The sequence below is a fragment of the Pseudomonas sp. FW215-R2 genome (assembly GCF_058789255.1).
Genome location: NZ_JBYTBO010000015.1, coordinates 54,608 through 169,950 on the forward strand (window position 1 = coordinate 54,608; position 115,343 = coordinate 169,950).

The window sequence follows — 115,343 nt, forward strand, 5'->3', positions numbered from 1 at the left end:
CCAGGGCCACGAAGCTGTAGGCGCTGATGTCGTGAGCGATGCGGAAACCTTCGCGGGTGGTGGCTTCGGTGAAGTCGCCATCCAGTTGGTCGCCCGGTGCGAAGCCGACGGAGTGCACGATGCAGTCCAGGCCGTCCCACTTCTTGCTCAGCTCTTCGAAGACCTTGGCGATTTCTTCATCGCTGGCCACGTCGCACGGGAAGCACAGCTCAGGGCTCGAGCCCCAGCCCTGTGCGAATTCTTCGACACGACCTTTCAGTTTGTCGTTCTGATAAGTGAAGGCAAGCTCAGCGCCCTCGCGATGCATGGCGGCAGCGATGCCGGATGCGATGGACAGCTTGCTGGCGACACCGACGATCAGTACGCGCTTACCGGCGAGAAAACCCATGTGTTGCTCCTCTTTCAGGTTATTGCGCAGTGGCTGGTGCCAGAAAAGCGGCTTCCAGCAACTGCTGTGTATACGGATGTTGGGGGGCGGCAAAGATTGCTTGCGCGTCTCCCTGTTCGACCACTTGGCCATGCTTGACCACCATCAGCTGGTGGCTCAGCGCTTTCACAACAGCCAGATCATGGCTGATGAACAAATACGTCAGGTTGTACTTGGCTTGCAGTGAACGCAACAGCTCCACCACTTGCCGCTGCACCGTCCGGTCGAGCGCCGAAGTCGGCTCGTCCAGCAGGATCAGCGCCGGTTTGAGCACCAGGGCCCGGGCAATGGCGATACGCTGCCGCTGCCCACCGGAAAATTCATGGGGGTAGCGGTGCCGGGTTTCCGGATCCAGACCTACCTCCTTCAATGCCGCAATAATCGCCGCTTCCTGCTCGGCGGCGGTGCCCATCTTGTGGATCCGCAAGCCTTCGCCAACGATGTCGCTCACGCACATCCGCGGGCTCAGGCTGCCAAACGGGTCCTGAAACACCACCTGCATCTCCCGACGCAACGGGCGAACCTCGTTCTGCGTCAGGCAGTCTAGCTGCTTGCCTTCAAAACGGATCGCGCCTTTGCTGCCGATCAACCGCAAAATCGCCAGGCCCAGAGTGGACTTGCCGGAACCGCTTTCTCCCACGATCCCCAGGGTCTGCCCCTGAGGCAGGCTGAAATTGATGCCGTCCACTGCCTTGACGTGATCCACCGTGCGCTTGAGCAGGCCTTTCTTGATCGGGAACCAGACTTTCAAGTCCTCGACCTGCAACAGCGGCGCCCCGATTTTATTGCTCGCCGGGCCTCCGCTGGGCTCCGCCGCCAGCAGCTCCCGAGTGTACGGATGCTGCGGAGAACGGAACAGTTCTTCGCACGATGCCTGTTCGACGATGCAACCGCGCTGCATGACACATACGCGATGCGCAATTCTTCGCACCAGGTTCAAATCGTGACTGATCAGTAGCAGCGCCATGCCCAATCGAGCCTGCAATTCCTTGAGCAGGTCGAGGATTTTCAGCTGAACGGTCACGTCCAGCGCGGTGGTCGGTTCGTCGGCGATCAGCAGTTCCGGCTCGTTGGCCAGGGCCATGGCGATCATCACGCGCTGGCGCTGACCGCCGGACAACTCGTGGGGCAGGGCCTTGAGGCGCTTTTGCGGCTCGGGGATGCCGACCATCTCCAGCAACTCCAGCGTACGCTTGGTCGCGACTTTGCCGGTCAGGCCCTTGTGGATGCCGAGCACTTCGTTGATCTGCTTTTCGATCGAGTGCAGCGGGTTGAGCGAGGTCATCGGCTCCTGAAAGATCATCGCGATCCGGTTGCCGCGGATGTGGCGGATGGTCTTTTCGCTCAGTTCCAGCAGGTTTTGCCCGGAATAGGTGATGCTGCCGGCCGGATGCCGCGCCAGCGGGTAGGGCAGCAGGCGCAGGATCGAGTGCGCCGTCACCGACTTGCCCGAGCCGGACTCGCCGACCAAGGCCAGGGTTTCGCCACGCTTGATGTCGAAGCTGACGCCTTCGACCACCCGGTGCGAGCGTTCGCCCGTGCCGAATTCGACGGCGAGGTCGCGCACTTCGATCAGATTGTCCTGATTCATTTCACTTCCTCGGGTCGAAGGCATCGCGAGCGGACTCGCCGATAAACACCAGCAGGCTCAACATCAGTGCCAGCACCGCAAACGCGCTCATCCCCAGCCACGGCGCCTGCAGGTTCGATTTGCCCTGGGCCACCAGTTCACCCAGCGACGGACTGCCGGCCGGCAAGCCGAAGCCGAGGAAATCCAGCGCGGTGAGGGTGCCGATGGCGCCGGTCAGGATGAACGGCATGAAGGTCATGGTCGAGACCATGGCGTTGGGCAGAATGTGGCGGAACATGATTGCGCCGTTCTGCATCCCCAGCGCCCGGGCCGCACGCACGTATTCAAGGTTGCGCCCGCGCAGGAACTCGGCGCGGACCACGTCCACCAGGCTCATCCACGAAAACAGCAGCATGATCCCCAGCAGCCACCAGAAATTCGGCTGGACGAAACTGGCGAGAATGATCAGCAGGTACAGCACCGGCAAGCCCGACCAGATCTCCAGGAAGCGCTGGCCGGCCAGATCGACCCAGCCGCCATAGAAACCCTGCAAGGCCCCGGCGATCACACCGATGATCGAACTGAGCACGGTCAGTGTCAGGGCGAACAGCACCGAAATCCGGAAACCGTAGATCACCCGCGCCAACACGTCGCGGCCCTGATCGTCGGTGCCCAGCAGGTTGTCCGCTGACGGCGGGGCAGGGGCCGGGACTTTCAGGTCGTAGTTGATGCTCTGGTAGCTGAACGGAATCGGTGCCCACAGCACCCACGCGTCCTTGGCCTTGAGCAGTTCGCGGATGTACGGGCTCTTGTAGTTGGCCTCCAGCGGGAATTCGCCGCCGAAGGTGGTTTCCGGGTAACGCTTGACCGCCGGGAAGTACCAGTTGTTGTCGTAGTGCACCACCAGCGGCTTGTCGTTGGCGATCAGTTCGGCGCCGAGGCTCAGGCCGAACAGGATCAGGAACAGCCACAGCGACCACCAGCCACGCTTGTTGGCCTTGAACAGTTCGAAGCGCCGGCGGTTGAGAGGGGACAGGTTCATCTCAATGCTCCCGGCTGGCAAAGTCGATGCGCGGATCGACCAGGGTGTAGGTGAGGTCGCCGATCAGTTTCACCACCAGCCCCAGCAGGGTGAAGATGAACAGGGTGCCGAACACCACCGGGTAATCGCGGTTGATCGCCGCTTCGAAACTCATCAGGCCGAGGCCGTCGAGGGAGAAGATCACTTCCACCAGCAGGGAGCCTGTGAAGAAGATGCCAATGAACGCCGACGGGAACCCGGCAATCACCAGCAGCATCGCATTGCGGAATACATGACCGTAGAGCACGCGATGGCGGGTCAGGCCCTTGGCTTTGGCGGTGACCACGTATTGTTTGTTGATCTCGTCGAGGAAGCTGTTCTTGGTCAGCAGGGTCATGGTTGCGAAGTTGCCGATTACCAGCGCGGTCACCGGAAGCGCCAGGTGCCAGAAGTAATCGAGGACCTTGCCGCCCAGGCTCAGTTCGTCGAAGTTGTTCGAGGTCAGGCCGCGTAAAGGAAACCAGTCCAGATAACTGCCACCGGCAAACACCACGATCAACAGGATCGCAAACAGAAACGCCGGAATCGCATAACCGACGATGATCGCCGAACTGGTCCAGACGTCGAAATGGCTGCCGTGTCGCGTGGCCTTGGCGATCCCCAGCGGGATCGACACCAGGTACATGATCAGCGTGCTCCACAGCCCGAGCGAGATCGATACCGGCATCTTCTCCTTGATCAGGTCGATGACCTTGGCGTCGCGGAAGAAGCTGTCGCCGAAATCCAGTCGGGCGTAGTTCTTGACCATGATCCACAGACGTTCCGGCGCCGACTTGTCGAAACCGTACATGTGCTCGATTTCCTTGATCAGCGCCGGGTCCAGACCTTGCGCGCCGCGATAGGCCGAGCCGGCCACCGACACTTCGGCACCGCCGCCAGCGATGCGGCTGGTGGCGCCTTCGAAGCCTTCGAGCTTGGCGATCATCTGTTCCACCGGCCCGCCGGGCGCGGCCTGGATGATCACGAAGTTGATCAGCAGAATGCCGAACAGGGTCGGAATGATCAGCAACAGTCGCCGAAAAATATACGCCAGCATCTGATTACTCCGTGCCCACAGGGTCGGCTTGCAGTTGGGTTTGCACTTCTACCGCAGGTTTCGTGTCGGGTTTGACCCACCAGGTGTTAATGCCGATGTCGTACTTGGGGGAGACTTTCGGGTGGCCGATGTGGTTCCAGTACGCCACGCGCCAGCTCTTTATGTGCCAGTTGGGGATCACGTAGTAACCCCATTGCAGCACACGGTCCAGCGCCCGGGCGTGGGCCACCAGGCTTTTGCGCGAATCGGCGTTGATCAGGTTCTCCACCAGATGATCGACCACCGGGTCCTTCAGGCCCATCGAGTTGCGACTGCTCGGCTTGTCGGCGGCGGCGCTCATCCAGAATTCGCGTTGCTCGTTACCGGGTGAGTTGGACTGCGGAAAGCTGCCGACGATCATGTCGAAGTCCCGCGAACGCACACGGTTGACGTATTGCGAGACGTCGACGCGGCGGATCACCAGATCGATGCCAAGGTCAGCGAGGTTGCGTTTGAACGGCAGCAACACCCGCTCGAATTCGGTCTGGGCCAACAGGAATTCGATGACCACCGGTTTGCCGGTGGCGTCGACCATTTTGTCGTCGACGATCTTCCAGCCGGCCTCTTGCAGCAACTGATAGGCCTCGCGTTGCTGCTGGCGAATCATGCCGCTGGCGTCGGTCTTCGGGTTCTCGAAGGCTTCGCTGAACACCTGCGCCGGGAGCTGGCGGCGGAACGGGTCGAGGATCGCCAGTTGATCGGCGTCCGGCAGGCCGGTGGCGGCCATTTCCGAGTTCTCGAAGTAGCTGCGGGTGCGCACGTAGGCGCTGTTGAACAGTTGCTTGTTGGTCCATTCGAAGTCGAGCAACAGACCCAGCGCCTGACGCACGCGAACGTCCTGGAACACCGGGCGACGCAGGTTGAAGACGAAGCCTTGCATGCCGGTCGGGTTGCCGTTGGGGATCAGTTCCTTGACCAGTCGGCCCTCGGTGACGGCCGGGATGTTGTAGGCGTTGGCCCAGTTTTTCGCGGTCATTTCCAGCCAGTAGTCGAACTGCCCGGCCTTCAGCGCTTCCAGCGCGACGGTGTTGTCGCGGTAATAGTCGGTGGTCAGCACGTCGAAGTTGTAGAACCCGCGATTGACCGGCAGGTCCTTGCCCCAGTAATCCTTGACCCGCTCGTAACGTACCGAGCGCCCGGCCTTCACTTCGGCGACCTTGTACGGGCCGCTGCCCAGCGGGATTTCCAGGTTGCCCTTGTTGAAGTCGCGACTGGCCCACCAGTGTTTCGGCAGCACCGGCAACTGGCCAAGGATCAGCGGCAGCTCCCGATTGTTGTTGTGCTTGAACTTGAACAGCACCGTGAGCGGGTCTTCGGCGACGGCTTCTTCGACGTCGCTGTAGTAGCCGCGAAACATCGGCGAGCCTTCCTTGGTCAGGGTCTCGAAGCTGAACACCACGTCTTCGGCGCGCACCGGGTGGCCGTCGTGGAAGCGCGCTTCGGGGCGCAGGTAGAAGCGCACCCAACTGTTGTCCGGGGCCTTTTCGATCTTGCTGGCAACCAGGCCGTATTCGGTGAACGGCTCGTCGAGGCTGTGCTTGGTCAGAGTGTCGTAGATCTGCCCGACATCGTCCGCCGGCACGCCTTTGCTGATGAATGGATTGAGGCTGTCGAAGCCGCCAAACCCGGCCTGACGGAAGATCCCGCCCTTGGGAGCGTCGGCGTTCACGTAATCGAAGTGCTTGAAGTCGGCGGGGTATTTCGGCGGCTCGTTGTACAGCGTCACGGCGTGTTGCGGGGCGGCACAGGCCAGCCCGGCGAACAACAGGCCGCAAGCCTGCACGAGCAGGGTGCGAACGGCGTTCATTGACCTTTCTCCGAAGATTTCAGCCACCACGCGCTCAGGCCCAGGGTGTAGGGCGGCGTGCTGACGAAGGCGAACCGGTTGCGGTACGCCAGACGGTGATAATTGAGGTACCAGTTGGGAATGCTGTAGTGCTGCCAGAGCAGCACGCGGTCCAGCGCCTTGCCGGCGGCGACCTGTTCGTCGCGGGTGCGGGCGGCGAGCAATTGCTCAAGCAGATGATCGACCACCGGGTTGGCGATGCCCGCGTAATTCTTGCTGCCCTTGACCCCGACCTGGCTGGAATGGAAGTACTGCCACTGTTCCAGACCCGGGCTGAGGGTCTGGTTGAGGGTCATCAGGATCATGTCGAAATCGAACTGATCCAGGCGTTGTTTGTACTGGGCGCGGTCCACCGTGCGCAGGCGCGCGTCGATGCCGATGCTGTTGAGGTTTTCAATGTACGGTTGAAGGATCCGCTCAAGGTTCGGATTGACCAGCAGCAGTTCGAAACTCAGCGGTTGGCCGGCAGCGTTCTGCAAGCGCTGGCCGTTGAGCTTCCAGCCGGCCTCGGCCAGCAATGCGAGGGCCTTGCGCATGGTTTCACGGGGAATGCCGCGCCCATCGGTCTGCGGCAGCGTGAACGGCTCGGTGAACAGTCGGGCCGGCAGTTGATCCTTGTACGGTTTGAGCATCAGCCATTCGTGACCGACCGGCAGACCGCTGGCGCTGAATTCGCTGTTGGGGTAGTAACTGGTGGTGCGCTTGTAGGCGTCGCTGAACAGCGCGCGGTTGGTCCACTCGAAGTCGAACATCAGGCCCAGCGCCTCACGCACCTTGACCTCGGCGAAAGTCGGGCGGCGGGTGTTCATGAACAAGCCCTGGCTCTGGGTCGGGATCTGGTGCGGGATCTGCGCCTTGATCACATCGCCCCGACGGATCGCCGGGAAGTTGTAGCCGTTGGCCCAGTTCTTGGCCTGATGCTCGATGTAGATGTCGAACTCACCGGCCTTGAAGGCTTCGAAGGCCACGTCGCTGTCGCGGTAGAACTCGACTTCCATGCGATCGAAGTTGTACTTGCCGCGATTGACCGGCAAGTCCTTGCCCCAGTAATCCTTGACCCGCTCGAACACCAGTTGCCGCCCCGGCGTCACCGAGGTGATGCGGTACGGTCCGCTGCCCAGCGGCGGTTCGAACGTGGTGGCCTTGAAGTCGCGGCCCTTCCAGTAATGCTGGGGCAGCACCGGCAACTCGCCCAGACGCAGGATCAGCAGCGGGTTGCCCGAGCGTTTCATCACGAAACGAATGCGCTGCGGGTTGAGGATGTCGACCCGCAACACTTCCTGAAGGGCGGTGCGATACAGCGGGTGACCTTCCTTGAGCAACAGGCGATAGGAGAACGCCACGTCGTAGGCGGTGATCGGCGTGCCGTCGTGGAAACGTGCTTCCGGGCGCAGGTTGAACACCACCCAGCTGCGGTCTTCGCTGTACTCCACCGACTGGGCGATCAGCCCATAACTGGAGGCCGGCTCATCGCCGGACGGCGAATACTGGCCGGTGCCGACCATCAGCGGCTCGTTCAGCTCGTTGATGCCGTATTGCAGGAAATTCGGGGTGGTAACCGGGCTGGTGCCCTTGAAGGTGTAGGGATTCAGCGTATCGAAGGTGCCAAACGCCATCACCCGCAAGGTGCCGCCCTTGGGCGCTTGCGGGTTGACCCAGTCGAAGTGGGTAAATCTGGCCGGGTACTTGAGCGTGCCGAACTGCGCATAACCGTGACTTTCGGTGATCGTCGCGCTGACGGGGGAGCTCAAGGCCAGGCTGATCAGGAGCAGGAGGAGGGGACGCTTCAAGTCAGATCCGATCCAGGCGGCTTGGGCTTTGTGGGCCGTACAGTAACAGCTTGTATGGACAGGAAAAAGACAGGGGGTTAATGCGCGCTTAATTGTGGGAGTCGCTGGCGGCGAAGGCAAAAAATGACAGACAAAAAAAGCCCCTGAAATTCAGGGGCTCTTTATCAGTGCGGCTGGTAGACCGTGAGCATCTGCCCAGGCTTGAGCGCCTTGCCGGCGCCCGGGTTCCAGCGCTTGAGATGCTGCATCTCGACGTTGAAACGCTTGGCCACCACGTACAGCGTGTCGCCTTGCTTGACCTTGTATTGGGTCTGTTTCTGGTTGTCGGTCTTGCTGCTGGTCTTGCTGTTGGCGGCCAGCACCGTGTTGATGCGTCCACCGCTGGTGTTGCGGGCCGGCGTGCGCTTGGTGGTGTCCTGCATGACCAGGGTCTGGCCGACCTTGAGGTTTTTGCCGGTCATCTTGTTCCAGCGTTGCAGGTCCTTGACGTCGACCTTGTTGGCCTTGGCGATGGACGCGAGGTTGTCACCACGTTTGACCCGGTAGGCACGCTTGAGCTTGGCGACTTCGGTCGGATCAGCGCCTTCGAAGACCGGTTTCAGCGAACGAGGGCTGATCAGTTCTTCAGGACGCATGGTCTGCAGGCTGGCGGTCAGCAGCTGCGCCTTCGAGGTCGGCACCAGCAGGTGCTGCGGGCCGTCGATGGTGGTGCGCTGCTTGAAGGCCGGGTTGAGCTGGAACAGCTCGTCTTCGTCGATGTTGGCCACCGCTGCAACCTTGGACAGGTCCATGCGCTGGTTGATTTCGACGACCTGGAAATACGGTTCGTTGGCGATCGGGTTGAGGTTCACCCCGTAGGCTTCCGGCGACAGTACCACTTGCGACAGCGCCAGCAGTTTTGGCACATACGCCTGGGTTTCCGCCGGCAACGGCAGGTTCCAGTAGTCGGTCGGAAGGCCCAGTCGCTCGTTGCGTTCGATGGCGCGGCTGACTGTGCCTTCGCCGGCGTTGTAGGCCGCCAGGGCCAGCAGCCAGTCACCGTTGAACATGTCGTGCAGACGGGTCAGGTAATCCATCGCTGCCGTGGTCGAGGCGGTGATGTCACGACGGCCGTCGTAGAAACGGGTCTGGCGCAGGTTGTAGTAACGCCCGGTGGAAGGGATGAATTGCCAGAGACCCACAGCATCGGCCCGGGAATAGGCCATCGGGTTGTAGGCGCTTTCAATCACTGGCAGCAGCGCCAGTTCCAGCGGCATGTTGCGTTCTTCGAGGCGCTCGACGATGTAATGAATGTAGAGGCTGCCGCGTTCCCCGGCGTTCTCGAGAAAGGAAGGGTTACTGGCGAACCACAGGCGCTGTTGCTCGATGCGCGGGTTCACGCCCAGGCCTTCCTGGAGCTGGAAACCACCGCGCATGCGTTCCCAGATGTCCTGGGGCACCTGCGGGCTGGGCTTCTCGGACAACCAGATGGGCTTCTGCTTGGCTCGCGCAGCAATGTTCGGCGTATGGGTCGCTTCAGTCTGCGGAGCATGGCTGGAACAGCCCGCCAGCGTGGCGGACACAGCCACCGCGATGGCTTGCGCCAGGCGGGTCAATGCGTCTGAATTGACGGACTTACGTATGGATGACGACATTGGCTGGAAGTAAGTTCCGGGCAAAAATGTCGGGGGATTCTAGAAAGCGCACCCCCTGCGGTCAACCATTCAGAGTTTTTGTACCAAGTGGTGAACGGCTTAGAACTTATCTTTCCAAGCCCGCAGAGCCGCAAAAACCTCACTCGGCGCCCGGTTTTGAGCGCCATTCCGTTCGTCCACTTTTTGTGTAACTAATGTTTCACCGGTACGCAAAAACGGGTTTGTGAGCTTTTCCAGGGCCAGGGTCGAGGGCAGGGTCATGACGCCGTTCTGCCGTTGCTGGGTGACTTTTTCCAGACGGGCGGCAATGTTCGGGTTGCCCGGTTCCACGGCGGCGGCAAATTTCAGGTTGCTCAGGGTGTATTCGTGAGTGCAGTAGACCAGCGTGTCCTCGGGCAGCGACGCCAGACGACCGAGCGAATGGTGCATCTGCTCCGGCGTGCCTTCGAACAACCGGCCGCAACCGGCGGCGAACAGGGTGTCGCCGCAGAACAGCAGGCCGTGGTGGTAATAGGCGATGTGCCCCAGGGTATGGCCGGGAACGGCGTAGACATCGAAATCCCAGCCGAGCACACGCACCTTGTCGTTGTCCTTGAGGGCTACGTCTCGCCCCGGAATGCTTTCGCTGGCCGGCCCGTAGACCGTGGCATCGGTTGCCTGCTTCAGCGTTTCGACGCCGCCGACATGATCATGGTGATGATGAGTGATCAGAATATCGGCGAGCACCCAGCCCGGATGCGCAGCGAGCCATGCCTGCACAGGGGCGGCATCCCCCGGATCGACCACCGCGCAACGCTGGGTGGCATGATCCTGTAACAACCAGATGTAGTTGTCGGTGAAGGCGGGCAGGGCACTGATCTGTATCATCTTCGGATTCGCCAAGCAGGTAACATTGGCGCATCTTAGAGGTTCCTGGCGTGTTGGAGAATGCAATGATCGATAAAGCGTTCGCTCAGGCCGATCCTGACTGGCTCGCCCTGATCGGTGCGGCCCGTGAGTGGCTGTCCGGCCCCCTCGGGCAATTTCTGCTGGACGAAGAGCGCCGCATGCTCGAAGACGAGCTCGGCCGGTTCTTCGGCGGCTATCTGGTGCATTACGGCCCGTCCGCCGAAACACCGCCGTCGGCGCCGCAGGTGCAGCGCAACGTGCGGCTTGGCGCGCCATTGCCCGGTGTCGAGATCGTCTGCGAGGAACAGGCCTGGCCGTTGAGCGAGCACGCCGCCGACGTGGTGGTGTTGCAACATGGCCTGGATTTCTGCCTGTCGCCCCACGGTTTGCTGCGTGAAGCGGCCAGCAGCGTGCGCCCCGGCGGGCATCTGCTGATCGTCGGCATCAACCCCTGGAGCACCTGGGGTCTGCGCCATGTGTTCGCTCATGACGCCTTGCATCAGGCGCGCTGCATCTCGCCGTCACGGGTCGCCGACTGGCTCAACCTGCTGGGCTTCGCGCTGGAGAAACGCCGCTTCGGGTGCTATCGTCCGCCGCTCGCGTCACCCAAGTGGCAGGCCCGTCTGGCCGGCTGGGAACGCAAGGCCGGCGACTGGCAACTGTCGGGCGGCGGCTTCTATCTGCTGGTTGCGCGCAAGATCGTGGTCGGCCTGCGTCCGGTGCGCCAGGAGCGCCGCGAGCCGATGGGCAAGCTGATTCCGCTGCCGATGGCCAAGGTCAATCGCCGCCGTATAGAACCGTAAACCTTCTTTTATTTGTGGCCGGGTCTGTCCCGGCCTCGGCCATCGTCGATCCGTGATCGACGGGGCAACGCATTTTTTCTGGATAGATTGGCATGAGCGAAAGCGTCGATAGCGTAGAACTGTTCACTGATGGCGCCTGCAAGGGCAACCCCGGCCCCGGCGGCTGGGGCGCCTTGCTGGTGTGCAAGGGCGTCGAAAAGGAACTGTGGGGCGGCGAAGCCAACACCACCAACAACCGCATGGAACTGCTCGGTGCGATTCGCGGCCTGGAAGCTCTTAAACGTCCGTGCGAAGTGCTGCTGGTGACCGACTCGCAATACGTGATGAAAGGCATCAACGAGTGGATGGCCAACTGGAAGAAGCGCGGCTGGAAAACCGCCGCCAAAGAGCCTGTGAAAAACGCCGACCTGTGGAAAGAGCTGGACGAGCAGGTCAATCGCCACAAAGTCACCTGGAAATGGGTGCGCGGCCACATCGGTCACCACGGCAACGAACGCGCCGACCAGTTGGCCAACCGTGGTGTGGATGAGATTCGCGGTTACAAGCAGGACTGATCAGAGCATCAAAATGGCGCCGGCCAGTTGCAGGTCGGTGACGGGCAGTTCCGGCAACAGGCTGCGAATCCGCTGGAACGCCGCTTCCATCTGCGCGCCGCGAATGTCCCCGTTGCTGGCAACAAAGGCCGCTGCATCATCCTTGGCGGCCAGCACGATTTTGTCGTCCTTGAACGAACCGCTGGTGCCTTTGCTGGAGCTGAGCGTAAGGCTCAGGGTGATGTCGGTGCTGATGACGAAGCTGGTGGCGTGGGCCTCGGTCATCAGCAAACAGCCGCCGAGCAGTAAAATCCGTGCAGTCTTCATGAAGTGCCTGAGTCCGTGAGAAACAAGCCGCGCACGCTAACAAGCCGGTTTCCCCCAGACTTTATGAACATTGCTAATGATTGTTAAAAACTGCATGAGCGCCGATCAACTGGCGGTGGGCGACGCGCCCCAAGGGCGTGTTAACATCGCCGCTTTTGCACGATTGACCCGTTGAGAGCTGAACACTGATGGCCACCAGATCCGTTGTACTCGATACCGAAACCACCGGCATGCCGGTGACCGATGGTCACCGGATCATTGAAATCGGTTGCGTCGAGCTGATCGGTCGGCGCCTGACGGGCCGGCACTTTCACGTTTACTTGCAACCGGATCGCGAGAGTGACGAAGGCGCGATCGGCGTCCACGGCATCACCAACGAATTTCTGGTCGGCAAACCGCGTTTCGCCGAAGTGGCCGATGAGTTCTTCGAGTTCATCAACGGCGCGCAACTGATCATCCATAACGCGGCGTTCGACGTTGGCTTCATCAACAATGAATTCGCGCTGATGGGTCAGCAGGATCGTGCCGATATCACGCAACACTGCTCGATCCTCGACACCCTGATGATGGCCCGGGAACGTCACCCGGGTCAGCGCAACAGCCTCGATGCCTTGTGCAAACGTTACGGCGTCGACAACTCCGGCCGTGAGCTGCACGGCGCATTGCTCGACTCGGAGATTCTCGCCGACGTCTACCTGACCATGACCGGTGGCCAGACCAGTCTGTCGCTGGCCGGCAATGCCTCCGACGGCAACGGAACCGGTAACGGTGCGGATAACTCCGCCACCGAAATCCGCCGTTTGCCGGCGGATCGTCAGCCGGGGCGGATCATTCGCGCCACCGAAGCCGAGCTGGCCGAACACCAGGTGCGCCTGGAAATCATCGCCAAGTCGGCCGGCGCACCGGCGCTGTGGACTCAGCTGCTGGAAGCCGAAGCCCAGGCGTAAAGCACAAAGGATCGTCCGAGCGCTCTGGCCGCGTTCGGACGATCCTTTGTTTTTGGCAGTACTGACAACTGGCCACCCTCGCCACATCCGCTCCGACCCTCTACCCTGAGGACATTGGCAGATCACTCTCCGCCGCCTCAGGACACTGAGCCCCATGTACAAAGATCTGAAGTTCCCGGTGTTGATCGTCCACCGCGACATCAAGGCCGATACGGTTGCCGGCGAACGCATTCGCGGCATCGCCCATGAACTGGAGCAGGAAGGTTTCAGCATCGTTTCGGCCACGGATTACGCAGAGGGCCGGCTGGTGGCGTCGACTCATCATGGTCTGGCGTGCATGTTGATCGCCGCCGAAGACGCGAGCACCAATTCCCATTTGTTGCAGAACATGGCCGAACTGATCGGTCTGGCCCGGGTGCGGGCGCCGGACTTGCCGATCTTCGCGCTCGGTGAGCAGGTCACTTTGGAGAACGCCCCCGCCGATGCCATGGCCGAGCTCAATCAGTTGCGCGGCATTCTCTATCTGTTCGAAGACACGGTGCCGTTTCTCGCCCGCCAGGTGGCGCGGGCAGCGCGCAAGTATCTGGATGGATTGCTGCCGCCGTTCTTCAAGGCGTTGGTGCAGCACACCGCCGATTCCAACTATTCCTGGCACACCCCCGGCCATGGCGGCGGCGTTGCGTATCACAAAAGCCCGGTAGGGCAGGCGTTTCACCAGTTCTTCGGTGAAAACACCCTGCGTTCGGATTTGTCGGTGTCGGTGCCGGAGCTGGGTTCGCTGCTCGATCACACCGGGCCGTTGGCCGAGGCAGAAGCAAGGGCTGCGCGCAATTTCGGCGCCGATCACACCTTTTTCGTGATCAATGGCACCTCGACCGCCAACAAGATCGTCTGGCATTCCATGGTCGGGCGCGACGATCTGGTGCTGGTGGATCGCAACTGCCACAAGTCGGTGTTGCACGCGATCATCATGACCGGGGCGATTCCGCTGTACCTGTGCCCGGAGCGCAACGAGCTGGGGATCATCGGCCCGATTCCGTTGAGCGAGTTCAGCCGCGAATCGATCCAGGCCAAGATCGACGCAAGCCCGCTGACCAAGGGCCGGGAGCCGAAAGTCAAACTCGCCGTGGTCACTAACTCCACCTACGACGGCCTGTGTTACAACGCCGAACTGATCAAGCAGAGCCTGGGCAATAGCGTCGAAGTCCTGCACTTCGACGAAGCCTGGTACGCCTACGCGGCATTTCACGAATTCTTTGCGGGACGCTACGGCATGGCCACCTCGCGCAGCGCCGACAGTCCGCTGGTGTTCACCACCCATTCCACACACAAATTGTTGGCAGCGTTCAGCCAGGCTTCGATGATTCATGTGCAGGACGGCGGGGCGCGACAACTGGACCGTGACCGGTTCAACGAAGCGTTCATGATGCACATCTCGACGTCGCCGCAGTACAGCATCATCGCCTCGCTGGACGTGGCCTCGGCCATGATGGAAGGCCCGGCCGGTCGTTCGCTGCTTCAGGAAACCTTCGATGAAGCCCTGAGCTTTCGCCGGGCGCTGGCCAATCTGCGTGGGCACATCGACGCCAATGACTGGTGGTTCTCGATCTGGCAGCCGCCGGGTGTCGAGGGCATCGATCGGGTGCAGACCGAAGACTGGCTGCTGAAACCCGAAGCGGACTGGCACGGCTTCGGCGAGGTCAGCGACGACTACGTCCTGCTCGACCCGATCAAGGTCACTCTGGTGATGCCAGGCCTGACCGCCGGCGGCGCGCTGAGCGACAAGGGGATTCCGGCGGCGGTGGTCAGCCGTTTCCTCTGGGAGCGCGGGCTGGTGGTGGAGAAAACCGGGCTGTATTCGTTCCTCGTGCTGTTCTCGATGGGTATCACCAAGGGCAAGTGGAGCACGCTGTTGACCGAACTGCTGGAGTTCAAGCGCAGCTACGACGCCAACGTCAGTCTCGACACCTGCCTGAAGTGTGTCGCCCAGGAAGCCCCTGCGCGCTATCGCGGCATGGGCCTGCGCGATCTGTGCGATCAGCTCCACGCCTGTTACCGCAGCAATGCCACCGCCAAACACCTCAAGCGCATGTACACCGTGCTGCCGGAAATCGCCATGAAACCGGCCCATGCCTACGATCAACTGGTGCGCGGCGAAGTCGAGGCGGTGCCGATCGATGAGCTGGATGGCCGGGTTGCGGCGGTGATGCTGGTGCCGTATCCGCCGGGAATTCCGTTGATCATGCCCGGCGAACGTTTTACCGAATCCACTCGGTCGATCATCGATTACCTGAAATTTGCCCGCACGTTCGATGCGAGTTTTCCGGGATTCGTGGTCGATGTGCACGGACTGCAACACGAAGATGAGGGCAATGGACGGCACTACACCGTCGATTGCGTCAAGGAATGAGGGCGTTTCCCAGTATGCAACCGGTCATGAATCCAAAATACCCAGGGCTGTCGGTGCGCGTCGCCGACGATGGCTTTGCCGCTTATATCTGGGGCAGCGATTTCAGCTTCGAGGTCGCGGCCTATGGCGCGGCCGAAATCGGCAAACCCGTCGCGCAGTGGGGCGTGACGCCCATCGTGCCGTATCGCAAATGCTACGGCATCGATCCCGAGGAGTTCAGCAGTTTTCGCGATGCCGCCGACAGTGCGATTTTCATGGCGTATCTGGAAGATCAGCCAGTGGGGCATCTGGTGATCAGCACCAACTGGAACGGTTTTGCTCACATCGATGAACTGGCTGTGCATGCGCCGGCTCGGCGTCACGGTGTGGCCAAGGCATTGCTGGATGTGGCGCAGTTCTGGAGCCGCAAGAAAAAACTGCCGGGGATCATGCTTGAAACCCAGAACAACAACCTTGGTGCCTGTCGTTTATATGAGCGTTGCGGTTATGTGGTCGGTGGCATCGACCATTTGCGTTATCGCGGGATCGACCCGAACACCGCCGAAGTGGCGTTGTTCTGGTATCGAATATTCGATAATCCGCTGGAAAACCTGGTCAGCTCGCCAGCATCGCCGCGGCTTGTTCCGTGACAATGCCGAGCAGGGTCTGGACGGATGTTGGCGGCGTTGCGTGTTTGAAGGTCAGCGCGTAGAGGCTGATCGGAACTGCGGGTGACAGCGGGCAGACATCGAGGCCGCCGGCACGGGCGCCGAGTGCGGTGAACGGGTCGACGATGGCCAGGCCTTCACCGGCCTCGACCATGCTGCGCATCATCTGATGGGTCTGCACCCGGGTCTGGATGCTCGGCGCCGGGCGCAAGGCCTGAAGCTTGTGCTCCAGCGCCGGGCTCAACGGGTCCTGGCCTTCGAGGCCGACCATCGCCTGGCCTGCCAGGTCCTGCAGCGAAATGTACTTTTGCTTCGGTTGCAGCCAGCCGTGGGGGGCGAGCAATTGCAGCTTGCCTTGCGCCAGCACCTGGCAATCGATATCGGGGTGTTCAGGGTCGTGCAGGCTCAGGCCCAGATCGCTCTCGCGCAGCAACAGGCTGCGAACGATGTGGCGGGTGGGCTCGCTGAGCAGGGTGCAGGGTACGTCCGGAAGTCGTCGGCGCAATGCGGCGAGGCTTTGCGGCAACAGCTGCTGGGCCAGCGGCGGGGTGCCGATGATTCGCAGAGGCGGGGCGAGGTATTGCTTGAGGCTGCTGGCCAGCCGTTGCACCGGCTCCAGCGCGTCATAGATGTGGGCGATTTCGACTTGCAGCGCACGGGCTTCGGCCGTGGCCTGAAGCCGTCCGCGTACGCTGGCGAACAGCATGAACCCCAGCTGACTCTCGGCTTCGCGCAACCGCTCCTCGACATCGCCCGTCGGCAATTGCAGCCATTCGGCGGCGGTGCCCACGTGACCCGTCTGTAAAAGCGCCTGAATCACCTCGATATGACGTAAACGCATGCGTGAAGTCCATGTCCGGCCGTTGGGGTCAGTGGCTGAATCCTACCCCAACTCGGCGCGGATGACTTCTGCTCATAACAATCGGTTATGAAGCGACAGTCGGCTCTGGTTCGCGAATCAACGTGATGCCCGACTGAACCAGCAGGAACTCGTTGTCATCGACTTTGTTGACGCGATCGCCAATCGCCAGTTTGTAGGTTGTAACGGGCTCCATGCCGGTGAAACCGTCTGCCGACGGGTTGGATTCCTGGAACTCATGCACGGAATAAACGCGGCCTTCCGCATCTCTTGCATGGAACTGACCGACGAGTACTGCTGCCATCTGCTTAGAACCTCTGGAGATAAAACGCTTGATTTGCGGCTTGGTAGACCGTCATCGAGCTCGGTAAGTTTTCCTACAGGAAAAAAATAATCCGGACGCGGGAAATATCCTTCGTCGTCTGGTGGAATCGTCGCCGGATAATCTATAACTACAGGCTCCTCCCACGGACAGTCGAGAGTCTTCACATGAGCAATGTCTATAACGTCGCTGTAGTCGTCGGCAGCCTGCGCAAAGCCTCGATCAATCGCAAGGTCGCCCTGGCGCTGGCGGAACTGGCGCCGGCCAACCTCAAGCTGAACATTGTCGAAATTGGCGATCTGCCACTCTATAACGAAGACATCGACGGCGATTCACCGCCGGCAGCCTACAGCACTTTCCGTCAAAAAGTGGGTTCATCCGACGCGGTGCTGTTTGTCACACCGGAGTACAACCGTTCGGTACCAGCACCGTTGAAGAACGCGATTGACGTCGGCTCGCGGCCTTATGGCAAGAGTGTCTGGGGCGGCAAGCCGGGCGCAGTGATCAGCGTTTCGCCGGGTGCCATCGGCGGTTTTGGCGCCAACCAGCATTTACGCCAGTCCTTCGTTTTCCTCAACGTGCCGTGCATGCAGCAGCCGGAAGCCTATCTGGGCGGTGCCGGCACCGCGTTCGATGAGGCGGGCAAGTTGAACGAGTCGGTCAAGCCGTTCCTGCAAAGTTTCATCAACGCCTATGGGCAGTTTGTGGAACAGCACAAGAAAGTCTGAAGTTTTCAATTCCGCCCCAGACCATGATCGGTCACGCCTCGATGGAGTTTTCATCGGGGCGCATGGCCCGTGACGTTTGCGCCCCCGCCACTCTACGCAGCAGGAATCCGAGCGATGCAAAGTCCGATCACTGTCACGCGACTGGTGACCCGCAAAAGTGCGCTGGACCAGAGCCGAATCGAGCAGGAACAGCGCAGTTCAGTGGCGGCGGACGGCGAGGTGATCCTGAAAGTCGACCGTTGCGCCCTGACCACCAACAATATTTCCTACGCTGCATATGGCGATTCGATGCACTACTGGGCGTTCTTTCCGACAGGACTGGCTGAATGGGGCCACATTCCAGCCTGGGGTTTCGCCGATGTGATTGCTTCCAGCGTCGAAGGCGTGGCGGTCGGCGAGCGTTTTTATGGTTACTTGCCGCTGGCCAGTCATCTGTGGGTGCGCCCCGAGCGGGTCACCGGGCGTGGTTTCCATGACGGCACGGAGCACCGGCAGACGCTGAGCTCGGTTTACAACCAATACACCCGCTGCAGCAAAGATACGTATTACCGTCCGGCAACGGAAAACCTGCAGATTCTGCTCAAGCCGCTGTTCTTGACGTCGTTGATGTTGGCGGATTTCCTTCAGGACAATCAGTTCTTCGACGCAAGCCGTGTGGTGTTTTCCAGTGCTTCAAGCAAAACCGCCTACGGCACGGCGGTGTGTCTGGCCGGCCATCCGACGCTCGAATGTGTGGCATTGACGTCGGCCGGTAACAAGGCCTTTGTCGAAAGCCTGGGCTGCTATGGCCGGACGGTGTCTTACGCAGAGTTGTCGGAGCTGGCCAATGATCGTCCGACGCTTTATGTGGATTTTTCCGGCGACCCGGGTTTGCGCGAGCGGGTGCATCAGCATTTCACCGGTCACCTCGTCTACAGCTGTTTTGTTGGCTCATCGCACACCACCGATGAAGCAGAACTGGGCGCCGTCGAAGGGCTGCGACCGGTGTTTTTCTTTGCCCCGATCCAGATTCGCAAGCGCAGCGTCGAATGGGGCGCGGAGCGCGTGAACCGGTACGTCGGCGAAGGTTTGCAGCGGTTTTATCGCCAGGTCAGCGCACCGACTGACCCTCTGTTGCAGGTCGTGGAGAGTTACGGCCTTGAGGCAGCACAGAGCGTGATTTCTCGTCTGTTTCATGGTCATATCGCACCGGTGGAGGGGCACGTGATTCGACTGTGAGTTGACGGACGGGCAGGGTGCGCTTCCTCGATACCCATTCTGCCCCTGATCGAAGGTCGCTCTGCATGCTCACGGCTTCACTGATTTTCCTGCTGACCATCACCCTGGTGATCTGGCAACCCAAAGGCCTCGGGGTCGGCTGGAGTGCTACGTTCGGCGCGATTCTGGCGCTGATCTTCGGTGTAGTGCACCTGAGCGATATTCCGTTGGTGTGGCAAATCATCTGGAACGCCACCGGCACTTTCGTGGCGCTGATCATCATCAGCCTGCTGCTCGACGAAGCGGGGTTCTTTGCCTGGGCTGCGTTGCACGTGGCGCGGTGGGGGCGGGGCAGCGGGCGCAAGCTGTTTGCCTTCATGGTGTTGCTCGGTGCGCTGGTATCGGCACTGTTCGCCAATGACGGCGCGGCGCTGATCCTCACGCCCATCGTGATTTCCATGCTGCTGGCGCTGCGCTTTTCCCCGGCAGCGACCCTGGCGTTCGTCATGGGTGCCGGTTTCATTGCCGACACCGCGAGCCTGCCGCTGGTTGTGTCGAACCTGGTCAACATCGTCTCGGCCGACTTCTTTCACATCGGTTTCAATCGCTATGCGGCGGTGATGGTGCCGGTCAACTTCGTCAGCGTCGCGGCCACGCTGGCGGTGTTGTTGTGGTTTTTCCGCCGCGACATTCCGGCAGCCTACGATCCCGAACAGCTTGAGCACCCGGAGACGGCCATTCACGACAAGGCCACGTTCTACGCCGGTTGGGCGGTGTTGCTGATTTTGCTGGTGGGCTGTTTTGCCCTGGAGCCGTTGGGCATTCCGATCAGTGCGATTTCGGCCGTGTGCGCGGCATTGCTGCTGGGCATTGCCGCTCGCGGGCACAAGATCTCCACGCGCAAGGTGATGAAAGAGGCACCGTGGCAGATCGTGATTTTCTCGCTGGGCATGTATTTGGTGGTCTACGGACTGCGCAACGCCGGGCTCACGGATGATCTGGCCGGCTGGCTGGATGTCTTTGCCGGGTACGGCGTCTGGGGCGCAGCCATGGGCACTGGTGTGCTGACGGCGCTGTTGTCGTCGATCATGAACAACCTGCCGACGGTGCTGATCGGGCTGTTGTCGATCGATGCCAGCCAGGCGACCGGTGTCGTGAAAGAGGCGATGATCTACGCCAACGTGATCGGCAGCGACCTGGGGCCGAAGATCACCCCGATCGGCAGTCTGGCGACCTTGCTCTGGCTGCATGTGCTGGAGCGCAAGGACATCCGGATCGGCTGGGGGTATTACTTCAGGGTCGGGATTGTGCTGACGGTGCCGGTGTTGCTGGTGACGCTGGCCGCGCTGGCGCTGCGACTGAGCGTCTAACTCTGCCCGGGCACGTTCGGCCACAGATCCGAAACCAGGAACAGCCGTTCGGCCTCTTCCCAGTCACCCCGGGCATTTTCGGTCAAGCGCACCATTAACTGCGCCGGGGCCAGCGGTTCGAGTTCATCGAGCCAGGTCTGTAAATGCTCGTGGCTCCAGGTCTGATCCGCCGGGTAATGCGCCGGCGCCAGCCACGCATGGCGGGGCAGGGGTTGCCAGCGTCCGGCCGGGCGCTGGGCGACAAATGCCGGCCAATCCTTTTGATGCAACCAGCTGCCGCGCAGGTGCTGCGGATGGGCGCCGCTCGGTGGTTCGGATTGCCCGGGCCATGGATACAGCAGATAACCGCCCAGCCACAACTGCGCACTGAACGTTCCGACATCCAGCGCCGCCAGCGCTTCGCGGCTTTCCGGGCGGGCGGAGATCGGCAACTGGTGTTCGCTCAGGTGGGCCAGTTTGCGGTCCAGGCGATCATGGCAACCCGGGCCGAGCCACTGCGCCGGATCACGGCCGTCACCGTTCTGCGGGCCGAGGTAGAGTTTTATCGCCAACTCCAGGTGATGCACGCCGTCGCGGTCGCGCAGCAGCATGTCGAGTTCGCCGAGGGTGTGGCCCTCGCGACGGATCGGCAGGTTGGCGGCGATCAGTTCGATCCCCGGCGCATGCTCGACGGCAAACTGCCAGAGCCGTTCGTAATACAGGCCCAGACGCCGGGTGCGGGCCTGGGACAGCCAATGGAGCAGGCCGTAGCTGTCGCGGTCGAGTTCATGCAGCCAATGCGCGAGCCGTTCGGGATCGCGCACCCAATCGCTCCCGGCCAGCGGGTGGCGTTGCGGCCACGGTGTGGCGGCGAGCATCGGCGGGGCGAGGATCACCCACGCCAGATCGCGCACCTCCGGGTGACGCAACTGGTGGGGCAACTGGAGCAAATCGGGAAATAGGATCATCTTGCGAGCATAGCCTCAAACACGGTCGCCCCCTCGGGGCTGAAAGGATTTTGTCTATCCGGCGCTTTCGCCCATAATCGTCGTTTTCGCCGTTGCAGCCCCCCCGCAGGAGTCCCATGGAGCAATTTCGTAATATCGGCATCATCGGTCGCCTGGGCAGTTCCCAGGTGCTGGATACCGTCCGCCGACTGAAACGGTTTCTGCTCGATCGTCACCTGCATGTGATCCTCGAAGACACGATCGCCGAAGTCCTGCCCGGTCATGGCCTGCAAACTTCCTCGCGCAAGATGCTCGGCGAAGTCTGTGACATGGTCATCGTCGTCGGCGGTGACGGCAGCCTGCTCGGCGCCGCCCGGGCGCTGGCCAAACACAATATTCCGGTGCTGGGCATCAACCGTGGCAGCCTGGGCTTTCTGACCGATATACGTCCCGATGAGCTGGAAGTCGAAGTCGCCAAGGTGCTCGACGGCCATTATCTGGTGGAAAACCGCTTCCTGCTGCAAGCCGAAGTCCGCCGCCACGGCGAAGCGATCGGCCAGGGCGACGCGTTGAACGACGTGGTGCTGCACCCCGGCAAGTCGACGCGAATGATCGAATTCGAGCTGTACATCGACGGGCAGTTCGTCTGCAGCCAGAAAGCCGACGGCCTGATCGTCGCCACACCGACCGGTTCCACGGCGTATGCGCTGTCGGCCGGTGGCCCGATCATGCATCCCAAGCTCGACGCCATTGTGATCGTGCCGATGTATCCCCATATGTTGTCCAGCAGGCCGATTGTGGTCGATGGCAACAGTGAGCTGAAAATCGTCGTGTCCAAAGATATGCAGATTTACCCGCAAGTTTCCTGTGACGGGCAGAACCACTTCACCTGCGCGCCGGGCGACACCATCACTGTCAGCAAGAAAGCGCAGAAGCTGCGGCTGATCCATCCGCTCGACCACAACTATTACGAAGTGTGCCGTACCAAGCTCGGCTGGGGCAGCCGCTTGGGGGGTGGAGGCGAGTGATGCTCGATCCCGCGCGTGGTTACGATCTGATCGGTGACGTGCACGGTTGCGCTCTGACCCTTGAGCACCTGCTCGACCGGCTCGGCTATCACAAACAGGCAGGCGTCTGGCGGCACCCCTCGCGTATGGCGGTGTTCGTCGGCGACATCATCGACCGCGGCCCGCGGATTCGCGAGGCGCTGCACATCGTCCACGACATGGTCGAGGCCGGTCAGGCGCTGTGCATCATGGGCAACCACGAGTTCAACGCGCTGGGCTGGAGCACGCCGGCGCCTCCGGGCAGCGGCAAGCAGTTCGTGCGTGAGCACACGCCGCGCCATGCTCGTCTGTTGCACGAAACTCTGACCCAGTTCGAAGACCATCCTGGCGACTGGCACGACTTCCAGCAGTGGTTCTATAAACTGCCACTGTTCGTCGATGCCGGGCGTTTCCGGGTCGTGCATGCCTGCTGGGATGCCGGCCTGATCGAGCCGTTGCGCGCGCTGTTCCCCGATGGCTGCATCGATGAACACTTCCTCCAGGCGTCGGCCGTGCCGGGCAGTTTCGCCTGCACCGTGTTCGATCGCCTGCTGCGCGGCACCGACATGCGCCTGCCCGATGGCCTGACCATGACCAGCGGCGACGGCCTGGTGCGTTCGTTCTTCCGCACCAAGTTCTGGGAAGACGATCCGCAGACCTACGGCGACATCGTGTTCCAGCCCGACGCCTTGCCGGAACCGGTGGCGCAGAAGCCGTTGACGTCCAGCGAAAAGAATTCCCTGTTGCGCTACGGCGTCGATGAGCCTTTGCTGTTTGTCGGCCACTACTGGCGCAGCGGCAAACCGGCGCCGATCCGCCCGAACCTCGCGTGCCTGGATTACAGCGCGGTGCTCTACGGCAAACTGGTGGCCTATCGTCTGGATCAGGAAACCCGCCTCGATCCGCATAAATTTGTCTGGGTCGATGTCGAGCGGCCGGAGGTGCTGCGATGAGCGCGGTAGCGGTATTGCGTCTGCCATTGGCGGCGGACCTGAGCGGTTTCGTCAAACTGCTGCAACGGATGCAGGTGCCTCACCGCGTCAGCGAAGAGTCGGGCGAGCAAGTGCTGTGGGTGCCGTCGGAAATCAGCGATGACGTGCGCTCGCTGTACGAGCGCTTCCCGGCAGGTGACCCGGAGCAGCAACTGGATATTCCGGTAGCGCCGACGTTCAAGCGTCCGAGCTTCGCCGAACAACTGAAACACGCCAAGGCCACCGGCTTTATTCTGTTGCTGAGCCTGCTGGTCGGCGGGCTGACGTATCTGGGCGACAACCTCGACACGATGCGCTGGCTGACCTTCCTCGATTTCCGTGTAATCGGCGACTACATCCACTTCACGCCATTGGCCGACAGCCTGGCGGCGGGGCAGTGGTGGCGTCTGTTCACGCCGATGCTGATCCACTTCGGCATCCTGCACCTGGCCATGAACGGCATGTGGTACTGGGAACTGGGGCGGCGCATCGAGTCGCGTCAGGGCAGCGTCAACCTGATCGGCCTGACGTTGCTGTTCAGCCTGGTGTCGAACTATGCGCAATTTGCGTGGAGCGGCCCGAGCCTGTTCGGCGGTCTGTCCGGCGTACTTTACGGGTTGCTCGGTCACTGCTGGATCTTCCAGTTGCTGGCGCCGAACCCGGCCTATCGCCTGCCGCGCGGCGTGCTGGTGATGATGCTGGTGTGGTTGCTGGTGTGCATGTCCGGGCTGATCTCGATGATCGGCTTCGGCGAAATCGCCAACGCCGCCCACGTCGGCGGGTTACTCATCGGATGCTTCACCGGTTTGTTGGGCGGTTTGTATAACCGCCGTAAACTGGCCGCCTGAATTTTTTGGATAAAGAGCACGGAGACCCTGATGTCCTCTTTTAACGACCTGATCAAGAACATCACCCCGGATATCTACCAGAGCCTGAAACTGGCCGTAGAGATCGGCAAATGGTCCGACGGCGGCAAACTCACCGCCGAGCAGCGTGAACTGTCGTTGCAGGCGATGATCGCCTGGGAAATGCAGAACCTGCCCGAGGAAGAGCGCACCGGTTACATGGGCCCGCAGGAGTGCGCGTCGAAGTCGATCGAAGTGCCGAACATCCTGTTCAAGTCGGACGCCATCCATTGATCGAGATTGGCCGCGGTGCAATCAGCAAAATGTCGGCGCGCCTGGACGGGCCGAACGTGCAATACGCGTTTCGTCTGGATGACGTCGAGGTGCCGGTCAACCCGTTGATCGGCACGACGGTGCGTCTGGAATATCTGGGGGCGATTCACTGCACCCATTGCGGGCGCAAGACCAAGACCAGTTTCAGTCAGGGTTATTGCTACCCGTGCATGACCAAACTGGCCCAGTGCGACGTGTGCATCATGAGTCCGGAGCGCTGCCACTTTGACGCCGGCACCTGCCGGGAACCGGAGTGGGGCGAGAAGTTCTGCATGACCGACCACGTCGTCTACCTGGCCAATTCGTCGGGGATCAAGGTCGGCATCACCCGCGCCACCCAGCTGCCGACCCGCTGGCTCGATCAGGGTGCCAGTCAGGCGCTGCCGATCATGCGCGTCGCCACGCGGCAGCAGTCCGGTTTCGTCGAAGACCTGTTCCGCAGTCAGGTGGCCGACAAGACCAACTGGCGCGCCTTGCTCAAGGGCGACGCAGCGGCGGTGGATCTGGCGCAGGTGCGCGATCAACTGTTCGACAGCTGCGCCGAAGGTCTGCAAGGCTTGCAGGAGCGTTTCGGTCTGCAGGCGATTCAGCCGGTGACCGACGTCGAGCCGCTGGAAATCCGTTACCCGGTCGAGCAGTACCCGGCCAAGATCGTCAGCTTCAACCTGGACAAGAACCCGATTGCCGAAGGCACGCTGTTGGGGATCAAGGGTCAGTACCTGATCTTCGACACCGGCGTGATCAACATTCGCAAGTACACGGCCTATCAGCTCGCCGTGCATCAATAAGGACTTCAGCATGCGCACCGAACAACCGAAGATGATTTACCTGAAGGACTATCAGGCGCCCGAGTACCTGATCGATGAAACACACCTGACCTTCGAGTTGTTCGAGGACCACAGTCTGGTCCACGCGCAACTGGTGATGCGCCGCAACCCGGCCCGTGGCCCGGGCCTGCCGCCGCTGGTGCTCGATGGCCAGCAGCTGGAGTTGCTCTCGGTGACCCTGGCAGACCAGGAACTGAGCGCTGACGATTACCAACTGACCGAAAACCACCTGACCCTGCAACCGGCCAGCGAAACCTTCACGGTCGACACCAGCGTCAAGATCCACCCGGAAACCAACACCGCACTGGAAGGCCTGTACAAGTCCGGCACGATGTTCTGCACCCAGTGCGAGGCCGAAGGTTTCCGCAAGATCACCTATTACCTCGACCGCCCGGACGTGATGAGCAAGTTCACCACCACCGTGGTCGCCGAGCAGCACAGCTATCCGGTGCTGTTGTCCAACGGCAACCCGATCGCCAGCGGCCCCGGCGAAGACGGCCGCCACTGGGCGACCTGGGAAGACCCGTTCATGAAACCGGCCTACCTGTTCGCGCTGGTGGCCGGTGACTTGTGGTGCGTTGAAGACATCTTCACCACCATGACCGAGCGCAACGTGGCGCTGCGCATCTATGTCGAGCCGGAAAACATCGACAAGTGCCAGCACGCCATGAACAGCCTGAAGAAGTCGATGCGCTGGGACGAAGAGGTCTACGGTCGCGAGTACGATCTGGACATCTTCATGATCGTCGCCGTGAACGACTTCAACATGGGCGCGATGGAGAACAAAGGCCTCAACATCTTCAACTCCAGCGCCGTGCTGGCCCGTGCCGAAACCGCCACTGACGCCGCGCACCAGCGGGTCGAGGCGATCGTCGCCCACGAATACTTCCACAACTGGTCGGGCAACCGCGTGACCTGCCGCGACTGGTTCCAGCTGTCACTCAAGGAAGGCTTCACGGTGTTTCGCGACGCCGGTTTCTCCTCCGACATGAACTCGGCCACGGTCAAGCGTATTCAGGACGTGGCGTACCTGCGTACCCACCAGTTCGCCGAAGATGCCGGCCCGATGGCCCACGCCGTGCGCCCGGACAGCTTCATCGAGATTTCCAACTTCTACACCCTGACCGTGTACGAAAAGGGCTCGGAAGTGGTCGGCATGATCCACACCCTGCTGGGCGCCGAAGGCTTCCGCAAGGGCAGCGATCTGTACTTTGAACGTCATGACGGCCAGGCCGTGACCTGCGACGACTTCATCAAGGCCATGGAAGATGCCAACGGCGTCGACCTGACCCAGTTCAAGCGCTGGTACAGCCAGGCCGGTACGCCGCGTCTGGCGGTGAGCGAGTCGTACGATGCCGCCGCGAAAACCTACAGCCTGACCTTCCGTCAGAGCTGCCCGGAAACCCCGGACAAGGTTGAAAAGCTGCCGTTCGTGATCCCGGTGGAACTGGGTCTGCTCGACAGCAAGGGCAATGAAATCGCCCTGCGTCTGGCTGGTGAAGCCTCGGCCCAAGGCACTACCCGAGTGATCTCGGTAACCGAAGCCGAGCAGACTTTCACCTTCGTCGACATCGCCGAACAGCCGCTGCCGTCCTTGCTGCGTGGTTTCTCGGCGCCGGTGAAACTGAGCTTCCCGTACAACCGCGACCAGTTGATGTTCCTGATGCAGCACGACAGCGACGGTTTCAACCGCTGGGATGCCGGTCAGCAACTGTCGGTGCAGGTGCTGCAAGAGTTGATCGGCCAACAGCAGAAGGGCGAAAGCCTGGTGCTCGATCCACGTCTGATTTCCGCTCTGCGCACTGTGCTGGCTGACCAGACGCTGGATCAGGCGATGGTCGCGGAAATGCTCTCGCTGCCAAGCGAGGCGTACCTGACCGAAATCAGCGAAACCGCTGATGTCGAGGCGATCCACACCGCTCGCGAATTTGCTCGTCAGCAACTGGCGGACAACCTGTTCGAAGCCCTGTGGCAGCGTTATCAGGCCAACCGCGAGCTGTCGAAAAAGACCCCGTACGTGGCCGAAGCCGAGCATTTCGCCCGTCGCGCGCTGCAGAACATCGCGCTGTCGTACCTGATGCTCAGCGGCAAGCCAGAAGTGCTGGCGGCAACACTGGAACAGTTCGACGCCTGTGACAACATGACCGAGCGCCTCACCGCGCTGGCCGTGCTGGTCAACTCGCCGTTCGAAGACGAGAAGGCCAAGGCGCTGGCCAGTTTCGCCGAGCACTTCAAGGACAACCCGCTGGTCATGGATCAGTGGTTCAGCGTGCAGGCCGGCAGCACCTTGCCGGGCGGTCTGGCACGGGTCAAAGCCCTGATGCAGCACCCGGCGTTCAACATCAAGAACCCGAACAAAGTGCGTGCACTGGTCGGTGCCTTCGCCGGGCAGAACCTGATCAACTTCCACGCGGCGGATGGTTCGGGCTATCGCTTCCTCGCGGATCTGGTGATCGAGCTGAACGGCTTCAACCCGCAGATCGCTTCGCGTCAATTGGCGCCGCTGACCCGCTGGCGCAAGTACGACAGCGCTCGTCAGGCGTTGATGAAAGCGGAGCTGGAGCGGATTCTGGCGTCGGGTCAGTTGTCCAGCGATGTGTACGAGGTGGTCAGCAAAAGCCTTGCCTGAAGTCTTTTCAGGGCAATAAAAAACGCCGCTCAATGAGCGGCGTTTTTGTGGGTGGGTAAAAAGCCCTTATTGGCGCAGATCAAACCGATCCAGGTCCATCACTTTCGCCCACGCGGCAACGAAGTCGTTGACGAACTGTTCCTTCGCATCGGAACTGGCATACACCTCCGCCAGTGCCCGCAGTACCGCGTTGGAACCGAACACCAGATCGACCCGGGTTGCCGTCCATTTCACGCCGCCGGTCTTGCGATCGCGACCTTCGAACTCATCCGCCGCTTTGGACGTTGGTTTCCACTCCACGCCCATGTCCAGCAGGTTGCGGAAGAAGTCGTTGGTCAGGGTGCCGGGTTTGTCGGTGAACACCCCGTGCTTCGTCTTGCCGACGTTGGTGTCCAGCACGCGCAGGCCACCGACCAGTACCGTCAGTTCCGGCGCCGAAAGCGTCAGCAGTTGTGCCTTGTCGATCAGCAACGCTTCGGCCGGTACGCGGTAAGTGTTGGCGGCGTAGTTGCGGAAGCCGTCGGTGTGCGGTTCAAGGAAGCCGAACGACTCGACGTCGGTCTGCTCCTGAGTCGCATCGGTACGGCCGGGCGAGAAGGGCACCGTGACCGAATGGCCGGCGTTTTTCGCCGCCTGTTCGACCCCGGCATTGCCGGCCAGCACGATCAGGTCCGCAAGCGAGACTTTCTTGCCTGACGCCCCGGTGTTGAACTCGTTCTGAATGCTTTCGAGGGCTTTGAGCACCCTGTCCAGTTGTTCGGGTTGGTTGGCCTGCCAGAAGCGTTGCGGTGCCAGACGCAGACGTCCGCCGTTGGCGCCGCCACGTTTGTCCGAACCACGGAAGGTGGACGCGGACGCCCAGGCGGTGGAGACCAGTTCCGAAACGGACAGCCCCGACGCCAGCACTTTGCCTTTCAGTGCCCTGATATCGCTGTCGTCGACCAGTGGATGGTTGGCCTCGGGGATCGGGTCTTGCCACAGCAACTCTTCCTGCGGCATTTCCGGGCCGAGATAGCGTGACAGCGGGCCCATATCGCGGTGGATCAGCTTGTACCAGGCGCGGGCGAAGGCGTCGGCCAGTTGATCGGGATTGGCCAGGAAGCGCCGTGAGATCTTCTCGTAGGCCGGGTCGAAGCGCAGGGCCAGGTCGGAGGTGAGCATGGTCGGGTCGATGCGCTTGTTCGGGTCATGAGCATGGGGAATGGTGCCGGCCCCGGCGCCGTTTTTCGGTTTCCACTGGTGGGCGCCGGCCGGGCTCTTGGTCAGTTCCCACTCGAAGCCGAACAGGTTTTCCAGGTAGTTGTTGCTCCATTGGGTCGGGGTGGTGGTCCAGGTCACTTCCAGGCCGCTGGTGATGGTGTCGCCACCCTTACCGGTGCCGAAGGTGCTTTTCCAGCCCAGGCCTTGTTCTTCCAGGCCGGCGGCTTCCGGTTCCGGCCCGACGTTATCGGCAGGGCCGGCACCGTGGGTCTTGCCGAAGGCGTGGCCGCCGGCGATCAGGGCGACGGTTTCTTCGTCGTTCATGGCCATGCGGGCGAAGGTTTCGCGGATGTCTCGGGCCGAGGCCACCGGATCGGGATTGCCTTCGGGGCCTTCCGGGTTCACGTAGATCAGGCCCATCTGCACGGCGGCGAGCGGGTTTTCCAGATTGCGTTCGCCCTGGTTGGTGCGGCTCTGTTCATGGCCGTGCTCGGCGGGTTCGGCGACGAGGGTGCCGTCACCTGGTTCCTGCGTGGCTTCGGGGTGTTTGCCATAACGGGTGTCACCGCCCAGCCATTTGTTTTCCGAACCCCAGTAGACGTCTTCGTCCGGCTCCCACACATCGGGCCGGCCGCCGGAGAAACCGAAGGTCTTGAAGCCCATGGATTCCAGCGCGACGTTACCGGTGAGGACGATCAGGTCGGCCCAGGAAATGTTGCGGCCATATTTCTGTTTGATCGGCCACAGCAGGCGCCGGGCCTTGTCGAGGCTGACGTTGTCCGGCCAGCTGTTGAGCGGGGCGAAGCGTTGCTGGCCGGAGCCGGCGCCACCACGGCCGTCAGCGGTGCGATAGGTGCCGGCGCTGTGCCAGGCCATGCGGATGAAGAGCGGGCCGTAGTGGCCGAAGTCGGCAGGCCACCAGTCCTGGGAGTCGGTCATCAGCGCCGTCAGGTCGCGTTTCAGGGCCTGGAAATCCAGGCTTTTGAAAGCCTTGGCGTAGTCGAAGTCCTGGCCCAGCGGATCGGAGGCGGGCGAGTGCTGACTCAGGATTTTCAGGTTCAGTTGATTCGGCCACCAATCGCGGTTCGTCGTGCCACCGCCGGCGGCGTGATTGAACGGGCATTTCGATTCATTTGCCATGTTCGGGTCCTTATCAGGTCTTCTGCGGCCGGCTCGTGCCGACTTCGGATTAGTAAGGCTAGACCCGACTGGGAATGTCAGCTAATAGGCCGACTATTGGTGCCTGATAGGTAAAGTCTTTTACCGGTTGCTTCGACGGATTTGCTACTACGCTGATATCAGCAAGACGCAGCGCGGTTCGGGACACCCGACGTGATGACCAGGAGGTTCGCATGATGCTCTCTGCCCGTCCTTTGATTGGCCCACCGGGGATATTCCGGGTCTGGGTGGGTGCCTTTGGCGTAATCAATCCGCCGGTTCCCCGATTCACCATCGACGGTACGCCGGCTGCGACGGTGGGCCCGGCGGTGTTCTTCGAGGTGCGCGACAAGCAGCGCCAGGCCGGTTCCGGCAACAGTCCAGCCAATCATCAGGGTGTCTTCGAGCTGCAATCGCCGGGGCCCGGGGATCATGTGGTGGTTGTCAGCCTGGCGGGAGAAACGTCGTCCGTTCGCTTGCGGGAGATGCCCGCCCGGGTGACTGAACCGTTTGCCGGCGGTTTCACAATGCTGCTGGCCTCCTGTTATTACCAGAAGAACGACAAAGGCGCGCTCGCCAGCCTGCAATCGCGCCTCAAATCGCGCCCGGACATGGTGTTGCTGGCCGGCGATCAGGTGTACCTGGATTTGCCGCTGCACGAAGACCTTCCAGGAAACGAACCGGCGCTCTCGCGGATGCTGGGCGACAAGTACGCGAAGCACTGGCTCTCGAGGGAAAAGCAGATCAACGGGCTGGACCCGCTGTTGCAACTGGCGCCCACGGCCTGCATTCCCGACGATCACGAATACTGGAACAACGCGCCGCATTTCTCGCCCTGGCTGCCTTGCACCTATACCGCGCAGAGCCGGCAGATGCTCGCCAGTGCCGGGCGCAATCTGTATGAGGACTTTCAACTGGGCGGTGACCCCGCATCCCATCAGGGCGCGCAGCGAATCGAGGTCGATCCGCTGCGCATGATTTTGCTCGACACTCGTTCGGATCGCGATCCGGGCGGGGCTTACGATGGCCGGTACGGTTTGATGAGCAAGGCCACCGAAGACGATCTGGTGCAGTGGCAAAACGACCTGCTGAACGATCACCGCGCCGGCAAACTGACCATCGGCGTACTGGCCGCCGGACAGACGCTGTTTTCCAAGGCACCGCCCTGGTACTCCGAATGGGCGGACTCGGATCTGCAGAGCTACGCGCAGTTCGGCATCATCCTTCGGGTGCTGCGCACGGTCTGCGAGGCGGGCATCCCGGTGGTGTTTCTCAGTGGCGATGTGCATTACAGCACCATCTCCAGGGCGACCTGGACCAAGACCGGACAGGAATGCCTGTTTGAAGTGGTCAGCTCGCCGGTTTGCCAGATCGATGGACCGCCGACCAAGGCCGACCCACCGGTTACGGATCTGGACGCCAAACGCTTCCAGACGAAATGGGTCGACCATTACTCAGGCAACGTCGTCCTGACGATCAACTTTTTGCGGGGAGGTGGCAGTGTCGACATGAACATCACCTTGTACCCGCTGGATGGCGGCCACCTGTCGCCTCGCGCTCTGGAGACGATTCGTCTCACCCCTCGGCATTGACCACGTTTTGCACAGGTTCGACTCAAGAGGCAAAAACCATGTTGAAAAATCGCAGTGGAAGCGGACGCAACCCGGAGATCGTCGAGCAGGAGCGCCGCCGGAGTGAGAGTAACGATGGATGGCTGGAGCGTGCGTTCAAGGACCTCGGCCAGCCGGATCTGAAGAAAACCACCTTGCTCGTGCTGGCCGGGGGCAAGGATCAACTGGCCACGCGGGTGCGCATTGCCCAGTCGGCCCTGCGTAATGACCGGTTGCCGTCCTATTGGTCCGACTGCTTTCTGCTCAAGATCAAAGATGACGGCTTGTCAGGCGCCAAGGTCTTTCACGTGCCTTTGATTCAGCCAGCCAGACCGTTCGCGACCGAGCGCAACGGTGTGGTGGAGGAAGATCTGGCGTTTCTGTCGAACAAGGACGAATGGCCGAATCTGGCGTTGCTGGCGTTTCCGGTCGATCAGCGCGACGTGGTGTCGAAGCTGAAAAGGTTCATGATCGATCGCAACAGCCTCGATGCCCTGGAGCACATTCTCAAATGGCTGGCGTATGCCTGGGGTGTTTCGCGAACCCCCAATCCGGTGCACGAAGACATGGGTTTCCCTTCGGCGTGCATGCTGGAGGTGGCGTTTTCCGCCGCTCAACTTGATCTGACGCCGGGCCTGGCTTCAAAGGTTTCCTGCCCCGAAGCGATCTGGAGCACGGCCTGTTACTGGCAGAAATACTACGAGCAGAGTCGTGGCGCGGTGCCTTTGGGAAGGTACGTGATCGGGCACACCTACGACATTGATGACGGCAGACCGAAACGGGGGAAATGACCGGGTGCTCCTTTGGAAGACCCGTGCTTGAGCGGTTGTTGTAAGCATTGAGGCAAGAATCGTGATGGTCATTGGAAATGTTATTGTATAACATAAAAATGATTTCATCTGATCGATGTCACTGACCTGTCCGTGTGGCAGTGGCATCGATCCTTACTTTTCTGCCTTACGGAATTTAGAAATGCCTTCCCGTTTTCCCTCTTTCCAGCCAAGTCTGTTGGCGTCTGCGTTGCTGATCGCATTGCCCGCATTCGCCGCCGAACCCCTCGAACTGCAACCGCAAGTCATCACCGGCAATCCGCTGGGCAGCCAGAGCCTGGCTTCGCCCTCGACGGTGTTGAGCGGCGATGAGCTGACGCTGCAGCAGAAGGGCAGCCTGGGCGAAACCCTGAACAAACAGCCGGGCGTGTCGTCGTCCTACTTCGGGCCGGGCGCCAGTCGCCCGATCATTCGCGGGCAGGACGGCGATCGCATCCGAATTTTGCGTAACGGCGTCGGCGCGCTCGACGCCTCGTCGCTGTCCTACGACCACGCCGTGCCGCTGGACCCGGTCAACGTCGAACGCATCGAAATCGTCCGTGGCCCGGCCGCGTTGCTCTACGGCGGCAGCGCGATTGGCGGGGTGGTCAACACCTTCGACAACCGCATCCCGACCGAAGCCATCGACGGCATCCACGGTGCCGGCGAGCTGCGCTATGGCGGCGCCGACACCACCCGCAGCAGCGCGGGGAAACTCGAGGCCGGCAACGGCCAGTTCGCCTTGCACCTGGACGCCAGCGCCCGCGAGTTCAATGACCTGAAAATCCCCGGCTACGCCAAAAGCAGCCGCGAACGGGCGGGCGACGATGGCGATTCCAGCAAGCATCGTCTGGCCAACAGCGACGGTCGTCAGGACGGCGGCGCGGTGGGCGGGTCTTACACTTGGGACGACGGTTATGCGGGGCTGTCGTACAGCAATTACGACTCCAATTACGGCTCACCGGCCGAAGACGACGTGCGGATTCGCATGCAGCAGGAGCACTACGCGTTCGCCTCGGAAATCCGCAACCTGGAAGGCCCGTTCAGCTCGGTCAAGTTCGACGCCGGCTACACCGATTACCAGCACCGAGAGATCGAGGGCGGCGAGGTCGGTACCACGTTCAAGAACAAGGGCTACGAAGCGCGGGTCGAGGCTCGGCACCAGCCATTGGGGCCGTTCAACGGAGTGATCGGCGCACAGGTCAGTCGCAATGAATTCTCGGCGCTGGGCGAAGAAGCCTTCGTGCCGCAGACCGACACCAACGCCGGTGCACTGTTCGTTCTGGAAGAGCTGCAAGCCACGGATCGCTTGCTGTTCACCCTTGGTGGTCGCCTGGAGCACACCACGGTCGACCCGGACGCCAAAGGCAACGAGCGTTTCGCCAATGCCGACCGCTCCAGCAGTTTCACCGCCGGCAGCCTGTCGTCCGGCGCGGTGTACACACTGACGCCGATCTGGTCGGTCGCCGCCACGCTGGGCTACACCGAACGGGCGCCAACGTTCTACGAGCTGTACGCCAACGGCGCCCACGTCGCGACCGGTACGTATGAAGTCGGAGATGCGGGCCTGTCGAAGGAAAAAGCCGTCTCCAGCGATCTGGCGCTGCGTTTTGACAACGGCACGCACAAGGGCAGCGTGGGCGTGTTTTACAGCCACTTCTCCAATTACATCGGCTTGCTCGGCACCGGGCGTACGCTCAATGACGAAGGGGAAGAGGACGCGGGCGGAATTCCCGAATACGCCTATTCCGGTGTCCGTGCGCGCTTCAGCGGTATCGAGGCCCAGGATCGCTGGCAGCTCGGCGAGAGCGCCTACGGCAAGTTCGCGCTGGAATTGTCGGGCGACTACACCCGCGCCAAGAACCTCGACAACGGTCAGGATCTGCCGCGCATTGCGCCGCTGCGGTTGAACACCGGTCTGCTCTGGGAGCTGGATCGCTGGCAGGCGCGGATCGATGTGGAGCACGCCAGCGCTCAGCATCGGGTGCCGGACAATGAAAGCAGCACCGATGGCTACACCACGCTGGGTGCGAATGTGGGGTATCACTTTGATGTCGGCCAGAGCAAATGGCTGGCCTTCGTCAATGCCGAGAACCTGACCAACCAGACTGTGCGCTACGCCAGCTCGATCCTGCGCGACATTGCGCCGGCAGAAGGGCGAAGCATTCAGGTCGGCCTGCGCACCACGTTCTGATCGTTCCCCGCGATCTTGCGCCAGCGTCCCGCGAATCGCGCGACGCTGGCGTCGACATCAGCTCGACTGAGCGGTGTCGTCTTCCGGGAGTTCCTCCCGCAGATCCTGTTGCCCCGGCAGCTCGGTGATCACGCTGAAGTCCGTGACCTCCACCGCCCCCAGCCCATAACCCAGCAAATGGAACGAGAAGGCCTTGCGCGGTTGCGGGTTGTCGAAGCTGAAATCCATTTCCAGCGGCTGGTCCGCCGTTGCGACCATTTCCGAAGGCAGGCCGAGTTGCACGTCCTGTTCGAACTCCTTGGCCTTGAGCTGGATGTACGCCGCCTGCTGCGGATCCATCGAGCGCACGGTCAGACGCACGCGGGTGTGCGAGCCCTTGGGCATTTCCAGGTATTGCGCGCCGATCAGGTTGTCGGCCCAGTCATCCTTGATCTGCGCTTGCAGCGGGATGATGTTGTCGCTGCCAAACTGATAGCGCTGGTTCAGCGGGGTGCGCAGCAGCGACAGGTCCAGCGCATCGGCGCGGGCTGCAATCTGCCGGGCATTCTGGCCGCTGGCATTGCCCTTGAACGTGGCGCTTTCGGCGATGAAACCTTCGCTGGCGTAAGCGCGGCAACGTCGCGGCATGTCGCACTCGGTCAGGATGCCGTGGCCGTCGTGGTAGCGCAGCTTGCCGTTGGTGAACGACATGATTTCGCGACCGGTATCGTAGTCGCGAAACAGCGAGCGGCCACTGAGTGCTGCCGGGACCGGCAGGTCAAAGTAGTCGAGAATCGATGCGCTCAAATCGACATGTCCGTAGACCCCTGCGTTCAGGTAGGGCAACTGGGCCTGTTCCGGCGCCAGGGTCAGGTTGAATCCCCAGGACGACGCCAGGCGCACGCCATCGATGCCATGGGATTCGTCCGACGTGATCACCACCAGCGTGTCTTTCAACACGCCCTGACGTTCGAGGCCGCTGAGGAACTGGTCCAGGGCGTCGTCCAGATAGCCGACGGCTGCCTGCTTCGGCGTGTCGTAGCGTTGCAGGTATTCATCCGGCGCGGAGTAGGGCTGATGGGTGCCGACGGTCAGCAGGGTCAGCATCCATGGTTTTTTCTGTTTCTTCAGTTGGCCGACGTAACCCAGCGCGCCCTCGAAGAAGGCCTTGTCGTCCTTGCCCCACGGGAATTCCAGGTAGTTGGCGTTGGTGAACCACTCAAGGCCATGGGTCGCATCGAAGCCGATGTGCGGCATGATCTTGTCTTTGGCCATGAAGCGCAGGCCGGCGCCTTGCAGGTAGTGAGTGCTGAAGCCGTTCTGGCGCAACTGGGCCGGCAGGCAGGCCTGGTTGCGTTCGTTCTGGGTCAGCATTTCCACGCCTTTGGGCGTGCCGTTGTTCAACTTGTCGTAATCGCCGCAGAGCATGGCGTACAGGCCGCGAATGGTCTGGTGCGTGTGCAGCACGTAGTCCGGCGTGTTCATGCCGCGCTCGGCCCAGCGGCTGAGCTTGGGCATCAGGTCTTCCTGATAATGGCTGCCGATCGCCTCGCGATTGGCGCGGATGTAGGCGCCGGGAATGCCCTCGACGGTGACGATCAGGACATTGCGCGCCTGACCTTTGGCTGCCAGTAACGAGTGACCATTCAGGTCGAGGTCGGTGAGTCCGGCCATCGAGGGCGCTGGTGCGTCGCTGCCACCTTCCAGCCATTCCTCGGCCTGCATTTGTGCGTCGGCGACCTGCGCGGCGAGCAACTGATGCGGCAGGTTGTACAGGCGCCATGGGTCGGCGTCGCTCGGCGAGAGATTCTGTGCGCCCCAATGGGCGGCGAACAGCAACACCGGTGCCGTCCACGCCGCGCGGGGCAGGGCCGGGGCGGGAGTCGCGCGGTTTGCCCACTGCGTCGCCAGCCACAGCAGCAGGGCCAGCAGCAATGCGCCGGCCACCGCCGGATGGGCAAAACCGCCGCCGGTGGAGTTCTCCACGAATTGCGGGTCGATCAGGTAATGCAGGTCCTGGGGATTGGGCAGGCGCCCGACCGCGCTGACCAGTTCAGCTGTCGCCACCGCCAGCAAGCCCCAGAACACCAGCACCGGCAACCCCAGCCACCACGGCCGGCGATGCAGCAGGACCACCAGCAGGCTGCCGATGGCCAGGTCGGAAAGATAGCCGAACAGGCTCGACCAGCCGAGTGCCGCACGCAGGCACACCGGTACGATCAGTACCAGAAAAACCAGAGAGAGAAGACGGGCGTCGGGGTGCCGAAGCCGTTGAAAAAGAGCGCTCACAAAAAAGACCTTCCAGCCATCAAACCGTCATAAAAGTGTGCGCGATGATACCAAGGGTGGGCTGTCTGATCGCCCTTTTAAACGCGAAGCTGATCCGCTGTCGAACGGCTGTGCGATCACGGCGAAATGCCTGAGGCCCAGACCTGCGTTCATGTCAGGGGTGGCGGAAGGCTTTTTCCGGCGTACCGGAGCAGGGGATTAATTGTTTCAGGCTGTTTATTACGCCTTTGATCCCTTTCAGCTGCATTTGCGAAACGTTGCGATTTACAATGCCCGACCTCTGATGGAGACCAGCCTCCGTGGATGTCCTCACGCAACTCAACGCTTATCTGCACCGACTGCTGATTGAACCGGTCGCCGAGCAGTTCTTCAGCCTGTTCGATCTGAACGGTCGCATTGGCGTGGCGTTTATCTTCACGTCCTATTGCGTGGCCTATGGTCTGTTCCGCTACAGAAAATCCCGAGGCCTGACCGAGGCCCCCACCTTCTGGCAGTTCCTTGGCGGCGGTCGCGTGCATGGGCATCGCTCGGCGTGGCTGGATTATCGCTACTATTTCATCAAGGGCATTCTGCGGGTCGCGCTGGTGTTGCCGGTCGTGGCGCTGGTCGATCCGCATATCCTGCGCTCAGGCGACTACGTGCAGTTTTTCACCCGACTCTGGGGCGCCCGCGAGCAAGTCTCGGATCATCCGTCGATCGCGTTGTTGTACGGCCTCGGCGTATTTGTGTTCAGGGACTTCCTGCACTACTGGATTCACCGCGCCTTTCATTCCCGTTTTCTGTGGGAATTTCATAAGGTCCATCATTCGGCACCGGTGCTGGTGCCGGCCACCGCCAGCCGCATTCACATCGTCGAATCGATCTTCGAACGAGTCGTCATCACCGCCGGCCTTGGCGCTTTTGCCGGCGTGGTCTGGTATGCCTGTGGCGGGGAGGTCAGCCGCTACACGCTGTTCGGCGTGACCTGGCTGGCACTGATCATCAACAGCCTGGGGGCCAATCTGCGGCACAGCCATGTCTGGCTGTCGTTCGGGCCGAAGGTCGAACACGTGCTCAACAGCCCGGCCCAGCACCAGATCCACCACAGCGACGCACCGCGACATTTCAACAAGAACTTCGCGATCAACCTGTCGCTGTGGGACTGGATGTTCGGCACGTTGTACGTCACCACTTCAAAACCCGAAGTCTTGCGCTTCGGCACGGGCGAGCAAGACCGCACACGTTATCTGACGGTGTACAGCCTGATCGTCACGCCGTTTGTGGACACCGCGAAACGCTTGTCGTCGAACGCCGACGGGCTCAGAACCTGGTTCAACCAGCGTACGCCATGAGGGCTTCGCCGAAGGCCTGCGGGGTCGGGCTTTGCGGCCAGCTTGGCAGCCCCTCGGGCAGCGTCAGCCAGGGTTGTTTGTGACTGACCCAGATGTGTGCCATCGGTTGCAGTGAGCGGCTTTCATCGAGCGTGCCGGCGCGCAGAACGCTCATCCCCGGTGCGGCCGTGGTGGTGTTGCACAGACGCGTATGGCAGACACTGCACAGCTGATGTTCGGCGTGTTGCCCATTGAGATCGTAGGCATAAGTGGCCAACGGTCCGGTCAGCGTCAGGGCGTCGGTGGGCAGCAGGGCATGCAGTGCAAAGGCACTGCCGCTCCAGGTCTGGCAATCCGTGCAATGGCAGGCGTAGATGGCCGGCGGCACTTCGGTGTTCAACTGATAACGGACGGCACTGCAGCGACATTGGCCGGTGAGTGTCATGGGCAAGGCTCCTTCAACTGCGGGTTCGATGCCGGGCGCAAGGCCCGTGCGGTATGCTCGCGCAGCATGCCGCAGACCCCGGTGAATGAACATCGGCCAAAACTGCCCAACCGCTCACAGGAAATGTATGAACGCTCCACAACTTCATTGGGAAACCCAGCGCGCCTTTCTCGCGGTACTGCGCACCGGCAGTCTGTCGGGCGCCGCGCGCTTGCTGGGCATTGCCCAGGCCACGGCACGGCGGCGGATCGAGGCGCTGGAGCAGAGTGTCGGCGTCAGCCTGTTCATTCGATCACCCTCGGGGCTGTTGCCGACCGAGACTGCCAGGGAGTTGATCGGTCACGTCGAAGCCATGGCCCTGGCCGCCAATGCTTTCAACCGCGCCGCTTCCGCTGACGTGGCGCAAACCAGCGGCACCGTGCGCCTGACCGCCGGCAAGCTGTTGGGCGTCGAGATCCTGCCGCCGATGTTGCGCCGCCTGCGTCAGCAACACCCGCAATTGGCGCTGGAATTGAACGTGTCGAATCGTCTGCAAACCCTCTCACAGCAGGAGGCCGACGTAGCCGTGCGCATCCGCCGTCCGACCGAAGCTTCGGTGGTGGCGCGCAAGGTCGGCGATCTGCACGTGGGCCTCTACGTCACACCCGAATTGCTGGCGGAGCAGGGCGTGCCTGAAACGGTTGAGGACTTGCGCCGGTTTCCGCTGATCGGCCCGGATCGTCATGGGGGCGAGATCGAGTTTCTATGTGCGCGCGGCTTCGATTGTTCGGCAGAGCACACGGCCATCCGCACCGATGATCATCTGGCGCAATGGGCGGCGTTGCGCGCGGGTCTGGGGATTGGCGTGAGTTTTGGGCAACTGGCCCAGCGACATGGACTGGTGCGAGTCCTGCCCGGTCAGGTGGACTTTACGGTGGATGTGTGGATTGCAATGCATCAGGACATGCGCCGGGTTCAACGGGTTTCAGCGGTGTTCGATGGCTTGGGAGCGGACTTGCAGGCTTTTCTGGAAGCCTGATTTTCAGATGATATCAATATGCGATAACGGTATTTAAATTTCGTTTTTTATAGCGATAGAGTCCCGCCTCACAGATTTCCCAGAAAATCACTGCGAGGTTGTCATGGCCCTACCGTTCAAACGTTCTGCACTGACGCTGCTGGCGGCTTCGTTGGCTGGCGCTCTGCTCGGCAACACTGCTCAAGCCGAAGGCAAGATCAGCATCGCCCAGCAATTCGGTATCGGTTATCTGATTCTGGATGTGGTGCGCGATCAGCACCTGATCGAGAAGCACGGCAAGGCTCAGGGGCTGGACATCAAGGTCGACTGGAACAGCATTTCCGGCGCTACCGCCATGAACGAAGCGCTGCTGACCGGATCGCTGGATGTGGTCTCGGCCGGCGTGCCACCGATGCTCACTGTGTGGGATCGCACCAAGGGCAAACAGAACGTCAAGGCCATCGCTTCGCTGGGCTCGATGCCCAACTACCTGCTGACCAATAACCCGAACGTGAAAACCCTCAAGGACTTCAGCGACAAGGATCGCATCGCCGTGCCGGCGGCGGGCGTGGGTTTCCAGTCCCGCACGCTGCAGATCGAAACGGCCAAAGAATTCGGTAATGACCAATACAAGAAATTCGACGACATCTCCGTCAGCCTGCCGCACCCGGATGCCACGGCCGCGTTGATCGCCGGCGGCTCGGAAATCAACGCACATTTCTCCAGTCCGCCATTCCAGTACCAGGCGTTGCAGAATCCCAACGTGCATAAAGTGCTGAGTTCCTACGATGTGCTCGGCGGCCAGGCCACATTCAACGTGCTGTACACCACGGAAAAATTTCACGACGAAAACCCGAAAACCTACAGGGCGTTCTACGACGCACTGGTCGAGGCCGAGCAGATCATCAAGGCCGACAAGCCTGCGGCCGCACAAGCTTACATTCGTGTTGAACAGTCGAAGTTGCCGTTGGCGCTGGTGGAGAAAATCGTTACCGATCCGGAAATCGATTTCACCGTGGTACCGCAACGCACCTACATATATGCAGAGAAGTTGCAGGAGCTGGGTGTGCTGAAAAACAAGGCGGACAGCTGGAAGGATTATTTCTTTGAAGAGGCGCATGGCGGGGCGGGGAGTTGAACAGTCGTCATTTGTGAACAGTCCGCCCGGCAGCCTGTGCTGACGGGCGGACTTTTCGTATCAACTCACCGAGTCATCAAAGATGCTCTCAATCGGCATCTCGAACGCCCGGGCAATCTGGAACGCCAAAGGCAGGCTCGGGTCGTAGCGTTCGTTTTCAATCGCATTGATGGTCTGGCGCGAAACGTTCAGACGTTCGGCCAGATCCACCTGTGACCATTTGCGCTCGGCGCGCAGTTCCTTGAGGCGGTTCTTCATTGGTAGCGGCGCCGGGCGATGCGCAGGCCGATCATCCACATCGCGCCCATCACCGGCCAGACCCACAACCACGGGATATGCGGGGCGCCCACCGTTTCCAGAAAACCGTAAGTGAAGGTCAGCAGGGCCGATGCGGCGAATGCAAAGCCGAGGGCTTCGAACTGGATACGCAGGTACATTTCGTCGAGACGTCGCATGTCGCGTACGACCGTCCAGCAGAACAAGCCGACCGGAATCATGGGTATCAGCACAATGACGCCGCGCAGGTAAGCGTTGGCATGCGCCAGATAAATCAGCGCGGATTGCGATGCCAGCAGCACCACTGCGTACAGGACCATTGCCGCAGCCATCTCTCGGTTGAATCGGTTCATGTCCAAACTCCTATGTAAAAGACGCTTTACATAGTCGCTTAAGATATTTCCGATGTAAAGCATGCTTTCCATAAGGGTCGTGCCCGATCACTTCTCTGCATTCATTGGCCGGATAACGAAGGCGGTTGCCCGCACGTCCGTTGCCCGGGTGAGCAATAAACCCGCGTCTATAGTGAGAGGGCTGTGTGAAACGGGTTGGCGCACCTCAAGGCTGCGACGGGAGGCGCCGAGTGAACAATCTGCTGTTATTCATTCAGGAGATCGCCATGAGCCAGATCGAAAAAGTCCTCTACACCGCAAAGACCCACACCACCGGCGGACGTGACGGGGCGTCGCGCAGTTCCGACGGGATTCTCGATGTGAAGCTATCGTCCCCCGGCACCAACGGCGGTGGGACCAATCCGGAACAACTGTTCGCCGCCGGCTGGTCGGCGTGCTTCATCGGCGCGATGAAAGCGGTGGCGGGGCAACAGAAAATCAGCCTGCCAGCGGACCTGGCGGTGGATGCCGAAGTAGACCTGGGCACCAACTCGGGAGGGTATCTGTTGCAGGCACGTCTCAATGTGAGCCTGCCGGGCATGGAACGCGGCGCGGCGCAGCAACTGGTGGATGCGGCGCATCAGGTGTGCCCGTACTCCAAGGCCACGCGCAACAATATCGAAGTCGAGTTGAAACTGGTCTGACATCCAGATGCAAACGGGGCGGCATGATCGTCGATCATGCCGCCCCGTTTGTTTTTTGAAGCCCTAAATCTGTCAGACAGCGATCAATGCATCTTGCTGTGATCGTGGCCTTCCATGTTGGTCAGCGAGCGCACCGGCGCCTGGACTTCGATGGCTTGTTTCTCGCCCTTGGCGTTTTCGACGGTCAGGGTCAGCGGCACGTTGTCGCCTTCCTTCAGTTGACCGTTCAGGCCCATCAGCATCACGTGGTAGCCGTTCGGATCGAACTTCACAGCCTTGCCGGCCGGCAGGTCGACCGAGTTGACCGGGCCCATGCTCATGACGTCGTTCTTCATGGTCATTTCGTGAATCTGCACATCTTTGGCCACCGGCGATGCAACGCTGAGCAGCTTGCTGTCGCTGTCGGCGGTGACGGTCATGAACGCGCCGCTGGCCGACTGGTTTGGCACGGTTGCACGGACCCAGGCGTCATCGACCTTGGTCTGCGCCGAAACCTGGAAAGCCAGGCCCAGCAGGGACAGGCCCAGAGCAGCACGTTTGATGTTGTTCAGAAAAGGGTTCATCAGCAGACCTCCATGACGGTAAGCAAGTCTTCCGTACACTCTTGTGCAGAAAGCGATTGGGACAGACCCACGCGCAGGTTGCCGCGGGTGTCGTAGACATAACTGGTAGACGTGTGCGACAGGGTGTAGGTGTCGCCGGCAGGGACTTTTTCGTAGAAGACGTCGAATTCCTTGGCGGTGGCCTTGGTTTCCTCAAGGGTGCCGTACAGGGCGACGAAGCTCGGGTCGAAGGTCTTGACGTAGGCGTCGAGGATTTGCGGCGTGTCGCGTTCCGGGTCGAGGGTGATGAACACCACTTGCAGGATGTCGCCATCCTTGCCCATCAGCTTCTTGATTTTTGCCGCGCGGGCCAGTGTCGTCGGGCAGACGGCCGGGCACTGGGTGAAACCGAAGAAGATCATCGGCATCAGGCCGCGAAAGCTCGACAGCGTCACGGTGTTGCCTTCAGTGTCCTTGAGCTTGAAGGTGCGTCCGAGGATCTTGTCACTCAGATCCTTGCCGTACTTGTACGACAGTTGGCCACGGGTGTCGCAGCCGGCGAGCAGGCCCAGACCGAGCACGCCCATTCCCGCAAGCACCTTGCGGCGAGTCAACAAAGCCGTCATCTAATACCGCCCTTTGCAGCCCGCCGGTCAGCAAGACAGGCGGGGGGTTAACCGTAAAAGCGGCGCATGATACCAAAATGAACCGCCAGGTCGGTTTTTGATCACCAACCAATGTCGGATCGGGCGACAAAAGGTGTAAGAAAAAATGACCTGCGGTTATTGCGGAGACGATTCAACCGGACTCCAGCTGCCGCCCAGCGCGGTGTACAGGTTCACTTGCGCCACCAGTTGCGCCAATCGGTCAGTGATCAAGCCTTGCTGGGAGCTGAACAGCGAACGCTGGGCATCGAGGAACGTCAGGCTGCTGTCGACGCCGGTCTGATAGCGGTGCTGCGCCATGTCGTAATAGTCCTGGGTCGCCTGCACCAGATCACGCTGGGCCTGGAGTTGTTGCTGGTAGGTCTGGCGCGCCGCGAGTCCGTCGGACACTTCCTGGAAGGCGGTCTGAATGGTCTTTTCGTACTCGGCGACGCTGATGTCCTTCTGCAATTTCGCGTAATCCAGACTGGCGCGCAGGCTGCCGGCGTTGAAGATCGGCAGGCTGATCTGCGGCTGGAACGTCCAGGCGCCGGAGCCGCCCTTGAACAGCCCCGACAGGTCGCGACTGGAAGTGCCGGCGTTGGCGGTCAGGCTGACACTGGGAAAGAACGCCGCCCGGGCCGCGCCGATGTTGGCATTGGCCGCCTTGAGCTTGTATTCGGCCTGGAGAATGTCCGGCCGGCGCTGCAACAGGTCCGACGGCAACCCGGCCGGCACTTGCGCCACCAGATCACTGTCCAGCGGACGTGCCGGCAGAGTTTCAGGAACCGGCGCGCCGACCAGCAGTGTCAGGCTGTTCAAGTCCTGGGCGACCTGGCGTTGATAGCGGGCGAGGCTGGCGCGGGTGCTGTCGACGCTGGTCTGCGCCTGGATCTGATCCAGCGCCGAGGACTTGCCGGCCTCGCGGTTGCGCGTGGTCAGACGCAGGCTTTTCTCGTCGGCAGCGAGGGTTTCTCGGGCCAGGGCCAGCAACTCCTGGTCGGCGCGCCAGGTCAGGTAGGCATTGGCGACGTTGGCCACCAGGCTCAGTTGCGCACTGCGCCGGGCTTCTTCGGTGGCCAGCCAGCTCATCAACGCCTGATCGCTGAGGCTGCGCACCCGGCCGAAGAAATCCAGTTCGTAGGCGCTGATGCCAAGGTTGGCGGAGTAGGTCGACGTGATCGCCGCTTTGGTTTTGGTCACGCTCGCCGGCACCCGCTGGCGCAGTTCGTTGGCATTGGCCGAGACCGCCGGCAGCAGATCGGCGCGCTGAATGCGGTACTTCGCCTGGAACGCCTCGACGTTCAGCGCGGCGACCCGCAAGTCGCGGTTATTGACCAGCGCGCTCTCAATCAACTGTTGCAACGCCGGGTCATTGAACAATCCGCGCCAGTCCTCGACCGCGCTGGTGGCCTGGGTTGGCGCAGGGTAGGCGGGGCCTTTTGGATACTGCGCCGCACTGGGCGACGCGGGCTGCTGGTAGTCGGGAATCAGCGAGCAGCCGCCCATCAGCAACGCCATGGACAGCAGGGAGATCGGCAACCTGGACATCAAACAGCCTCGTTCACGAATGAGAGCGGGCGCCGGGCGCCCATGATGAGAGAAACGCCGGATCAGGCCCCGGCCATCCATTTCGCCAGACCGTGACGACCACTGACCCCGAGCTTGGCGGCCGCGCGCTTGAGGTAGGTCTCGACCGAGCTGTTCTTGACCCGCAACCGCTCGGCCATCTGCGGCACGGTGCCGCCGGTCAGCAAGCCCAGGCAGACTTCCTTCTCGCGCACTGACAGGGTGATGTCGCCCAGCGCCAGGCGTTCGTCGAACACCTGTTGCAACGGTGTCTGCTCCTGATCGGCCTGGAGCGGGCGCGGTTGTCGGGCGACGATTTGCCGACGGATCTGCGCGTGACGCTCGATCAACGGCAGCAGGGTGTCGGACAGGCTTTTGAGAAACGACAGTTCCGGCAGGGAAAACACCCGGTGCGTGTGAGGGCGACAGAACGAGATGACACAGCGGCGGTTGGAGGTGCGTGACACCAGATTGCACTGATGGACGCTGCGGTGCGGGTGTCGTTGCTGCAGCGAAGCTTTGAGTTGAATCAGCAGCGAGTCATTCATCTCGATCATCTTCTGCAACAGCGGATGATCGTCCTGGCATTGCAGGGGATCCGGGGGCGGGAAGGTATCCGGCAAACCGGCGCTGCCCAATGCCTTGATCTCGACCACGCTGGCCTCGCGCTCGTCGAGTGTCCATTCGCTGAGATCCACCCGGTTGACCGGCACCAGGGTGTCGACCAACTGAAACATGTTCGTGGCGAAACGCTCGTTCCCCGTGCTGGCGATCAACTCGCCCAGCTGCCAATAGAAGTGCGGGTTGTCCATGTTGCGAAGACTGCCGGTCAGATTCATATCCTTGTCATCCTTGATTTAAAGCCATTGCCGAATCGTCTGCCGTGCATGCACCTGTGAAGCCGCCACCCAATCATTTCTCCTTGAAATCGATCTGGAGCGGGATTTAAGCCTATGCATTTGTCCTACGTCTGTAGGGGAAAACGGGGACACAAAGTGCCACTATTTCCGGATTAATGGCGCCACGTTTCTGTCAGTCCTAGGGTGACAAGCCTGTAGGACGTGACTGTACGGTCTAGCGGAAACCCCGAAAACCGGGGTTCAGAGCGCCGTTTCCCAGCATTGCGAAGTCGTAGTCAGCGCAGGTGGATGGCGATTGTCCTACAGGATTTTCAGTCATTTCTTTCCGAACTTTTGGTGGGATGGCCGGCCAGTCGAGGCCTGTCAGCCCGCAGGGCAGGGCAAAGAGGGGGGAGTTGTCCGGGTTTCACGTGTCATGCGGGTTTCGGGGCCGATGCTTGAATACGCGCCAAATCACATGAGACGGATCTTATGAACCAATTTGCTGCCGATGCGGCGGACGGTCTGTCCGCGATTTCCGAGGCCTTCCCGCTGACTGCCGCCCAGAGCGACATCTGGCTCGATCAACTGCGTCAGGGGGATTCACCGCTGTACAACATCGGCGGCTACGTCGAGCTGACCGGCCCACTGGATCCGGCGCTGATGCAGGCGGCTCTGGAAGGTCTCGTGGCCCGGCACGACGCCATGCGCACGATTCTGTTGCCGGGCGCCGGCCAGCACGGCTTGCCCCTGCAGCGCTTTGCGCAGTCCTTGCCGGCCCCGATGCCGATCCATGACGTTTGCACGCAGCCCGATCCACAGTCTTCGGCACGCAGGCTGATTCAGGAGCGCATCGAGCAGCCGTTCACGCTGGACGGCGGGCCGTTGTTCCGGTTTCTTCTGATCCGTCTCGATGCCGATCATCATTGGCTGTCGATCCTCGCCCATCACCTGATCGTCGACGGCTGGGGTTTCGGCGAGATGCTCAAGTCGCTGGACGAGATCTATAACGCGTTGGCGCTTGGGCAACAGCCGCCGGACTCGGCACCGTCCTATGTTGATTTCATCCATGACGATGCGCGCTATCACCAGTCGGCCCGTTATACCCACGACCGGACGTACTGGCTGGACAAGTACCGCGACCTTCCCGAGCCGTTATTGCTGCCCCGATATCAGGAACGCTTTGCCGGTGCCCCGGCCCCGACCCGGATTTTCTCCCACGCCTTTCCCGCACGACTGCACGAACGCATGAAACACGTGGCCCGCGAATACGGCGGCTCGGCGTTCCATGTGTTGCTGGCAGCCTTGCACGTGTATTTCAGTCGCACCGCCCAGCGTGACGAATGGGTGGTGGGCGTGCCGCTGCTCAACCGTTCCGGTGCCCGGTTCAAGTCCACGCTCGGGCTGTTCACTCAGGTCAGCGCAGTGCGGATGGGTTTTGGCCGGGAACTGTCGTTCGGTCAGTTGATCACGGCGATCCGCGACGAATTGAAGCGCGATTTCCGTCATCAGCGTTTTCCGCTGAGCGAAATGAATCGTGCATTGGGCCTGCTGCGCGAGGATCGCTCCCAACTGTTCGAACTGACGGTGTCCTACGAGCAGGATGTTCACGAGTACCGCTACGGCGAGGCTCAGGCGCGGGTCATCAAGGTCTCAAACCACGAGGAGGGCACGCCGCTGGCGGTGCATTTGCTCAGCACCCTCAACAACGACAAAGACAGTTTGTACATGGTGTACAACGAAGCCTATTTTGGCGCCGAGGAGATCGAAGCGCTGTCCGGGCGCCTGTTGCTGGTGCTGGAACAGGGCCTGGAGAATGTTGACCTGGCGCTGGATGATTTCAATCTGAGCCTGCCAGTCGAATCGGCGTTGCTGCAGCAGTGGAATGACACGCGCGCGGATTACCCCAACGAGTTGACCATCCATCAGCGCATCGAAGCGCAAGCGGCGGCGCGGCCAGAGGCGGTGGCCGCAGAGTTTCAGGGACAACGGCTGACCTATGCCGAGCTGAACCGAAAGGCCAACGCCCTGGCCCATCACTTGATCGGGCTCGGTGTACGGCCCGATGACCGCGTGGCGCTGGTTGCCCGCCGAGGGCTGGACACGCTGGTCGCGCTGCTGGCGATCCTCAAATCCGGCGCCGGTTACGTGCCGGTTGATCCGGCCCATCCTGCGGAGCGCTTGAGCTATTTATTGCGCGACAGCGCTCCGGTCGTCGTCTTGACCCAGCGCGATCTGCGCGAACGGCTGCCGGTGCTGAATGTGCCAGTGATCGACATTGACGCGCGCATCTGGCCGGTCAACGATCTCAACCCCGAGGTCTCGGGCCTGGCCACCGCGCATCTGGCCTACGTGATCTACACCTCCGGTTCCACCGGCCAGCCCAAAGGCGTGATGGTCGAACATCAGACCCTGTCGAATCTGGTCGACTGGCACTGCTCAGCCTTCGATCTGTGCACCGGTCGCCACACCTCGAGCCTCGCCGGCTTCGGTTTCGACGCCATGGCCTGGGAAGTCTGGCCCGCGCTGTGTGCCGGTGCGACCCTGCACCTGGCGCCGTCCCGCGACGGGGGCGAAGACATCGACGCGCTGCTCGACTGGTGGCGTGCGCAACCGCTGGACGTGAGTTTCCTGCCGACCCCGATTGCCGAATACGCGTTCAGTCGCCACCTTGAACACCCGACCCTGCGCACGCTGCTGATCGGCGGTGATCGCCTGCGCCAGTTCAATCGCGAGCAGACGTTCGCGGTGATCAACAACTATGGCCCGACCGAAGCGACGGTGGTCGCCACCTCGGGTCGAATCGAACCGGGTCGGACGCTGCACATCGGCAAACCCGTGAGCAATGCCACGACCTATCTGCTGGATGACCGACAGCGTCCGGTGCCGATTGGTGTGGCCGGTGAGTTGTACGTCGGTGGCGCCGGGGTGGCGCGGGGTTACTTCAACCGTCCGGAGTTGACTGCCGAGCGCTTTCTCGACGATCCATTCAGCAACCAGCCAAACGCGCGGATGTACCGCACCGGCGACCTCGCGCGCTGGCGCCCGGACGGCAACATCGAATACCTGGGCCGCAACGACGATCAGGTGAAAATCCGTGGCGTGCGCATCGAGCCCGGTGAAATCGAAGCCGCGTTGAGCAGCCATGAATCGGTGCGCGATGCGGTGGTGCAGGTGCGCGACGGGCAGTTACTGGCCTGGTTCACCGAACGCCAGCCGCTGGACATCACGCAACTGCATGCCCATCTGCAAACCCGTCTGCCGAGTGCGATGCTGCCTTCGGCCTACGTGCGCCTGGCGGTGCTGCCCCTGACGGCCAACGGCAAGCTGGATCGCCAGGCGTTGCCGGCACCGGGACCTGAGGCGTTGATCCGCCGCGAATATGAAGCCCCGCAAGGCGATGTCGAAATCCTCCTGGCGCAGATCTGGGCCGAGGTGCTGCAAGTCGAAAAGGTCGGGCGTCACGATCACTTCTTCGAGCTGGGCGGGCATTCGTTGCTGGCGGTCAACCTGATCGAGCGCATGCGTCAGCTCGGCATGAGCAGCGATGTGCGGGTGTTGTTCGGCCAGCCGACTTTGGCGGCACTGGCCGCGTCGGTGGGCACTGGCCGAGAGGTCGAAGTGCCGGCCAACCGCATTCCGCCGGGCTGCACGCAAATCACGCCGGACCTGTTGCCGTTGGTAGAACTGGATCAGACCACTCTCGACCGGATCATCGCCACGGTGCCGGGTGGGGCTGCCAACGTGCAGGACATTTATCCGCTGGCGCCGTTGCAGGAAGGCATCCTTTATCACCACATCACCGCCGCGCAGGGTGATCCGTACCTGCTGCAATCGCAGCTGGCGTTCGACAGCGTCGAGCGGGTCGAGGCCTATGCGGCCGCGTTGCGTCAGGTCATGGCGCGGCACGATATCCTGCGCACCGCGGTGGTCTGGGAAGGTTTGACCACTCCGGTGCAGGTGGTCTGGCGCGAAGCCGATCTGCCGGTGCAGGAAATCACCCTCGATCCGGCCGAGGGCGATGTCCTCGCGCAACTGCATGAGCGTTTCGATGCCCGTCGTTATCGCATCGACGTCAGTCAGGCGCCGCTGATCCGGCTGATGTATGCCCGCGACCCGGCCCACGGGCGGATCGTGGCGATTCTGTTGTTCCACCACTTGGCGCTGGATCACATCGCGCTGGAAGTCTTGCGTCATGAAATGCGCGCCAACCTGTTGGGGCAGGGCGAACCGTTGCCGCCGGCGGTGCCGTACCGCAATTACGTGGCGCAGACACGACTGGGCGTCAGCGAGCAAGAACACGAAGCGTTTTTCCGCGAGATGCTCGCCGACATCGACGAGCCGACGTTGCCGTTCAGTTTGCAGGACGTGCAAGGCGACGGTCGCGGCATCGACGAAGCCGTGCGAACGCTTGCGCCTGAACTGGACCGGCGCTTGCGCCTTCAGGCGCGGCAGGCAGGCGTCAGCGTGGCCAGCCTGATTCACCTGGCCTGGGCGCAGGTGCTGGCGGCGACGTCGGGGCAGGAACATGTGGTGTTCGGCACAGTGTTTATGGGCCGTATGCAGGGCGGTGAAGGCGCGGACCGCGCGCTGGGGGTGTTCATCAACACCTTGCCATTGCGGGTGGACATGGACCGGGGCGCGCGCGATGCGGTGCTGCTCACCCACGCCCGACTGACCGACTTGCTCGGGCACGAACATGCGTCACTGGCGCTGGCCCAGCGTTGCAGCGGGGTCGCGTCACCGGCACCGCTGTTCAGTGCGTTGCTCAACTATCGACATACTGACCTTGAGGCGCAGGAAGCGGCGTCGGACCAAGCCTGGCAAGGCATCCAGACCCTGGAGAACGAAGAACGCACCAACTACCCGATGACCTTGAGTGTCGATGATCTGGGCAGTGCCTTGCAGATCACCACGCGGACCCTGATCAGCATCGGCGCCCAGCGCATCGGCGACTATGTGCAGACTGCGTTGCAGACGCTGGTGGATGCCCTGGAGCAGACACCACAACAACCGCTGAATCGCTTGCCGATTCTGCCGGCGGCGGAGCTTGAGCAGCTGCTGGTCGGGTTCAATGCCAGCGAAGTCGATTGCCCGCTCGATCAGCCGCTTCAGGTGCTGTTCGAACAGCAGGCGCAACGCAGACCCGACGCCATTGCCTTGCAGGCCGGGGATAAACAGCTGACGTATCGCCAATTGAACGAACAGGCCAACCGCTTGGCGCATCATCTGCGCGAGCAGGGTGTGCAGCCCGATTCTCGGGTGGCGATCTGTGTCGAGCGCAGCCAGGACCTGGTGATCGGCCTGCTCGGCATTCTCAAGGCCGGCGGTGCGTATGTGCCGCTGGACCCGGACTATCCGCTGGAACGCCTGCATTACATGTTGCAGGACAGCGCGCCGGTGGCGGTGCTGGTGCACGAAGCCACCCGCCATCTGCTGGGCGATCCGGGCGTGCCGGTCATCGATTTCGACCGTTGCACTTGGCAGGACGCGTCGGCCGATAACCTGCACGTACCGGGGTTGAGCGCTGCGAACCTGGCCTACATGATCTACACCTCCGGCTCCACCGGCACGCCGAAGGGCGTGATGATCGAGCACCGAAGCGCCTGCAACATGGTGCACTGGGGCTCGCAGATCAGCCCGCCGACCGAGCACGGCGCGCTGTTGCAGAAGGCGCCGTTCAGCTTCGACAGTTCGGTGTGGGAGATCTTCTGGCCGCTGTGTTCCGGCCTGCGGCTGGTGCTGGCGCGTCCCGACGGCAACCGCGATTCGGCGTATGTGACCCAGGTGATTCGTGAACGACAGATCACCGTGGTCAAGTTCGTACCAGCGCTGCTGCAACAGTTCATCGAACAGGACGATGTCAGCCAGTGCACCAGCCTGACCGACGTGCTCAACGGTGGCGGCGAACTGACCGCCGCACTGGCCCGGCGTGTCCGCGAGCGCCTGCCATGGGTGCGTCTGCATAACGTCTACGGCCCGACCGAAACCACGGTCGACAGCACCGGCTGGACGCTTGAACCCGATCAATCGGTACCAGAGGCCGTAGTGCCGATCGGCAAGGCCCTGAGCAACACCCGGCTCTATGTGCTGGACGCCCACGATCAACCGGTGCCATTCGGCGTCAGCGGTCACCTGCACATCGGCGGGGTCGGGGTCGCGCGGGGGTATCTGGGGTTGTCGGACATGCAGGCCGAGCGCTTCATCGACAGCCCGTTCGTGGCCGGTGATCGCCTGTACCGCACCGGCGATCTGGTGCGCTACCGAGCGGATGGCAATCTCGAATTCCTTGGGCGCAACGACTTCCAGGTCAAGCTGCGTGGCCTGCGTCTGGAACCGGGGGAAATCGAAGCGCGGCTGATCGAGCATCCAGCGGTGCGTGAAGCGGTGGTGCTGGTGCGGGATGAGCGGCTGGTGGCGTATTTCACCGTGCGTGAAGGCTTCGACGCGCCGCGCATCGAAACCTTGCGCGCCCATGTGCTGGAGCGCTTGCCGGAGTACATGGCGCCGGGCGCTTACGTGAAGCTCGATGCGTTGCCCCTGACCCCCAACGACAAGGTCGATCGCAAGGCCTTGCCGGCACCGGGGGCAGAAGCGGTGCTCAGTCGTCGTTACGAGGCGCCCGAAGGGGAGGTCGAGATCAGGCTGGCGCAGATCTGGGCCGAGGTGCTGCAACTGGAGCAGGTCGGTCGCAACGACCACTTCTTCGAACTCGGCGGGCATTCGTTGCTGGCGGTCAGTCTGGTGGCGCGCATGCGTCAGGCCGGGCTGCACGTCGATGCCCGGACGCTGTTCAGCCAGCCGACCCTGGCTGCGCTGGCGGCTCAGACTTCGGCGCAGTCAACGCAGGTGGAAGTCCCTCAAACCACCATACCGACGCTCAATCGCAAACGCCGGCTCTGAGCGACATCGGCGCCGATTCGCGGTTCCCGCGGATCGGCGGCCATGACTGATCGGTCACAGGTCTTGTCCCCGCTTCCCATGTCAGACACCCAAGCCCCGATGTTTTAGCTTTTCCGGGCTGCGCGTGGCCGCACGGATTCGCCGCTGCGCGCTCCTTTTTCCCGAATTTACAGCAGGTTACCCCCATGCAATTTCGCGAGCTGATGGCTGTTATTTCCACCCATGCGATCCGCCTTCAACAGGACGATGAAGACCTGGTCATTCTGGGCAACGACGACGCGCTGGACGACGCGTTGTGGGACAGCCTCGCCAAGCACAAGGCGCAATTGCTGGAACTGGTGGCGAGCCACGGCGGCGACTGGTCGAGCCCGGCGCTGCGCATCATCCCGGACATGCTGCCGCTGGTGAAACTGGATCAGCCGGCCATCGACCGCATCGTCGCCACCGTGCCGGGTGGCGTGGCGAATGTGCAGGACATCTATCCGCTGGCGCCGCTGCAGGAAGGCATGCTGTATCTGCACCTCGCGGCCGGCGAAGGTGATCTGTATGTGCAACAGGCGCAGTTCACCTTCGACAATCACCAGCGCCTCGACGCATTTGCCCAGGCGTTGCAATGGGTGATCGACCGTCACGACATTCTGCGTACCTCGTTTGTCTGGGAACGCCTGGACGAGCCGGTGCAAGTGGTCTGGCGCCAGGCACCGCTGGTCTGCGAAGAGGTGCAGCTCGACACCTCCACGGATGTGTTCAGCCAGTTGCAGGCGCGCTACGACGCCCGTCACTTGCGCCTCGATCTGCAACAGGCGCCGCTGCTGCGACTGGTGTACGCGCGGGATCCGGCGCAGGGACGGATCGTCGCGCTGCTGCTGTTCCATCACATGATCATCGACCACGTTGCACTGGACGTGGTGCGCCGGGAAATCCAGGCCTGGCTGCAAGGGCAGACTGAGCTCGTGGCGCCGGCGGTGCCGTTTCGCAATCACTTGGCGCGGGCGCGCATGGCCCTCGATGAACAGGCCCACGAGACGTTCTTCCGCGAGATGCTCGGCGATATCGACGAACCGACATTGCCGTGGGGCCTGCAGGATGTTCACGGCGGCGGACAGGATTTCGAAGACGCACAGCTCAGACTCTCTGACGATTTGAACCTGCGACTGCGCACGCAAGCGCGGCAACTCGGCGTGAGCGTGGCGAGCCTGATGCACCTGGCGCTGGCGCGGGTGTTGGGCCAGTTGTCCGGGCGCACCTCGGTGGTGTTCGGCACCGTGTTGCTGGGGCGGATGGAGGCGGGCGACGGCGGCGAGCAGGCGTTGGGCATGTTCATCAACACCTTGCCGCTGCGGGTCGATGTCGGCGCACAAAGCGTCTACGACGGCGTGCACGCCACGCATCGACGGCTGAGCGCCTTGCTTGCCCACGAACAGGCGTCGCTGGCATTGGCCCAGCGTTGCAGCGCGTTGAGCGCGCAGACACCGTTGTTCAGCGCCATGCTCAATTACCGTCACAGTGCTGTCGGTGATGTCGCCGAGGTGATCGAACTGGCCCCCGGCGTCCAGGTCCTGAGTGGCAAGGAACCGACCAACTACCCGCTGACCTTGAGCGTCGATGATCTGGGCAGTGGTTTCCGGTTGTCCGCCATCGCCCCGACCGGCATTGGCGCCGAACGCGTCTGCGGCTATGTGCAAACCGCACTCGACGCCTTGCTGGACGCTCTGGAACAGTCGCCCGAGACGCTGATCAACCAGTTGCCGATTTTGCCGGAGCAGGAGCGTCAGCAATTGCTGGTGGGCTTCAATGACAGCCGCGTCGAGTTCGATCTGGAACAGACCGTTCATGGCCTGTTCGAGGCTCAGATCGAGCGCACGCGGCAAGCCATTGCGTTGCAGGCCGATGAGCTGTCACTGACGTACTTTGAGCTTAATGCGCGGGCCAATCGCCTGGCTCACCGATTGCGTGAGCTGGGTGTCGGGCCGGACACGCCGGTGGCGATCTGCGTCGAACGCGGGTCTGAACTGGTGATCGGCCTGCTGGGCATTCTCAAGGCCGGTGGCGCTTACGTGCCGCTGGATCCGGCCTACCCGGCGGAACGTTTGAACTACATGCTCAAGGACAGCGCCCCGGTGGCGGTGCTGGCGCACGGCGCGACCCGGGCGATGTTCGAGGCGGGCGGCGTGCCGTTGCTCGATTTCGATCAGGATCACTGGCAGGACTACCCCGATCACAATCCTCAGGTGCCGGGCCTGAACGCTTCGAACCTGGCCTACGTGATCTACACCTCGGGTTCCACCGGCACGCCGAAAGGGGTGATGGTCGAGCACCGTGGCCTGGGCAATCTGCTTCATTGGAGTTCGCAGGTGTGCCCGCCCGTGGCGGACGGCGCCCTGTTGCAGAAAACCCCTTACAGTTTCGACGCTTCGGTCTGGGAGCTGTTCTGGCCGCTGACGGCTGGCCTGCGCCTGGTGCTGGCGCGTCCCGATGCGCACTTCGAACCGGCGTATCTGACGCAAGTGGTACGCGAGCAGCGCATCAGCGTGATCCAGTTCGTCCCGGCGTTGCTGCAACAGTTCCTCGACGTAGAAGACGTCAGTCAGTGCACCAGCCTTACGGATGTTTTCTGTGGCGGCGGCGAGCTGACGCCAGCGTTGGCCCGCCAGGTCCGCGAGCGTCTACCGCAGGTTCGCTTGCACAACGTCTACGGCCCGACCGAAACCACGGTCGACAGCACGGTGTGGACGCTGGAGCCGTCGATGCCCGTGCCGGAAGCGCTGTTGCCCATCGGCCGACCGGTCAGCAACACCCGTTTGTACATTCTCGACGAACAACGGCAACCGCTGCCGATGGGCGTGGCCGGTGAGCTGTACATCGGCGGCGTGCAGGTGGCGCGCGGCTACTTGAACCTTGCATCGCTCACCGCCGAGCGTTTCCTCGACGATCCGTTCAGCGATCAACCGAATGCGCGGCTGTACCGCACCGGCGACCTGTGCCGCTATCGGGCGGATGGCAACCTTGAATACCTCGGTCGCAACGACGATCAGGTAAAGATTCGCGGCTTGCGTATCGAGCTCGGGGAAATCCAGGCACGACTGATTCAACTCGACACCGTGCTCGCCGCCGAAGTGCTGGTGCGCGAAGACGTGGCCGGCGATCCACGGCTGGTGGCGTACTACACCGGTGAGCCGCTGGACATCGGCGAACTGCGCGGCCATTTGCTGGAGCAGTTGCCGGATTACATGGTGCCGACGGCGTTCGTCCATCTCGACGCCATGCCCCTGAGCCCCAACGGCAAACTCGACCGCAAGGCCATGCCGGCCCCGGATCAGAGCGGCCAGTTGCTGCGCGGGTATGAGGCGCCTGTAGGTGATGTGGAGTGTCGCATCGCCGAGATCTGGCAGACCTTGCTGAATGTCGAGCAGGTCGGGCGCCATGACAATTTCTTTGAACTGGGCGGCCATTCTCTGTTGGCCGTGAAGCTGGTCGAGCGCATGCGCCAGCAGGAGTTGAGCTGCGATGTGCGGGTACTGTTCGGCCGGCCAACCGTGGCGGGGCTGGCGGCAACCCTGGGCGCGTCGTCCAGTGTTCAAGTGCCGGTCAATCGCATCAACCCTGACTGCCAATACATCACGCCAGACCTGCTGCCCCTGGCCTCACTCGATCAGGCCGGCATCGACCGGATCGTGGAAAGTGTCCCCGGTGGCGTCGCCAACGTGCAGGACATCTATGCGCTGGCGCTGTTGCAGGCGGGGATTCTGTATCACCACATGGCCGCGACTGCGGGCGATCCTTACGTGTTGCAGGCGCAATTCGTGTTTGACGGGATCAAGTCAGTCAAGGCCTTTGTGCGCGCCGTCAACGTGGTGATCGCGCGCCACGACATCCTGCGTTCCAGCGTGGTCTGGGAAGGCCTCGAAGAGCCGGTGCAAGTGGTCTGGCGGGCGGCGCCACTGGCGCTTGAGCGAGTCGATGCCGACCCGCAGGACGGCGACGTGCTGCAACAGATGCAGGCGCGTTTCGACCCGCGTCACTATCGTCTGAACCTGGGCCGCGCACCGATGATGCGCTTTGCCTACACCGAGGACCCGCAGCAACAACGTTGGGTCGGCATCCTGCTGATGCACCACCTGATGCTCGATCACACCGCGCTGGAAGTGCTGGTGACCGAGATGAACAGCGTGCTGCACGGTCACGCCGCCGAACTGGCGACCCCGGTGCAGTACCGCAACTATGTCGCGCAGGCACGGCTTGGCGCGGATGCCGAGGCGCACGAAGGGTTTTTCCGCGACATGCTCGGCGACATCGATGAGCCGACCCTGGCGTTCGGCGTGCAGGACGTGCATGGCGACGGCAGCACGGTGGTCGACAGCCAGCTCACGCTGGACACCGCGCTGGCCTTGCGTCTGCGCGAGCAGGCACGCCGGCTCGGCATCAGCGTGGCGAGTCTGGCGCACCAGGCCTGGGCGCAGGTCCTGGCGCAGCTTAGTGGCCGGGATGAGGTGGTGTTCGGCACGGTACTGCTGGGCCGGATGCAGGGCGGCGAGGGCGCCGACCGGGCGTTGGGACTGTTCATCAACACCTTGCCGCTGCGCGTCAGCGTGACCGCCACGGCGGTACGCGACAGCGTGCTCGCCACCCATGAACGGCTGGCGCAGTTGCTCGCGCATGAACAAGCGTCACTGGCGCTGGCCCAGCGTTGCAGCGGGGTTTCGGGGGCGTTGCCGCTGTTCGGCACGTTGCTCAACTATCGCCACAGCGCACCGCAGGCTGCCGGCTTGACCCTGGACGGCATTGAATTGCTCAGCTCCCGCGAGCGCAGCAACTATCCGCTGGTGGTCAGCGTCGATGACCTTGGCGAAGGCTTGCGTCTGAGTGTGCAAGCGGTGTCGGGTATCGATGGTGCGCGGGTCTGCGAGTACATCAACATTGCCTTCGACAGTCTGGTGCAGGCGCTGGAGCAGACGCCGCAACTGGGTGTTGATCAGTTGTCGATTCTGCCGCCGGATGAGCGTCGGGAGTTGCTGGTCGGTTTCAATGACACCCAGCGGGATTACCCGTCGGGTTCGACGGTTCATGGTCTGTTCGAGCAGCAAGTGAAACTGCATCCGCAAGCCGTGGCGGCGGTTCATGGACACACCGCGTTGACTTATGAAGGGCTGAATCAACGGGCCAACCGACTGGCCCACCATCTGATCGGGCAGGGCGTACAGCCGGGCGACCATGTGGCGATCTTGCTGCCGCGTTCGCTGGAGTTGTTGGTCGCGCAACTGGCCATCGGCAAATGCGCGGCGGCTTATGTGCCGCTGGACATCAACGCACCGGCCGAGCGTCAGGCGTTCATGGTTGAAGACTGCAGGGCGAAAGCGCTGCTGACCTTCAGCACTGAAACGATTGATTACGCAGTGCGCCGAATCGATCTGGATGCGCTGGATCTAGGCGCGCAACCGGTCTACAACCCGGATCTGTCGCAGTCTTCCGAATCCGTGGCCTACATCATGTACACCTCCGGTTCCACCGGCACGCCGAAGGGTGTGATGGTGCCGCACCGGGCGATCGGTCGACTGGTGATCAACAACGGTTATGCCGATTTCAACCCACAGGATCGCGTGGCGTTCGCCTCCAACCCGGCGTTCGACGCCAGCACCATGGACGTCTGGGGGCCGCTGCTCAACGGCGGGCGAGTGGTGGTCATTGATCACGTGACCTTGCTTGATCCGCACGCATTCGGACAGGAATTGGCGACTTCGGGCGCCACGATCCTGTTCGTCACCACCGCGCTGTTCAACCAGTATGTGCAGCTGATTCCCGAGGCGCTGAAGGGGCTGCGCATCGTGCTCTGCGGTGGCGAACGCGCCGACCCGGCCGCCTTCCGCCGCTTGCTGGCCGAGGCGCCGGATCTGCGCATCGTTCACTGCTACGGCCCGACCGAAACCACCACCTATGCCACGACGTTTGAAGTGCGCGAAGTGGCAGAAGATGCCGACAGCGTGCCAATTGGCGGCCCGATCTCCAACACTCAAGTCTATGTACTCGATGCCCGCCAGCAACCCGTGCCGATGGGCGTCACCGGCGAGTTGTACATCGGCGGGCAAGGCGTGGCGTTGGGTTACCTCAATCGCCCGGACCTGACCGCCGAAAAATTCCTGCAAGACCCGTTCAGCGAGCAACCGGGCGCGTTGCTGTACCGCACTGGCGACCTCGCACGCTGGCTCGCACCGGGGCAACTGGAGTGCATCGGTCGTAACGACGATCAGGTGAAAATCCGTGGTTTCCGCATCGAACTGGGGGAAATCGAAAACCGCCTGCTGAACTGCGAAGGGGTTAAAGAGGCCATCGTGCTGGCCCGTCAGGATGGTCAGGAACCGTTGCGTCTGGTCGCCTACTTCACGGCCGAAGAGGGCGTGGACAGCGCCAGCTTGCGCGAACAATTGCAAGCGCGCCTGCCGGAATACATGGTGCCCTCGGCCTGGGTACAACTCGACGCCTTGCCGCTGAACAACAACGGCAAGGTCGACCGCAAAGCCTTGCCGCTGCCGGATCAGAGCGCCTGGCTCAGCCAGGCATACGAAGCCCCGCAAGGCCCGGTGGAAACCGCGCTGGCGCAGATCTGGGCCGATGTCCTGAAGCTGGAAAAGGTCGGTCGCCACGACAACTTCTTCGAACTGGGCGGCCATTCATTGCTGGCGGTGAGCCTGATCGAGCGCCTGCGCCGGATCGGCCTGGGCACCGATGTGCGCGTGCTGTTCAGTCAACCAACCCTGGCAGCATTGGCAGCGGCGGTGGGCAGCGGACGCGAAATCGAAGTGCCGACCAATCGCATTCCTGCTGATTGCACCCACATCACCCCGGACCTGCTGAGCCTGACCGAGCTGGATCAGGCCAGCATCGACCGGATCGTCGCCACCGTACCGGGCGGTGCTGCCAATGTGCAGGAAATCTACCCGCTGGCGCCGTTGCAGGAAGGCATCCTTTATCACCACTTGAGTGCTGAGCAGGGCGACCCGTACCTGCTGCAATCGCGGCTGGCCTTCGACAGTGTCGAGCGTCTGCGCACCTTCACCGACACCTTGCAGCAGGTCGTCGCCCGCCACGACATCCTGCGTACCAGTGTTGTCCACGAAGGCCTGGCGATTCCTCATCAAGTGGTGTGGCGCCACGCCGAACTGGTGGTGCAACACGTAACGCTGGACCCGGTGCAGGGCGACATTCTCGAACAGTTGCACGAGCGCTTCGATGCCCGTCACTACCGCCTCGACATCAGCCAGGCACCGCTGCTGCGCATGGTGTATGCCGAGGATCCGAAACAGCAGCGCGTGGTGGCGATCCTGCTGTCCCATCACCTGATCCTCGATCACACCGCGCTGGAAGTGATCGTCGAAGAAATGCGCGATGTGATGTTCGGTGAGATCGACCACCTTTCGGCGCCGATCCCCTATCGCAACTACGTCGCCCAGGCACGCCTGGGGCTCGGCGAGCAGGAGCACGAAACGTTCTTCCGCGAGATGCTCGGTGATATCGACGAGCCGACGCTGCCGCTAGGACTGCGGGATGTGCAGGGTGATGGTCACGGCGTCGAGGAAGCGCTGCAACCGGTGGCTGCCGAACTCAACGGGCGCCTGCGTGAACAGGCGCGGCAACTGGGCGTGAGCGCGGCCAGCCTGATGCACCTGGCCTGGGCGCAAGTGCTGGGTGTGCTGTCGAACCGGCGCGATGTGGTGTTCGGCACGGTGATGATGGGACGGATGCAGGGTGGCGACGGTGCCGACCGGGCGCTGGGGGTGTTCATCAACACCTTGCCGCTGCGCATCGATGTCGGCGCCAGCGCGCGCGACGGGGTCAAGGCGACTCACGCACGACTGACTGCGTTGCTCGGGCATGAACACGCCTCGCTGGCCCTGGCCCAGCGTTGCAGTGGTGTCGCGGCGTCGTCGCCGTTGTTCAGTGCCTTGTTCAACTACCGTCACAGTGCCCCCGCGCAACAGTCGCAGCACGGGCAGGGTATCTGGGAAGGTGTGCAGAAACTTGGCGGTGAAGAACGCACCAACTACCCGTTGACCCTGAGCGTGGACGATCTGGGCGAAGGGTTTGCCTTGTCGGTTCTGGCGGTCAGCCAGATCGGCGCGCAACGGATTTGCAGTTACATGTACACCGCACTGGAGCAACTGGTGCAGGCACTGGAACAGACGCCGCAAAAGCCGCTGAACCGTTTGCCGATCCTTTCGACCGCGGAACTGGAACGTCTGGTCGACGGCTTCAATCCTCCGGTCACGGCCTATCCCCGTGGCGCAACGATTCACGCAATGGTCGAGGTTCAGGCCGAGCGCAATCCGCATACCCTTGCCGTGATTCAAGGTGCGCAACAGCTGACCTACGGTCAGCTCAATCAGCGCGCCAACCAACTGGCCCATCATTTGATCGGCCTCGGCGTGCAACCGGACGACCGCGTTGCGCTCTGCGTGCGTCGCGGCCCGCAAATGCTGGTCGGGATGCTGGCGATTCTCAAGGCCGGCGCCGGTTATGTACCGGTGGATCCGGCGCATCCGGTGGAACGCATCGCCTACCTGTTGCAAGACAGCGATCCGGTGGCCGTGCTCGCACAGGCTTCGACCCGGGAGCTGCTGGGCATGATGCCGGTGATCGATCTGGACAGCGACGCCTGGCAACACCTGCCCGACAGCAACCCGAAACTGCCGTACCTGACTCCGGCGCACCTGGCCTACGTGATCTACACCTCGGGCTCCACTGGCCAGCCAAAAGGGGTGATGGTCGAACACGCCACCCTGGAAAACCTCGTGCACTGGCACGCCGAAGCTTTTGACCTACACGCCGGCAGCCACACCGCCAGCGTTGCCGGGTTCGGTTTCGATGCAATGGCCTGGGAAGTCTGGCCGGCGCTGTGCGTCGGCGCGACCCTGCACCTGCCGCCGGAATCGGTGAGCAACGAGCATCTGGACGAACTGCTCGACTGGTGGCGGGCTCAGCCGTTGCAAGTCAGCTTCCTGCCGACTCCGGTGGCCGAATACGCCTTCAGTCGCGAGCTGCAACACCCGACCCTGCGCACCTTGCTGATCGGTGGTGACAAACTGCGTCAGTTCAACCGTGCGCAAACCTTCGCAGTGATCAACAACTACGGCCCGACCGAGGCCACGGTGGTCGCGACGTCCGGCCCGGTGGAAGTCGGCCAGCCGCTGCACATCGGCCGGCCGATGGCCAACGCTCGCATCTATCTGCTTGATGACCAGCAACGTCCGGTGCCGGTGGGCGTGACGGGCGAGTTGTATGTGGCCGGCGCCGGTGTGGCGCGGGGTTACCTGAACCGTCCCGATCTGACCGCCGAACGCTTTCTCGCCGACCCGTTCAGCGACCAGCCGCAGGCACGGATGTACCGTACCGGTGACCTCGCACGCTGGTTGGCGGACGGCAACATCGAATACCTGGGCCGCAACGACGATCAGGTAAAACTGCGCGGCGTACGGGTTGAGCTGGGGGAAATCGAAGCGGCGCTGGCCAGTCATCCGGCGGTGCAGGACGCGGTGGCGCTGGTGCGCGACGAGCAGTTGCTGGTGTGGTTCACCGAGCGTGCGCCGGCCGAGATCGAAGCCCTGCGCAATCATCTGCAAACGCTTCTGCCGCAAGCCTTGATCCCGGCGGCTTACGTGCGACTCGACGCCTTGCCGCTGACCACCAACGGCAAACTCGACCGCAAGGCCTTGCCGGAACCGGATCAGAACGCCTGGCTCAGTCGTGAATACGAAGCCCCGCAAGGCCCGGTGGAGACTGCGTTGGCGCAGATCTGGGCCGATGTCCTGAAGCTGGAAAAAGTCGGTCGCCACGACAACTTCTTCGAACTGGGCGGCCATTCGCTGCTGGCGGTGAGCCTGATCGAACGCCAGCGCCAGATCGGCCTGAACACCGATGTGCGCGTGCTGTTCAGCCAGCCAACGCTGGCTGCACTGGCCGAAGCGGTAGGCAGCGGTCGCGAAATCGAAGTGCCGGCCAACCGCATTCCTGCTGATTGCACCCACATCACCCCGGACCTGCTGAGCCTGGCCGAACTGGATCAGCCGAGCATCGACCGGATCGTTGCCACGGTGCCCGGCGGCGCTGCCAACGTGCAGGACATTTATCCGCTGGCGCCTTTGCAGGAAGGCATTCTTTATCACCACTTGAGCGCCGAACAGGGTGACCCGTACCTGCTGCAATCGCGGCTGGCCTTCGACAGCGTCGAGCGGATCGAGAGCTTCGCGGCAGCGCTGCGTCAGGTCATGGCACGCCACGACATCCTGCGCACGGCGGTGATCTGGCAGGAACTGGCCGAACCGATGCAAGTGGTGTGGCGTCAGGTTGAGCTGCCGGTGCAGGAGATCGTGCTCGATCCGGCGGTTGGCGACATCCTCGAGCAGTTGCACGGTCGTTTCGATGCCCGTCACTACCGCCTCGACATCAGTCAGGCACCCTTGCTGCGTCTGGTGTATGCCCGTGATCCGGCTCACGACCGGGTGGTCGCGATGTTGCTGTTCCACCATGTCGTGATGGATCACACCGCGCTGGACGTGGTGCAGCACGAAATGCTCGCCTGCCTGCAAGGGCGCGAAGCCTCGCTGGGCGCGGCCGTGCCTTACCGTAACTACGTGGCGCAGGCGCGGCTGGGTGTCAGCGAGCAGGAGCACGAAGCGTTCTTCCGCGACATGCTCGGCGACATCGACGAGCCGACCCTGCCGTTCGGCTTGCAGGATGTACAAGGTGACGGTCGCGACATCGAGGAAACGCAACAGGCCCTGACCGCCGCCACCGGTCAGCGTTTGCGCAGCCTCGCGCGGCAACTGGGCATCAGCGTGGCCAGCCTGTTCCACCTCGCGTGGGCGCAGGTGCTGGCGGCGACGTCCGGGCAGGAGCGCGTGGTGTTCGGCACGGTGCTGATGGGCCGGATGCAGGGCGGCGAGGGGGCTGACCGGGCGTTGGGGATGTTCATCAACACCTTGCCGCTGCGGGTCGATCTGGGGGCAACCCCGGTGCGCGAAGGGGCTCGGGCGACACATGCGCGGCTCAGCGCGCTGCTCGGTCATGAACACGCTTCGCTAGCGCTGGCCCAGCGTTGCAGCGGCGTGGGCGCGCCGTCACCGCTGTTCAGTTCGATGCTCAACTACCGCCACAGCGCCGACGAGGCGCAACAGCAAAACGTGCGTCAGGCCTGGCAAGGCATCGAGACCCTGAGCAGTGAAGAACGCACCAACTATCCGCTGAGCCTGGGCGTCGATGATCTGGGCAACGGTTTCGTGCTCACTGCCATGACCCCGGCGAACATCGGTTCACAGCGGATCTGCGACTACATGCAGACCGCGCTGGAGAAACTGGCGGATGCCCTGGAACAAGCCCCGGTTCAGCCGCTGAACCGCTTGCCGATCCTTGACGGCGCAGAGCGTCAGCAGGTGCTGTACGACCTCAACGTCACCGGCACCGCAGACGATCTGGAGCAAACCGTTCACGCACTCTTCGAAGCGCAAGTACAACGCACGCCACATGCCATCGCGTTGCAGGCCGGTGAACAGCGGCTGACCTACGCCGAACTCAACGCACAGGCCAACCGTCTGGCCCATCACCTGCGCGAACTGGGCGTGGGGCCGGATGCGCGGGTGGCGATCTGCGTCGAGCGCGGGCTGGAACTGATGGTCGGTCTGCTCGGCATCCTCAAGGCCGGCGGCGCCTATGTGCCGCTGGACCCGGCGTACCCGGCGGAGCGTCTGGATTACATGCTCAAGGACAGCGCGCCGGTGGCCGTGCTGGTCCATGGGGCGACTCGTGAGTTGCTGGGCGAGAGCACTGCGCTGGTGATCGATCTGGATCAGGATCACTGGAAGTTCAACCCGGATGACAACCCGCAAGTGCCGGGCCTGAGCGCTTCGAACCTGGCCTACGTGATCTACACCTCCGGTTCGACCGGTGCGCCGAAGGGCGTGATGGTCGAGCATCGCGGCGTGGGCAATCTGTTGCACTGGAGTTCGCAACTGTGTCCTGCCGTTACGGACGGCGCCTTGTTGCAGAAAACCCCGTTCAGTTTCGATGCCTCGGTCTGGGAGCTGTTCTGGCCATTGAGCGCCGGGCTGCGTTTGGTGCTGGCGCGTCCTGACGGGCACCGCGAGCCGGCGTATCTGGCGCAGGTGATTCGCGAGCAGCGGATCAGCGTGATCCAGTTCGTGCCGGTGTTGCTGCAACAGTTCCTCGAGCAGGACGACGTCAGCCAGTGCAGAAGCCTCACCGATGTGTTCTGTGGCGGCGGCGACCTGACCCCGGCGCTGGCGCGTCTGGTGCGTGAGCGATTGCCGCAGGTGCGTTTGCACAACGTTTACGGCCCGACCGAGGCCACGGTCGACAGCACGGTGTGGACGCTGGAGCCTTCGATGCCGGTGCCGGACAGCGCGTTGCCGATCGGGCGGCCGATCAACAACACTCGTCTTTATGTACTCGACGCCGCCGAACAGCCGGTGCCGATGGGCGTCATCGGTCAATTGTTCATTGGTGGTGCCGGGGTTGCGCGGGGCTATCTGGGGTTGCCGCAGTTGATGGCGGAACGGTTTATCCCGAGCCCGTTCGTGGCCGGCGATCGGCTGTACGCCACGGGCGACCTGGTGCGCTACCGCGCCGATGGCCAGCTCGAATTCATCGGGCGCAACGACTTCCAGGTCAAACTGCGTGGCTTGCGCCTGGAGTTGGGTGAAATCGAAGCGCAACTGCTCAGCCATCCGGCGCTGCGTGAAGCCGTGGTGCTGGTGCGTGAGGAGCGTCTGGTGGCGTACTTCACCTGGCACGCCGAGGCCGGGCAGCCGGGGATCGAGACGTTGCGCGAACACTTGCTCGCACGCTTGCCCGATTACATGGTGCCGTCAGCCTTTGTCGCACTCGACAGCCTGCCGCTGAGCCCCAATGGCAAGGTGGATCGCAAGGCGCTGCCGGCCCCCGGTGCCGAGTCGGTGCTGGTGCGTGAATACGAGCCTCCCGTCGGTGAGACCGAAGTCGCCCTGGCCCGGTTGTGGGCCGAGGTGTTGAAGGTGGAGCGGGTCGGACGTCACGATCACTTCTTCGAACTGGGCGGTCACTCGCTGCTGGCGGTGAGCCTGATCGAGCGCATGCGCCAGATCGGGCTGAGCACCGATGTGCGTGTGCTGTTCAGTCAACCCACCCTGGCCGCGCTGGCTGCCGCCGTGGGCAGCGGGCGGGAAATCGAAGTGCCGGCCAACCGTATCGCAGCCAATTGCACCCGCATCACCCCGGACATGCTGACGCTGGTGACACTGGATCAGGCCGCCATCGAGCGCGTCGTGTCCAGCGTGCCGGGTGGCGTCGCCAACGTGCAGGACATCTATCCGCTGGCGCCGTTGCAGGAAGGCATTCTTTACCACCACCTGAGTGCGGGAGAAGGCGATCCCTACCTGCTGCAATCGCGACTGGCGTTCGACAGCCTTGAACGTCTGCAGCGTTTCCGTGCGGCGTTGCAACACGTCATCGACCGCCATGACGTGCTGCGTACCGGTGTGGTGTGGGAAGGCTTGAGCGTGCCGGTGCAGGTCGTGTGGCGCCAAGCTGAACTCGTGGTGCAGGAGGTTTCGCTCGATCCTGCGGCCGGCGACATCCTTGAACAACTGCACACCCGGTTCGATGCCCGGCATTACCGTCTCGACATCGCCCAGGCACCGTTGCTGCGACTGGTGTATGCCCGTGATCCGGCCCGTGGCCGGGTGGTGGCGATGCTGCTGTTCCATCACATCGTGCTCGACCACACCGCGCTGGAAGTGGTGCGCCACGAAATGCAGGCGTACCTGCGCGGGGCTGATGAGCCGTTGCCGACGGCGGTGCCGTACCGCAACTACGTGGCGCAGGCGCGTCTGGGCGTTTCGGAATCGGAGCACGAGGCGTTTTTCCGCGACATGCTCAGCGATATCGACGAGCCGACCCTGCCGTTCAGCCTGCGCGATGTGCGCGGCGACGGAAGCGGTATCGAGGAAGTGCAGCAGGCGCTCGACAACGGCCTGAACCTGCGCCTGCGCAGTAAGGCGCGGCAGATGGGCATCAGCGTGGCCAGCCTGTTCCACCTTGCGTGGGCCCAGGTATTGGCGGCGACTTCCGGGCAGGACAATGTGGTGTTCGGCACCGTGCTGATGGGCCGGATGCAGGGCGGCCAGGGCGCCGACCGTGCGCTGGGCATGTTCATCAACACCTTGCCGTTGCGGGTCGATCTGGGCGAGACCCCGGTGCGCGAGGCGGTCAAGGCGACGCATCAGCGTCTCACCGCACTGTTGGGGCATGAGCATGCTTCGCTGGCACTGGCACAGCGTTGCAGCGGGATTGCGGCGCCGTCGCCGTTGTTCAGCGCGATGCTCAACTATCGGCACAGCCACGGTTCAGAGCATTCGGACAGTGTGGTTCAGGCCTGGCAGGGCATCGAGACCCTGAGCAGTGAAGAGCGCACCAACTACCCGCTGAGCCTGAACGTCGATGACCTGGGCAACGGTTTCTCGCTGATAGCCATGGTGCCGACGGACATCGGCGCGCAGCGGATTTGCGGTTACATGCAAACAGCGTTGTTGGCATTGGTGGAGGCGCTGGAACAGGCACCGACGCAGGCAATGAATCGCTTGCTGATTCTTGAGGGAGCAGAGCGGCAGCGGCTGTTGTTCGATTTCAACGCTACTGATGTTGGTTATGACCTTCAGCAAAGCATCCACGGTTTGTTCGAGGCGCAGGTCTTGCGCACGCCGCAGGCTGTGGCGGTGCTCTCAGGCGAGCAGCGGCTGAGCTATGCCGAGCTGAACGCTCGGGCCAACCGTTTGGCGCATCACCTGCGCGGACTGGGCGTTGGCCCGGATGCGCGGGTGGCGATCTGCGTCGAGCGGGGGCTGGAGATGGTGGTCGGGTTGCTGGCGATTCTGAAGGCCGGCGGCGGTTATGTGCCGCTGGATCCGGCGTATCCGCTGGAGCGTCTGGCTTACATGCTGGAGGACAGTGCACCGTTGGCGGTGCTGGTGCAGGGTTCGACTCGCGCCTTGCTGGGTGAGGTCGCGGTGCCGGTGGTCGATCTGGATCACCAGAATTGGCAATCACAGTCGTCCGATAACCCTTCGGTCGATGATCTGACCCCGCAGCATACGGCGTATGTGATCTACACCTCGGGCTCCACCGGTCAGCCGAAAGGCGTGATCAACGAGCATTCCGGGGTGGTTAACCGCTTGCTGTGGATGCAGGACGCTTATCGTCTGACGGCTGAAGATTCAGTGCTGCAAAAGACTCCGTTCAGCTTCGACGTGTCGGTCTGGGAATTCTTCTGGCCGTTGATGACCGGCGCCCGACTGGTGATGGCGCGTCCGGGCGGCCACAAGGATCCGCTCTACCTGAGCGAAGTGATCGAGCGCGAACGCATCACCACGCTGCACTTCGTGCCGTCGATGCTCGACGTGTTCCTCGCTCACGGTGACACCGCACGTTGCAACGGTTTGCGTCAGGTGATGTGCAGCGGTGAAGCGTTGCCGGGCAGTCTGGTGCGGCGCTTCAAGCAGCAATTACCGGGCAGCGGCTTGCACAACCTGTACGGCCCGACCGAAGCGGCAGTGGACGTTACCGCGTGGGATTGCGCCGGGCCCATCGACACCACGCCGGACAACACGCCGATCGGCAAACCGATCGCCAACACGCGCATGTACATCCTCGATGCCCAGCAACAACCGGTGCCGCAAGGCGTGGTCGGCGAGCTGTACATCGGCGGGGTGCAAGTGGCGCGGGGTTACCTGAACCGTCCTGACCTCAGCGCCGAACGTTTCCTTCAGGATCCATTTCAGCCGAACGGCCGGATGTACCGTACCGGCGACGTCGCCCGTTATCTGGCCGACGGCAACATCGAATACCTGGGTCGCAACGACGATCAGGTGAAGATCCGTGGCCTGCGCATCGAACTCGGTGAAATCCAGTCACGCCTGACCGACATCGGCGGTGTGCAGGAAGCGGCGGTGCTGGCCCGAGAAGATGTGCCGGGAGACAAACGCCTGGTGGCCTATTACACCGGCGCACGACTGGAAATCGACGTGCTGCGCGGTCACTTGCTCGAGCACCTGCCGGATTACATGGTGCCGGCGGTATTCGTGCACCTGGATGCGCTGCCACTGAGCCCCAACGGCAAACTCGACCGCAAGGCACTGCCGGCACCCGATCAAGCGTCTGTGATCACTCGCGAATACGAAGCCCCGGTGGGCGAAGTGGAAATTCTCCTCGCCGGGCTCTGGGCCGAATTGCTCAACGTGGAACGGGTAGGGCGGCACGACAACTTTTTTGAACTGGGCGGACACTCATTGCTGGCGGTCAGTCTGATCGGCCGGTTACGTCAGGAAGGCATGGAAGCCGAAGTCAGGGCGTTGTTCGAACAACCGACCCTGGCCGGTTACGCCGCAATTACGGAAAGAATGGAGATCGTCCTGTGAACGTGATCGAACTGTTGGCAACACTCAAGGCTAAAGACATCCAGTTGGCGGTCACCGACGACCAGTTGCGCGTACAGGGCAACAAACAGGCGCTGAGCGATCCGGCGGTGCTGGCGCTGTTGCGCGAGCACAAACCGGCGCTGATCGAACTGATCAAGGCCGGGCAATATTCAGCGACCAAGAGCGGTCAGGTCGATGTGCCGGCCAATGGCATTGCACCCGGCACCACGCGCATCACCCCGGCGATGCTGACCCTGGCCGAACTCGATCAGGCGGCCATCGACCGTCTGGTCGCCGACGTGCCGGGCGGCGCGGCCAATGTGCAGGATATCTATCCGCTGGCGCCGTTGCAGGAAGGCATTCTTTACCACCATGTCAGCGCCACGCAGGGTGATCCCTATGTGATGCAGGCGCATTTCGCCTTTGCCGATCGCGGGCGCTTGAGCGCTTTTGTCCAGGCTTTGCAGGCTGTGATCGATCGCCACGACATCCTCCGTACGGCAGTGGTCTGGGAGGGGCTGGATACGCCGCAGCAAATGGTCTGGCGTCAGGCCGAATTGCCGGTGGAAGAGATCGATGCCGAAGGCGATGCGCTGGCGTACTTGCACGAGCGTTTCGACGCCCGGGAATTCCGTATGGACGTGAGCCGGGCGCCGATGATGCGTCTGGCCCATGCGTGGGACGACGCCGGGCAACGGGTGGTCGCGACGCTGCTGTTTCATCACATGGCGCTGGATCACTCGGCGCTCGACGTGGTGCGCCATGAGATGCGCGCGTTCCTTACGGGGCAGGGCAATCTACTGGGGCGGCCGGTCGCGTTTCGTGACTACGTGGCACAGGCGCGGCTGGGTGTCAGCGAAACCGAGCACGAGGCGTTCTTTCGCGACATGCTCGGCGATATCGACGAGCCGACCTTGCCGTTCGGTTTGCAGGATGTGCAGGGTGACGGGCACGGCATCACCGAGCTGAGTGTGCCGGTCGAACCGGCCTTGGGGCAGCGTTTGCGGGGGCAGGCGCGGCAGCTCGGGGTGAGCGCGGCCAGTCTGTTTCACCTGGCCTGGGCGCAGGTGCTGGCCACACTCGCCGGCAAGCAGCGCGTGGTGTTCGGCACAGTGTTGATGGGCCGCCTGCAAGGTGCCGAGGCCACCGACCGGGCGCTGGGTATCTTCATCAACACCTTGCCGGTGCGGGTGGACGTCGATACTCAGAGCGTGCGCAACGCCGTGCAGGCGACCCACGCGCGCCTGACCACGCTGATGCGTCATGAACACGCGCCGCTGGCGCTGGCCCAGCGCTGCAGCAGCGTGGCTGCGCCGACGCCGCTGTTCAGCGCCTTGCTCAATTACCGCCACAGCCATGGCGCGGCATCGGCGAGTGCACAAACCCTGTCCGCATGGGAAGGCATCACCACCCTGCACTCGGAAGAGCGCACCAATTATCCGCTGACCCTGAGTATCGATGACTTGGGTGATGCCTTCAGCCTGACCCTGCTCGCCACTACTGAAGTCGACCCGCAACGGGTATGCGATTACATGCTCGGTGCCCTGAGCGGTCTGGTGTCTGCGCTGGAGCAGGCACCGGATTCGCCGATCAGCCAGGTGCCGATCCTGCCGGACGCCGAGCGCGAGCAGATCCTGCGCGGCTTCAATGCGACCCAGGCCGACTACCCGCAAGGGCTGACCATTCATCAGCGTTTCGAGGCGCAAGTCATCGAGCGGCCGGAAGCGGTGGCGGCGGTGTTCCTCGGTGAACAAGTGACCTATGCCGAGCTGAACCAGCACGCCAATGCACTGGCCCATCATCTGATCAGCCTGGGCGTTCGCCCCGATGATCGCGTGGCCATCGTCGCCCGCCGAGGGTTGGATACGCTGGCCGGGCTGCTGGCGATTCTCAAGGCCGGGGCCGGCTACGTACCGGTTGACCCGGCGCATCCCGCCGAACGCTTGAGCTATCTGCTCAGCGACAGCGCCCCGGTGGTGGTGCTGACCCAGAGCGATCTGCGTGATCGACTGCCGACGCTGGACGTCCCGGTGATCGACCTCGACCGCCGTACCTGGCCACTGAGTCTGGCCCTCGATCCGCAGGTGCCGGGGTTGACCACCGAGCATCTGGCCTACGTGATCTACACCTCGGGTTCGACCGGTCTGCCCAAGGGCGTGATGGTCGAACACCGCACCTTGTCCAACCTCGTCGACTGGCATTGCGGCGCGTTCGATCTGTGCGCCGGCCGCCACACTTCAAGCCTTGCCGGGTTCGGCTTCGACGCCATGGCCTGGGAAGTCTGGCCGGCGTTGTGTGCCGGTGCGACCCTGCATCTGGCCCCGGCCCGCGACGGCAACGAAGACATCGATGCCTTGCTCGATTGGTGGCGCGCGCAGCCGCTGGATGTGAGCTTTTTGCCAACGCCAGTGGCCGAATACGCCTTCAGTCAAAACCTCGAACACCCGACCTTGCGCACGCTGCTGATCGGCGGGGATCGCTTGCGGCAGTTCAGCCGTCACCAGCATTTCGACGTGATCAACAACTACGGCCCGACTGAAGCCACGGTGGTGGCGACCTCGGGCAAGATCGAGGCCGGGCAGACGCTGCACATCGGTCGGCCGGTGAGCAATGCCACGGTGTATCTGCTGGATGAGCAGCAACGTCCGGTGCCCATCGGGGTAGCGGGGGAGTTGTATGTCGGTGGCGCCGGGGTTGCCCGGGGTTATCTGAACCGTCCCGAGTTGACGGCCGAACGCTTTCTCGACGATCCATTCAACAGCGGGCGCATGTACCGCACCGGTGACCTGGCGCGCTGGCAGGACGACGGCACCCTCGAATACCTGGGACGCAACGATGATCAGGTGAAAATTCGCGGCGTGCGCATTGAACTGGGCGAGATTGAAACCCGGCTCAACCAGCTTCCCGGTATCCAGGAAGCAGTATTGCTGGCCCGCGAAGATGAACCCGGTCAGCCGCGCCTCGTCGCCTATTACACCGAACAGGCTCAGGTCGAACCGCAACCGGTGGCTGAGCTGCGCGCCTGCCTGCTGGCGCAATTGCCCGAGTACATGGTGCCGTCGGCGTTCGTGCGACTGGATGCGCTGCCGCTGACCGCCAACGGCAAAGTCGACCGTAAAGCCTTGCCGGCGCCGGACCGCGCGGCGCTGTTCACCCGTCATTACGAAGCACCGCAAGGCGAACTGGAAACCGCGTTGGCGCGGATCTGGGGCGAAGTGCTGCAGGTCGAGCGTGTCGGGCGGCGGGACCACTTTTTCGAGCTGGGTGGCCACTCGCTGCTGGCGATGCGCATGGTGTCTCAGGTTCGCCAACGCCTGGGCGTCGAGCTGGCGCTTAGTGAACTGTTTGCCAATGCCGAGCTGTCAGCGGTCGCAGAAGTGCTGGCCCAGGCCGGGCGCAGTTCGCAACCGGCGATGGTGCCGGTGCCTCGTGACGGCGCGCTGCCGCTGTCGTTCGCCCAGCAACGGTTGTGGTTTTTGGCGCGTATGGAAGGAGTCAACACCGCCTACAACATTCCGTTGGGCCTGCGCCTGCGCGGTGATCTCGAGGAGGCGGCGCTGCAACAGGCACTGGCCCGGATCGTCGACCGCCACGAAACCCTGCGCAGCCGTTTTGTCCCGCACAACGATGAGGTGCAGGTGATGATCGCGGCGGTCGACAGCGGCATGCTGCTGCGGGTCGAGGATCTGCGTCAGCATCCACACGCCGACGAAGCCTTGCAGGCGTTGATCCGTGAACAGGCCTCGACCCCGTTCGATTTGCAGAACGATCCGTTGATTCGCGGGCGTCTGGTCCGGCTGGCCGACGATCACCATGTGTTGCTGCTGACCTTGCACCACATCATCTCCGATGGCTGGTCGATGGGCGTGCTGACCCGTGAACTGATGGCGCTGTATCAGGCTTACAGCCATGGCGAGGCCGATCCGCTGCCGCCACTGGCGCTGCAATACGCCGACTACGCGACCTGGCAACGGCGCTGGTTGAGCGGTGAAGTGCTGCAGCGTCAGAGCGATTACTGGCAGCAGAATCTGGCGGGGGCCCCGACCTTGCTGGTGCTGCCGACCGACCGTCCGCGTCCGGCGCAACAGGATTACACCGGCAGCAGCGTCGAGTTCCGGCTCGGCGAACCGCTGAGCGCCGGGCTCAAGGCGCTGAGCCAGCGGCACGGCGTGACGATGTACATGACGATGGTGAGCGCCTGGGCGTTGTTGCTCAGTCGCTTGTCCGGCCAGTCCGACGTGGTGGTGGGTTCGCCGATTGCCAACCGTGGTCGGGCGGAAATCGAAGGGCTGATCGGGTTGTTCATCAATACCCTGGCCCTGCGGATCGATACATCCGGTGGGCTCAGCGTCGAGGCGTTGCTGGCCCGGGTCAAGGCGTGCACGCTGCAAGCCCAGGCCCATCAGGATCTGCCCTTCGAGCAGGTGGTGGAAGTCACCCGGCCGGCGCGCAGTCTTTCCCACAGTCCGTTGTTCCAGACCACCCTGAGCTGGGAAAACAGCGTGGGGCCGGAGCTGGCTCTGGGTGATCTGGCGCTGGAAAACGTGGCCGGTCCGGCTCAGTTTGCCAAGTTCGACCTGTCGCTGACCCTGGGTGAAACCCGCAGCGGAATTCGCGGAGCGCTGGAATACGCCACGGCGTTGTTCGATGAGTCGACGATCCAGCGTTATGTCGGCTACTTCCAGCAACTGCTGCATGCAATGGTCACCAACGATCAGGCGGAGCTGGAACAGCTCGATATGGTTCAGGCCCACGAGCGTGAACAGTTGCTCGTCACGTTCAACGACACGCACACGGCGTTTGTGTCGGGGCTGACCATTGCGCAGCGATTCGAGGCACAAGTGATCGAGCGGCCCGAGGCGGTTGCGGCGGTCAGTCAGGGGCAGGCGTTGTCCTTTGCCGAGCTGAACCGACAGGCCAACACTCTGGCTCATCACCTGATCGGGCTGGGCGTTCGCCCTGACGATCGCGTGGCCATCGTCGCCCGGTGCGGGCTCGACACACTGGTCGGGCTGGTGGCCATTCTCAAGGCCGGCGCCGGTTATGTGCCGGTGGATCCGGCGCACCCGGCGGAGCGTTTGCACTATCTGCTGAGCGACAGTGCGCCCGTGGCGGTGCTGTGCCTGAGTGATTTGCGTGAACGCTTGCCGGCGCTTGATGTTCCGGTGATCGATCTGGATTTGCGTACCTGGCCGGACAACGAGACCGGTAATCCGCAGGTGCCTGGCATGACCAGCGAACACCTGGCCTACGTCATCTACACCTCGGGCTCCACCGGTTTGCCCAAGGGCGTGATGGTCGAACACCACACCTTGAGCAACCTCGTCGATTGGCACTGCAAGGCTTTCGACCTGTGCGCCGGGCGCCACACGTCGAGCCTTGCCGGTTTCGGCTTCGACGCCATGGCCTGGGAAGTCTGGCCGGCCTTGTGTGCCGGCGCGACCCTGCATCTGGCGCCGGCCCGCGACGGCAGCGAAGACGTGGATGCGTTGCTCGACTGGTGGCGCGCGCAGCCGCTGGACGTGAGCTTCTTGCCGACACCGGTGGCCGAATACGCCTTCAGCCAGAACCTTGAACACCCGACCCTGCGCACGCTGCTGATCGGCGGCGACCGTTTGCGTCAGTTCAACCGCCATCAGTCGTTCGATGTGGTCAACAACTACGGCCCGACCGAGGCCACGGTGGTCGCCACCTCGGGCATTGTCGAAGCGGGGCAGGCGCTGCACATCGGCAAACCGATCGCCAACGCGACGGTGTACCTGCTCGATGAACAGCAGCGCCCGGTACCTGTCGGCGTGGCGGGGGAGCTGTATGTGGGTGGCGCCGGTGTGGCCCGGGGCTACCTGAATCGTGCGGATCTGACCCAAGAACGTTTCCTGCGTGACCCGTTCAATCACGGCCGGATGTACCGCACAGGTGATCTGGCGCGCTGGCGCGCCGACGGTTCCATCGAGTATCTGGGGCGCAACGACGATCAGGTGAAAATCCGTGGCGTTCGGGTCGAGCTGGGCGAAATCGAAACCCGCCTCAATCAGTTGCTCGGCATTCAGGAAGCGGTGCTGGTGGCCCGCGAAGACGAGCCCGGCCAGGTGCGGCTGGTGGCGTATTTCACCGAGCAGGCACAGGTCGAGCCGTTGGCCGTGGCCGAACTGCGGGCACACCTGTTGACCCAGTTGCCGGAATACATGGTGCCGGCGGCCTTCGTCAGACTCGACGCGCTGCCGCTGACCGCCAACGGCAAGGTCGACCGCAAGGCCTTGCCAATGCCGGATCGCAGCGCCTTGTTCACCCGCGACTATCAAGCACCGCAAGGTGAACTGGAAACCACTCTGGCGCAGATCTGGGCCGACGTGCTGCAAGTTGAGCAGGTCGGACGTCAGGATCACTTTTTCGAGCTGGGCGGTCATTCGTTGCTGGCGATGCGCATGCTGTCTCAGGTGCGCCAGCGGCTGGGGGTGGAACTGACGCTCGCTGAGCTGTTCGCCAATGCCGAGCTGTCAGCGGTCGCCGAGGTGCTGGCCCAGGCCGGGCGCTGCACGCAACCGGCGATCATGCCGGCGCCGCGGGACGGCGCGCTGCCGTTGTCGTTCGCTCAACAACGGTTGTGGTTCATGGCGCAACTGGAAGGCGCCAACACCGCCTACAACATTCCCCTCGGCCTGCGCCTGCGCGGTCGCCTCGACGAAACCGCCCTGCAACGAGCACTGGCGCGGATCGTTGAGCGTCACGAAACCCTGCGCAGCCGCTTCGCCCAGTTCAACGATGAAGCCCAGGTGCTGATCGCGCCGCTCGACAGCGGTGTGCTGCTGCGGGTCGAAGATTTGCGCCACCACCCGCAAGCCGACGACGCCTTGCTCGCGCTGATTCAGGGTGAAGCCTCGGGGCCGTTCGATTTGCAGGACGACCCGTTGATTCGCGGGCGTCTGGTGCGACTCGCCGATGATCATCATGTGTTGCTGCTGACCCTGCACCACATCATCTCCGATGGCTGGTCGATGGGCGTCCTGACCCGCGAATTGATGGTGCTGTATCAGGCGTTCAGCCATGGCGAGGCCGATCCGCTGCCGCCGTTGGCGTTGCAATACACCGATTACGCCGTGTGGCAGCGCCGCTGGTTGAGCGGTGAAGTCTTGCAGCGTCAGAGCGATTTCTGGCAGCAGACCCTGGCCGGTGCGCCGGCCTTGCTGATGTTGCCGACCGACCGTCCACGCCCGGCCCAGCAGGATTACGCTGGCAGCAGTGTCGACATCCGGCTGGATGAGCGTTTGAGCGCCGGGCTCAAGGCGCTGTGCCAACGCCACGGCGTGACGCCTTACATGGCGGTGATGAGTGCGTGGGCGATGTTGCTCGGTCGCTTGTCCGGCCAATCGGACGTAGTGATCGGGTCGCCCGTCGCCAACCGCAACCGGGCGGAAATCGAAGGGCTGATCGGATTGTTCGTCAACACGCTTGCGCTGCGCATCGATACTTCGGGTGCGCTCAGCGTCGAAGCGTTGCTGGCGCGAGTCAAGGCGTGCACGCTTGAGGCGCAGGCCCATCAGGACCTGCCGTTCGAACAGGTGGTGGAAATCACCCGGCCGGTGCGCAGCCTGTCACACAGCCCGTTGTTCCAGACATTGTTGAGCTGGGACAGTGGCAGCGGTGCGACGCTGGCTCTCGGTGACCTGACGCTGGAAGGCGTGGCCGAGCCGAGCCATTTCGCCAAGTTCGACCTGTCGCTGACGTTGGGCGAGGCCCAAGGTGTGATCCGGGGTTCGCTGGAATACGCCACGGCGTTGTTCGATGAGTCGACGATCCAGCGTTATGCCGGTTACTTGCAGCAGTTGTTGCAGGCCATGGTCAGCAACGATCAGGCGTTGCTGGAGCAGGTCGATGTGCTGGCGGAGGATGAGCGTCGGCACTTGCTGCATGACTTCAATGCCACTGACGTTGATTACGATCTGGAGCAGAGCATCCACGGTCTGTTCGAAGCGCAGGTCTTGCGCACGCCGCAGGCTGTGGCGGTGCTCTCAGGCGAACAGCGGCTGAGCTATGCCGAGCTGAACGCTCGGGCCAACCGTTTGGCGCATCACTTGCGCGGCTTGGGTGTTGGCCCGGATGCGCGGGTGGCGATCTGCGTCGAGCGCGGGCTGGAAATGGTGGTCGGGTTGCTGGCGATTCTGAAGGCCGGCGGCGGTTATGTGCCGCTGGATCCGGCGTATCCGCTGGAACGTCTGGCTTACATGCTGGAGGACAGCGCACCGTTGGCAGTGCTGGTGCAGGGTTCGACCCGCGAACTGTTGGGTGAGGTGTCGGTGCCGGTGGTCGATCTGGATCACAACACCTGGCAATCGCTGTCGGCCGAAAACCTTTCCGTTGATGGACTGACCCCGCAACACACCGCCTACGTGATCTACACCTCGGGCTCCACCGGTCAGCCGAAAGGTGTGATCAACGAGCATTCCGGTGTGGTCAACCGCTTGCTGTGGATGCAGGACGCTTATCGCCTGACGGCTGAGGACGTGGTGCTGCAGAAAACCCCGTTCAGTTTCGACGTCTCGGTCTGGGAGTTCTTCTGGCCGTTGATGACCGGCGCCCGACTGGTGATGGCGCGTCCGGGCGGCCACAAGGATCCGCTGTATCTGAGCGAAGTGATCGAACGCGAGCAGATCACCACGCTGCACTTTGTGCCGTCGATGCTCGACGTGTTCCTCGCTCACGGTGACACCGCACATTGCAACGGTTTGCGTCAGGTGATGTGCAGCGGTGAAGCGTTGCCGGGCAGTCTGGTACGGCGCTTCAAGCAGCAATTGCCGAACAGTGGTTTGCACAACCTGTACGGCCCGACCGAAGCGGCAGTGGACGTTACCGCATGGGATTGCGCCGGGCCGTTGGAGCTAACGCCAGACAACACGCCCATCGGCAAACCGATCGCCAACACCCATATGTACATCCTCGATGCCCAGCAGCAACCGGTGCCGCAAGGCGTGGTCGGCGAGTTGTACATCGGGGGTGTGCAAGTGGCTCGCGGTTATCTGAACCGGCCCGAGTTGAGCGCCGAGCGTTTCCTGAACGATCCATTCCAGCCGAACGGCAGGATGTACCGCACCGGCGACGTCGCCCGTTATCTGGCCGATGGCAACATCGAATACCTGGGCCGCAACGACGATCAGGTGAAGATCCGTGGCCTGCGCATCGAACTCGGGGAAATCCAGTCACGCCTGACCGACATCGGCGGCGTGCAGGAAGCGGCAGTGCTGGCCCGCGAAGACGTGCCGGGAGACAAGCGCCTTGTCGCCTACTACACCGGCGCCCGTCTGGAAATCGACCTGCTGCGCAGTCAACTGCTGGAGCACCTGCCGGATTACATGGTGCCCGCAGTGTTCGTGCATCTGGACGCTCTGCCGCTGAGCCCCAACGGCAAACTCGACCGCAAAGCCTTGCCGATGCCGGATCAGGCCTCGGTGATCACTCGCGAGTACGAAGCGCCCGTCGGCGAGGTGGAAATTCTCCTCGCAGGGTTGTGGGCCGAACTGCTCAAGGTGGAGCGAGTAGGGCGCCACGACAACTTCTTCGAACTGGGCGGACACTCGCTGATGGCAGTCAACCTGGTGGCGCGGATGCGCCACGTCGGGCTGACGGCTGATGTGCGTGTGCTGTTCAGCCAGCCGACGCTCGCCGCACTGGCCGCCGCGGTCGGCGATGAGACGGAGAGCGAAATTCCGGCCAACCGGATTGCACCGGACTGCAAACACATCACCCCGGACATGCTGCCACTGGTTGCACTGGATCAGCCCGCCATCGACCGCATTGTCGCCAGCATTCCCGGCGGCGCAGCGAACGTGCAGGACATTTATCCGTTGGCGCCGTTGCAGGCCGGCATTCTGTTCCATCACTTGTCGGCACCCCAGGGCGATCCGTATGTGTTGCAGGCGCAGTTCGCCTTTGCCAATGAGTCACGCCTGAGGGTGTTCGCTGAAGCCTTGCAGGCCGTGATCGAGCGCCATGACATCCTGCGCACGTCGCTGTTCTGGGACGGTCTGCAAGAGCCGGTGCAAGTGGTCTGGCGTCAGGCGTCGCTGGTGTGTGAAACGGTGGAGCTGGATGCTGGCGAAACTGATGCACTCGATCAGTTGCGCAGTCGGTTCGATACCCGGCAATACCGCATGGCCGTCACACAGGCGCCATTGATGCGAGTGGTGCACGGCTGGGACGCGGTCAATCGGCGCGTGGTGGCGCTGCTGCTGTTCCATCACCTGGTCATGGACCACATTGCGCTCGAGGTACTGCGCCACGAGATGCAGGCAGTCCTGCTCGGCCAGGTGCGGCAACTGGCCGAACCGGTGCCTTATCGCACCTATGTCGCCCGTACTCGCTCGGGGCTGAGCGAAGAGGAACATGAGACGTTCTTCCGTGACATGCTCGGCGATATCGACGAACCGACCCTGCCGTATGGCCAGAGTTCTGTCGCGGACAGCGGTAACGGGCATGCGCAGCGGCTGCTGAACACCGCGCTGAGCCAGCGGGTCAGGGCCAAGGCCAGGCGCCTGGGCATCAGCGCCGCCAGCCTGATGCACCTGGCCTGGGCCAGCGTGCTGGGGCAACTGTCGGGGCGTGAAAACGTGGTGTTCGGCACCGTCATGCTCGGCCGGTTGCACGGCGGTGAAGGTGCCGAACGGGCGCTGGGCGTGTTCATCAACACGCTGCCGTTGCGCATCGATCTGGACGGGCAATCGGTGAAAGAAGCGGCGCTGGCAACCCATCAGCGCTTGAACCGCTTGCTGCATCACGAACACGCGCCGCTGGCGCTGGTGCAACGTTGCAGCGCCATGGCCCCGGGGTCGCCGCTGTTCAATGCGTTGTTCAATTACCGCCACAGTGGCGGCGGGGGCACGCCGTCCGACGAAGTCGTGGCGGCATGGCAGGGCATGCAGTTGCTCAATGCCGAAGAACACAGCAACTACCGCCTGAGCCTGAGCGTCGATGACCTGGGCGAAGACTTCAGCCTGACCGCGTTGACCACGTCCGGGATCGACGCCGAGCGGATCTGCGACTACATGGATCTTGCGGTCGACAGCTTGTTGCAGACGCTGGAGCGGACGCCGCAACTGGGCATCGATCAGTTGTCGATCCTGCCGCGGGATGAGCGGCGGCAACTGCTGGTCGAGTTCAACGCCACTCAACGGGATTACCCGGCGACGTTGACGGTTCATCGTCTGTTCGAACAGCAGGTGACGAAGCATCCGCAAGCGGTGGCAGCCGTGCATGGTGCGCTATCGCTGAGCTACTTTGAGTTGAATGAGCGGGCCAATCGCCTGGCCCATCACTTGATCGGCCAAGGTGTGCAACCGGGCGATCACGTGGCGATCCTGCTGCCACGCTCGCTGGATCTGCTGATCGCGCAACTGGCCATCGGCAAGTGCGCGGCGGCGTATGTGCCGCTGGACATTAACGCCCCGTCCGAGCGTCAGGCGTTCATGGTTGAGGATTGCGGGGCGAAAGCGCTGTTGACCTTCAGCACTGAAACGGTTGATTACGCCGTACGCCGGATCGATCTGGATGTGCTGAGGCTTGATGCGCAACCGACGCACAACCCGGATCTGTCGCAGTCTTCCGAATCCGTGGCCTACATCATGTACACCTCCGGTTCCACCGGCACGCCGAAGGGGGTGATGGTGCCGCACCGGGCGATCGGTCGACTGGTGATCAACAACGGCTACGCGGATTTCAATGCGCAGGACCGTGTGGCGTTCGCCTCCAACCCGGCGTTCGACGCCAGCACCATGGATGTCTGGGGGCCGCTGCTCAATGGCGGGCGAGTGGTGGTAATCGATCACGCGACCTTGCTCGATCCACAAGCCTTTGGACGTGAACTGGCCAACACCGGTGCGACGATCCTGTTTGTCACCACCGCGCTGTTCAACCAGTACGTGCAACTGATTCCCGAAGTCCTCAAAGGCTTGCGTATTGTGCTGTGCGGTGGCGAACGCGCCGACCCGGCCGCCTTCCGCCGCTTGCTCGCCGAGGCGCCGGACCTGCGCATCGTCCACTGCTACGGCCCGACCGAAACCACTACCTACGCGACTACTTTCGAAGTGCGCGAAGTGGCGGACGATGCCGACAGCGTGCCGATTGGCGGCCCGATCTCCAACACCCAGGTCTATGTACTCGATGCCCGCCAGCAACCGGTACCGATGGGCGTCATCGGCGAGCTGTACATCGGTGGGCAAGGTGTGGCGTTGGGCTATTTGAATCGCCCGGATCTGACCGCCGAAAAATTCCTGCAAGACCCGTTCGGCGATCAACCGGGCGCCTTGCTGTACCGCACCGGCGACCTCGCACGCTGGCTGGCACCGGGGCAACTGGAATGCATCGGCCGCAACGACGATCAGGTGAAGATCCGTGGCTTCCGCATCGAACTGGGAGAGATCGAAAACCGCCTGCTGAACTGCGAAGGGGTCAAGGAGGCCATCGTGCTGGCCCGTCAGGACGGCCAGGAACCTTTGCGCCTGGTGGCGTATTTCACCGCTGAAGAGGGCGTCGACAGCGCCAGCCTGCGCAGCCAATTGCAGGCACGCCTGCCGGAATACATGGTGCCGTCGGCCTGGGTGCAACTCGACGCGTTGCCGCTGAACAACAACGGCAAGGTCGACCGCAAGGCGTTGCCAGTTCCGGCACAGGACGCACTACTCAGTCGTACCTATGAAGCCCCGGCCAATCCGCTCGAGGAATCTCTGGCGCTGTTGTGGGCCGAGGTATTGCAGGTCGAGCAGGTTGGTCGTCACGACAACTTCTTCGAGCTGGGCGGGCATTCGTTGCTGGCGATTCGTCTGGTCAACCTGATGCAACAGAACGGCCTGGAGGTGACGCTGGCCGAGCTGTTCCAGCACGCCAGCATCGAGTCGCTCGGCACGTTGCTCAGCCAGCGCACAGGCGCAGAACAGCAGGATGACGGGCTGGTCGTGGTGCGGGCTGGTGGCGCAGACACGCCGTTGTTCCTGATGCATGAGTTCAGCGGAATGGACGCTTACTTCCCGGCGCTGGGCCTGCACATCGAGGGCGATTTCCCGATCTACGGGCTGCCGGGCATTCCGTTCGGCAAGGCACCGCTGCGCACCATGGAATGCCTGGCGGCACGCATGGTGGAGATCATCCGCTCGGTGCAGCCGCAAGGGCCTTATCGCCTGGCCGGCTGGTCGTTCGGCGGGGTGCTGGCCTATGAAGTGGCGATGCAGTTGCTCGGCATGGATGAGACGGTAGCGTTCGTTGGCCTGATCGACAGTTTCGTGCCGCGCCTGACCGATCAGGGCAAGGCGCGCTGGAGCGACGAGCATGCGCACAAGCGCCAGCTGTTGCAGCACTGCACGATGTACCGGGCCTCTCTTGGAAACGCGGGACAAGCCGCACTGGCGCATCTGGCAGTGTTGCAGACCGAGTTGGAGCAGATCGACTTCCAGCCGCTGTTACAGCGCTGCCGGGAGGAGCAATTGCTGCACCCGGACATGGCCGCCGCCGAGCCTCAAGACCTCTGGCACTACCTCGACCGCGAGGTCGCCCACGGGCATGCGCTGGCGCATTACCGGATCAATCCATTGGGTATCCCGTTGCATCTGTTCCGGGCCCAGGAGCATCCGACAGAGCTGTCTCGTCGTCATCCTACCCTGGGCTGGGCGGACGAGGTGCCGGCCACGCTCCTGCATTGCATCGACGTGCCGGGCGATCACCAGAGCATGATGCAGGCACCGCATGTGCACGTGCTCGGTCAGGCGCTCAGTCAGGCATTGCAGGCGTCGGCGATGGTCGAATCCCGGGCGTATCAGCCGTTGTTGACGATCCAGACCGGCTACACCGGGCACGCGCCGATTTTCTGTGTGCCGGGGGCCGGTGACAGTGTCACCGGGTTTATCCATCTGACCGAGGCGCTGGGGCCGGAGTGGCCGATTTACGGGCTTCAACCCCGAGGCCTAGACGGCGCGACGGTGCCGCACAGTCGGGTCGAAAGCGCTGCCACGTTCTACCTGCGGGCGCTTGAGCAGTTGTACCCGCAAGGGCCGGTGCATCTGATCGGGCATTCGTTCGGTGGCTGGGTGGCGTACGCCATGGCGGCGCAGTTGCAGGCTGCGGGGCGCGAGGTGGCATCCCTGACCCTGATCGACAGCGAATCGCCGGGCGGCAACAGCGTGGTGGGCAAGCCTTACACCACCACGGCAGCGCTGCTGCGACTGATCGAGTCGCTGCAACTGTCCAGCGGCAAGTCTTTGGGCATCGATGCGCTGGCCTTCGCCGAAGCCGACGACACCACGCAAATGCGCCTGCTGCATGACGGGATGGTGCACGCGGGTGTGCTGTCTGAACGTGCGTCAACCGATGCGATGCAGGGCCCGGTGCGCACGTTCGCCACCGCGCTGCGCACGGTCTATCGACCGGCTCTGGCCTACACCGGGCCGGTGCGTCTGGCGTTGGTGGACGACCCGACGCTGGACGCCTCGGGCAACCAGCGCGAACAGGTTGCAATGCTCGAAGGCTGGCAGCGCGAGGCCAGGGATCTGGCGGTGTGGTACGGCCCTGGCAACCACTTCACGATTCTCAAGGCGCCCAACGTCTTCAGTCTCGCGGCGTGGTGGCATGACGGGTTGACGGTGGCGGCTGGCCAAGTGTTGTCCTGATTGAAGTCTTTATCCTGGAACCCGGCCGCTGGCCGGGCTCAACCCTGAACGGAATTGTGGTCATTTATGGAACAGTCGAAGTTGCGCAAAGTCGGTCTGGGAATCGCGTTGACGCTGGTGGCCGGGTTGGTCTTCTACACGGTGCAGGCACCGGCCGAAGCACCGCAATACCTGACCGCCACGGTCGAACGCGGTGACATTGAAAACGCAGTGTTGGCCACCGGTTTGCTGGAGGGCATCAAACAGGTGGATGTTGGTGCTCAGGTCTCGGGGCAGTTGAAGTCGCTCAAGGTCAAGGTCGGCGACAAGGTCAAGAAAGGCCAGTGGCTGGCGGAGATCGACCCGTTGGTGCTGCAGAACACCCTGCGTCAGGCTCAGGTCGATGAGGAAAACCTGCAAGCCCAGCGCCGGGCGACTCAGGCTCAGGTCAGGCAGACCAAGGCGATCTACGAGCGCTATCAAAATCTGCAGGAGGACGCCTCGATCTCGCGGCAGGATTTTGAAACCGCGCAATCGAACTACGAAGTGCAGCAGGCCAATCTGTTGTCGCTGGATGCGCAGATCAAGAGCGCGCATATCCAGATCGACACGGCCAAGGTCAACCTGGCCTACACGCGGATCATCGCGCCCATCGACGGCGATGTGGTGGGCATCGTGACTCAGGAAGGCCAGACTGTGATTGCCAACCAACTGGCGCCGATCCTGCTGAAGCTGGCGGATCTGGACACCATGACCGTCAAGGCTCAGGTGTCGGAGGCGGATGTCATTCACATCGCGCCGGGGCAGGAGGTTTATTTCACCATTCTGGGCGAGGACAAACGTTATTACGGCAAGCTGCGCGGCACTGAACCCGCGCCGCAGAACTTCCTCGAAACCCCGCCCGCCGGCACGCCGAAACAGAACACGGCGGTGTTCTACAACGCGCTGTTCGAGGTGCCGAACCCCGATCACCGCTTGCGCATTTCCATGACGGCCCAGGTGCGGGTGGTGCTCGACACCGCCAAATCGGTGTTGACGATTCCGGTGGCCGCGCTGGGCCCGCGCAACAACGATGGCAGTTTTCCGGTGCGGGTGCTGGACGCCAAGGGCCAGGCGCAGTCGCGCAACGTACAGACCGGGATCAACAACAACGTCAAGGTGCAGGTCAACGGCGGTCTGGCCGAAGGTGACCGGGTGGTGATCGGTGATCCGGTGTCGAAAGTGGCAGGGGCATGAGCATGACCGAACCTCTGCTGCAACTGACCGGCATCAGCCGCAGTTTTACCGCGGGCGACCGTGAATTTCTGGCGCTGAAGAATATCGACCTGACGATCAATGCCGGGGAAATGGTGGCGATCATCGGTGCCTCGGGCTCCGGCAAATCAACCCTGATGAACCTCCTCGGCTGCCTCGACTACGCCACGGCCGGCAGCTACAAGATCAACGGCCGGGAAACCCGTGATCTGGATAATCAGGCGCTGGCCGAACTGCGCCGCGACTATTTCGGTTTCATCTTCCAGCGCTACCACCTGCTGCCGCATCTGAGTGCGATGCACAACGTCGAAATGCCGGCGATCTACGCCGGCACACCGGAACCGCAGCGTCATGCCCGGGCCCGTGAGCTGCTGGCACGACTGGGGCTGGAAGGGCACCTGACTCATCGTCCGAGCCAACTGTCGGGCGGTCAGCAGCAGCGCGTCAGTATCGCCCGGGCCTTGATGAACGGCGGCGAAGTGATCCTCGCCGATGAGCCCACCGGCGCACTCGACACCACCAGTGGCAAAGAGGTGATGCGTATTTTGCTGGAGCTGCACGCCGCCGGGCACACGGTGATTCTGGTGACCCACGACCCCAAGGTTGCGGCCAACGCCGAGCGCATCATCGAAGTCAGCGACGGCGAAATCCTCAGCGACCGCTGCAACGAGCGCGACACCACGGCGCTGACCAATGAGGACGCAGTGCCGCCCAAGTCCACGGCGGCGCGGCGTCTGGTGGCCAGCCTCGGGTTGTTCAAGGAAGCGTTCAACATGGCCTGGGTCGCACTGATCTCCCATCGGATGCGCACCTTGCTGACCATGCTCGGGATCGTCATCGGCATCACCTCGGTGGTGTCGATTTCGGCCATCGGCGAAGGGGCCAAGCGCTATGTCTTGAAAGACATCCAGGCCATCGGCAGCAACACCATCGATATCTATTCCGGCACCAGTTTCGGCGATAGCCGTTCGGCGGCCATCGAAACCCTGGTGCCGGCGGATGTGACGGCGCTCAATCAGCTGTACTACGTCGACAGTGCCACGCCGGTGGTCGGGCGCAATCTGTTGCTGCGTTACCGCAACATCGACCTCGATGCGCAGGTCAACGGCGTCAGCGATCTGTACTTCCAGGTGCGCGGGATCAAGATGGAGTCGGGCATCCCGTTCAGTGAAAGCGATGCAAGGCGTCAGGCGCAAGTGGTGGTGATCGATCACAACACCCGCCATAGATTGTTCGGCGAAGGGGTTGATCCGCTGGGGCAGGTGATCCTGATCGGTAACCTGCCGTGCACCGTGATCGGTGTGGCGGCGGAGAACAAGAACATCTTCTCGTCGAGCAAGTCGCTCAACGTCTGGGTGCCCTATGAAACCGCCGCCGGCCGACTGTTGGGCCAGCGTTATCTGGACAGCATCAGTGTGCGGATCAAGGACGGCCAGCCGAGCAAGGTGGTGGAAGACAACGTCAACAAGCTGATGCTGCAACGCCACGGCACCAAGGATTTCTTCACCAACAACCTCGACAGCGTGATGCAGACCGTACAGAAAACCAGCCGCTCACTGGCCTTGCTGTTGTCGCTGATTGCGGTGATTTCGCTGGTGGTAGGCGGCATCGGCGTGATGAACATCATGCTGGTGTCGGTCACCGAGCGTACCCGTGAAATCGGCATCCGCATGGCGGTCGGGGCTCGGCAGTCGGACATTCGCCAGCAGTTTCTGGTGGAGGCGGTGATGGTCTGCCTGCTGGGTGGCGCCATCGGTATCTCGTTGAGTTACGCCATCGGCCACCTGTTCTCGCTGTTCATCAAGGAATGGGAAATGGTGTTCTCGCTGACCTCGGTGCTCACTGCTGTGCTTTGCTCGACCCTGATCGGTATCGTGTTCGGCTTCGTGCCGGCGCGCAATGCGTCGCGGCTCGATCCGATCGAGGCGTTGGCCCGGGATTGAAACGGGCGCAAAAAAAACCGCCATCCTTTGCAGGAGGGCGGTTTCGTTACAGGCGTGTGAACCGTCAGGCAGCGTTCGACGGGCCGCAGGCTGCGGGGCAGTCCTTTGGCGAGTACATCCAGCGCATCAGCGAGTGACGGCCGCTGATACCCAGTTTGATCGCGGCGCGTTTGAGGTAGCTCTCCACGGTGTTGACCTTCAGTTGCAACTGCTCGGCCAGTTCTGGCGCGGTGCGCCCGGCGAGCAGGCCGACACACACTTCCATTTCGCGGTTCGACAGGCTCAGCCCCAGTTGCTCCACGCGCTCGCAAAAGCGCAGGCGCAGGGTTTCCAGGCCCAGCAGGGTTGAGTCCGATTGCTCCTGAGATTGTCCCTGGGCGTCAGTGTTCGCCGGTTGCAGGGCGTTGATGTGTTTCTCGACCATCGGCAGTAGCACCGGAGAAATGTCCTGCAACAAACTGCGCTCGTGGGCGGAAAAGCGTTTTGACGGGCCGCACCGGTAAACCGAGATCACATAGCGGTAACCGTCCTTGCGCCGGGTCAGATGCAATTGCGAGGCGTCGGTGACCGTCGGGGGTTCGGGAGTGGGCAATTCATTGGCACTCGGCAGAGTGCTCAACTCGGAATACACCGTTTCAGCCAGCAAGGATGCTTCCTTGACGCATTCGGGCTCACTGCGCGGCTGTGCGCGTCCGACCGGTTCCACGCGCATCTGCCGGATGTGCGTGGCGTCCACCGCCAGTTGGGTCAGGATCAGGTCGTGCAGCATCCGTGGGAAATGTCGGCTGCCAGTGCTGGCGATGACCTTGCCAATGTGAGGAAACAGCTGTGAGTTCATGTCGTTCATCCATGAGTTGCAGTGTGGTACTCGTGTTCCTGAACCACCGGAAAACAGCTCCATGCCCGGCGACAGCGAATCAGGAAATTGGATCCTATCCTAGTACAACGTTTCAGCGACGGTTTAATGAAGGGGCTATTAGCTCATAACTGACGGTGAGGGGGATGTCGGGATGACAGGTGTCAGCGAAATGCCTTACAGCTGAGTAGGGATGTTTTTATAAAAATCCTACAAGTGACAGTATTTAAAAACAAAAAAAGCCCGTTTCAGCCGAAGCCAAAACGGGCTTTTTCCCTCATAGACAACCGTTACTTCAGGTTGTCAAAGTGGTCTCGCAGGAACTCGTAAAAGCGAAACGCTTGAAACGATCTCCATACGAGGCTCAGCGTACGCAGCAAAAGCTTCATACGTTTTGGCCTCCAGGTCGGGGGCCAAACCTCCAGCGCACTTACCGGACCATGTGTGCCTTCGGACATGCACGTCAATGTTGTCCATGAGGCGGCCGGTTGTGATCCCTCCGAGCCATCATTCCGGCACGGGTGCAAAACCGTGTCGAAGGGCATGAAACCGTTATGGTTCCAGCCAAACCTCACGGATGCACTGGCGAGTGAGCGTCGGCATATTAACTTGTCTTGTGGCGTGATTCTGAGGATCCCGGGCAAAGACTTGATGAGTTTTGTAATTCGTTATTTCTGTCAGTATGTTTTTGCGGGTTAAAGACTTGCCAGGGTTGACCTTGGCTTCACATAACGTCATTCAACACTCACAAAATCACGTTGCAACGAGTACCAAAGATTAATAGTATTCCCGCACGTCAGTGTTGTCCGTGAGACACCAGGCCCCAGCCGCAAACTGAGGTCTACCGAAAAACCGCCCCGCAAAGGCGGTTTTTTTTCGCCCATCGTTTGCCCCCTGCCAGCAATCCTACGCCTCGCTCACCAAGGGCAACCCTGCATCCACCAGCTCGATCCAGTGCTTGACCGGCGTGCGTCCCGCGCCGTCGAGGTGGGCCTGGCAGCCGATATTGGCGGTGGCGATGATGTCCGGATGGTCGCTTTCCAGGGCGTTGAGCTTTTGGTCGCGCAGTTGCCGGGCCAGCGCCGGTTGGGTTATCGAATAGGTGCCCGCCGAGCCGCAGCACAGATGGGCGTCCGGCACGGTCGTGAGGTTGAAGCCCAATCGGGTCAGCACCGACTCCACCGCGCCGCCGAGTTTCTGTGCGTGTTGCAAGGTACAGGGGCAGTGGAAAGCCAAGCGCTGATCGGCATGAATACCTAGGGACTCGAGCGGTTCCTCACGCAACACTTCCACCAGATCTTTCGCCAGCGCACTCACGGTTTTCGCCTTTTCGGCATAGGCCGGATCGGTGCACAGCAAGTGTCCGTAATCCTTGATGAACGCGCCGCAACCGCTGGCGGTCTGCACGATGGCTTCGGCGCCTTGTTCGATGGCCGGCCACCACGCATCGATGTTCTGGCGGGCGCGGTCAAGTCCGGTGGCCTGGGCGTCGAGGTGATAGTCCACGGCGCCACAACAGCCGGCCTTTCGCGCCGGTGTAATGCTGATCCCCAATCGATCCAGCACCCGTGCTGCCGCCGCGTTGGTATTGGGCGACAAACCCGGTTGCACGCAGCCTTCGAGCATCAGCACCTGGCGGGCATGTCGCGTTACCGGGCGGGGTGCGATTGCAGAGGTGCTGCGCGGCAGTTTGGCTTGCAGGGTATTGGGCAACAGCACACGGAAGATCTGGCCAGCGCTGACCAGTCCTTTGAACAGTCCGGGATTCGGTGCCACACCACGTAAACCTGCCCGCAACACACGTTGACCAATGGGGCGCGGCACAGCGGCATCAACCACGGCGCGGCCGATGTCGAGCAGGTTGTGATAGTCCACGCCCGAGGGGCAGGTGGTTTCGCAATTGCGGCAGGACAGGCAACGATCCAGGTGCAGCTGGGTCTTGCGGGTAACTTCGTTGCCTTCCAGCACCTGTTTGATCAGGTAGATGCGACCCCGTGGGCCGTCGAGTTCATCGCCGAGCAACTGATAGGTCGGGCAGGTCGCGTTGCAGAAGCCGCAATGCACGCAAGTGCGCAGGATGCTTTCGGCTTCTTCGGCGCGAGGCAGTTGCCGGGCTTCTTCGCTGAGAGTGGTTTGCATGGCTCAAAGCTCCGCGTACAGGCGACCGGGGGTGAAGATGCCCTGAGGGTCAAGTTGCTGCTTGAGGCGGCGGTGATAGTGCAGAAGGGCGGGCGGCAACGGATGGAAAGGTGCATCGATCAAACCATGGCTGTAGCAGGTCGCATGCCCGCCAACAGCCGAAACCACCTTGCGAATCAGTGCCGCCTCGGCTCCTGATTTGAGCCAACGCTGGGCGCCGCCCCAGTCGAGCATTTGTACACCGGCCAAGGCCAGCGGCGGGGTGTTGTTTGGCACCGACAGGCGCCACAGGGGCTGGTCCTCATCAAAAAAATCCAGGCGCTGTTCATTCAGATCTGACCAATAAGCGCTATCGAGCATTTCACCACCGAGACGATCACGGGCTGCGGCCACGGAGCCTTCGCCACCCTCCAGACGCAAGTGCAGATGCTGCCCATCGTGGCAGGCGGCGCTGATCGGCAACGGCTGTTGGCCCCATTCAGCCAGGCGCTGCAAGGCCCGCTCGCTGTCCATTTCCAGGCTGATGCTCAGGCACTCACGCGGTTTGGGCAGGACCTTGAGCGAGACTTCGGTGATCACCCCCAGCGAGCCGTAACTGCCGGCCATCAGCCGCGACAGGTCATAACCGGCGACGTTTTTCATGACTTCACCGCCAAAGCGCAGATGCTTGCCGTGGCCGGTGATGATCCGCGTGCCGAGTACGAAATCCCGCACCGACCCCGACCACGGGCGCCGCGGGCCTGACAGTCCGCTGGCGATCATCCCGCCCACCGTCGCGTCGTCGGCGAAGGCCGGTGGTTCGCACGGCAACATTTGTTGTGAAGCGTTCAGCACCGCCAGCAGTTCGGCCAGTGGAGTGCCGCAACGCGCGGTGATCACCAGTTCGGTCGGGTCGTAGCTGACAATCCCGCGATGGGTGCGGGTGTCGAGGATTTCTCCGGCAACGATACGCCCCAGAAACGCCTTGCTGTTGGCGCCCTGAATCCGCAGTGGCGTGGCGTCCTGCAATGCCTGATTGACCTGATCGAGCAGCGCGATGCTGTCGTCGACATCCTTTTCTCGGACCATCAGAAACGCTCCAGCTCGGGGAAGGGCAGGTGCCCGGCGTGAATATGCATGGCGCCGAATTCGGCGCAGCGGTGCAGGGTCGGGATGTTCTTGCCCGGATTGAGCAGACCGCCGGGGTCGAACGCGGCTTTGACGGCGTGGAACAGGGTCAACTCGTCGTTGTTGAACTGCGCGCACATCTGGTTGATTTTTTCCCGCCCCACGCCGTGCTCGCCGGTGATGCTGCCGCCGACCTTCACGCACAACTCAAGGATTTTGCCTCCCAGGGTTTCGGCGCGCTCGAGCTCGCCGGGTTGATTGGCGTCGAACAGAATCAACGGGTGCATGTTGCCGTCGCCGGCATGGAACACGTTGGCCACCCGCAAGCCGTATTCGGCGGACAACTGCGCAATGGCTTGCAGCACGCCGGGCAGTTCGCGGCGCGGGATGGTGCCGTCCATGCAGTAATAGTCCGGCGACAAGCGCCCCACGGCCGGGAAGGCATTCTTGCGTCCGGCCCAGAAGCGCACGCGCTCGGCCTCGTCCCTGGCCTGACGCACTTCGGTCGCGCCGGCGTTCTCCAGCACCTGGCGGACGCGGATGCAGTCATCGTGGACGTCGGCTTCGACGCCATCGAGTTCACAGAGCAAAATGGCTTCGGCGTCCACCGGGTAGCCGGCGTGGATGAAGTCCTCGGCGGCGCGGATGGCCAGGTTGTCCATCATTTCCAGGCCTCCGGGAATGATCCCGGCGGCGATGATGTCAGCCACGGCGCGGCCGGCGTTTTCCACGGAATCGAATGCGGCCAGCAAGACTTTGGCCGTCTGAGGTTTGGGCAGCAGTTTGACCGTGACTTCGGTGATGACGCCCAGCAGGCCTTCGGAACCGGTGAACAGCGCCAGCAAGTCGAAACCGGGAGAATCGAGCGCGTCGGAGCCCAGCGTGAGGTGTTCGCCCTCGACGGTCAGGATCTCGACCTTGAGCAGGTTGTGCACGGTCAGGCCGTACTTGAGGCAATGCACCCCGCCAGCATTTTCCGCCACATTGCCGCCGATGGAGCAGGCGATCTGCGAGGACGGATCCGGTGCGTAATACAGACCGAACGGAGCAGCCGCCTGGGAAATCGCCAGATTGCGCACCCCGGGCTGAACCCGTGCCGTGCGGGCGGCCGGGTCGATGTGCAGGATGTTGTTGAAGCGTGCCATCACCAGCAGCACGCCTTTCTCCAGAGGCAACGCCCCGCCGGACAACCCGGTGCCTGCACCCCGGGCCACCACCGGCACGTTTCTCTCATGACAGATTCGCAAAACACCCTGCACCTCATCGAGATGCCGGGGCAGGACCACCAGCAGCGGAGTGGTGCGGTAGGCGGACAATCCGTCACATTCGTACGGTGCGAGATCCTCGCGCTGATGCAGGACTTCCAGCGTCGGCCACTGGCTGTGCAGTGCCTGCAACAGCGCCGCTTTGTCGACGTCCGGCAGGGCGCCGTCGACCTGCTCGTCGTAGAGAATGTTCATGAACGATGGGTGCCCCTTGGTTTTTGTTATCGGGTGCGGGTTGCGTGGGTTGCTCAGCCCAGATCAGCAGCCTCATGTCGTTCCGGTACCTGGCTCGCTTCATCGCCCCAGGTACGGTTGACGCGCTGCCCACGAATAACCGCAGGCCGGTTGGCGATCTCCTCGGCCCAGCGCTGGACATGAGTGTATTCATGAGCCGACAGGAACTCGGCCGCCCCGTACACATTGTTGCGCACCAGTTGCCCGTACCACGGCCAGACCGCGATGTCGGCGATGGTGTAGTTGTCACCGGCAAGATAAGGGTTTTCAGCCAGGCGCCGGTCGAGCACATCCAGCTGACGCTTGGTTTCCATGGTGAAGCGGTTGATCGGGTATTCGAGCTTGTCCGGCGCGTAGGCGTAAAAATGCCCGAAACCACCACCCAGGTAGGGCGCCGAGCCCATTTGCCAGAACAGCCAGTTCAGGGTTTCAGTGCGACCGGCGATGTCGGTGGGCAGGAAGGTGCCGAATTTTTCGGCGAGGTAAAGCAGGATCGAGCCGGACTCGAAAACCCGGATGGCCGGCTCCACACCGCGATCCAGCAGCGCCGGGATCTTGGAGTTCGGGTTGATCTCGACAAAGCCGCTGGAAAATTGATCGCCTTCGCCGATGCGGATCAACCAGGCGTCGTATTCGGCCCCGGTGTGCCCCAGCGCCAGCAACTCTTCGAGCAGGATGGTGACCTTGACGCCGTTGGGCGTGGCCAGCGAATACAGCTGCAACGGGTGCTTGCCGACGGGCAATGCCTTGTCGTGGGTCGGCCCGGCAATCGGGCGATTGATGTTGGCGAACTGGCCGCCGGAGGGAGCGCTGTGTTTCCAGACCTTGGGTGGTACGTAAGGCGCCTTGCTCATGAAACGGACCTCATCGTCAGGTTGCTGAAGGGGCGTGAGCCGGCAGAAATAACCACCGGCTCCTGACGAACAGAACACCACAGAAGGGCGTTTGAATTCCACCCTGTTGCCCGATCAACGCCTTATATCGTTATTCGATTCGCGGATGCTGCTGCGCCAGATGCTCGCGTTTGGCTTGCAGTTCGGCGATCTCGGCGTCGATGTCTTCGATCTTCTGTTCGATGTTGTCGTGGTGCTCCTGCAGCAGCTCCCGCGCTTCCTCTATGTCGGAAGCCGCCGGTGCCGCGCCTCGCAGGGGTTTGTTCGCGGTTTCTTTCATCGTCAGCCCGGTCATCAGTCCGATCACGGCAGTCACCATCAGATAGTAGGCGGGCATGTACAGGTTCTGGGTACCTTCCACCAGCCAGGCCACGACGGTCGGGGTCAGGCCGGCGATCAGTACCGAGACGTTGAACGCCCCGGCCAGCGCGCTGTAACGGATGTGGGTCGGGAACATCGCTGGCAGCGTCGAGGCCATGACGCCAATGAAGAAATTGAGCAGCACGGCCAATATCAGCAAGCCCGAAAAGATCAGGCCGATCTTGCCGCTGTTGATCAGCATGAACGCTGGAATCGCGAGGATGAACAGGCCGATGCTGCCGCAGATGATGAAGGGGCGACGGCCGATCTTGTCGCTGATGAAGCCGATCGCAGGCTGAACGAACAGCATGCCGACCATGATCGCGATGATGATCAGCACCCCGCGATTTTCGCTGTAGTGCAGGTTGTGCGACAGGTAACTCGGCATGTAGGTGAGCAGCATGTAGTAGGTGACATTGGTCGCCGTCACCACGCCGATGCAAGTCATCAGGCTGCGCCAGTGCTTGGTCGCGACCTCCTTGAACGACACTTTCGGGCCGCTGGCCAGACCTTCGCGGTCGCCTTGTTCAAGCTTCTCGACGTGTTGCTGGAACGCCGGGGTTTCTTCGAGCGCGTGGCGCAGGTAGAGCCCGATCATGCCCAGCGGGAGGGCGAGGAAGAACGGCAGTCGCCAGCCCCACTCCTGGAATTTTTCTTCGCCGATGATCGTGGAAATCAACACCACCACACCCGCGCCGAGGACAAAACCGGCGATGGAGCCGAAGTCCAGCCAGCTGCCGAGGAACCCGCGTTTGCGATCCGGTGCATATTCGGCAACGAAGATCGAGGCGCCGGTGTATTCGCCGCCGACCGAAAACCCTTGAGCCATTTTCGCCAGCAGCAGAAGGATCGGCGCCCAGATACCGATCGAGGCATAGGAGGGGATCAACCCGATGGCAAAGGTGCTGAGCGACATGATCACGATGGTCGCCGCCAGGACTTTCTGTCGTCCGTACTTGTCACCCAGTGCGCCGAAGAACAGACCGCCCAGCGGCCGGATCAGGAACGGCACCGAGAAGGTCGCCAGTGCGGCGATCATCTGCACACCGGGATCGGCACCGGGGAAAAACACCTTGCCGAGCACGTAGGCAACGAAGCCATAGACGCCGAAGTCGAACCACTCCATTGCATTGCCCAGCGCGGCGGCCGTAATGGCTTTGCGCATCTTGGCGTCGTCGACAATGGTGATGTCTTTCAGTCGGATCGGGCTGACGCTTTCCTTTGATTCCATGGGATTCACTCTGCATCTGATCTGTCTTTATGCAAACCGGTAAGCCCGGAGAGGCTTGGGCCAGAGCGGTTTGCCTTGATCGATGCCATCTCCTTGATGGCACGGCTTCTTTCAGATCAGATACAAGTGGACACGAAAAAATTCACCACTGATTTCGTTTTTTGCCGATGAAAGAATTGTGACGCGATCCTGTGCGCAATTGCGCCGGACTCACGCCAAGTCGCTGTTTGAACGCGCTGGTCATGTGTGCCTGAGAGTTGAAGCCGCAGGCGAGGGCGATCTCCGACAGGCTGGCCGTGGAGTCGCGCATCAATGCGCGAGCCCGGGCCAGGCGGCGGTCGATCAGGTAGCTGTGGGGGCTTTTGCCGGTGGCCTGCTTGAAGGCACGAATGAAATAGCCTTCGGACAATTCCAGCAGTTGCGCCATGGTGTGAAGGCCGAGCGGGCCGTCGAGGCCGGCGTCGATGAACTCGTCGAGCAGGCGCATTCGGCGGCCGGTCATCGAGCCTTGGGTCGACGGCGTGTCTTTGCCTTCGGCGCGCTCGGCCAAGGCGAGCGCCCAGGTTTCCCAGTCATCGTCCACTGAGGCATTCAACAACGCACGGCGCATTCGCGAGGCGAGGTCAATGGCCTGCGGATCGATGCGATTGTTGAACGCCTGCTCACCTGCCAGCGCGATGCCGTCGGTGCGGACCACCCGCAGGTATTCGCCGCCCATGGGTGACTCGGACATCACATCACAGCCGACGGGTACGAACGCCAGACCATTGGGCATGGCATCGAAGGGGCGCACCCGGTCGCTGCCGATGGCATGGACGCCGCGCTGGCTGTCGAAGGCAAAACCGATAGCCGACTGCGCCGCCACATAGCGCGTCGCGTAGGCGGCGCCGGGCAGCAATTCGATCGCCCACGGGCCGGCCTCGATACGACGCACCGGTTCGGGGACGACGGCTGGCTGCTGGCGGTTTCGATGGCTCATGAGCGCCATAGTAGTGAAGTGCGGACGCAAAAGTCAGGTCAGTTTTTTGAAAGCCGACGTGATGTGCCTGTGCCTAGACTGAGTGACGCCCAAGGAGACTCACATGCACACATTCACTCGCGAAGACATCGAACAGGCTGCCCGCCAGGTTTACCAGGTGATGCCGGCCACCGCTCAGTATCGCTGGCCGTTGCTGGCCGAGCGGCTGGGTTGCACGGTGTGGGTCAAACATGAAAACCACACGCCGACCGGCGCGTTCAAGGTGCGCGGCGGCATCACCTTCATGCACTGGCTGCGGCGTGAACATCCCAATGTCAAAGGCATTGTCTCTGCGACGCGCGGCAATCACGGCCAAAGCCTGGCGCTGGCGGCGCAAGCGGTAGGGCTGAAGGCATTGATCGTGGTGCCGCAGGGCAATTCGCTGGAGAAGAACAATGCCATGCGCGGCTTTGGCGGCGAAGTGGTCGAGTACGGGCGTGATTTCGATGAGGCCCGTGAGGAAGCGGCGCGTCTGGCGCTGGAGCATGGACTCTATCTGGTGCCGCCGTTCCACACCGAACTGGTCAAGGGCGTGGCGACTTATGCGCTGGAGTTGTTCAGCGCGGCGCCGGATCTGCACACCGTCTACGTGCCGATCGGTTGCGGCTCAGGTATCTGCGGCGTGATCGCCGCGCGTGATGCGCTGGGTCTGGATACCCAGGTGGTGGGCGTGGTGTCCACGGAAGCGGCCGCCGCCAAGTTGTCCTTCGAGGCGAAAACGATCTGCGAGACCGCCTCCGCCAATACCTTTGCCGACGGCCTGGCCGTACGCAAACCGATTGCTGAAGCGTTCGATATCTACGGCGCCGGCGCAACAAGGATCGTCGCAGTCAGCGAGGACGAAATCGCCGAGGCGATGCGCGTGTATTACACCGACACCCACAACCTCGCCGAAGGTGCCGGCGCCGCTGCTTTGGCTGCGCTCATTCAGGAACGGGAAAGGATGCAGGGCAAAAAGGTCGGGGTGATCCTGTCGGGCGGGAACATCGACCGGTCGGTGTATGCGCGGGTGATTGGTTGACCAATGGCGGCTGGCTGCGTGGCACGGTTTTTCCGCTTGTGATTGGTCCTGACTACCCCTTATAAGATCGGCTTTCACTTTCGATATGAAAAGGGTGTCACGCATGAGCAATGCCTGGAACGAAGGTTATTTCACGGACGAGGGCTACACCTACGGGTATAGCCGGGAGATCAATCCGGTTTTCCAGCGTTATTGTTTGTTGCTGCGCGGTTTTGCCACGCTGGAGAGTACCGACGGTTATCACTGCGAATTGGGTTTTGGCCAGGGTGTCTCGATCAATATCCATGCGGCAGGCAATCCGGGCGGCTACGTCGGTACGGATTTCCATCCCGGGCAGGCGGCCCATGCCATTGCGCTGGCAACCGACTGGGGCAGTGATGCCCGGCTGTATGACGACAGCTTCGAGCAACTGCTGGCTCGCCAAGACCTGCCGCAGTTCGACAGCATCAGCCTGCACGGCATCTGGACCTGGGTCAGTCGTGACAATCACAAGTTGATCGTCGAGTTTGTCCGTCGTCATCTCAAACCGGGCGGTCATGTCTACATCAGCTACAACTGCTTCCCGGGCTGGTCGCCGCTGGCGCCATTGCGTCAGTTGTTCAGTCTGCATGACCGTTTTGCCACGCAAACTTCTGCTCGCCCGGATCAGCGGATCGACGCCGCGCTGCAATTCTCCGAAGCCCTGCTGGCTGCCAACCCCAACTATGCCAACTCGGCGCCGAATCTGGACGCCAAGCTCCAGAGCATCAAAGGCCAGAATCGCCAGTACGTCGCCCATGAATATTTCAACCGCGACTGGAATTGCATGTACTTCACCGACGTGGTCGATGCGCTGGCACCTGCCAAACTCGATTACGCCACAACCGCCGTGCCGCTGGACTCGGTGGACCCGCTCAACCTGAGCGCCGAAGGCATGGACTTTCTGGAAGGCATCGAGCATCCGATCATGCGCGAGCAAGCGCGCGATTACTTCGTCAATCAGAACTTCCGCCGGGACCTTTACATCCGCGGCGCGAACAAGCTGTCCACCAGCGAGCACCGCGAACGCATGCTCAGTACCCGCTTTGCCCTGTTGCAACTGGCCGACAGCGTAGCGGGCAGCGTCACGGGGCCCGCAGGCTCAGCCACGTTGCAGGCGGAAATTTACGGCCCGGTGCTGGATGCGCTGGCGGACGACGCGTATGTACCGAAAACCTTGCGCCACTTGCTGGAAGCCTCGCCTTCATTGAGTTATGGCGATCTGGTGCAGGCGATCAACGTGTTGATCGGTATGGGCGCCGTGGCGCCATGCCAGAGTGAAACGGCCGAGAAACTGGTGCAGACAACCTGCAACACCCTCAATCTGCAACTGTGCAGACGCTCGCTGTTCGATCACAAGATCCAGGTCCTGGCCAGCCCGGTGACCGGTGGTGGCGTGACGGTCAGTCGCTTCCAGCAACTGTTCCTGATATCGATCAAACAAGGCAAAAAGCACCCGGCCGAGTGGGCGCTTCTGGCGTGGGGCATCATCGGCGGCCAGGGTGAAGGCCTGCTCAAGGACGGCAAGGCCCTCACGACTGCCGAAGAAAACATTGCCGAACTGACCGAGCAGGCCGAGGCATTTGCCGAGCAATCGCTGGTCATTCTCAAGGCCCTGAAAATCGTCTAGCGGCAAAAAAGTCTTTTGGGGTCCGGTTTTTTCATCGAACCGGCCGATCAGCGAACAGTTCATCGAGGGCCTGACACGCCGTTGCTGCGCCTTCGATGGACTGCTTGTATCCTGCGCGGCCCGGGACATACGGTCGCTGTTGTTGCCCCGGTCCGACAACGGCCGTGACGGAAAACGGACTTTCCAAAAGGTACTGATGTGAAGCGTGATACCCACCTCGTGATGCTGTTGCTGTTGATGATCGGCTGCTCCCTGGCGTCGCTGACCATCTGGAAGGTGCTGGGCTCTCGGGAGCGCGCACTGGACGAGGTGAACGTCCACGGGTTGAACCTGACCCAGGCGCTGGCGACCTATTCCGAAGGCATCGTCCGACAGAGCTCGCTGCTCTTGCTCGGGCTCGTCGAGCGTCTGGAAACCGAGGGCAGCGGCCCCGCGCAGATCGAACGGTTGAATGGGCTGGTCAACCGTCAGCAGCCGCTGATGCCGCAGCTCAGTGGCATCACCGTTTACGATAATCGCGGCCACTGGCTGATGTCCTCCAACCGACCGATTCCGGCCGGGGTCAACAGCAGTGACCGGGACTATTTCATCCATCACCGTGACGATCCTTCCCGCGAGCCCTTCATCGGCCCGCCCATCCGTAGCCGCTCGAATCAGGAGTGGGTGATTACTGTCAGCCGCCGCTTCAATGACGCGCGCGGAGAGTTCGCCGGTGTGGTGGCGGTCACCCTGGGGGTCGAGAACTTTCTGCGACTGTTCGGCAAGCTCGATGTGGGGCAGGAAGGCGCCATCGGTCTGTCCTACACCGACGGTACGCTGCTGGTGCGATATCCCTTTCGCGAACAGGACATGGGGCGCAATTTCTCCAAGTCGCCCATATATGCGAAGTACCTGGTGGACCAATCGGTGGGCACCGCTTCCTTCACGTCCAGCCTCGACGGGGTGGAGCGGCTCTACGCGTTTCGCAAGAGTGAAAAGCTGCCGCTGATCACCACGGTCGCGCTCGGCAAGCGCGAAGCATTGGCGGCGTGGCGACTGGAGGCGCTGCTGTCGATCGTGGTGGTCGCATCGTTGCTGGGGCTCACTGGCGTGATCGGCTGGTTTCTCATTCTCGATATACGTCGGCGGACTCAGGTGGAAGGGGAGTTGCGGCTCACTCAACAGCAGTTGCTCGGATCAAACCGGCAGCTGGAGTTGCTGGCGATGAAGGATGCGCTGACCGGCCTCGCCAATCGCCGCTGTTTCGATGAGACATTGGCCATGGAAGCGCGCCGGGCTCAGCGGGACGGGGTTTCGCTGGCCTTGCTGATGATCGATATCGACTACTTCAAGCTGTTCAACGATTCCCAGGGGCATGTTGCCGGCGACGCCTGCCTGCAACGGGTGGGGAAAGTGCTTGAGGCCTGTGTGCGGCGACCGTCGGATCTGGTGGCGCGCTATGGCGGGGAAGAGATGGCGATCATCATGCCCGACACCGATGGCGAGGGGGCGGCGGTCGTGGCGCAACTGATTCTGGAGCGACTGACGCAAGCGCACATTGCTCATCCGGCGAGCCCGTTCGGTCGGGTGACGGTCAGTATCGGCGTCACCGCGGCGGCCGGTCCCGAACTGGCAGTGGTACAAGCGCTGATCGAGACGGCAGATCAGGCGCTGTACCAGGCGAAGACCACAGGGCGAAACCGGATGGCAAGGAAAGCTCCCGGCGACAGTTCCCGTTCACCACTGCCAGTGTGAGCGGTGCTGAACGGGCGGGCGTTGCGCCTTACCGATAATCGGCAGTCATCACGCGTACTCGGGGTAGTCCACATACCCTTCGGCATGACCACCGTAGACCGTGGTCGGATTCAGTGAATTCAGCGGCCAGTCATTGGCGATGCGCGCAGGCAGGTCCGGGTTGGCCATGAACGGACGGCCGAAGGCCACGAAATCCGCCAGCCCGGAATCCAACAACTGCGCACCGGATTCTGCGGTGTAACGGCCGGCGTAAATGATCGCGCCGCTGAAGGTGTCGCGCACTGCCTGGCGGAACGTGAGTGGCATCGCCGGGGCATCGTCCCAGTCGGCTTCGGCGATGGACAGATAGGCAATGCCCACGTCCTGCAGCACCTTGATCGCTTCGATGTAAGTGGTGTGCGGATCTTCCTCGACCATACCCAGGTAGGTACGCGCCTCGTCGGTGGTGGTGAACAGCGGGGCGAAGCGCACACCGACTTTTTCACGACCGATGCACTCGGCAACACCGGACACCACTTCACGCAAAAAGCGCAGGCGGTTGTGCAGCGAGCCGCCGTACTGGTCGGTGCGCAGATTACTGTGGGCCGAGATGAACTGGTTCACCAGATAGCCGTTGGCGCAGTGCAGTTCGATGCCGTCGAAACCTGCTTCCATCGCATTGCGTGCGGCCTGGATGTACAGCTGAACCAGTTCCTGCACTTCATCGGTGGTCAGTGCGCGAGGGGCGGACGGTGGCACCAGGGCGCCGGCGCCGGGCGCGGTTTCGATGAACACGCTGACCCGGTCAGTGGCCACCGCAGAGGCCGATACCGGCGCGGCACCGTCGGGTTGCAGAGCTGTATGGGACACGCGCCCCACATGCCAGAGCTGGGCGAAGATCACGCCCTCTCTGGCGTGCACTGCTTCAGTGACTTTGCGCCACCCGGCAATCTGCTCGGGTGTGTGAATGCCCGGTGTCCAGGCGTAACCCTGGCCCTGGGGTTCGATCTGGGTGCCCTCGGTCACCAGCAGACCGGCGCCCGCGCGCTGCTGGTAATACTCGGCCATCAACTCATTGGCAACGTTGCCCGGCTGTGTGCTGCGCTGGCGGGTGAGGGGCGGCAGGACAATGCGGTTTTTCAGGGTGTGACGACCCAAAGTGGCGGGTTTGAAGAAACTGCTGTGATTCATGGATGTGCCTTGATCGGGATTTATTAGACCAGTCGACTAGTTGTCGGGCCCAAAAAAGACGCCGTGCAACACGCGCACGGCGTCCGGATTGATGACGGCTGAAAGCGTCAGCCGAGCAGCTTCAACAGTTTCTCGGCGACAGCGGCGGAGCTGGCAGGGTTCTGGCCAGTGACCAGTTTCCCATCGGCCACCACGTGCACTTGCCAGTCAGCCACTTTGGAATACCGCGCGCCGAGGCGCTGGAACTCGTCTTCGACCAGGAACGGCACCACATCCGTCAGACCGACCGCCGCTTCTTCAGAGTTGGTGAAGCCGGTGACGTCACGATCCTTGACCAAGGGTTTGCCCTCGGCGCCGAGCACATGCCGCAGCACACCCGGGGCATGGCAAACGAAACCATGAGGCTTGTTGCTGCGGGCGAAGGCTTCGATCAGGGCGATGGAATGCTTGTCTTCGGCCAGATCCCAAAGCGGGCCGTGGCCACCTGGATAAAACACTGCATCGAAATCTTCGGCGCTGACTTCGGCCAGGCGCCCGGTGTTTGCCAGCGCCTGTTGCGCCGCCGAATCCTTGCGGAAGCGGTCGGTTTCGGCGGTCTGGGCGTCAGGTTCGTCGCTTTTGGGATCAAGCGGTGGCTGGCCGCCGGCAGGGGAAACCAGCGTGATATCGGCGCCGGCGTCCTTGAAGGCGTAGTAGGGCGCGGCGAACTCTTCGAGCCAGAAGCCGGTTTTCTTGCCGGTGTTGCCGAGTTGATCGTGGGAAGTCAGAACCATCAAGATTTTCATAGAGCACCTTGGGTGGGTCGGGTGTCGTGGCTGTGCGAGGAATTCGCACGCAATCAACACCGGGGAGAAGGTTGGTCGGGGCGCAGCATAGTTTCCAATTAGACCGGTCGTCTAGTAATTTTTTATCCGCATGTTTTTCATGGACCGGTGTGGCAAACTCCCGTTCCTTCGAGTTAAACGACTGGTCTATTGCCTGGTAATCTGCGCCCCGATGAAACCGACCTACGACGACACCCGCCAACACCTGCTCGACACCGGCCACCGGATGATGGCCGAAAAGGGCTTCACCAGTGTCGGCCTGAACGAGATCCTGCAAACCGCCGGTGTGCCCAAGGGCTCGTTCTATCACTACTTCAAATCCAAAGAGCTGTATGGCCAGGCGCTGCTCGAGGACTACTTCGTCTGTTACCTGGCCGACATGGAGCGACGCCTGACGCTGCCCGACCTGAATGCCCGCGAGCGACTGATGGATTACTGGCAGGGCTGGCAGGACCGCTGCACGCTGGAAGGGCACGGTGACGAGTGTCTGGTAGTGAAGCTCAGTGCCGAGGTGGCCGATCTGTCCGAAGCCATGCGCCTGACCTTGCGCGATGGCGCCGAGCGAGTGGTGGCTCGCATCACCACTTGCATCGAGCAGGGCCAGGCCGATCAATGCCTGCCCGACGGCGATGCCCGGCAACTGGCGGAAACCCTGTATCAGCTTTGGCTGGGTGCCAGCCTTTTGAACAAGTTGCAACGGACGGGACAATCGTTGGCTACATCGATGGCGACCACGAAGCGGCTCTTGGGCGTTTGAGTGGCATGCGATTACAAGTGATGAATGAACAACGGTTCAGTCTCTGGAGTTGACGATGGCGTTCTCCACCACGCTGTGGGAATGGTATGGGCAAGATGAACACAAACGCGTTCTCTCGGTTTGCGGAGCCATTGAGGGGCTGACAGTCCTGGCATCGAGCGCTGATGTGCAGCGAAATACGATCCCGGATTGCCCGGCCTGTGAGGTGTGGTCAGCGTCAATGTTGCCGGTCAATGAGGTGCTCACAGTGTGTGGCAGCGCGATGCCTCGTGACGTTCGGGCTCAACTTCAGCAGGTTTGGGCGTTATGTGACTCGCTGCCGGAAACGGCTTTTCTCTGCCATGACCAGGAAATTTTTTACCGTATCGAATGGCAAGCCATCCGGCATGCCGCCGCGCAGGCGCTGGAATTGATCGAAGTGGTGAAACTGACGCCCTACCTGGATGAGTTGATGTCGTATTGCAGCGATGCTGTGCGCGGACTGAAGGGGCGCGACCGGGGAACGCCTTTCGAATATTGAGTTGACCACGCCTTCCACGCTCAAAGGCCACGACTGTTTCTGATCAGCTCATATGCTCGCCTGACCAGCGGGTTTACGGTGTTCGGCCGGATCCACAAGTGATAAGTCACATCCGGCAGCCTCGGCAAGCCATCGGTTTCCCCCAGAACCCGCATGTCCGGGCCAAGCATTTCCATGCTGCGCGGGGTGACCCCCAATCCTGCGCGAGTGGCAGCCTTGATGCCAATCAGGTTCGACGCCAGATACGCCTGGCGCCAGGCAATGTTGGCACGCTCCAACGCCTCAAGTGCGTAGCGCCTGTAGATGCTCGGCTCATCCACCAAAATCAGCGGCAGCGGTTCGCCGGGGTTGTGGATGTATTGCGCCGAACAGATCCACCACACCGGCGAAGTACGCAGGGCGAAGCCTTCGAGGGTCGGGTCTTCGCGGGTGGAAATCACCATGTCGACCTTGCCCCGGTGCAGATCGTCCATCAGAAACGGGCTGCGCCCGACATCGATTTCCAGGCGCAGGCGTGGTGCCGAGCGGGCGATGTGGCTGAGGATCGGCGGCAGAATGGTATCGGCGATGTCGTGGGGTGAACCGATGCGCAACACACCACTCAAGCTGCTTTCGCGCAGAGAACTCAATGCGTCGTCGTTGAGCGACAGCATCTGTCGCGCGTGCCGCAACAACTGCAAGCCGGGTTCGGTGAGGTGTTTTTGGCGGCCACGTTTCTCGAACAGACTGACCCCGACCTGTTGCTCCAGCCGCTGTATATGCTGGGTGACGGACGCTTGCGTGCGCGCCAGGTGCACGCCGGCTTCGGCAAAACTGTGGTGATCGACCACGGCTATGAAAGTGCGCAGCAGTTCGAGATCCAGCGTCGACATGGTTCTGTTCCAAGCGTTTTTTTACATCAGCAGTGTAAACATAATCATAAAGAATCGTTATGTGTTGCTGCTGGTTTTGTTGGAGGGTAAGTCAAAATACCCAGTAAAACAGCTGGTTTGCGAGTTCTTCGCTCGTTTGATGTTCTGCAAGTTATAACGATATTAGATCTTTGCATTTCCGTTGGTACACCGCGAAACCTACGATGCCCCCTGTCAGGTCGGAAGACGCCGATCATTCAAAAAGGGGAAGTCCATGTTGCCCAAGCACACGTTTGTAAAACGCCTATTGCCTGTGATGTTGGGTGCCGTGGTTTCCATGGCGGGGGGCGCAGCCCAGGCTGACGCGACACTGAACAAGATCGAGCAACGCCACGTACTGGCGGTCGGCGTGCTGCTCTCAGGTGGCCCCTTCGGCAGTATCGATCCCGCCACTCAGCAGCCGCGCGGCCTCAATGTGGAACTGGCGCAAGAACTGGGCAAGCAGCTCGGCGCAGAGGTGCAGTTGGTGCCGGTGCTGCCGGCCAACCGCGTGCAATTTCTGCAACAGGGCAAGGTTGACGTGCTGATCGCCAACATGGAATGGACCGCCGAGCGCGGCGAGATTCTCGGCTTCGTGCCGACACCGTTCTACCGTGTGGGCGGCACGGCCGCCGTGCTCAAGGACAGCAAGATCACTCGCTGGGAAGACCTAAAAGGCCAACCGGTGTGCACGTCCCAGGGCAGCAGTTACGTCAAACCGCTGACTGAATTGGGCGCCGAACTGAAAGCGTTCAAAAGCTCTTCCGAATCCTTGCTGGCGCTGCGTGGCAATAACTGCGTGGCGGCGGTGCATGACGCCACGCTGATCAACCCGCTGATCGCCGACAATGCCGAATGGCAGGGCTATCGTGCCCTTGCCCCGGAACTCAATCCGGCGCCGTCGGTGATCTGGACCCGTCGCGGTGAAAGCGACACCCAGGCCCGGCTTGATCCGATCATCAAGCAACTGCACCGCAGTGGCTGGCTGATCGAGGCCCAGACCCGCAACCACATCACGCCCGCGTCTCCTGCGCTGGTCGAACTGCAAAAACAGTTTCAAGCCAACGGCGCCTGACTTTCCTTTTTATCGATTTCCCGCAACCGTCGTCCTGGACGACGGTTGCCTGAGGCCGGCGTGCATGAATCATTATTTTCTCTCTAAAGACCTGATCAACGCGTCAGTGCAGCAGGTCGTTCGCACGCGGAGCGAACCATGACTCACTGGCTTGAGCTTTTCGTCCACTGGACCGCCGGGCTGGGCCTCAACTACAGCTTTGTGCTCGATGCCTATCAGCGCGGATCTCTCGGGCAAGGTGCGCTGACCACCGTGCTGCTGTGCGTATTCACCATCATTGGCAGCTTGCTGGCGGGCGTCGGACTGGCGGCGATGCTCACGTCAGGCAAACCCTGGCTGGCGACACCGGCCCGAATCTTTGTCGAAGTCACCCGCAACACGCCGACACTGGTACAGCTGTATTGCGCCTTCCTGGTGCTGAACATGCTGCTGACCCAGGCCATCGGTGCGGCGAATCCGCTGACGCCATTTGCCTGGGTGGTGATCGTGATTTCCCTGCACAAGGGGGCGTTTCATGCCGAAGCGCTGCGTGCCGGCATCGAAGCGGTGCCGACCGTGACGCTGGAAGCGGCCAGCTCACTGGCCTTCAGCAGTCGGCAGTTGCTGTGGAATGTGCAGTTGCCGCTGGCCCTGCGTTTTGCCCTGCCATCGCTGATCAACAACCTGATCGATCTGGTGAAGATGACCGCCGTGGCCTCGGCCATCGCTGTGGGCGACATCACCTACGCAGCGATCATGATCTGGACCCAGAGCGACAATGTGCTGGAGTTGATGATCCTGATCCTGAGCTTTTTCGGCCTGCTGAGTTTTATCGTCAATTGCGTGGGGCGCTACCTGGAAGCGCGCCTGAGGATGCCCGGTTATGGCCATTGACTCGTCCGTCAGCGTGATGACGACCTTGCCGCGCAAGCACCTCGGCAAGCTGTTGGCGCTGATTTTCCTGGGTTTGGCGTTGCTGTATTTCGGTGCGCAAAGCCCGGTGCTCAAGGCCTTGGTGCAGTGGTCGCCGGCGCTGGCTGCGGGGTTCGCCCGGAATATTCTGATCAGCCTGGTCGCCATCGCGCTGGGGTCGCTGCTGGGGTTGTTGGTGGGCGCGCTGGCCCTGTCGCCGTTGCGCTTGACGCGTCTGCCGGCGCAGATCTGGGTGCAGGTGTTCCGTAATGCGCCGTGGCTGGTGCTGATCTATTTCACCACTTATGTGTTCCCGTTCGAGATTCACGTCGCCGGCGTTTACCTGCCGTTTCCGGACTGGGTCAAGGTCACCATCGGCCTCGCGCTGCCGGCCAGCGCCAACGTCGCGGAAATCTTCCGCGGTGCCGTGGCGTCGATCCCGGCCACCCAATGGGAGGCGGCGCGTTCACTGGCGTTCACCCGTGGGCAGATTTTCCGCTCGATCATCCTGCCACAGTGCTTCAAACGCATGCTGCCGCCGTGGATGAACCTGTACGCGGTGATCACCATGGGCACGGCGCTGGCTTCGCTGGTGGGCGTGCATGACGTGATCGACACCGCGCAGATCGCCAGCAACACCGTGAACATGACCGGGTTTACCGTGGTGATTTACCTGAGCCTGCTGGTGTTGTTCTTCGCCTATTGCTACCCGATTTCCCGACTCACCCGACGCCTGGAGCGACGTTATGCCTTCTATTGAAACCGTCGGCGAGCCGCTGGTCAGCCTGCGGGATTTGCACCTGTCGTTCAGCGGCAACCCGGTGCTCAAGGGCATCGACCTGGACGTGCATCGCGGTCAGGCGGTGTCGATCATCGGCCCGTCCGGCTCCGGCAAGTCGACCATCCTGCGCTGCATCACCGGCCTGTTGCAGCCCCAGCGTGGCAGCATCCGTGTCGGCTCGACCGAGGTGCACACGCTGACGCAGGAAACCCAGCGCATCGAGTTGCGCAAACGCGTGGGGTTTGTGTTTCAGCAGTACAACCTGTTCCCGCATCTGTCGGTGCTGGAGAACCTGGTCGTGGCGCCGCGCAAGGTGCTGGGCCGCAACCGGGACGACGCCGAAAAGGACGCACGCGCCTTGCTGGCCAAAGTGCGTCTGGAGCACAAGGCCGATGCCTATCCCGGGCAGTTGTCCGGCGGCCAGCAACAGCGCGTGGCGATTGCCCGGGCATTGGCGATGCGCCCGGAGCTGATTCTGTTCGATGAAGTGACTTCGGCCCTCGACCCGGAAACGGTCGGCGAAGTGTTGACGGTGATTCGCGAACTGACCGAGGAGGGCATGACCTGCGTATTGGTGACTCATGAAATGCGTTTCGCCGAAGAAATCAGCGACGTCGTCTATTTCACCGAGAACGGCGTCATCGTCGAGCACGGCAGTGCCGAGCAGATCTTCCAGAACCCCGTTAGTGAACGCACCCAGACCTTTTTGCGGCATGCCTTGGGCGATCCGGGTCGTCGCCCGGCGCTCGCCAACGATCCCTACCTGCTGAGCAATCTGAGCCGTTACAGCCTGTCCGTCTGAACCGAGGAGATATCCATGAGTACCGTGAACCGCGCCGACGTCATCGAGGACTTCCTGAAGAAAGTCCGCGTCATCCATCAACGGGGCGTCGACCGCACTGCGTTGAAGGAGATCGTGACGTTGCTCGAAGCGCTTGCCGAGCGCCGCGATCTGTTCAATTTCGACGAATTTCCCGCACCGGTGCCGGGGCAGGGCAGCACCGCATTCCGCTACCGTCTCAACGACGATGGCGACACACCGACGCTGTACCTCAACTCGCTGCTGCCGGGCAAAAGCACCATCCCCCACAACCATGAAACCTGGGCGATCATCAGTGCCATCGAGGGCCAGGAAATCAATTACGTCTACGCCCGCAGTGACGAGGGCCGCGAGCCGGGTTTCACCACCTTGCATCTGGAACGGGAAGTCATCGTGCAGCCCGGTACCTCGATCTCGTTCCTGGGTGAGGACCTGCACGGCATCCGTGTCGACGGCGACCAGCCGACCCTGCATTTCCACCTGTACGGTTTGCCGCTGGAGTCCCTCAACGGTCGCTACGGCGTCGAGGCGGACGGGCGCATTCTCAATTACAACGCCTCGCAAATGGCCCCGTCGATCAAGGCCTACGCATGATCGACCTGTATTACTGGCCGACTGGCAATGGCCTGAAAATCGCCATTCTTCTGGAAGAACTCGGGCTGGAGTACCGCGTACTGCCGGTCAATATCCGCGAGGGTGAGCAGAAGTGGCCGGCGTTCCAGCGCATCAGCGCCAATGGGCGGATTCCGGCGATTGTCGATCACGCGCCTCACAGTCTGGGCGAGCCACTGAGCCTGTTCGAGTCCGGCGCGATCCTCAACTACCTGGCTGACAAGGCCGGGCAATTCCTGCCGCCGCCGGGCACCGCCGCACGCCAAAAAGTCCAGGAGTGGCTGTTCTGGCAAGTGGGACATGTGACGCCGTACCTGAGCCAGTTGCAGCTGTTCAAGGAAAAGGCGCCACAACCGCAGCCGTTTGCCCTCGACCTGCTCAGCGGCGAAGCGACGCGACTGTATGGCGTGCTGGAGACGCGGTTGTCTGAAGTGCCGTATGTGGCGGGGGAGTATTCCGTCGCCGACATGGCGATCTTTCCGTGGATTCAGCCGCTGCGTCAGGGCCAGGACCTGGCGCATTTTCCGCAGATCAGTGCCTGGCGCGAGCGACTCAAACAGCGTCCGGCCATCCAGCGCGCCTATGCCAAGGGCCGGGACATCGCGGTCAACGAGCGCTCCCTGGCGCTTCAATAATTCATCTTCAAAAAGCGGAACCTCCATGAGCCAGACCGTATCCCCGCAGCAGTTGCAGCAATGGCTGTTCGACGGGCAGGAAATTGCCCTGTTTGATGTGCGCGAGCACGGCCAGTATGGCGAAGCGCATCTGTTTTTCGGGGTGAACCTGCCCTTCAGTCGACTGGAACTCGAGGCGGCACGCCTGGCGCCGAATCCGCATGTGCGGCTGGTGATCTACGACCAGGATGGCGGCAGTCTGGTGGCCCGTTGTATGCAGGTGCTGCAGGGGTTGGGCTATGACAACGTGCACTGGCTCGCCGGGGGCGCCGACGGCTGGGAAGCAGCAGGTTATCAGCTGTTCGCCGGCGTACACGTGCCGTCCAAGGCGTTCGGTGAATTGGTCGAGGAGGCCAGTCACACGCCGCATGTCACGGCGCAGCAACTGGCCGAATGGCAGGCCCGGGGCGCGCCGCTGGTGATGCTCGACGGTCGGCCGTTCGAGGAATACCGCAAGATGACCATCCCCGGTGCCATCTGCTGCCCGAACGGGGAACTGGGCTACCGCATCCATGACCTGATTCCGGACGACAGCACGCCGATCGTGGTCAACTGCGCCGGGCGAACCCGCAGCATTATCGGCGCCCAGACGCTGATCAATCTGGGGCTGAAGAACCCGGTCTACGCGTTGGAAAACGGTACTCAGGGCTGGTATCTGGAGGACTTTCGACTGGAGCACGGCAGTGCCCGGCGCTATGCCGATGAAGTGTCCGCCAAGGGGCTGGAAGCCCGGCGTCTGGCGGCCGCCCGGCTGGCGGACAAGGCCGGAGTGAAAACCGTAGCGGCTGACGAAGTCCGGCGTTGGGCCGATGACGCAGGGCGCAGTCTGTTCCTGTGTGATGTGCGCACGGCCGAGGAATTTGCCGAGGGCACTCTGCCGGGGGCGCAGCACACGCCGGGTGGGCAGCTCGTTCAATCCACCGATTTGTACATTGGTGTGCGCCGGGCGCGGGTGGTGCTATTCGACAGCGACGGCGTGCGCGCGCCGATCGTTGCCAGTTGGCTGCGGCAGTTGGGACATGAGGCTTATGTGCTGGCAGGTGGGACGGGCAGTGGCCTGGTGTTGTCCGGCACGGGCGTCGATACGCCCGCCGCATTGCCTCTGATCACGGCCCGGGCTCTGGCCGACGCACTCAAGGACGAGGCGATCGTGCTGGTGGATCTGCGCCCGAGCATGGACTATCGCAAGGGGCATGTGGCGGGTTCGCGCTGGTCGATCCGCCCGTTGCTCGCCGGTGCCGTGGCCGGGGAGACAAGGCCATTGGTGTTATTGGCGGATGATCCGGCGCTGGCGGCCATCGCCGCTCTGGAATTGCCTGCGGTTCAACGCGCTGGCGTGCGCTTGCTGGACGGCGGACTGTCGGCGTGGCAAGCGGCGGGCGGCGCGGTGCAGGAGGAGGGCAGCAGTCCGGCAGATCAGGATTGCATCGACTTCCTGTTTTTCACCCATGACCGTCATTCCGGGAACAAGGACGCGGCACGGCAATATCTGGCCTGGGAAATCGGCCTGCTGGCGCAGATGAGTCGCAAGGAAATCGCCAGCCTCAAGCCGCTGAAAACACCGGGCGATGCACGCGTACGCACCCGGCTGATTCATTCGGCCCGCACCGAAAACGGCAGCGGCGCACGCTCGGTCAATGTCCCGGTCACCCGCCTGAGCACCGTGTTGTTCGACAACCTGGCGCAGATGCGTGACGCCCGTCAGCGTCGCGACACTGAACGTGTCTTGAGCTACGGCGCCCGGGGCAATCCCACGGCGTTTGCCCTTGAGGACCTGGTCACGGAACTGGAAGGCGGCTATCGCACGCGTCTGTTCAGCACCGGGCTGGCGGCGGTGGCGCAGACGTTCCTGGCCTATCTGCGCCCCGGCGATCATCTGCTGATTACCGACGCGGTCTATGCGCCCGTGCGGCGACTGGCCGCTGAGCTTCTGGAACCGTTCGGCATTCAGGTCGATTACTTCCAGGCCGACGGCAGCACTCTGCCGGGTTTGCTCAAGGCCAACACCCGAATGGTCTACACCGAAGTGCCGGGATCGCTGCTCTACGAACTCTGCGACTTGCCGGCGATAACGAGCCTTTGCCAACCCCGCAACATCCTGCTGGCCGTGGACAACACCTGGGGCTCGGGTTACCTGTACCGGCCGCTGGCGCTGGGCGCGGACATTTCCATCATGGCGCTGACCAAATACCTGAGCGGCCACAGCGACGTGGTCATGGGTAGCGTCTGCACCCGCGAGGACGTCTGGCAACCCTTGGCGTCCATGAGCGATGCAATGGGTGTCACGGTCAGCCCCGACGACGCGTATCTGGTGCTGCGCGGTGCACGCACCCTGGCATCACGCCTGGAGGTTCATGAGCGCCAGGCGCTGGAGATCGCTCACTGGTTGCAGGCGCACCCGGCGGTGAAACGGGTTTTCCATCCAGCACTGGCCGAACATCCCGGGCATGCGCTGTGGCAACGGGATTTCACCGGGAGCAACGGGCTGTTGTCGTTCGAGCTGCATCACGCCGGGGCTGATCAATTGGAGCGATTCATCGATTCGCTGCAACTGTTCGGGCTGGGCGCGTCGTGGGGCGGGTACGAGAGCCTGATCACGGTGACCGATGCGCTGGACAGTCGTGGCGCAGGTTCAGTGTTGCGGCTGCACATCGGGCTGGAGGATGTCGAGGCGTTGATCGAGGATCTGCAGCGCGGGTTTGCACGCCTGTCGTGAACGCTAGTCCTCCCGCACCTTACTGATCGAAAACCGGCGCAACTTCAGCGCCGTGTCCAGTCGGCTGACCCAGTTGATGTCATTGAGATCCGCGCCCAGCAGGTTCTCGATGCGTCCCGTCCGGTAATTGAGGGTGTTCGGGTGGATGCCGAGGGTCTTGGCGGTCTGGGCGCGGTGACGGCCACTTGAGAAGAACGCCTCCAGCGTCAGCAGGAGGTCGGGTTCATGGCTGAGTTGCTCGATGAGCGAAATCAGGTACCTGAGGGTGTTGTCATGGCTGCGCACGCTGTCTTCGATCAGCACGCTGGAATAGCGTCTGACGAGTTGTTCGGCCCCGTTGAAAGGGAAGAGGTCGATCGCCTTGATCGCTTCTTCTGCCGTGCTGATCCAGCCGGCGATACCTTGATTCAACAGACCGATACCCACGCCCCGCAGTTGGGGCAGGAGCGCGGGCAGTGACGCAGCGCTTTCGGCCATTCGCTGGTCGCATTGGGTCAGGGTTTCGCCTTTGATGCCCGGCAGCCAGATCACCAGTTTGTCCCGGTACCAGACGCGGATCAGCTCCTTGACGGGAATCTTCAGGTGCCGGGAAACCTGCAGGGTCAGGCGGTCGAATTCGTCTTCGCGCTGCAACGGCTGGACAGGGCGCAAGGGCAGTTCCAGTGCGAGCGCCACGCGGGGCGTGCTGGCGTCCAGGCTGAGTGCCGACAGAGTGTCCTCAAATCCCTCGGTATCCTGTGGCGAGTGCAGCAGGAAGTGATAAAGACGCTGATGCAGATGTTCCCTCCAGCGGACTTTCTGAATCTGTTCTTCCAGATACGCCTGGACCACTTCTTCGGCGATATCGTCGAAGAAGTCGAACATGTAGCCGGAAATCTGCAACAACAACTCTTTGCTTAATGCATCGTCGTCTCTGGCGAGTTCCAGGTAGCCGCTCCAGATTTCACGCACCCCCAGACTGAAGCCGCGCATCAGCGATTGCAGGGGCACGCCCTGATGGACCCGCCTGCAACCGATCTCCTTCAGCGTAAGACGCGTGTCCTGCGACAGACCCTCGCCGGTCAGCAGCGTTTCGCACCACAGGCGCGCGGTGTAGCTCAGGGAGTTTTCCAGATCCTTGCGGGCTTCTGGCGTGAGGTCCTTGTAGCCCGCCATCCGGTTGAGCTGGCTGTTGATCTTCGCGGTGAGCAGGGAAGGGGTGTTCGCAAATTCGCGGGTGATCGTTGCAAGTCGAGCGCTGAGGGTGGGGATTGGCGTCACTGTGTTCACCTTTTTGCGCCTGGAAGTGTCGGTTTCACTCGCCGGCGAGTGTCTGTGCGCGCTCTATACTCTTACGTTCACCAAGCCAGTTCAACAACGCTTTCAGCCCGGTTTTCCGGTTGTTTACTGTCACAACGAAGTTATGTTTTTTTCCAATATCGGGGCCGTGGACGGATCGGTAAGGTGCGCAGGTCAATTCCTTGCCCAGAGGTTCCGGTTTGCGTCAGTCGTCACTTGCGGAGGTAGGCATGCCTTCATTCAATCCCGTCAGGCTGGCACTGATACCTGTCGTTCTACTGCTCAGTGGATGCTCCATGTCCCCCTCGCTTGTACTGTTCGGTGCGGCTTTTCCTGACTGGCTGTTCTGCATTGTCGGCGGCGTTCTGGCGACCACGGCGATCCACGTGATACTGGGCAGATATTCGCTGCGCGAACGCATTTCTCCTCTGGCACTGAGTTACCCGGCACTGACCGGACTCCTGGCGATGCTGTTGTGGCTCGTCGTCTTCCACGGATGAATGCCCGCCATGAATAAAACCACCGAAAAAACGCATTCAAGCCGTGTGCCGGCGCTGCTGATCGTTCTGGCCGCTTTTCTGGTGCTGGGTTATGTGCTCTGGCAAACCGAAACCCGGCCGAGTACCGATGATGCCTATGTGTACGCCGACACCATCGATGTCGTTCCGGAAGTGAACGGCCGGATCGTCGAGATGCCGGTGCGCGACAACCAGTTGGTCAAGCAGGGCGATCTGTTGATCCGCATCGACGCACGCCCGTATCAGGACGCGCTGGATCAGGCCAGGGCGCGGCTGGTTACGCTCAATCATCAGATCGGTTTGACCCAGCGCAGTGTGAACGCCCAACAATACGAGGCGGCATCGGCTGTGGCGTCGGTCGAGCGGGCGCGGGCGCAGGCCACGCAATCGAACGACACCCTTCAGCGTCTGGAGAAGTTGCTCGCCAAGGGTTATGTGTCCGTGGAAGCGGTGGATCAGGCGCGAACGGCCCAGCGTTCGACGGCTGCCGAACTCAACGCCTCCCGATTGCAGGCGCAACGAGCCGGGGCTGCCGTCAGTGGTGTGGATGCGCTGGTGGCGCAGCGGGCCGAGGTCGAAGCGCAGATTTCCCTGGCCGAACTGAGCCTGGAGTTCACCGAGGTTCGCGCACCTTTCGACGGGCGAATCGCGTCCTTGCGCACCACCGTCGGCCAGTTCGCCTCGGCCTACAAACCGATTTTCACGCTGATCGATACGCGCCACTGGTACGTGGTGGCGAACTTTCGCGAGACCGATCTGAAAGGCATCAAGGCTGGCACGTCCGCCACGCTTTATCTGTTGGGCGACACCGGCAAGCGGTTTCAGGGGCGGGTCGACTCGCTCAGTTTCGGTGTGCTGCCGGATGACGGCGGAACCGTCATCGAAGGCCTGCCGCGCGTCCAGCGCACCATCAACTGGGTCAGGGTTTCGCAACGCTTTCCGGTGAAGATCTCGGTGCAAGACCCCGACCCGGAGCTGTTTCGCATCGGCGCCTCTGCCGTCGCGGTACTGCGCCCTGACGAACCGGCCAAGACCGGTCAATGAAACGCTCGGCGGAAGACAGGAAC

At 62.2% G+C, this 115,343-nt stretch carries 73 protein-coding genes (2 of these 73 running past the window's edge); 41 read left to right on the plus strand and 32 right to left on the minus strand.

The features are described from left to right. The 8 genes from fabI to gloB all read right to left on the minus strand — a co-directional run. Positions 1 to 388: the 5' end (the start) of an enoyl-ACP reductase FabI gene (gene fabI, locus AC3WRD_RS20420; protein WP_003202751.1), read on the minus strand. It extends 407 nt beyond the left edge of the window; 388 of the gene's 795 nt are visible here — the first part of the coding sequence; its start codon is at positions 386 to 388; the stop codon falls past the left edge of the window. Between the two features lie 19 nt (positions 389 to 407). Next, positions 408 to 2,018, minus strand: coding sequence for an ABC transporter ATP-binding protein (locus tag AC3WRD_RS20425; RefSeq protein WP_102621893.1), 1,611 nt, complete (start codon positions 2,016 to 2,018; stop codon positions 408 to 410). A gap of 1 nt (position 2,019) precedes the next feature. Beyond that, entirely contained in the window at positions 2,020 to 3,039 is a 1,020-nt protein-coding gene (locus AC3WRD_RS20430) for an ABC transporter permease (protein ID WP_102621892.1), read from the minus strand. Between the two features lies 1 nt (position 3,040). Continuing rightward, positions 3,041 to 4,114: a microcin C ABC transporter permease YejB gene (locus AC3WRD_RS20435; protein WP_085708600.1), complete on the minus strand. Its 1,074-nt coding sequence runs from the start codon at positions 4,112 to 4,114 to the stop codon at positions 3,041 to 3,043. Positions 4,115 to 4,118: 4 nt separating this feature from the next. Continuing rightward, complete coding sequence (locus tag AC3WRD_RS20440) at positions 4,119 to 5,960, minus strand: extracellular solute-binding protein (protein ID WP_102621891.1); 1,842 nt, start codon at positions 5,958 to 5,960, stop codon at positions 4,119 to 4,121. Beyond that, positions 5,957 to 7,789, minus strand: coding sequence for an extracellular solute-binding protein (locus AC3WRD_RS20445; RefSeq protein WP_096820532.1), 1,833 nt, complete (start codon positions 7,787 to 7,789; stop codon positions 5,957 to 5,959). The genes AC3WRD_RS20440 and AC3WRD_RS20445 overlap by 4 nt, the downstream gene beginning before the upstream one ends. Positions 7,790 to 7,953: 164 nt before the next feature. After that, positions 7,954 to 9,423, minus strand: a complete 1,470-nt coding sequence (locus AC3WRD_RS20450) for a transglycosylase SLT domain-containing protein (RefSeq protein ID WP_096820533.1) — start codon at positions 9,421 to 9,423, stop codon at positions 7,954 to 7,956. A gap of 99 nt (positions 9,424 to 9,522) precedes the next feature. Beyond that, on the minus strand, positions 9,523 to 10,290 hold the full coding sequence (gloB, locus tag AC3WRD_RS20455; RefSeq protein ID WP_102621940.1) for a hydroxyacylglutathione hydrolase: 768 nt from the start codon (positions 10,288 to 10,290) through the stop codon (positions 9,523 to 9,525). 65 nt (positions 10,291 to 10,355) lie between these two features. On the opposite strand from gloB, the gene AC3WRD_RS20460 reads away from it, so the two are divergent. Then, entirely contained in the window at positions 10,356 to 11,114 is a 759-nt protein-coding gene (locus AC3WRD_RS20460) for a methyltransferase domain-containing protein (RefSeq protein ID WP_011333614.1), read from the plus strand. 92 nt (positions 11,115 to 11,206) lie between these two features. After that, positions 11,207 to 11,668, plus strand: coding sequence for a ribonuclease HI (gene rnhA / locus AC3WRD_RS20465; protein WP_096820534.1), 462 nt, complete (start codon positions 11,207 to 11,209; stop codon positions 11,666 to 11,668). Here the strand turns inward: rnhA and AC3WRD_RS20470 are convergent, their stop codons facing one another. Next, positions 11,669 to 11,974 carry a DUF2388 domain-containing protein gene (locus AC3WRD_RS20470; RefSeq protein ID WP_102621890.1) on the minus strand — a complete coding sequence of 102 codons (306 nt, stop codon included), beginning with the start codon at positions 11,972 to 11,974 and terminating at the stop codon, positions 11,669 to 11,671. A 188-nt stretch (positions 11,975 to 12,162) separates the two neighbouring features. On the opposite strand from AC3WRD_RS20470, the gene dnaQ reads away from it, so the two are divergent. The 3 genes from dnaQ (at position 12,163) to AC3WRD_RS20485 (ending at position 15,960) form a co-directional block, all read left to right on the plus strand. Then, positions 12,163 to 12,921, plus strand: a complete 759-nt coding sequence (gene dnaQ, locus AC3WRD_RS20475; RefSeq protein WP_096820536.1) for a DNA polymerase III subunit epsilon — start codon at positions 12,163 to 12,165, stop codon at positions 12,919 to 12,921. 154 nt (positions 12,922 to 13,075) lie between these two features. Next, on the plus strand, positions 13,076 to 15,331 hold the full coding sequence (locus AC3WRD_RS20480; protein WP_102621889.1) for an Orn/Lys/Arg family decarboxylase: 2,256 nt from the start codon (positions 13,076 to 13,078) through the stop codon (positions 15,329 to 15,331). A gap of 14 nt (positions 15,332 to 15,345) precedes the next feature. Then, positions 15,346 to 15,960: a GNAT family N-acetyltransferase gene (locus tag AC3WRD_RS20485; protein ID WP_102621888.1), complete on the plus strand. Its 615-nt coding sequence runs from the start codon at positions 15,346 to 15,348 to the stop codon at positions 15,958 to 15,960. On the opposite strand, the gene AC3WRD_RS20490 is transcribed toward AC3WRD_RS20485, so the two are convergent. Together AC3WRD_RS20490 and AC3WRD_RS20495 are read right to left on the minus strand one after the other, a co-directional pair. Continuing rightward, a complete protein-coding gene (locus AC3WRD_RS20490) occupies positions 15,926 to 16,819 on the minus strand; it encodes a LysR substrate-binding domain-containing protein (RefSeq protein ID WP_102621887.1) in 894 nt (297 codons plus the stop codon). The genes AC3WRD_RS20485 and AC3WRD_RS20490 overlap by 35 nt on opposite strands. 85 nt (positions 16,820 to 16,904) lie before the next feature. Further along, positions 16,905 to 17,141 (minus strand): hypothetical protein, encoded by a 237-nt coding sequence (locus AC3WRD_RS20495; RefSeq protein ID WP_085733066.1) that lies wholly within the window; start codon positions 17,139 to 17,141, stop codon positions 16,905 to 16,907. Between the two features lie 185 nt (positions 17,142 to 17,326). Between AC3WRD_RS20495 and AC3WRD_RS20500 the strand changes: the two genes are divergently transcribed. The 3 genes from AC3WRD_RS20500 to AC3WRD_RS20510 all read left to right on the plus strand — a co-directional run bounded on the left by AC3WRD_RS20500 (position 17,327) and on the right by AC3WRD_RS20510 (position 20,454). After that, a complete protein-coding gene (locus tag AC3WRD_RS20500) occupies positions 17,327 to 17,887 on the plus strand; it encodes an NADPH-dependent FMN reductase (RefSeq protein ID WP_096820540.1) in 561 nt (186 codons plus the stop codon). A 114-nt stretch (positions 17,888 to 18,001) separates the two neighbouring features. Beyond that, positions 18,002 to 19,105: a DUF2855 family protein gene (locus AC3WRD_RS20505; protein WP_102621886.1), complete on the plus strand. Its 1,104-nt coding sequence runs from the start codon at positions 18,002 to 18,004 to the stop codon at positions 19,103 to 19,105. 65 nt (positions 19,106 to 19,170) lie between these two features. Continuing rightward, a complete protein-coding gene (locus tag AC3WRD_RS20510; RefSeq protein ID WP_102621885.1) occupies positions 19,171 to 20,454 on the plus strand; it encodes an arsenic transporter in 1,284 nt (427 codons plus the stop codon). On the opposite strand, the gene AC3WRD_RS20515 is transcribed toward AC3WRD_RS20510, so the two are convergent. Then, positions 20,451 to 21,401, minus strand: coding sequence for a DUF1853 family protein (locus AC3WRD_RS20515; RefSeq protein WP_102621884.1), 951 nt, complete (start codon positions 21,399 to 21,401; stop codon positions 20,451 to 20,453). The two genes, AC3WRD_RS20510 and AC3WRD_RS20515, sit on opposite strands and share 4 nt — an antisense overlap. 116 nt (positions 21,402 to 21,517) lie before the next feature. On the opposite strand from AC3WRD_RS20515, the gene AC3WRD_RS20520 reads away from it, so the two are divergent. The 6 genes from AC3WRD_RS20520 to pepN are packed head-to-tail and all read left to right on the plus strand — an operon-like array spanning position 21,518 to position 28,031. Next, a complete protein-coding gene (locus AC3WRD_RS20520) occupies positions 21,518 to 22,408 on the plus strand; it encodes an NAD(+) kinase (RefSeq protein WP_085733063.1) in 891 nt (296 codons plus the stop codon). Next, entirely contained in the window at positions 22,405 to 23,379 is a 975-nt protein-coding gene (locus tag AC3WRD_RS20525; protein ID WP_371858325.1) for a metallophosphoesterase, read from the plus strand. Before AC3WRD_RS20520 ends, AC3WRD_RS20525 begins: the two co-directional genes overlap by 4 nt. Then, positions 23,376 to 24,245, plus strand: coding sequence for a rhomboid family intramembrane serine protease (locus AC3WRD_RS20530; RefSeq protein WP_102621882.1), 870 nt, complete (start codon positions 23,376 to 23,378; stop codon positions 24,243 to 24,245). The genes AC3WRD_RS20525 and AC3WRD_RS20530 overlap by 4 nt, the downstream gene beginning before the upstream one ends. Before the next feature lie 30 nt (positions 24,246 to 24,275). Further along, a complete protein-coding gene (locus AC3WRD_RS20535; RefSeq protein ID WP_007956913.1) occupies positions 24,276 to 24,536 on the plus strand; it encodes a YeaC family protein in 261 nt (86 codons plus the stop codon). Next, the gene (locus AC3WRD_RS20540) at positions 24,533 to 25,363 is read left to right on the plus strand and encodes a DUF2797 domain-containing protein (RefSeq protein ID WP_102621881.1); all 831 of its coding nucleotides are present in this window, start codon (positions 24,533 to 24,535) and stop codon (positions 25,361 to 25,363) included. The genes AC3WRD_RS20535 and AC3WRD_RS20540 overlap by 4 nt, the downstream gene beginning before the upstream one ends. A 10-nt stretch (positions 25,364 to 25,373) precedes the next feature. Further along, a complete protein-coding gene (gene pepN, locus AC3WRD_RS20545; protein WP_102621880.1) occupies positions 25,374 to 28,031 on the plus strand; it encodes an aminopeptidase N in 2,658 nt (885 codons plus the stop codon). 66 nt (positions 28,032 to 28,097) lie between these two features. On the opposite strand, the gene katG is transcribed toward pepN, so the two are convergent. After that, positions 28,098 to 30,371, minus strand: a complete 2,274-nt coding sequence (katG, locus tag AC3WRD_RS20550) for a catalase/peroxidase HPI (RefSeq protein WP_102621879.1) — start codon at positions 30,369 to 30,371, stop codon at positions 28,098 to 28,100. Between the two features lie 212 nt (positions 30,372 to 30,583). Here katG and AC3WRD_RS20555 point away from each other — a divergent pair, with 212 nt between their 5' ends. The 3 genes from AC3WRD_RS20555 (at position 30,584) to AC3WRD_RS20565 (ending at position 35,002) form a co-directional block, all read left to right on the plus strand. Continuing rightward, positions 30,584 to 31,981 (plus strand): alkaline phosphatase D family protein, encoded by a 1,398-nt coding sequence (locus AC3WRD_RS20555; protein ID WP_102621878.1) that lies wholly within the window; start codon positions 30,584 to 30,586, stop codon positions 31,979 to 31,981. 38 nt (positions 31,982 to 32,019) lie between these two features. Further along, entirely contained in the window at positions 32,020 to 32,790 is a 771-nt protein-coding gene (locus tag AC3WRD_RS20560; RefSeq protein ID WP_096820550.1) for a hypothetical protein, read from the plus strand. A 181-nt stretch (positions 32,791 to 32,971) separates the two neighbouring features. Beyond that, a complete protein-coding gene (locus tag AC3WRD_RS20565) occupies positions 32,972 to 35,002 on the plus strand; it encodes a TonB-dependent receptor (protein ID WP_102621877.1) in 2,031 nt (676 codons plus the stop codon). A gap of 57 nt (positions 35,003 to 35,059) precedes the next feature. On the opposite strand, the gene AC3WRD_RS20570 is transcribed toward AC3WRD_RS20565, so the two are convergent. Next, positions 35,060 to 37,270: an LTA synthase family protein gene (locus tag AC3WRD_RS20570; protein ID WP_102621876.1), complete on the minus strand. Its 2,211-nt coding sequence runs from the start codon at positions 37,268 to 37,270 to the stop codon at positions 35,060 to 35,062. Positions 37,271 to 37,569: 299 nt separating this feature from the next. On the opposite strand from AC3WRD_RS20570, the gene AC3WRD_RS20575 reads away from it, so the two are divergent. Then, positions 37,570 to 38,601, plus strand: a complete 1,032-nt coding sequence (locus AC3WRD_RS20575) for a sterol desaturase family protein (RefSeq protein WP_102621875.1) — start codon at positions 37,570 to 37,572, stop codon at positions 38,599 to 38,601. On the opposite strand, the gene AC3WRD_RS20580 is transcribed toward AC3WRD_RS20575, so the two are convergent. Continuing rightward, complete coding sequence (locus AC3WRD_RS20580; RefSeq protein WP_102621874.1) at positions 38,582 to 39,025, minus strand: GFA family protein; 444 nt, start codon at positions 39,023 to 39,025, stop codon at positions 38,582 to 38,584. The two genes, AC3WRD_RS20575 and AC3WRD_RS20580, sit on opposite strands and share 20 nt — an antisense overlap. Before the next feature lie 127 nt (positions 39,026 to 39,152). Between AC3WRD_RS20580 and AC3WRD_RS20585 the strand changes: the two genes are divergently transcribed. Both AC3WRD_RS20585 and AC3WRD_RS20590 read left to right on the plus strand, forming a co-directional pair. Beyond that, on the plus strand, positions 39,153 to 40,043 hold the full coding sequence (locus AC3WRD_RS20585; protein ID WP_102621873.1) for a LysR family transcriptional regulator: 891 nt from the start codon (positions 39,153 to 39,155) through the stop codon (positions 40,041 to 40,043). A gap of 103 nt (positions 40,044 to 40,146) precedes the next feature. Continuing rightward, on the plus strand, positions 40,147 to 41,160 hold the full coding sequence (locus AC3WRD_RS20590) for an ABC transporter substrate-binding protein (RefSeq protein WP_102621872.1): 1,014 nt from the start codon (positions 40,147 to 40,149) through the stop codon (positions 41,158 to 41,160). A gap of 60 nt (positions 41,161 to 41,220) precedes the next feature. On the opposite strand, the gene AC3WRD_RS20595 is transcribed toward AC3WRD_RS20590, so the two are convergent. Both AC3WRD_RS20595 and AC3WRD_RS20600 read right to left on the minus strand, forming a co-directional pair. Further along, complete coding sequence (locus tag AC3WRD_RS20595; protein ID WP_096820557.1) at positions 41,221 to 41,418, minus strand: helix-turn-helix transcriptional regulator; 198 nt, start codon at positions 41,416 to 41,418, stop codon at positions 41,221 to 41,223. Continuing rightward, on the minus strand, positions 41,415 to 41,789 hold the full coding sequence (locus tag AC3WRD_RS20600) for a hypothetical protein (protein WP_102621871.1): 375 nt from the start codon (positions 41,787 to 41,789) through the stop codon (positions 41,415 to 41,417). Before AC3WRD_RS20600 ends, AC3WRD_RS20595 begins: the two co-directional genes overlap by 4 nt. Positions 41,790 to 42,055: 266 nt before the next feature. Between AC3WRD_RS20600 and AC3WRD_RS20605 the strand changes: the two genes are divergently transcribed. Next, the gene (locus AC3WRD_RS20605; protein ID WP_085733053.1) at positions 42,056 to 42,472 is read left to right on the plus strand and encodes an organic hydroperoxide resistance protein; all 417 of its coding nucleotides are present in this window, start codon (positions 42,056 to 42,058) and stop codon (positions 42,470 to 42,472) included. An 83-nt stretch (positions 42,473 to 42,555) separates the two neighbouring features. On the opposite strand, the gene AC3WRD_RS20610 is transcribed toward AC3WRD_RS20605, so the two are convergent. The 4 genes from AC3WRD_RS20610 to AC3WRD_RS20625 form a co-directional block, all read right to left on the minus strand. Then, entirely contained in the window at positions 42,556 to 43,035 is a 480-nt protein-coding gene (locus tag AC3WRD_RS20610; protein ID WP_096820559.1) for a copper chaperone PCu(A)C, read from the minus strand. Further along, positions 43,035 to 43,640, minus strand: a complete 606-nt coding sequence (locus tag AC3WRD_RS20615) for an SCO family protein (protein WP_102622132.1) — start codon at positions 43,638 to 43,640, stop codon at positions 43,035 to 43,037. The genes AC3WRD_RS20610 and AC3WRD_RS20615 overlap by 1 nt, the downstream gene beginning before the upstream one ends. A 156-nt stretch (positions 43,641 to 43,796) precedes the next feature. Continuing rightward, positions 43,797 to 45,209 carry an efflux transporter outer membrane subunit gene (locus tag AC3WRD_RS20620; protein ID WP_102622131.1) on the minus strand — a complete coding sequence of 471 codons (1,413 nt, stop codon included), beginning with the start codon at positions 45,207 to 45,209 and terminating at the stop codon, positions 43,797 to 43,799. Positions 45,210 to 45,271: 62 nt separating this feature from the next. Beyond that, positions 45,272 to 46,066 (minus strand): helix-turn-helix transcriptional regulator, encoded by a 795-nt coding sequence (locus AC3WRD_RS20625; protein ID WP_096820562.1) that lies wholly within the window; start codon positions 46,064 to 46,066, stop codon positions 45,272 to 45,274. 492 nt (positions 46,067 to 46,558) lie between these two features. Between AC3WRD_RS20625 and AC3WRD_RS20630 the strand changes: the two genes are divergently transcribed. From AC3WRD_RS20630 to AC3WRD_RS20650, 5 genes are all read left to right on the plus strand, one after another. Beyond that, positions 46,559 to 52,969: a non-ribosomal peptide synthetase gene (locus tag AC3WRD_RS20630; RefSeq protein ID WP_102622130.1), complete on the plus strand. Its 6,411-nt coding sequence runs from the start codon at positions 46,559 to 46,561 to the stop codon at positions 52,967 to 52,969. Between the two features lie 185 nt (positions 52,970 to 53,154). After that, complete coding sequence (locus AC3WRD_RS20635; protein WP_102650859.1) at positions 53,155 to 69,423, plus strand: non-ribosomal peptide synthetase; 16,269 nt, start codon at positions 53,155 to 53,157, stop codon at positions 69,421 to 69,423. Next, complete coding sequence (locus tag AC3WRD_RS20640; protein WP_102622128.1) at positions 69,420 to 84,068, plus strand: non-ribosomal peptide synthetase; 14,649 nt, start codon at positions 69,420 to 69,422, stop codon at positions 84,066 to 84,068. Before AC3WRD_RS20635 ends, AC3WRD_RS20640 begins: the two co-directional genes overlap by 4 nt. 66 nt (positions 84,069 to 84,134) lie before the next feature. Then, positions 84,135 to 85,283, plus strand: coding sequence for a macrolide transporter subunit MacA (macA, locus tag AC3WRD_RS20645; protein WP_102622127.1), 1,149 nt, complete (start codon positions 84,135 to 84,137; stop codon positions 85,281 to 85,283). A gap of 2 nt (positions 85,284 to 85,285) precedes the next feature. Beyond that, complete coding sequence (locus AC3WRD_RS20650; protein WP_102622126.1) at positions 85,286 to 87,244, plus strand: MacB family efflux pump subunit; 1,959 nt, start codon at positions 85,286 to 85,288, stop codon at positions 87,242 to 87,244. Between the two features lie 64 nt (positions 87,245 to 87,308). On the opposite strand, the gene AC3WRD_RS20655 is transcribed toward AC3WRD_RS20650, so the two are convergent. From AC3WRD_RS20655 to AC3WRD_RS20685, 7 genes are all read right to left on the minus strand, one after another. After that, positions 87,309 to 88,082: a helix-turn-helix transcriptional regulator gene (locus AC3WRD_RS20655; RefSeq protein ID WP_102622135.1), complete on the minus strand. Its 774-nt coding sequence runs from the start codon at positions 88,080 to 88,082 to the stop codon at positions 87,309 to 87,311. A gap of 924 nt (positions 88,083 to 89,006) precedes the next feature. Beyond that, positions 89,007 to 90,239 (minus strand): glycolate oxidase subunit GlcF, encoded by a 1,233-nt coding sequence (gene glcF, locus AC3WRD_RS20660; RefSeq protein WP_102622125.1) that lies wholly within the window; start codon positions 90,237 to 90,239, stop codon positions 89,007 to 89,009. A 3-nt stretch (positions 90,240 to 90,242) separates the two neighbouring features. Further along, positions 90,243 to 91,307: a glycolate oxidase subunit GlcE gene (gene glcE / locus AC3WRD_RS20665; RefSeq protein WP_102622124.1), complete on the minus strand. Its 1,065-nt coding sequence runs from the start codon at positions 91,305 to 91,307 to the stop codon at positions 90,243 to 90,245. Continuing rightward, the gene (gene glcD / locus AC3WRD_RS20670; RefSeq protein ID WP_102622123.1) at positions 91,307 to 92,806 is read right to left on the minus strand and encodes a glycolate oxidase subunit GlcD; all 1,500 of its coding nucleotides are present in this window, start codon (positions 92,804 to 92,806) and stop codon (positions 91,307 to 91,309) included. Before glcD ends, glcE begins: the two co-directional genes overlap by 1 nt. Before the next feature lie 53 nt (positions 92,807 to 92,859). Next, positions 92,860 to 93,699: a glutathione-dependent disulfide-bond oxidoreductase gene (gene yghU / locus AC3WRD_RS20675; protein ID WP_102622122.1), complete on the minus strand. Its 840-nt coding sequence runs from the start codon at positions 93,697 to 93,699 to the stop codon at positions 92,860 to 92,862. Positions 93,700 to 93,829: 130 nt separating this feature from the next. Continuing rightward, on the minus strand, positions 93,830 to 95,329 hold the full coding sequence (proP, locus tag AC3WRD_RS20680; protein ID WP_102622121.1) for a glycine betaine/L-proline transporter ProP: 1,500 nt from the start codon (positions 95,327 to 95,329) through the stop codon (positions 93,830 to 93,832). A 142-nt stretch (positions 95,330 to 95,471) separates the two neighbouring features. Next, positions 95,472 to 96,317 carry a helix-turn-helix transcriptional regulator gene (locus AC3WRD_RS20685; protein ID WP_102622120.1) on the minus strand — a complete coding sequence of 282 codons (846 nt, stop codon included), beginning with the start codon at positions 96,315 to 96,317 and terminating at the stop codon, positions 95,472 to 95,474. Between the two features lie 94 nt (positions 96,318 to 96,411). Here AC3WRD_RS20685 and AC3WRD_RS20690 point away from each other — a divergent pair, with 94 nt between their 5' ends. The 3 genes from AC3WRD_RS20690 (at position 96,412) to AC3WRD_RS20700 (ending at position 100,750) form a co-directional block, all read left to right on the plus strand. Further along, the gene (locus tag AC3WRD_RS20690; RefSeq protein WP_102622119.1) at positions 96,412 to 97,368 is read left to right on the plus strand and encodes a threonine dehydratase; all 957 of its coding nucleotides are present in this window, start codon (positions 96,412 to 96,414) and stop codon (positions 97,366 to 97,368) included. 103 nt (positions 97,369 to 97,471) lie between these two features. Then, positions 97,472 to 99,016, plus strand: coding sequence for a methyltransferase regulatory domain-containing protein (locus AC3WRD_RS20695; RefSeq protein WP_102622118.1), 1,545 nt, complete (start codon positions 97,472 to 97,474; stop codon positions 99,014 to 99,016). A gap of 198 nt (positions 99,017 to 99,214) precedes the next feature. Beyond that, positions 99,215 to 100,750 carry a sensor domain-containing diguanylate cyclase gene (locus AC3WRD_RS20700; protein ID WP_102622117.1) on the plus strand — a complete coding sequence of 512 codons (1,536 nt, stop codon included), beginning with the start codon at positions 99,215 to 99,217 and terminating at the stop codon, positions 100,748 to 100,750. Between the two features lie 48 nt (positions 100,751 to 100,798). Here AC3WRD_RS20700 and AC3WRD_RS20705 read toward each other — a convergent pair whose 3' ends face one another. Both AC3WRD_RS20705 and AC3WRD_RS20710 read right to left on the minus strand, forming a co-directional pair. After that, on the minus strand, positions 100,799 to 101,920 hold the full coding sequence (locus AC3WRD_RS20705; RefSeq protein ID WP_102622116.1) for an alkene reductase: 1,122 nt from the start codon (positions 101,918 to 101,920) through the stop codon (positions 100,799 to 100,801). Positions 101,921 to 102,027: 107 nt separating this feature from the next. Further along, a complete protein-coding gene (locus tag AC3WRD_RS20710; protein WP_102622115.1) occupies positions 102,028 to 102,705 on the minus strand; it encodes a type 1 glutamine amidotransferase domain-containing protein in 678 nt (225 codons plus the stop codon). Between the two features lie 211 nt (positions 102,706 to 102,916). Here AC3WRD_RS20710 and curR point away from each other — a divergent pair, with 211 nt between their 5' ends. Both curR and AC3WRD_RS20720 read left to right on the plus strand, forming a co-directional pair. Further along, the gene (curR, locus tag AC3WRD_RS20715; RefSeq protein ID WP_102622114.1) at positions 102,917 to 103,501 is read left to right on the plus strand and encodes a TetR family transcriptional repressor CurR; all 585 of its coding nucleotides are present in this window, start codon (positions 102,917 to 102,919) and stop codon (positions 103,499 to 103,501) included. Between the two features lie 55 nt (positions 103,502 to 103,556). After that, positions 103,557 to 104,021: a hypothetical protein gene (locus AC3WRD_RS20720; protein WP_102622113.1), complete on the plus strand. Its 465-nt coding sequence runs from the start codon at positions 103,557 to 103,559 to the stop codon at positions 104,019 to 104,021. Positions 104,022 to 104,041: 20 nt separating this feature from the next. Here the strand turns inward: AC3WRD_RS20720 and AC3WRD_RS20725 are convergent, their stop codons facing one another. Further along, a complete protein-coding gene (locus tag AC3WRD_RS20725; RefSeq protein ID WP_096820580.1) occupies positions 104,042 to 104,893 on the minus strand; it encodes a LysR substrate-binding domain-containing protein in 852 nt (283 codons plus the stop codon). A gap of 253 nt (positions 104,894 to 105,146) precedes the next feature. On the opposite strand from AC3WRD_RS20725, the gene AC3WRD_RS20730 reads away from it, so the two are divergent. The 7 genes from AC3WRD_RS20730 (at position 105,147) to metC (ending at position 112,480) form a co-directional block, all read left to right on the plus strand. Further along, positions 105,147 to 105,986 (plus strand): transporter substrate-binding domain-containing protein, encoded by an 840-nt coding sequence (locus AC3WRD_RS20730; RefSeq protein WP_102622112.1) that lies wholly within the window; start codon positions 105,147 to 105,149, stop codon positions 105,984 to 105,986. 138 nt (positions 105,987 to 106,124) lie between these two features. Beyond that, positions 106,125 to 106,859, plus strand: a complete 735-nt coding sequence (locus tag AC3WRD_RS20735) for an amino acid ABC transporter permease (protein ID WP_102622111.1) — start codon at positions 106,125 to 106,127, stop codon at positions 106,857 to 106,859. Beyond that, positions 106,849 to 107,637, plus strand: a complete 789-nt coding sequence (locus AC3WRD_RS20740) for an amino acid ABC transporter permease (protein ID WP_102622110.1) — start codon at positions 106,849 to 106,851, stop codon at positions 107,635 to 107,637. Before AC3WRD_RS20735 ends, AC3WRD_RS20740 begins: the two co-directional genes overlap by 11 nt. Next, entirely contained in the window at positions 107,624 to 108,460 is an 837-nt protein-coding gene (locus tag AC3WRD_RS20745) for an amino acid ABC transporter ATP-binding protein (RefSeq protein ID WP_102622109.1), read from the plus strand. The genes AC3WRD_RS20740 and AC3WRD_RS20745 overlap by 14 nt, the downstream gene beginning before the upstream one ends. A 15-nt stretch (positions 108,461 to 108,475) precedes the next feature. Next, positions 108,476 to 109,072 (plus strand): cysteine dioxygenase family protein, encoded by a 597-nt coding sequence (locus AC3WRD_RS20750; protein ID WP_102622108.1) that lies wholly within the window; start codon positions 108,476 to 108,478, stop codon positions 109,070 to 109,072. Continuing rightward, positions 109,069 to 109,725 carry a glutathione S-transferase N-terminal domain-containing protein gene (locus AC3WRD_RS20755; protein WP_102622107.1) on the plus strand — a complete coding sequence of 219 codons (657 nt, stop codon included), beginning with the start codon at positions 109,069 to 109,071 and terminating at the stop codon, positions 109,723 to 109,725. The genes AC3WRD_RS20750 and AC3WRD_RS20755 overlap by 4 nt, the downstream gene beginning before the upstream one ends. Before the next feature lie 25 nt (positions 109,726 to 109,750). Beyond that, complete coding sequence (metC, locus tag AC3WRD_RS20760) at positions 109,751 to 112,480, plus strand: cystathionine beta-lyase (protein WP_102622106.1); 2,730 nt, start codon at positions 109,751 to 109,753, stop codon at positions 112,478 to 112,480. Positions 112,481 to 112,483: 3 nt separating this feature from the next. On the opposite strand, the gene AC3WRD_RS20765 is transcribed toward metC, so the two are convergent. Beyond that, on the minus strand, positions 112,484 to 113,740 hold the full coding sequence (locus AC3WRD_RS20765; protein WP_256580600.1) for a PucR family transcriptional regulator: 1,257 nt from the start codon (positions 113,738 to 113,740) through the stop codon (positions 112,484 to 112,486). Between the two features lie 314 nt (positions 113,741 to 114,054). Here AC3WRD_RS20765 and AC3WRD_RS20770 point away from each other — a divergent pair, with 314 nt between their 5' ends. The 3 genes in view from AC3WRD_RS20770 to AC3WRD_RS20780 are tightly spaced (at most 9 nt apart) and all read left to right on the plus strand, a layout consistent with a single transcriptional unit that may run on beyond the window. Further along, a complete protein-coding gene (locus AC3WRD_RS20770; protein ID WP_207267971.1) occupies positions 114,055 to 114,258 on the plus strand; it encodes a YtcA family lipoprotein in 204 nt (67 codons plus the stop codon). Positions 114,259 to 114,267: 9 nt separating this feature from the next. Next, positions 114,268 to 115,320, plus strand: coding sequence for a multidrug transporter subunit MdtN (gene mdtN, locus AC3WRD_RS20775; RefSeq protein WP_096820590.1), 1,053 nt, complete (start codon positions 114,268 to 114,270; stop codon positions 115,318 to 115,320). Then, positions 115,317 to 115,343, plus strand: the beginning of a protein-coding gene (locus AC3WRD_RS20780) for an FUSC family protein (protein WP_102622103.1). It continues 2,016 nt past the right edge of the window; the window shows 27 of its 2,043 coding nt (coding positions 1-27); it begins with the start codon at positions 115,317 to 115,319; the stop codon falls past the right edge of the window. The genes mdtN and AC3WRD_RS20780 overlap by 4 nt, the downstream gene beginning before the upstream one ends.

Bases quoted from the DNA above. Each gene is read 5' to 3' on its own strand.
- AC3WRD_RS20555 (WP_102621878.1), top strand. From the start codon at position 30,584: ATGATGCTCTCTGCCCGTCCTTTGATTGGCCCACCGGGGATATTCCGG.
- AC3WRD_RS20440 (WP_102621891.1), bottom strand. From the start codon at position 5,960: ATGAACGCCGTTCGCACCCTGCTCGTGCAGGCTTGCGGCCTGTTGTTC.
- glcE (WP_102622124.1), bottom strand. From the start codon at position 91,307: ATGGTCCGAGAAAAGGATGTCGACGACAGCATCGCGCTGCTCGATCAG.
- AC3WRD_RS20725 (WP_096820580.1), bottom strand. From the start codon at position 104,893: ATGTCGACGCTGGATCTCGAACTGCTGCGCACTTTCATAGCCGTGGTC.
- AC3WRD_RS20515 (WP_102621884.1), bottom strand. From the start codon at position 21,401: ATGATCCTATTTCCCGATTTGCTCCAGTTGCCCCACCAGTTGCGTCAC.
- AC3WRD_RS20745 (WP_102622109.1), top strand. From the start codon at position 107,624: ATGCCTTCTATTGAAACCGTCGGCGAGCCGCTGGTCAGCCTGCGGGAT.
- AC3WRD_RS20630 (WP_102622130.1), top strand. From the start codon at position 46,559: ATGAACCAATTTGCTGCCGATGCGGCGGACGGTCTGTCCGCGATTTCC.
- AC3WRD_RS20520 (WP_085733063.1), top strand. From the start codon at position 21,518: ATGGAGCAATTTCGTAATATCGGCATCATCGGTCGCCTGGGCAGTTCC.
- AC3WRD_RS20505 (WP_102621886.1), top strand. From the start codon at position 18,002: ATGCAAAGTCCGATCACTGTCACGCGACTGGTGACCCGCAAAAGTGCG.
- AC3WRD_RS20490 (WP_102621887.1), bottom strand. From the start codon at position 16,819: ATGCGTTTACGTCATATCGAGGTGATTCAGGCGCTTTTACAGACGGGT.
- mdtN (WP_096820590.1), top strand. From the start codon at position 114,268: ATGAATAAAACCACCGAAAAAACGCATTCAAGCCGTGTGCCGGCGCTG.
- AC3WRD_RS20510 (WP_102621885.1), top strand. From the start codon at position 19,171: ATGCTCACGGCTTCACTGATTTTCCTGCTGACCATCACCCTGGTGATC.
- gloB (WP_102621940.1), bottom strand. From the start codon at position 10,290: ATGATACAGATCAGTGCCCTGCCCGCCTTCACCGACAACTACATCTGG.
- AC3WRD_RS20710 (WP_102622115.1), bottom strand. From the start codon at position 102,705: ATGAAAATCTTGATGGTTCTGACTTCCCACGATCAACTCGGCAACACC.
- AC3WRD_RS20730 (WP_102622112.1), top strand. From the start codon at position 105,147: ATGTTGCCCAAGCACACGTTTGTAAAACGCCTATTGCCTGTGATGTTG.
- AC3WRD_RS20595 (WP_096820557.1), bottom strand. From the start codon at position 41,418: ATGAAGAACCGCCTCAAGGAACTGCGCGCCGAGCGCAAATGGTCACAG.
- metC (WP_102622106.1), top strand. From the start codon at position 109,751: ATGAGCCAGACCGTATCCCCGCAGCAGTTGCAGCAATGGCTGTTCGAC.
- AC3WRD_RS20610 (WP_096820559.1), bottom strand. From the start codon at position 43,035: ATGAACCCTTTTCTGAACAACATCAAACGTGCTGCTCTGGGCCTGTCC.
- glcF (WP_102622125.1), bottom strand. From the start codon at position 90,239: ATGCAAACCACTCTCAGCGAAGAAGCCCGGCAACTGCCTCGCGCCGAA.
- katG (WP_102621879.1), bottom strand. From the start codon at position 30,371: ATGGCAAATGAATCGAAATGCCCGTTCAATCACGCCGCCGGCGGTGGC.
- AC3WRD_RS20720 (WP_102622113.1), top strand. From the start codon at position 103,557: ATGGCGTTCTCCACCACGCTGTGGGAATGGTATGGGCAAGATGAACAC.
- AC3WRD_RS20430 (WP_102621892.1), bottom strand. From the start codon at position 3,039: ATGAACCTGTCCCCTCTCAACCGCCGGCGCTTCGAACTGTTCAAGGCC.
- AC3WRD_RS20495 (WP_085733066.1), bottom strand. From the start codon at position 17,141: ATGGCAGCAGTACTCGTCGGTCAGTTCCATGCAAGAGATGCGGAAGGC.
- AC3WRD_RS20485 (WP_102621888.1), top strand. From the start codon at position 15,346: ATGCAACCGGTCATGAATCCAAAATACCCAGGGCTGTCGGTGCGCGTC.
- AC3WRD_RS20425 (WP_102621893.1), bottom strand. From the start codon at position 2,018: ATGAATCAGGACAATCTGATCGAAGTGCGCGACCTCGCCGTCGAATTC.
- AC3WRD_RS20585 (WP_102621873.1), top strand. From the start codon at position 39,153: ATGAACGCTCCACAACTTCATTGGGAAACCCAGCGCGCCTTTCTCGCG.
- pepN (WP_102621880.1), top strand. From the start codon at position 25,374: ATGCGCACCGAACAACCGAAGATGATTTACCTGAAGGACTATCAGGCG.
- AC3WRD_RS20620 (WP_102622131.1), bottom strand. From the start codon at position 45,209: ATGTCCAGGTTGCCGATCTCCCTGCTGTCCATGGCGTTGCTGATGGGC.
- AC3WRD_RS20755 (WP_102622107.1), top strand. From the start codon at position 109,069: ATGATCGACCTGTATTACTGGCCGACTGGCAATGGCCTGAAAATCGCC.
- curR (WP_102622114.1), top strand. From the start codon at position 102,917: ATGAAACCGACCTACGACGACACCCGCCAACACCTGCTCGACACCGGC.
- AC3WRD_RS20500 (WP_096820540.1), top strand. From the start codon at position 17,327: ATGAGCAATGTCTATAACGTCGCTGTAGTCGTCGGCAGCCTGCGCAAA.
- AC3WRD_RS20655 (WP_102622135.1), bottom strand. From the start codon at position 88,082: ATGAACTCACAGCTGTTTCCTCACATTGGCAAGGTCATCGCCAGCACT.
- AC3WRD_RS20480 (WP_102621889.1), top strand. From the start codon at position 13,076: ATGTACAAAGATCTGAAGTTCCCGGTGTTGATCGTCCACCGCGACATC.
- AC3WRD_RS20705 (WP_102622116.1), bottom strand. From the start codon at position 101,920: ATGAATCACAGCAGTTTCTTCAAACCCGCCACTTTGGGTCGTCACACC.
- AC3WRD_RS20565 (WP_102621877.1), top strand. From the start codon at position 32,972: ATGCCTTCCCGTTTTCCCTCTTTCCAGCCAAGTCTGTTGGCGTCTGCG.
- yghU (WP_102622122.1), bottom strand. From the start codon at position 93,699: ATGAGCAAGGCGCCTTACGTACCACCCAAGGTCTGGAAACACAGCGCT.
- AC3WRD_RS20435 (WP_085708600.1), bottom strand. From the start codon at position 4,114: ATGCTGGCGTATATTTTTCGGCGACTGTTGCTGATCATTCCGACCCTG.
- AC3WRD_RS20460 (WP_011333614.1), top strand. From the start codon at position 10,356: ATGATCGATAAAGCGTTCGCTCAGGCCGATCCTGACTGGCTCGCCCTG.
- AC3WRD_RS20695 (WP_102622118.1), top strand. From the start codon at position 97,472: ATGAGCAATGCCTGGAACGAAGGTTATTTCACGGACGAGGGCTACACC.
- dnaQ (WP_096820536.1), top strand. From the start codon at position 12,163: ATGGCCACCAGATCCGTTGTACTCGATACCGAAACCACCGGCATGCCG.
- AC3WRD_RS20535 (WP_007956913.1), top strand. From the start codon at position 24,276: ATGTCCTCTTTTAACGACCTGATCAAGAACATCACCCCGGATATCTAC.
- glcD (WP_102622123.1), bottom strand. From the start codon at position 92,806: ATGAACATTCTCTACGACGAGCAGGTCGACGGCGCCCTGCCGGACGTC.
- AC3WRD_RS20740 (WP_102622110.1), top strand. From the start codon at position 106,849: ATGGCCATTGACTCGTCCGTCAGCGTGATGACGACCTTGCCGCGCAAG.
- AC3WRD_RS20615 (WP_102622132.1), bottom strand. From the start codon at position 43,640: ATGACGGCTTTGTTGACTCGCCGCAAGGTGCTTGCGGGAATGGGCGTG.
- macA (WP_102622127.1), top strand. From the start codon at position 84,135: ATGGAACAGTCGAAGTTGCGCAAAGTCGGTCTGGGAATCGCGTTGACG.
- AC3WRD_RS20450 (WP_096820533.1), bottom strand. From the start codon at position 9,423: ATGTCGTCATCCATACGTAAGTCCGTCAATTCAGACGCATTGACCCGC.
- AC3WRD_RS20770 (WP_207267971.1), top strand. From the start codon at position 114,055: ATGTCCCCCTCGCTTGTACTGTTCGGTGCGGCTTTTCCTGACTGGCTG.
- AC3WRD_RS20625 (WP_096820562.1), bottom strand. From the start codon at position 46,066: ATGAATCTGACCGGCAGTCTTCGCAACATGGACAACCCGCACTTCTAT.
- rnhA (WP_096820534.1), top strand. From the start codon at position 11,207: ATGAGCGAAAGCGTCGATAGCGTAGAACTGTTCACTGATGGCGCCTGC.
- AC3WRD_RS20635 (WP_102650859.1), top strand. From the start codon at position 53,155: ATGCAATTTCGCGAGCTGATGGCTGTTATTTCCACCCATGCGATCCGC.
- AC3WRD_RS20560 (WP_096820550.1), top strand. From the start codon at position 32,020: ATGTTGAAAAATCGCAGTGGAAGCGGACGCAACCCGGAGATCGTCGAG.
- AC3WRD_RS20605 (WP_085733053.1), top strand. From the start codon at position 42,056: ATGAGCCAGATCGAAAAAGTCCTCTACACCGCAAAGACCCACACCACC.
- AC3WRD_RS20580 (WP_102621874.1), bottom strand. From the start codon at position 39,025: ATGACACTCACCGGCCAATGTCGCTGCAGTGCCGTCCGTTATCAGTTG.
- AC3WRD_RS20590 (WP_102621872.1), top strand. From the start codon at position 40,147: ATGGCCCTACCGTTCAAACGTTCTGCACTGACGCTGCTGGCGGCTTCG.
- AC3WRD_RS20690 (WP_102622119.1), top strand. From the start codon at position 96,412: ATGCACACATTCACTCGCGAAGACATCGAACAGGCTGCCCGCCAGGTT.
- AC3WRD_RS20735 (WP_102622111.1), top strand. From the start codon at position 106,125: ATGACTCACTGGCTTGAGCTTTTCGTCCACTGGACCGCCGGGCTGGGC.
- AC3WRD_RS20750 (WP_102622108.1), top strand. From the start codon at position 108,476: ATGAGTACCGTGAACCGCGCCGACGTCATCGAGGACTTCCTGAAGAAA.
- AC3WRD_RS20685 (WP_102622120.1), bottom strand. From the start codon at position 96,317: ATGGCGCTCATGAGCCATCGAAACCGCCAGCAGCCAGCCGTCGTCCCC.
- AC3WRD_RS20600 (WP_102621871.1), bottom strand. From the start codon at position 41,789: ATGAACCGATTCAACCGAGAGATGGCTGCGGCAATGGTCCTGTACGCA.
- AC3WRD_RS20470 (WP_102621890.1), bottom strand. From the start codon at position 11,974: ATGAAGACTGCACGGATTTTACTGCTCGGCGGCTGTTTGCTGATGACC.
- AC3WRD_RS20650 (WP_102622126.1), top strand. From the start codon at position 85,286: ATGACCGAACCTCTGCTGCAACTGACCGGCATCAGCCGCAGTTTTACC.
- AC3WRD_RS20530 (WP_102621882.1), top strand. From the start codon at position 23,376: ATGAGCGCGGTAGCGGTATTGCGTCTGCCATTGGCGGCGGACCTGAGC.
- proP (WP_102622121.1), bottom strand. From the start codon at position 95,329: ATGGAATCAAAGGAAAGCGTCAGCCCGATCCGACTGAAAGACATCACC.